Annotated in this window: 107 protein-coding genes, 3 tRNA genes and 1 other RNA gene (2 of these 111 cut by a window edge); 60 read left to right on the plus strand and 51 right to left on the minus strand. The window is 71.6% G+C overall.

All coding sequences use genetic code 11. The features are described from left to right. Together BJY16_RS14935 and dusB are read left to right on the plus strand one after the other, a co-directional pair. On the plus strand, positions 1–1,131 hold the 3' portion of the coding sequence (locus tag BJY16_RS14935) for an IS110 family RNA-guided transposase (RefSeq protein WP_311775285.1). Its footprint begins 87 nt before the window's first position; only the last 1,131 of its 1,218 coding nucleotides appear in the window; its start codon lies beyond the left edge, outside the window; it ends in the stop codon at positions 1,129–1,131. 113 nt (positions 1,132–1,244) lie between these two features. Beyond that, positions 1,245–2,363 carry a tRNA dihydrouridine synthase DusB gene (gene dusB, locus BJY16_RS14940; RefSeq protein WP_185046459.1) on the plus strand — a complete coding sequence of 373 codons (1,119 nt, stop codon included), beginning with the start codon at positions 1,245–1,247 and terminating at the stop codon, positions 2,361–2,363. Positions 2,364–2,426: 63 nt separating this feature from the next. Here the strand turns inward: dusB and BJY16_RS14945 are convergent, their stop codons facing one another. Then, a complete protein-coding gene (locus BJY16_RS14945; protein ID WP_239176496.1) occupies positions 2,427–3,518 on the minus strand; it encodes an MFS transporter in 1,092 nt (363 codons plus the stop codon). A gap of 122 nt (positions 3,519–3,640) precedes the next feature. Here BJY16_RS14945 and BJY16_RS14950 point away from each other — a divergent pair, with 122 nt between their 5' ends. Beyond that, positions 3,641–4,414, plus strand: a complete 774-nt coding sequence (locus BJY16_RS14950; RefSeq protein WP_185040034.1) for an SDR family NAD(P)-dependent oxidoreductase — start codon at positions 3,641–3,643, stop codon at positions 4,412–4,414. Here the strand turns inward: BJY16_RS14950 and BJY16_RS14955 are convergent. The 6 genes from BJY16_RS14955 to BJY16_RS14980 form a co-directional block, all read right to left on the minus strand. Next, on the minus strand, positions 4,411–5,487 hold the full coding sequence (locus BJY16_RS14955; protein WP_185040035.1) for a DUF2786 domain-containing protein: 1,077 nt from the start codon (positions 5,485–5,487) through the stop codon (positions 4,411–4,413). The genes BJY16_RS14950 and BJY16_RS14955 overlap by 4 nt on opposite strands. A gap of 85 nt (positions 5,488–5,572) precedes the next feature. After that, positions 5,573–5,944, minus strand: coding sequence for a hypothetical protein (locus BJY16_RS14960; RefSeq protein WP_185040036.1), 372 nt, complete (start codon positions 5,942–5,944; stop codon positions 5,573–5,575). A gap of 91 nt (positions 5,945–6,035) precedes the next feature. Next, entirely contained in the window at positions 6,036–6,533 is a 498-nt protein-coding gene (locus BJY16_RS14965; protein ID WP_185040037.1) for a roadblock/LC7 domain-containing protein, read from the minus strand. A 36-nt stretch (positions 6,534–6,569) separates the two neighbouring features. Beyond that, positions 6,570–7,553, minus strand: a complete 984-nt coding sequence (locus tag BJY16_RS14970) for a DUF4388 domain-containing protein (protein ID WP_185040038.1) — start codon at positions 7,551–7,553, stop codon at positions 6,570–6,572. 28 nt (positions 7,554–7,581) lie between these two features. Next, positions 7,582–7,929 (minus strand): roadblock/LC7 domain-containing protein, encoded by a 348-nt coding sequence (locus BJY16_RS14975; RefSeq protein ID WP_221501967.1) that lies wholly within the window; start codon positions 7,927–7,929, stop codon positions 7,582–7,584. A gap of 175 nt (positions 7,930–8,104) precedes the next feature. Then, the gene (locus BJY16_RS14980) at positions 8,105–8,590 is read right to left on the minus strand and encodes a hypothetical protein (protein WP_185040040.1); all 486 of its coding nucleotides are present in this window, start codon (positions 8,588–8,590) and stop codon (positions 8,105–8,107) included. Between the two features lie 119 nt (positions 8,591–8,709). Here BJY16_RS14980 and BJY16_RS14985 point away from each other — a divergent pair, with 119 nt between their 5' ends. After that, positions 8,710–9,063, plus strand: coding sequence for a VOC family protein (locus tag BJY16_RS14985; RefSeq protein ID WP_185040041.1), 354 nt, complete (start codon positions 8,710–8,712; stop codon positions 9,061–9,063). On the opposite strand, the gene BJY16_RS14990 is transcribed toward BJY16_RS14985, so the two are convergent. Beyond that, positions 9,060–10,634 (minus strand): methyl-accepting chemotaxis protein, encoded by a 1,575-nt coding sequence (locus BJY16_RS14990; RefSeq protein ID WP_185040042.1) that lies wholly within the window; start codon positions 10,632–10,634, stop codon positions 9,060–9,062. The genes BJY16_RS14985 and BJY16_RS14990 overlap by 4 nt on opposite strands. A gap of 44 nt (positions 10,635–10,678) precedes the next feature. Here BJY16_RS14990 and BJY16_RS14995 point away from each other — a divergent pair, with 44 nt between their 5' ends. Genes BJY16_RS14995 through BJY16_RS15020 form a run of 6 tightly spaced genes read left to right on the plus strand, consistent with a single transcriptional unit; the run spans position 10,679 to position 16,837 of the window. Next, positions 10,679–11,881, plus strand: a complete 1,203-nt coding sequence (locus BJY16_RS14995; protein ID WP_185040043.1) for a deoxyguanosinetriphosphate triphosphohydrolase — start codon at positions 10,679–10,681, stop codon at positions 11,879–11,881. A gap of 47 nt (positions 11,882–11,928) precedes the next feature. Next, the gene (dnaG, locus tag BJY16_RS15000; protein WP_185040044.1) at positions 11,929–13,791 is read left to right on the plus strand and encodes a DNA primase; all 1,863 of its coding nucleotides are present in this window, start codon (positions 11,929–11,931) and stop codon (positions 13,789–13,791) included. Next, a complete protein-coding gene (locus BJY16_RS15005) occupies positions 13,788–14,312 on the plus strand; it encodes a hypothetical protein (RefSeq protein ID WP_185040045.1) in 525 nt (174 codons plus the stop codon). Before dnaG ends, BJY16_RS15005 begins: the two co-directional genes overlap by 4 nt. Positions 14,313–14,322: 10 nt before the next feature. Then, positions 14,323–15,246, plus strand: coding sequence for an ABC transporter ATP-binding protein (locus BJY16_RS15010; protein ID WP_185040046.1), 924 nt, complete (start codon positions 14,323–14,325; stop codon positions 15,244–15,246). 3 nt (positions 15,247–15,249) lie between these two features. Then, positions 15,250–16,008, plus strand: a complete 759-nt coding sequence (locus tag BJY16_RS15015) for an ABC transporter permease (protein WP_185040047.1) — start codon at positions 15,250–15,252, stop codon at positions 16,006–16,008. A 19-nt stretch (positions 16,009–16,027) separates the two neighbouring features. Then, entirely contained in the window at positions 16,028–16,837 is an 810-nt protein-coding gene (locus BJY16_RS15020) for an ABC transporter permease (protein ID WP_185040048.1), read from the plus strand. A 45-nt stretch (positions 16,838–16,882) separates the two neighbouring features. On the opposite strand, the gene BJY16_RS15025 is transcribed toward BJY16_RS15020, so the two are convergent. Next, positions 16,883–18,055 carry a YihY/virulence factor BrkB family protein gene (locus tag BJY16_RS15025; RefSeq protein ID WP_185040049.1) on the minus strand — a complete coding sequence of 391 codons (1,173 nt, stop codon included), beginning with the start codon at positions 18,053–18,055 and terminating at the stop codon, positions 16,883–16,885. 760 nt (positions 18,056–18,815) lie between these two features. On the opposite strand from BJY16_RS15025, the gene BJY16_RS15030 reads away from it, so the two are divergent. Next, positions 18,816–19,724, plus strand: coding sequence for an IolE/MocC family protein (locus BJY16_RS15030; RefSeq protein ID WP_185040050.1), 909 nt, complete (start codon positions 18,816–18,818; stop codon positions 19,722–19,724). Between the two features lie 64 nt (positions 19,725–19,788). Here BJY16_RS15030 and BJY16_RS15035 read toward each other — a convergent pair whose 3' ends face one another. Next, positions 19,789–20,115 (minus strand): hypothetical protein, encoded by a 327-nt coding sequence (locus tag BJY16_RS15035; protein WP_185040051.1) that lies wholly within the window; start codon positions 20,113–20,115, stop codon positions 19,789–19,791. A gap of 221 nt (positions 20,116–20,336) precedes the next feature. Here BJY16_RS15035 and BJY16_RS15040 point away from each other — a divergent pair. The 4 genes from BJY16_RS15040 (at position 20,337) to BJY16_RS15055 (ending at position 22,215) form a co-directional block, all read left to right on the plus strand. Next, positions 20,337–20,409: transfer RNA gene (locus BJY16_RS15040), tRNA-Asn, on the plus strand. A gap of 226 nt (positions 20,410–20,635) precedes the next feature. Further along, positions 20,636–21,898 (plus strand): NAD(P)/FAD-dependent oxidoreductase, encoded by a 1,263-nt coding sequence (locus BJY16_RS15045; protein WP_185040052.1) that lies wholly within the window; start codon positions 20,636–20,638, stop codon positions 21,896–21,898. A 22-nt stretch (positions 21,899–21,920) separates the two neighbouring features. Continuing rightward, positions 21,921–22,094, plus strand: coding sequence for a hypothetical protein (locus BJY16_RS15050; RefSeq protein WP_185040053.1), 174 nt, complete (start codon positions 21,921–21,923; stop codon positions 22,092–22,094). A 47-nt stretch (positions 22,095–22,141) separates the two neighbouring features. Next, positions 22,142–22,215, plus strand: a tRNA-Ile gene (locus tag BJY16_RS15055). A 337-nt stretch (positions 22,216–22,552) separates the two neighbouring features. Here BJY16_RS15055 and BJY16_RS48420 read toward each other — a convergent pair. Together BJY16_RS48420 and BJY16_RS15065 are read right to left on the minus strand one after the other, a co-directional pair. Next, entirely contained in the window at positions 22,553–22,882 is a 330-nt protein-coding gene (locus BJY16_RS48420; protein ID WP_185040054.1) for a type II toxin-antitoxin system HicB family antitoxin, read from the minus strand. Between the two features lie 709 nt (positions 22,883–23,591). Beyond that, the gene (locus BJY16_RS15065; RefSeq protein ID WP_185040055.1) at positions 23,592–24,254 is read right to left on the minus strand and encodes an RNase H family protein; all 663 of its coding nucleotides are present in this window, start codon (positions 24,252–24,254) and stop codon (positions 23,592–23,594) included. Between the two features lie 659 nt (positions 24,255–24,913). Between BJY16_RS15065 and BJY16_RS15070 the strand changes: the two genes are divergently transcribed. The 7 genes from BJY16_RS15070 (at position 24,914) to BJY16_RS15100 (ending at position 33,023) form a co-directional block, all read left to right on the plus strand. After that, the gene (locus BJY16_RS15070; RefSeq protein WP_185040056.1) at positions 24,914–27,103 is read left to right on the plus strand and encodes a nuclease-related domain-containing DEAD/DEAH box helicase; all 2,190 of its coding nucleotides are present in this window, start codon (positions 24,914–24,916) and stop codon (positions 27,101–27,103) included. A 373-nt stretch (positions 27,104–27,476) separates the two neighbouring features. Then, entirely contained in the window at positions 27,477–27,746 is a 270-nt protein-coding gene (locus BJY16_RS15075; RefSeq protein ID WP_239176502.1) for a hypothetical protein, read from the plus strand. A gap of 547 nt (positions 27,747–28,293) precedes the next feature. After that, positions 28,294–28,524, plus strand: coding sequence for a restriction endonuclease subunit S (locus BJY16_RS48960; RefSeq protein ID WP_373873402.1), 231 nt, complete (start codon positions 28,294–28,296; stop codon positions 28,522–28,524). Between the two features lie 167 nt (positions 28,525–28,691). After that, complete coding sequence (locus BJY16_RS15085; RefSeq protein ID WP_185040058.1) at positions 28,692–28,973, plus strand: hypothetical protein; 282 nt, start codon at positions 28,692–28,694, stop codon at positions 28,971–28,973. Further along, on the plus strand, positions 28,970–30,109 hold the full coding sequence (locus BJY16_RS15090) for a hypothetical protein (RefSeq protein WP_185040059.1): 1,140 nt from the start codon (positions 28,970–28,972) through the stop codon (positions 30,107–30,109). Before BJY16_RS15085 ends, BJY16_RS15090 begins: the two co-directional genes overlap by 4 nt. Before the next feature lie 44 nt (positions 30,110–30,153). Further along, positions 30,154–32,514: a DEAD/DEAH box helicase gene (locus BJY16_RS15095; protein ID WP_239176505.1), complete on the plus strand. Its 2,361-nt coding sequence runs from the start codon at positions 30,154–30,156 to the stop codon at positions 32,512–32,514. A gap of 38 nt (positions 32,515–32,552) precedes the next feature. Beyond that, positions 32,553–33,023, plus strand: coding sequence for a helix-turn-helix domain-containing protein (locus BJY16_RS15100; protein WP_185040060.1), 471 nt, complete (start codon positions 32,553–32,555; stop codon positions 33,021–33,023). Between the two features lie 168 nt (positions 33,024–33,191). Here the strand turns inward: BJY16_RS15100 and BJY16_RS15105 are convergent, their stop codons facing one another. From BJY16_RS15105 to BJY16_RS15120, 4 genes are all read right to left on the minus strand, one after another. Then, a complete protein-coding gene (locus BJY16_RS15105) occupies positions 33,192–33,941 on the minus strand; it encodes a hypothetical protein (protein ID WP_185040061.1) in 750 nt (249 codons plus the stop codon). A 6-nt stretch (positions 33,942–33,947) separates the two neighbouring features. Further along, positions 33,948–34,436: a sigma-70 family RNA polymerase sigma factor gene (locus tag BJY16_RS15110; RefSeq protein WP_185040062.1), complete on the minus strand. Its 489-nt coding sequence runs from the start codon at positions 34,434–34,436 to the stop codon at positions 33,948–33,950. Positions 34,437–34,614: 178 nt separating this feature from the next. Then, the gene (locus BJY16_RS15115) at positions 34,615–35,325 is read right to left on the minus strand and encodes an SDR family oxidoreductase (RefSeq protein WP_185040063.1); all 711 of its coding nucleotides are present in this window, start codon (positions 35,323–35,325) and stop codon (positions 34,615–34,617) included. 71 nt (positions 35,326–35,396) lie between these two features. Then, positions 35,397–35,981, minus strand: coding sequence for a hypothetical protein (locus tag BJY16_RS15120; RefSeq protein ID WP_185040064.1), 585 nt, complete (start codon positions 35,979–35,981; stop codon positions 35,397–35,399). A gap of 199 nt (positions 35,982–36,180) precedes the next feature. On the opposite strand from BJY16_RS15120, the gene BJY16_RS15125 reads away from it, so the two are divergent. Both BJY16_RS15125 and BJY16_RS15130 read left to right on the plus strand, forming a co-directional pair. Next, complete coding sequence (locus tag BJY16_RS15125) at positions 36,181–36,642, plus strand: DUF8821 family protein (protein WP_185040065.1); 462 nt, start codon at positions 36,181–36,183, stop codon at positions 36,640–36,642. A gap of 99 nt (positions 36,643–36,741) precedes the next feature. After that, entirely contained in the window at positions 36,742–38,061 is a 1,320-nt protein-coding gene (locus BJY16_RS15130) for a hypothetical protein (protein WP_185040066.1), read from the plus strand. Between the two features lie 6 nt (positions 38,062–38,067). On the opposite strand, the gene BJY16_RS15135 is transcribed toward BJY16_RS15130, so the two are convergent. Continuing rightward, entirely contained in the window at positions 38,068–39,462 is a 1,395-nt protein-coding gene (locus BJY16_RS15135; protein ID WP_185040067.1) for an RICIN domain-containing protein, read from the minus strand. Positions 39,463–39,723: 261 nt separating this feature from the next. Here BJY16_RS15135 and BJY16_RS15140 point away from each other — a divergent pair, with 261 nt between their 5' ends. After that, positions 39,724–40,884 (plus strand): FAD-dependent monooxygenase, encoded by a 1,161-nt coding sequence (locus BJY16_RS15140; RefSeq protein WP_185040068.1) that lies wholly within the window; start codon positions 39,724–39,726, stop codon positions 40,882–40,884. Here the strand turns inward: BJY16_RS15140 and BJY16_RS15145 are convergent, their stop codons facing one another. Genes BJY16_RS15145 through BJY16_RS15155 form a run of 3 tightly spaced genes read right to left on the minus strand, consistent with a single transcriptional unit; the run spans position 40,885 to position 45,740 of the window. Next, positions 40,885–42,714 carry a RiPP maturation radical SAM C-methyltransferase gene (locus tag BJY16_RS15145; RefSeq protein WP_185040069.1) on the minus strand — a complete coding sequence of 610 codons (1,830 nt, stop codon included), beginning with the start codon at positions 42,712–42,714 and terminating at the stop codon, positions 40,885–40,887. It lies immediately after the preceding gene. A gap of 4 nt (positions 42,715–42,718) precedes the next feature. Beyond that, positions 42,719–42,967, minus strand: coding sequence for a hypothetical protein (locus BJY16_RS15150; protein WP_185040070.1), 249 nt, complete (start codon positions 42,965–42,967; stop codon positions 42,719–42,721). Positions 42,968–42,980: 13 nt separating this feature from the next. Continuing rightward, positions 42,981–45,740 carry an AfsR/SARP family transcriptional regulator gene (locus tag BJY16_RS15155; RefSeq protein WP_185040071.1) on the minus strand — a complete coding sequence of 920 codons (2,760 nt, stop codon included), beginning with the start codon at positions 45,738–45,740 and terminating at the stop codon, positions 42,981–42,983. Positions 45,741–45,820: 80 nt separating this feature from the next. Between BJY16_RS15155 and BJY16_RS15160 the strand changes: the two genes are divergently transcribed. The 4 genes from BJY16_RS15160 (at position 45,821) to BJY16_RS15175 (ending at position 50,433) form a co-directional block, all read left to right on the plus strand. Then, the gene (locus BJY16_RS15160) at positions 45,821–46,573 is read left to right on the plus strand and encodes a hypothetical protein (protein WP_185040072.1); all 753 of its coding nucleotides are present in this window, start codon (positions 45,821–45,823) and stop codon (positions 46,571–46,573) included. A gap of 12 nt (positions 46,574–46,585) precedes the next feature. Beyond that, on the plus strand, positions 46,586–47,206 hold the full coding sequence (locus BJY16_RS15165; protein WP_185040073.1) for a hypothetical protein: 621 nt from the start codon (positions 46,586–46,588) through the stop codon (positions 47,204–47,206). A gap of 114 nt (positions 47,207–47,320) precedes the next feature. Further along, entirely contained in the window at positions 47,321–49,783 is a 2,463-nt protein-coding gene (locus tag BJY16_RS15170) for a LamG-like jellyroll fold domain-containing protein (RefSeq protein ID WP_185040074.1), read from the plus strand. 74 nt (positions 49,784–49,857) lie between these two features. After that, positions 49,858–50,433, plus strand: a complete 576-nt coding sequence (locus BJY16_RS15175; RefSeq protein ID WP_185040075.1) for a TetR/AcrR family transcriptional regulator — start codon at positions 49,858–49,860, stop codon at positions 50,431–50,433. Here BJY16_RS15175 and BJY16_RS15180 read toward each other — a convergent pair. Both BJY16_RS15180 and BJY16_RS15185 read right to left on the minus strand, forming a co-directional pair. Next, positions 50,430–51,311, minus strand: a complete 882-nt coding sequence (locus BJY16_RS15180) for a LysR family transcriptional regulator (protein ID WP_185040076.1) — start codon at positions 51,309–51,311, stop codon at positions 50,430–50,432. The genes BJY16_RS15175 and BJY16_RS15180 overlap by 4 nt on opposite strands. Positions 51,312–51,405: 94 nt before the next feature. Further along, positions 51,406–51,963, minus strand: a complete 558-nt coding sequence (locus BJY16_RS15185; RefSeq protein ID WP_185040077.1) for a hypothetical protein — start codon at positions 51,961–51,963, stop codon at positions 51,406–51,408. A 213-nt stretch (positions 51,964–52,176) separates the two neighbouring features. On the opposite strand from BJY16_RS15185, the gene BJY16_RS15190 reads away from it, so the two are divergent. Then, complete coding sequence (locus BJY16_RS15190) at positions 52,177–53,433, plus strand: DUF7402 domain-containing protein (protein WP_185040078.1); 1,257 nt, start codon at positions 52,177–52,179, stop codon at positions 53,431–53,433. Here the strand turns inward: BJY16_RS15190 and BJY16_RS15195 are convergent, their stop codons facing one another. After that, on the minus strand, positions 53,434–54,045 hold the full coding sequence (locus tag BJY16_RS15195) for a hypothetical protein (RefSeq protein ID WP_185040079.1): 612 nt from the start codon (positions 54,043–54,045) through the stop codon (positions 53,434–53,436). Continuing rightward, positions 54,042–54,695: a macro domain-containing protein gene (locus tag BJY16_RS15200; RefSeq protein ID WP_203758784.1), complete on the minus strand. Its 654-nt coding sequence runs from the start codon at positions 54,693–54,695 to the stop codon at positions 54,042–54,044. The genes BJY16_RS15195 and BJY16_RS15200 overlap by 4 nt, the downstream gene beginning before the upstream one ends. Positions 54,696–54,760: 65 nt before the next feature. Between BJY16_RS15200 and BJY16_RS48425 the strand changes: the two genes are divergently transcribed. Beyond that, complete coding sequence (locus BJY16_RS48425) at positions 54,761–56,323, plus strand: ADP-ribosyltransferase domain-containing protein (RefSeq protein WP_185040080.1); 1,563 nt, start codon at positions 54,761–54,763, stop codon at positions 56,321–56,323. Between the two features lie 42 nt (positions 56,324–56,365). Here BJY16_RS48425 and BJY16_RS15210 read toward each other — a convergent pair whose 3' ends face one another. After that, positions 56,366–57,010, minus strand: coding sequence for a hypothetical protein (locus BJY16_RS15210; RefSeq protein ID WP_185040081.1), 645 nt, complete (start codon positions 57,008–57,010; stop codon positions 56,366–56,368). A gap of 160 nt (positions 57,011–57,170) precedes the next feature. On the opposite strand from BJY16_RS15210, the gene BJY16_RS15215 reads away from it, so the two are divergent. From BJY16_RS15215 to BJY16_RS15230, 4 genes are all read left to right on the plus strand, one after another. Next, complete coding sequence (locus tag BJY16_RS15215; RefSeq protein WP_185040082.1) at positions 57,171–57,476, plus strand: hypothetical protein; 306 nt, start codon at positions 57,171–57,173, stop codon at positions 57,474–57,476. A gap of 34 nt (positions 57,477–57,510) precedes the next feature. Next, positions 57,511–58,359 carry a GDSL-type esterase/lipase family protein gene (locus BJY16_RS15220; protein ID WP_239176508.1) on the plus strand — a complete coding sequence of 283 codons (849 nt, stop codon included), beginning with the start codon at positions 57,511–57,513 and terminating at the stop codon, positions 58,357–58,359. A gap of 83 nt (positions 58,360–58,442) precedes the next feature. After that, on the plus strand, positions 58,443–59,645 hold the full coding sequence (locus tag BJY16_RS15225; protein WP_185040084.1) for an extracellular solute-binding protein: 1,203 nt from the start codon (positions 58,443–58,445) through the stop codon (positions 59,643–59,645). Further along, entirely contained in the window at positions 59,642–60,001 is a 360-nt protein-coding gene (locus BJY16_RS15230) for a hypothetical protein (protein ID WP_185040085.1), read from the plus strand. Before BJY16_RS15225 ends, BJY16_RS15230 begins: the two co-directional genes overlap by 4 nt. Here the strand turns inward: BJY16_RS15230 and BJY16_RS15235 are convergent. Continuing rightward, the gene (locus BJY16_RS15235; RefSeq protein WP_185040086.1) at positions 59,994–60,824 is read right to left on the minus strand and encodes a hypothetical protein; all 831 of its coding nucleotides are present in this window, start codon (positions 60,822–60,824) and stop codon (positions 59,994–59,996) included. The two genes, BJY16_RS15230 and BJY16_RS15235, sit on opposite strands and share 8 nt — an antisense overlap. 9 nt (positions 60,825–60,833) lie before the next feature. Continuing rightward, complete coding sequence (locus tag BJY16_RS15240; protein ID WP_185040087.1) at positions 60,834–61,286, minus strand: protein-tyrosine phosphatase family protein; 453 nt, start codon at positions 61,284–61,286, stop codon at positions 60,834–60,836. A gap of 195 nt (positions 61,287–61,481) precedes the next feature. Between BJY16_RS15240 and argS the strand changes: the two genes are divergently transcribed. Next, entirely contained in the window at positions 61,482–63,125 is a 1,644-nt protein-coding gene (gene argS / locus BJY16_RS15245; RefSeq protein ID WP_185040088.1) for an arginine--tRNA ligase, read from the plus strand. A 122-nt stretch (positions 63,126–63,247) separates the two neighbouring features. Next, positions 63,248–65,041 carry a bifunctional metallophosphatase/5'-nucleotidase gene (locus tag BJY16_RS15250; RefSeq protein WP_185040089.1) on the plus strand — a complete coding sequence of 598 codons (1,794 nt, stop codon included), beginning with the start codon at positions 63,248–63,250 and terminating at the stop codon, positions 65,039–65,041. Positions 65,042–65,048: 7 nt separating this feature from the next. Here BJY16_RS15250 and BJY16_RS15255 read toward each other — a convergent pair whose 3' ends face one another. The 4 genes from BJY16_RS15255 to BJY16_RS15270 form a co-directional block, all read right to left on the minus strand. Beyond that, positions 65,049–65,849, minus strand: coding sequence for a hypothetical protein (locus BJY16_RS15255; protein WP_275408030.1), 801 nt, complete (start codon positions 65,847–65,849; stop codon positions 65,049–65,051). Positions 65,850–65,931: 82 nt separating this feature from the next. Beyond that, complete coding sequence (locus BJY16_RS15260) at positions 65,932–66,792, minus strand: MerR family transcriptional regulator (RefSeq protein ID WP_185040090.1); 861 nt, start codon at positions 66,790–66,792, stop codon at positions 65,932–65,934. Between the two features lie 36 nt (positions 66,793–66,828). Further along, positions 66,829–68,277 (minus strand): serine/threonine-protein kinase, encoded by a 1,449-nt coding sequence (locus BJY16_RS15265; RefSeq protein ID WP_185040091.1) that lies wholly within the window; start codon positions 68,275–68,277, stop codon positions 66,829–66,831. 276 nt (positions 68,278–68,553) lie between these two features. Continuing rightward, positions 68,554–68,967, minus strand: a complete 414-nt coding sequence (locus tag BJY16_RS15270; protein WP_185040092.1) for a hypothetical protein — start codon at positions 68,965–68,967, stop codon at positions 68,554–68,556. A 293-nt stretch (positions 68,968–69,260) separates the two neighbouring features. Here BJY16_RS15270 and BJY16_RS15275 point away from each other — a divergent pair, with 293 nt between their 5' ends. Beyond that, positions 69,261–69,611, plus strand: coding sequence for an STAS domain-containing protein (locus BJY16_RS15275; protein ID WP_185040093.1), 351 nt, complete (start codon positions 69,261–69,263; stop codon positions 69,609–69,611). A 510-nt stretch (positions 69,612–70,121) separates the two neighbouring features. Here the strand turns inward: BJY16_RS15275 and surE are convergent. The 5 genes from surE to BJY16_RS15300 all read right to left on the minus strand — a co-directional run bounded on the left by surE (position 70,122) and on the right by BJY16_RS15300 (position 75,674). Beyond that, positions 70,122–70,985, minus strand: coding sequence for a 5'/3'-nucleotidase SurE (surE, locus tag BJY16_RS15280; protein ID WP_185040094.1), 864 nt, complete (start codon positions 70,983–70,985; stop codon positions 70,122–70,124). After that, complete coding sequence (locus BJY16_RS15285) at positions 70,985–71,923, minus strand: PfkB family carbohydrate kinase (RefSeq protein ID WP_239176510.1); 939 nt, start codon at positions 71,921–71,923, stop codon at positions 70,985–70,987. The genes surE and BJY16_RS15285 overlap by 1 nt, the downstream gene beginning before the upstream one ends. Before the next feature lie 65 nt (positions 71,924–71,988). Then, positions 71,989–72,297 carry a hypothetical protein gene (locus tag BJY16_RS15290; protein ID WP_239176512.1) on the minus strand — a complete coding sequence of 103 codons (309 nt, stop codon included), beginning with the start codon at positions 72,295–72,297 and terminating at the stop codon, positions 71,989–71,991. 135 nt (positions 72,298–72,432) lie between these two features. Then, positions 72,433–74,556 carry a HelD family protein gene (locus BJY16_RS15295; RefSeq protein WP_185040096.1) on the minus strand — a complete coding sequence of 708 codons (2,124 nt, stop codon included), beginning with the start codon at positions 74,554–74,556 and terminating at the stop codon, positions 72,433–72,435. Between the two features lie 155 nt (positions 74,557–74,711). Continuing rightward, complete coding sequence (locus tag BJY16_RS15300; protein WP_185040097.1) at positions 74,712–75,674, minus strand: alpha/beta fold hydrolase; 963 nt, start codon at positions 75,672–75,674, stop codon at positions 74,712–74,714. Between the two features lie 169 nt (positions 75,675–75,843). Here BJY16_RS15300 and BJY16_RS15305 point away from each other — a divergent pair, with 169 nt between their 5' ends. Next, the gene (locus BJY16_RS15305) at positions 75,844–76,452 is read left to right on the plus strand and encodes a carbonic anhydrase (protein WP_185040098.1); all 609 of its coding nucleotides are present in this window, start codon (positions 75,844–75,846) and stop codon (positions 76,450–76,452) included. A 190-nt stretch (positions 76,453–76,642) separates the two neighbouring features. Here the strand turns inward: BJY16_RS15305 and BJY16_RS47145 are convergent, their stop codons facing one another. Continuing rightward, a complete protein-coding gene (locus BJY16_RS47145; RefSeq protein WP_185040099.1) occupies positions 76,643–76,969 on the minus strand; it encodes a hypothetical protein in 327 nt (108 codons plus the stop codon). Positions 76,970–77,213: 244 nt separating this feature from the next. Between BJY16_RS47145 and BJY16_RS15315 the strand changes: the two genes are divergently transcribed. Together BJY16_RS15315 and BJY16_RS15320 are read left to right on the plus strand one after the other, a co-directional pair. Continuing rightward, complete coding sequence (locus BJY16_RS15315) at positions 77,214–77,705, plus strand: DUF3145 domain-containing protein (RefSeq protein WP_185040100.1); 492 nt, start codon at positions 77,214–77,216, stop codon at positions 77,703–77,705. Positions 77,706–77,795: 90 nt separating this feature from the next. Continuing rightward, on the plus strand, positions 77,796–79,538 hold the full coding sequence (locus BJY16_RS15320; protein WP_185040101.1) for a glycoside hydrolase family 3 protein: 1,743 nt from the start codon (positions 77,796–77,798) through the stop codon (positions 79,536–79,538). Between the two features lie 437 nt (positions 79,539–79,975). On the opposite strand, the gene BJY16_RS15325 is transcribed toward BJY16_RS15320, so the two are convergent. The 6 genes from BJY16_RS15325 to BJY16_RS15350 all read right to left on the minus strand — a co-directional run bounded on the left by BJY16_RS15325 (position 79,976) and on the right by BJY16_RS15350 (position 86,113). Continuing rightward, positions 79,976–81,310: a carboxyl transferase domain-containing protein gene (locus tag BJY16_RS15325; RefSeq protein WP_185040102.1), complete on the minus strand. Its 1,335-nt coding sequence runs from the start codon at positions 81,308–81,310 to the stop codon at positions 79,976–79,978. A gap of 13 nt (positions 81,311–81,323) precedes the next feature. Beyond that, positions 81,324–82,550, minus strand: coding sequence for a beta-ketoacyl-ACP synthase II (gene fabF, locus BJY16_RS15330; RefSeq protein ID WP_185040103.1), 1,227 nt, complete (start codon positions 82,548–82,550; stop codon positions 81,324–81,326). A 1-nt stretch (position 82,551) separates the two neighbouring features. Next, positions 82,552–82,794 (minus strand): acyl carrier protein, encoded by a 243-nt coding sequence (locus BJY16_RS15335; RefSeq protein WP_014441425.1) that lies wholly within the window; start codon positions 82,792–82,794, stop codon positions 82,552–82,554. Between the two features lie 44 nt (positions 82,795–82,838). After that, positions 82,839–83,786, minus strand: a complete 948-nt coding sequence (locus BJY16_RS15340) for a beta-ketoacyl-ACP synthase III (RefSeq protein ID WP_185046466.1) — start codon at positions 83,784–83,786, stop codon at positions 82,839–82,841. A 34-nt stretch (positions 83,787–83,820) separates the two neighbouring features. Beyond that, positions 83,821–84,750 (minus strand): ACP S-malonyltransferase, encoded by a 930-nt coding sequence (locus BJY16_RS15345; RefSeq protein ID WP_185040104.1) that lies wholly within the window; start codon positions 84,748–84,750, stop codon positions 83,821–83,823. 154 nt (positions 84,751–84,904) lie between these two features. Next, positions 84,905–86,113, minus strand: coding sequence for a PucR family transcriptional regulator (locus BJY16_RS15350; RefSeq protein WP_185040105.1), 1,209 nt, complete (start codon positions 86,111–86,113; stop codon positions 84,905–84,907). A gap of 231 nt (positions 86,114–86,344) precedes the next feature. Here BJY16_RS15350 and BJY16_RS15355 point away from each other — a divergent pair, with 231 nt between their 5' ends. Continuing rightward, positions 86,345–86,578, plus strand: coding sequence for a hypothetical protein (locus BJY16_RS15355; protein ID WP_185040106.1), 234 nt, complete (start codon positions 86,345–86,347; stop codon positions 86,576–86,578). A gap of 299 nt (positions 86,579–86,877) precedes the next feature. Then, positions 86,878–87,450 (plus strand): TetR/AcrR family transcriptional regulator, encoded by a 573-nt coding sequence (locus BJY16_RS15360; protein ID WP_185040107.1) that lies wholly within the window; start codon positions 86,878–86,880, stop codon positions 87,448–87,450. Between the two features lie 541 nt (positions 87,451–87,991). Here the strand turns inward: BJY16_RS15360 and BJY16_RS15365 are convergent. Together BJY16_RS15365 and gltX are read right to left on the minus strand one after the other, a co-directional pair. Further along, positions 87,992–88,723, minus strand: coding sequence for a hypothetical protein (locus BJY16_RS15365; RefSeq protein ID WP_185040108.1), 732 nt, complete (start codon positions 88,721–88,723; stop codon positions 87,992–87,994). Positions 88,724–89,027: 304 nt separating this feature from the next. Continuing rightward, positions 89,028–90,440: a glutamate--tRNA ligase gene (gene gltX / locus BJY16_RS15370; protein WP_185040109.1), complete on the minus strand. Its 1,413-nt coding sequence runs from the start codon at positions 90,438–90,440 to the stop codon at positions 89,028–89,030. A 108-nt stretch (positions 90,441–90,548) separates the two neighbouring features. Between gltX and BJY16_RS15375 the strand changes: the two genes are divergently transcribed. After that, positions 90,549–91,082: a dihydrofolate reductase family protein gene (locus tag BJY16_RS15375; protein WP_185040110.1), complete on the plus strand. Its 534-nt coding sequence runs from the start codon at positions 90,549–90,551 to the stop codon at positions 91,080–91,082. A gap of 59 nt (positions 91,083–91,141) precedes the next feature. On the opposite strand, the gene aceE is transcribed toward BJY16_RS15375, so the two are convergent. Together aceE and BJY16_RS15385 are read right to left on the minus strand one after the other, a co-directional pair. Then, on the minus strand, positions 91,142–93,880 hold the full coding sequence (gene aceE, locus BJY16_RS15380) for a pyruvate dehydrogenase (acetyl-transferring), homodimeric type (RefSeq protein WP_185040111.1): 2,739 nt from the start codon (positions 93,878–93,880) through the stop codon (positions 91,142–91,144). A gap of 152 nt (positions 93,881–94,032) precedes the next feature. Continuing rightward, positions 94,033–94,437 (minus strand): YjbQ family protein, encoded by a 405-nt coding sequence (locus BJY16_RS15385; RefSeq protein ID WP_185040112.1) that lies wholly within the window; start codon positions 94,435–94,437, stop codon positions 94,033–94,035. Positions 94,438–94,623: 186 nt separating this feature from the next. Here BJY16_RS15385 and BJY16_RS15390 point away from each other — a divergent pair, with 186 nt between their 5' ends. The 4 genes from BJY16_RS15390 (at position 94,624) to BJY16_RS15405 (ending at position 98,455) form a co-directional block, all read left to right on the plus strand. Further along, positions 94,624–96,843, plus strand: coding sequence for a transketolase C-terminal domain-containing protein (locus tag BJY16_RS15390; protein WP_185040113.1), 2,220 nt, complete (start codon positions 94,624–94,626; stop codon positions 96,841–96,843). A 108-nt stretch (positions 96,844–96,951) separates the two neighbouring features. Then, positions 96,952–97,386: a DUF3052 domain-containing protein gene (locus BJY16_RS15395; protein ID WP_185040114.1), complete on the plus strand. Its 435-nt coding sequence runs from the start codon at positions 96,952–96,954 to the stop codon at positions 97,384–97,386. Positions 97,387–97,609: 223 nt separating this feature from the next. Beyond that, positions 97,610–98,074 carry a peroxiredoxin gene (locus BJY16_RS15400; protein WP_185040115.1) on the plus strand — a complete coding sequence of 155 codons (465 nt, stop codon included), beginning with the start codon at positions 97,610–97,612 and terminating at the stop codon, positions 98,072–98,074. Between the two features lie 306 nt (positions 98,075–98,380). Next, a tRNA-Val gene (locus BJY16_RS15405) sits at positions 98,381–98,455 on the plus strand. 216 nt (positions 98,456–98,671) lie between these two features. On the opposite strand, the gene BJY16_RS15410 is transcribed toward BJY16_RS15405, so the two are convergent. Beyond that, entirely contained in the window at positions 98,672–99,169 is a 498-nt protein-coding gene (locus BJY16_RS15410) for a hypothetical protein (RefSeq protein WP_185040116.1), read from the minus strand. A 270-nt stretch (positions 99,170–99,439) separates the two neighbouring features. Between BJY16_RS15410 and BJY16_RS15415 the strand changes: the two genes are divergently transcribed. Continuing rightward, positions 99,440–100,279 (plus strand): hypothetical protein, encoded by an 840-nt coding sequence (locus BJY16_RS15415; RefSeq protein WP_185040117.1) that lies wholly within the window; start codon positions 99,440–99,442, stop codon positions 100,277–100,279. A gap of 147 nt (positions 100,280–100,426) precedes the next feature. Here BJY16_RS15415 and BJY16_RS15420 read toward each other — a convergent pair whose 3' ends face one another. Continuing rightward, a complete protein-coding gene (locus BJY16_RS15420; protein ID WP_185040118.1) occupies positions 100,427–101,095 on the minus strand; it encodes a bifunctional DNA primase/polymerase in 669 nt (222 codons plus the stop codon). 242 nt (positions 101,096–101,337) lie between these two features. Here BJY16_RS15420 and BJY16_RS15425 point away from each other — a divergent pair, with 242 nt between their 5' ends. From BJY16_RS15425 to BJY16_RS15465, 9 genes are all read left to right on the plus strand, one after another. Beyond that, the gene (locus BJY16_RS15425; protein WP_185040119.1) at positions 101,338–102,564 is read left to right on the plus strand and encodes a helix-turn-helix domain-containing protein; all 1,227 of its coding nucleotides are present in this window, start codon (positions 101,338–101,340) and stop codon (positions 102,562–102,564) included. A 16-nt stretch (positions 102,565–102,580) separates the two neighbouring features. Beyond that, positions 102,581–103,165, plus strand: coding sequence for a flavoprotein (locus BJY16_RS15430; protein ID WP_185046467.1), 585 nt, complete (start codon positions 102,581–102,583; stop codon positions 103,163–103,165). Between the two features lie 19 nt (positions 103,166–103,184). Next, positions 103,185–104,036, plus strand: coding sequence for a Nif3-like dinuclear metal center hexameric protein (locus BJY16_RS15435; protein WP_185040120.1), 852 nt, complete (start codon positions 103,185–103,187; stop codon positions 104,034–104,036). Beyond that, positions 104,033–104,767 (plus strand): zinc ribbon domain-containing protein, encoded by a 735-nt coding sequence (locus BJY16_RS15440; RefSeq protein ID WP_185040121.1) that lies wholly within the window; start codon positions 104,033–104,035, stop codon positions 104,765–104,767. The genes BJY16_RS15435 and BJY16_RS15440 overlap by 4 nt, the downstream gene beginning before the upstream one ends. Then, positions 104,764–105,858, plus strand: a complete 1,095-nt coding sequence (locus tag BJY16_RS15445) for a bifunctional RNase H/acid phosphatase (RefSeq protein ID WP_185040122.1) — start codon at positions 104,764–104,766, stop codon at positions 105,856–105,858. Before BJY16_RS15440 ends, BJY16_RS15445 begins: the two co-directional genes overlap by 4 nt. A gap of 81 nt (positions 105,859–105,939) precedes the next feature. After that, entirely contained in the window at positions 105,940–107,232 is a 1,293-nt protein-coding gene (locus BJY16_RS15450) for a glycoside hydrolase family 18 protein (RefSeq protein WP_185040123.1), read from the plus strand. A 146-nt stretch (positions 107,233–107,378) separates the two neighbouring features. Further along, positions 107,379–107,609, plus strand: coding sequence for a DUF3311 domain-containing protein (locus BJY16_RS15455; RefSeq protein WP_185040124.1), 231 nt, complete (start codon positions 107,379–107,381; stop codon positions 107,607–107,609). Beyond that, positions 107,606–109,252: a monocarboxylate uptake permease MctP gene (gene mctP / locus BJY16_RS15460; RefSeq protein ID WP_185040125.1), complete on the plus strand. Its 1,647-nt coding sequence runs from the start codon at positions 107,606–107,608 to the stop codon at positions 109,250–109,252. The genes BJY16_RS15455 and mctP overlap by 4 nt, the downstream gene beginning before the upstream one ends. A gap of 206 nt (positions 109,253–109,458) precedes the next feature. After that, complete coding sequence (locus tag BJY16_RS15465; protein WP_185040126.1) at positions 109,459–110,178, plus strand: DUF2637 domain-containing protein; 720 nt, start codon at positions 109,459–109,461, stop codon at positions 110,176–110,178. Between the two features lie 409 nt (positions 110,179–110,587). Here BJY16_RS15465 and rnpB read toward each other — a convergent pair. Further along, positions 110,588–110,983, minus strand: an RNA gene (gene rnpB / locus BJY16_RS15470) — RNase P RNA component class A. A gap of 142 nt (positions 110,984–111,125) precedes the next feature. On the opposite strand from rnpB, the gene BJY16_RS15475 reads away from it, so the two are divergent. Next, positions 111,126–111,890, plus strand: a complete 765-nt coding sequence (locus BJY16_RS15475) for a sulfite exporter TauE/SafE family protein (RefSeq protein WP_185040127.1) — start codon at positions 111,126–111,128, stop codon at positions 111,888–111,890. 562 nt (positions 111,891–112,452) lie between these two features. On the opposite strand, the gene BJY16_RS15480 is transcribed toward BJY16_RS15475, so the two are convergent. Further along, positions 112,453–112,842 (minus strand): toll/interleukin-1 receptor domain-containing protein, encoded by a 390-nt coding sequence (locus BJY16_RS15480; protein ID WP_185040128.1) that lies wholly within the window; start codon positions 112,840–112,842, stop codon positions 112,453–112,455. Between the two features lie 195 nt (positions 112,843–113,037). On the opposite strand from BJY16_RS15480, the gene BJY16_RS15485 reads away from it, so the two are divergent. Then, positions 113,038–113,683, plus strand: the 5' portion of a protein-coding gene (locus tag BJY16_RS15485; protein ID WP_185040129.1) for a type I glyceraldehyde-3-phosphate dehydrogenase. Its footprint extends 413 nt past the window's final position; the window shows 646 of its 1,059 coding nt (coding positions 1–646); the start codon lies at positions 113,038–113,040; its stop codon lies beyond the right edge, outside the window.

Genomic DNA, 113,683 nt, shown 5'->3' on the forward strand with positions numbered 1-113,683 from the left:
ATCGAGATCATCAACGAGCGTGAACAGGTGCTGGCCCGTGGCAGGTACGGCACCGACACCGGTGGCTACCAGCAGATGCTCGCCGCCGGCCGCCGTCACGCCGGCCGGGTGTGGGCGGTCGAGGGCTGTAACGGCATCGGCCGGCACCTGGCCCAGCGGCTGGTCGCCGACGGCGAAACCGTGCTGGACGTCCCGGCGAAACTCGCCGCGAAAGCCCGCAACTTTGACACCGGGCACGGCCGTAAAACCGACGGTCACGACGCGCACCACATCGCGGTGACCGCCCTGCGCACCCCGGGCCTGCGCCGCGTTCACGCCGACGGCGCCACCGTCGCGCTGCGGCTGCTGGCCGACCGCCGCGACCAGCTCGGTGTCGCCCGCACCGAGACCATCAACCGGCTGCACCAGCTACTGCTCGAACTGATCCCCGGCGGCGCGAAGAAGAACCTGACCACCGACCAGGCCCGCACCCTGCTCGAACGCGTCAGCGTCCCGGCCGGCGACATCGTCACCGCCACCCGCTATCAGCTGGCCGGCGACCTGGCCGACGAGCTCACCACCCTGGACACCAAGATCAAAGCAGCCAACCGGCAGCTGAAGACCGTGCTGGCCGCCACCGGCACCCAGCTGACCAGCCTCAACGGCATCGGCCCCTCCGGCGCCGCCCGCCTGCTCGGCGACATCGGCGACATCAGCCGCTTCCCGACCCGCGGGCACTTCGCCACCTGGAACGGCACCGCCCCCATCGACGTGTCCTCCGGCGACAACCATCATCACCGGCTCAACCGGGCCGGGAACCGGCGCATCAACCGGGTCCTGCACATCATGGCCATCACCCAGCTCCGCTTCGACACCCCCGGCCGCGCCTACTACCAGCGCAAACGCGCCGAAGGCAAAACCGCGATGGAAGCCATGCGAGCGTTGAAACGACGCCTGTCCGACACCGTCTACCGCCAAATGATCAAAGACGACCACACGGCACAACAGACAGCGACGGGTCCGGGAGGACACACGGGGGCGACTCTGAACTCCAGCGCGGCCGACCCAAACCCCAAGATCGACACTTCGGAAAAGTCACAACCCGGACCCGCCAACCACCACCCTAAAACACCCCTCACACCAACCCCTTGACAGAGGGGTGCCGGGAGCATGCGATCCGTACCCCAGCGGACGTGCGCATATGAGGATCTTGATTTTGACTTTCCTCGGGTGAGCGAGCCACCCTGGAACGCGTGACTCCGCTCATGCTCGGCAATCACGCCGTCAATCCACCCGTCGTCCTGGCTCCGATGGCGGGGATCACCAACGTGGCGTTCCGGCGGCTCTGCCGGGAGCAGGGCGGCGGGGTCTACGTCTGCGAGATGATCACCACGCGGGCGCTGGTGGAGCGGATCCCCAAGACGCTCAAGATGATCGCGTTCGCCGAGGACGAGGGTTTCCGCAGCCTGCAGCTCTACGGCGTGGACCCGGATGTGACCGAGGCCGCGGTCCGGATGGTCGGCGAGCGGGACCTGGCCGATCACGTCGACCTGAACTTCGGCTGCCCGGTGCCGAAGGTGACCCGGCGCGGCGGCGGTTCGGCCCTGCCCTGGCGGCGCAAGCTGTTCGGCCGGATCGTCCGGCAGGCGGTGCGGGCCGCCGCGGAGCACGGTCTCCCGCTGACCATCAAGATGCGCAAGGGCATCGACGACAACCATCTGACGTACGTGGAGGCCGGCCTGATCGCCCAGGAGGCCGGCGTGGCCGCCGTGGCGTTGCACGCCCGCACCGCCGAGCAGCGGTACTCCGGCCAGGCCGACTGGGACGCGATCGCCACCCTGAAGCAGGCCCTGGACGTCCCGGTGCTGGGCAACGGCGACATCTGGGAGGGTTCGGACGCGCTCCGGATGGTCGCGCACACCGGCGTCGACGGCGTCGTCGTCGGCCGCGGCTGCCTGGGCCGCCCGTGGCTCTTCGCCGATCTGGAGGCCGCCTTCACGCAGGGCGCCGGCTACCAGCCGGTGCTGCCCAGCCTGGGCGAGGTCGCCAAGATCATGTCCCGGCACGCGCAGCTGCTGGTCGAGGCGCTGGAGGACGAGCGGCACGGGTGCGCCGACTTCCGCAAGCACGTCGCGTGGTACCTGAAGGGCTTCCCGGTCGGCGGCGACCTCCGCCGCAGCCTCGCGATGATCTCCTCGCTCACCGAGCTGGACGACCTGCTCGGCAAGCTCGACCCGGCGATCCCGTTCCCGGTCGAGTCGCTGGGCCAGCCGCGCGGCCGGGTCAACGCGCCCGGCAAGGTGTCGCTCCCGCACGGCTGGCTCGACTCCCGCGATGACGACACCGTCCCGGAGGGCGCCGAGATGGAAGACAGCGGCGGCTAGCGGTTCCGGGCTGGCCCGCACGGGTGTCTCGGGCGGCTTGAGGCACCCGTGGGAGCCAGCCGGCTAACCGGCGGGGCTGCGCCGGGCCGCGAGGCGGGCTGTCGCGATCAGCGGGAGGGCGGCTACGGCGAAGAGCCATCCCAGCGGGACCGGCAGGGCGAAGCCGGCGTAGAGCAGCACGGCGCACAGTTCGGCGGCGAAGCCGCTGACCGACAGGACCGTGGTGCGGGCGGCCGACGGGATGACCTCCTGCAGGCCGGTCCCCGCGTGCACCATCGCGTACTGGAGCAGGCCGAACGCGGCGGCCACCGGGACCATCCCGGCCAGGTGCGGGAGCAGTGCGCCGGTTGCCAGCAGGGTCGCGGCCAGCAGCAGCGGGCGGGTCGGCGGGCGGACCGGGCGGCGGGCGGCGACGGCGCTGCCGGCCGCCATCGCGAGGGCGGTCAGGGCGAAGAGCAGTGGCACCGCGGCGGTCGGGGCGCCCTTGTCGCGGGCCAGCAGCGGGAGGTATTCGTCGAGCGCGGAGAAACCGGGGACCAGGGCGGCGACCAGCAGCGCCCGGGCCACGGCACGGTCGCCACGGATCAGGCGCAGGGCCGTGCGGACGGGTGCGGCGGGTGGCTCCGGGGTGGCCGGGGGATCGGGGGCGGAGGGCGTACCGGGAAGGGGTTTGTCGGGGAGGCGGAGCGCGAGCAAGCCGCCTGCCGTGACCGTCGCGATGCTGATCGTGCCGACCAGGTGGTAGCCGCCGGCGGCGTAGGCGGGCGCGGCCAGCAGCGTGGCGGCGAGCATGGCGAGCAGGCCGACCGTGCCGGCGTGGCCGGTCAGCCGGGCGTAGGCCGCGGCGTCGCCCAGCGCGTCGTAGCTGAGCGCCTCCAGGGTGCCGGAGCTCAGCGCGCCGCCGAGACCCCACAGCACGAAGCCCGCGGCGAAGCCCGGATAGCCGGGCCAGAGCAGCCAGCAGCCGAAACCGGCGGCGGTGAGCAGCTCACCGAGCGCGTAGACGCGCTTGCGGGACCAGGTGTCGGCGAGCGCGCCGGCCGGGATCTCGCAGCTGAACGCGACGATCGACCAGATCGCGAAGAGCGAGGAGATCTGGCCGGTGGTGAGCCCGGCGTCGGCGAAGAGCAGCGCGTAGACCGGGTAGAGCAGCACGCCCTCGGCGCAGGCCCGGGTGAGATACAGGGTTCAGCGTCAAATCGGATGCATGCGGCCAGTCTGCCGCACCGGTCAACCGGTATCGGCAGCCCGGAGATGAACCGGTTAAGCTGACCGGCATGGCGACGATTCTGATCACCGGCTCCAGCGACGGCATCGGGCGGCACACGGCCGCGACGCTGGCCGCCGAGGGGCACCGGGTCACCCTGCACGCGCGCAACGAGCGGCGGGCCGAGGACGCGCGCAAGGCCGTCCCGGAGGCCGCCGACGTGCTCGTCGGTGACCTGGCCTCGCTGGCGCAGACCCGGGAGCTGGCCGCCCAGGCGGTCGCGGCCGGGCCGTCCGACGTGGTGATCCACAACGCCGGTGTGGGTGGCGGGCAGCAGGCCCCGGAGCTCACCGAGGACGGGCTGGAGCGGATCTTCCAGGTCAACACGCTCGCCCCCTACCTGCTGACCGCGCTGATGCCGGCGCCGGCCCGGCTGATCTACCTCACCTCGGGGCTGGAGGCGGACGGGCGGGCGCGCCTGGACGACCCGCAGTGGCGGGCCCGCCCGTGGCACGGGATGCAGGCCTACAGCGACTCCAAGCTGTACGACGTGCTGCTCGCCTTCGCGGTGGCCCGCCGCTGGCCGGGCACCCTGAGCAACGCGGTCGACCCGGGCTGGATCCGCACCCGGCTGGGCGGCCCGGACGCCACCGACGACCTGCCGGAGGGCGCCGAGACCCAGGTCTGGCTGGCCACCTCGGACGAGCCGGCGGCCACCGTGACCGGGCACTACTTCAAGCGCCGCCAGTCGCTGACCGCCAACCCGCAGGCCTACGACGTCGAGCTGCAGGAGCGCCTGCTCGCCGTCTGCGCCGACCTGACCGGCGTCGAGCTGCCGGCCTAGCGCAGGCGCGCCTCGTCCGCGGCGGCCCGGCCGGACTCCCAGCCCTCCAGGCTGTCGACCCGGCTGCCGCGGGCCCGGACCGTACGCGGGAAGACCTTCTCCATCGCGGCCCGGACCTGGAGGTCCCGGTCGCGCAGCACCGGGAGCAGGTCGCCGTGGCCGGCGTACTCCCGGTCGGCGGCCTGCCGGAGCCGCTCGCCGATCCGCGCCGCGTAGGCGATCAGGAACGACCGGCGGAACGCCTTGACCCTGGCCTTGCCCTTGGCCGGCTCGTCGCGGGTCATCGCCCGGTTCGCCTGGACCAGCAGCGAGGTGTAGAGCAGCTCGACCGCGTCGATGTCGGCGTCGAACCCGAAGACGGTGCTGAAGCCCAGCTCCGGGGACCAGACCGTGCGGCAGCTGTTGGCCCGGGAGACGGCGTCGAGCAGGCTGGCCTTCTCGTTCTCGTACGGGTGGTCGACACCGATCCGGCGGGCGAACGGCACCACGTCGACGGCCGGCGCGGTGACCTCCTCGATCCGGTACCGGGTGATCAGCTCCTGGGCCTTGGCGCTGTAGCTCTCCGCCTCGGCCGGGAAGTCGGTGGCCTCCGCCTTGGCCAGCAGTGCCCGCACCCGGTCCAGCACCCGCTTGTCGGCGTGGTGGTGGACGGTGGTGGCCGGGGTGCCCGGTGGCGGCAGCAGGATCTCGATGGCCGGCAGCAGCCGCAACTCGGCCAGCAGGCCGAGGGAGGCGTCGAGGAGGGTGATCCGGTCCGGTCGGCGGCCCTCGGCGATCGTCAACTGGACGGCCTGGGCGCGCCAGTCGTCGTCGACCGGGTCCTTGCCGATCAGGAAGGCCGCGGCGGCCTCGGCCACCAGCCGGCCCTGGATCGGGTCACCCCGGCGGGCGATCGCCCGGTGCAGCTCGACCGGCTGCCAGCCGTTGCGGAAGAGCCGGTCGAACTCGTCGCCCAGCACGGCCCGCAACGCCGCGTCGGTCTCCGCCGCCGGGGCGCCGGTGAGCAGGTCGAGGGCGGTTTCGTGATCGAGCTCTCCGGCCCGGACGCGTACGAGGATCTCCCGGGCCGACATGGTTCGCATGCTAGTGCCGTGGGCGGGGAGGGTGGTGCGGACCCTCCCCGCCGGGGGTGGCGGATCACGGCTTACACGGTGCGGGTCAGACGTCGAGGTCGTTCTCGATGCGGCGCAGCTGGTGCCGCGCCATCGCGAGGTTCGCCCGGTCCTTGCGCAGGGCCACGTAGAGGAACAGCCCCTTGCCCTGCCGGCTGGTCAGCGGCCGGATCATGTGGTACTGGGTGTCCAGGGTGATGAGGATGTCCTCGATCTTTTCGGAGAGATTGAGCATCTCCATCGCCCGCAGCTTCGCCCGGACCACGTCGGTGTTGCCGGCCGCGGCGACCGTGAGGTCGAGCTCCTTGCCGCCGCCGAGGGTGCCCAGGGCCATGCCGCTGGTGTGGTCGACGAGAGCGACGCCGATGCAGCCGTCGATCTCCATGATTTCCTTCAGTGCGGTGTCCATGTCGGGCATGGGATTCGTTCCTCCGTTGTGCTGGGATGGCGGCCCGCCGTCGCGGCGGCACCGGATGGATGCGGCGGTCTGCCGCGGTTGGAGCTGCCGGTCACCCGGCCGCCGTGCGGCGGCGCGGGGCGTTCGACAGGGTGGCCATCGGGGTCCGCCGGGCCAGCGGGATCGACGACGGTCCGGTCTGTTGCGGAATCTCCGGCCGCAGATGTTGCTGCGACGCGTTCTCCAGGGCCAGGAGCTTGACGATCCGGCGTACGCACCGCCGCGCCTCCAGGTGCACCATCGCGAGGTTCGCGTCGCCCGAGGTGACGACGGTGAGCAGCGCGTTCGGGCCGGCGGTGTACGAGGTGATGTATCCGCCGTCGCACTCGACGACCGACTCGCGCAGCTCGCCGTGGTTGACGGCGTGCGCGAACCGCCGGGCCAGCGCCAGGTGCGCCGCGGCGAGAGCGGCCAGGGTGTCCGGTTCGATCCCGTGTGAGTCATGCGCGACGACCAGCCCGTCGGCGGTGGCGAGCACGCTGCCGGACAGCTCTGGCACCCTGCTCCGCAGGCGGCCCAACTCGTCGAGTACCGCCGGATCCACCGTCATCCTCGGACGCTCCTTCTGGTAGCGGGGGTGCGCGCGTCACCGCAGTGCCCTCAGTGCGGTGCGTATGCGTTTGAGCAGGACTTCGTCGGTGCCCTGATGCACCGGCGGGTTCTCGACGGCGAGTTCCTTGGGCAGCTTCGCCCCGGGTTTGCGCCGGGCCAGCCGGGGCAACCGGTTCGGCCCGGTGTTCCCCTCCCCGGGAGGTGGCGCAGGGGGCGGAAGGGCAGGTGGCGGGCCCGCCACCACGGGTACGGCCGGGGGTGGGTCGGGCCGGGCCACCGGCGCGGCGTCGCCCCGGTGCTGCGGGATCCGGACGAAGTCCGTGGTCTCCGAGGCCCGGGTCGCGGGCAACTCGATCAGGCCCAGGGCGGCGAGCCGGCGCAGCTCCTGGATGGTCGCGTAGCCCGCCCGGCCGAGCAGCAGCGCCAGGTCGGCCGGGGTGCGCTGGCCGTCCGCGTGGATCAGCAGCTCCCACTGCATCGCGGTGACGGTGACCCGCTCCCGCGGCGGCCGGGACACCGGGCTGACCGGCGCCGTGTCGATCCGCGGGTTCGGGAAGATGTCGTCGAGCAGCTTGACCCGCCGGAGTACCTCCCGCTGCACCGCGGCCGCGTCGATGTGCACCACCGGCCCCAGCCAGTGGGTGGCCGACGGCAGGAAGTCCACCGGCGCGGCGCCGGTGGCCAGCACGAAGTACGCCGCGTCGTAGGTCGCGCCGAGCACGCACAGCTCCAGCTCCCCCTGGGTGAGATGACCCTGCTCGACCAGCAGCCGGCCGACCCGGGCCGAGGAGGTGGCCAGGTCCAGCGCGTTCTGCCAGGTGCGCCCGGCCAGCCGGCCGGACGAGGTGAGCAGCTCGCCGACCCCCGGCGCGGCCGGTGACTCGGCGTAGATCACCCGTCCCTCGAAGACGTAGACCGCGCCGCCGGGATGGCCACCCACCACCAGCGCTCCGGTCTGCCGCTCGTCGGCGATCCGCGTGAGCAGATCACCGGGGGCGGCGGTCTTCGTGGGGGCCACCGTTACTCCTCACTGGTGTGTGCGTTGGTCATGTCGCGACGAGCTCGTCGGCGAGGCGCTGCATCTGGCGGCGGGCGACGGCGAGGTTGCCGCGCACCCGGTCCAGCCAGACGTAGAGCACCAGACGGCTGTCGAACTCGGTCTGGACGACCCGCAGGAGGTGGTAACCCCCGGCGGTCGTGATGATCAGGTCTTCGAGCAGGTCGTGCGGGATGGCCGAGACGAACAGCGACCGGCTGTTCGCGGCCTGGACCACGTCCGCGGTCCCCGCCGCCGTGGCCTCGTGATCCGCGTTGGGTGCGGCTCCGGTCGTGGCGACCGGGAAGCCGGTGGTGTAGTCGACGATGCTGGCCCCGATCGCGCCGGGGATCGTCATGGCCTCCTGTAGGCAGTGATCGACGCCGGGCACTTCTCTCCTCAGCGCTGCTACCGGGCTTCGTTGCTCGGCCGTGTTCAGTTGAGTCGTTCTCTCGGCGGCCGCCGGGCACCTCGGCCGCCACCGTGCGCCATCCTCCGGTGACACGGAGCCGACAGGTCGCACGGTTTGTGCGTCATGGTCCAATGGCCGGGATCCGGCCCCGGGGCCGGCGGGGACGCGGCAGCATCCGCGGCCGGGTCCGGATCCGGGGCGGCACCACGTCGCCCAGCCAGTGCCGTTCCCCCGGGACGAACCGGGCCGGCGCGTCCGGCTGCCGCAGCAGCACCCGGGTGGCGCCGGCGATCGCCGCCACCACCCGCAGCGCCAGCTCGTGCTGCCCGAGCCAGCCGTCGCGCAGCAGCACCCGGCCGACCCGGCAGGTCCGGTGACCCTCCGCGTACGCCGCCCGCCAGGTCTGCGGAGCCAGCCGGCCGGAGCCGATCAGGCGCTCCGCCAGGCTCGGCGCGGCCGGCGACTCGGCGTACGCGATCCGCCCCGCCACCAGGTAGAAGACCCCGCCCGGGGTACCGCCGACGTGCAGCGCGCCGGTCCGTCCGGACCGGCTCAGCTCGCTCAGCAGGCGCCGCGTCGTCGCGGTCGCCGGTGAACCAGGAATCACGGAACGTCATCCTGCGGGCCATCGAGTGCTGTCGTCGCACGGCGGGTGCGCCGCACCACCCGGGTCACCCGTCGGAGTCGCGTAACCTGATCGTCACGCGTCGATAGTCGGGAGGTCACATGCCCAGTCAGTGGGAGCAGGTCACGGTGGACGCGGAGGACCCTGCCCGGCTGGGCCGCTGGTGGGCGGAGGCGCTCGGCTTCGTGATCGTCGACGAGTCCGCCGACGAGCTGGAGATCCGGCGTACCCCGGACCAGCTGCCCGGCCTGCTCTTCCTGCGCAACCCGGACGTGAAGAAGGGGAAGAACCGGCTGCACCTGGACCTGCGCCCGGAGGACCAGGAGGTCGAGGTGGAGCGGCTGGTCAACATGGGCGCCCGGCCGGTCGACATCGGTCAGGGTGACGTCCCGTGGGTGACGCTGGCCGACCCGGAGGGCAACGAGTTCTGCGTGCTCTCCGACCGCCGGAGCTAGTAGCGGAACTCGCCGATCAGCGTGCGGATCTCGGTGGCCGCGCCGCTGACCAGCTCGGCCGAGTGCCGGGTGGTGTTCGCGCCCTCCGCGGTGTTCGCGCTGGACCGGGTGATGTGCGAGACGGTGCCGCTGATCTGGCCGGCCGCCGCGGACACCGCGCCCACGTTGCGGGCCAGCTCGTCGGTGGTGGCCGACTGCTCCTCGACCGCCGCCGCGATGGTCCGCTGCCCGTCGTCGATCCGGCCGATCACCTCGGCGATCGCCTGGATCGCGTCGGCCGTGCCGGTGGTCATCTCCTGGATCGCCGAGATCTTGGCGGTGATCTCCGCGGTCGCCTGCGCGGTCTCCTGAGCCAGGTCCTTGACCTCGGTGGCGACCACCGCGAACCCCTTGCCGGCCTCGCCCGCCCGGGCCGCCTCGATGGTCGCGTTCAGCGCCAGCAGGTTGGTCTGCTCGGCGATGTTCGTGATCATCTGCACGATCGCGCCCACCTCCCGGCTGCCCTCGCTGAGCCGGGCGACCGCCTCCGCGGTCCGGGTCGCGCTGGTGGTCGCCTCGCTCGTGGTGGCCGCGGCGGACGAGGTCTGCTTGGCGATCTCCCGGATCGACGCGGACAACTGCTCGGTAGCGGTCAGCATGTCGGTCACCGAGCCGGACACGTCGCCGGCCGAGCTGTCCGCGTTGCGCGCCTGGGCGGAGGTCTCCTCCGCCGACCGGTCCAGCGTGCCGGCCAGCTGCTGCAGCTCGGCGCTGGCCTGGGTGAGCACGTCCACCCGGTCGGCGGTGGCCGAGACGGTGCTCTGCAGCGCGCCGGTCGCCTCGTTCAGCGCGACCGCCATCGCGCCCAGCTCGTCGCGGTTCAGCACCGGGGCGCGGACGGTCAGGTCCCGCTGGGCCAGCGCGCGCAGCGAGTCCAGCATCCCGCGCAGCGGCCGGCGGACCGCGCGCACGGTCAGCGCGCAGGCGGCCGTGGTGATCAGGGCGGCCAGCAGCGCGGCCAGCACGATGAACCGGTTGCTCGACGAGGACGCCTCCGCGCCGCGCGCGGCGGCCTCCTTGACCTCGGCGTACATCCGCTCGTCCAGGGAGCCGAGCTTGTCCTCCAGGTCCGAGTAGACGGTCAGGAAACCGGGCAGCTGCCGGACCGCGCCCGGGTGATCGGTGGCCGCGGTCGCCACCAGGCCGGCGGCCGTCTCGGTGTAGCCGACCACCGACGGGCGGTACTCGGCGTAGTCGGCCTTGAGGCCGTCCGGGGCCAGCTTCGCCGCCTCGTCGTACATCCGCAGCATCGTCTGCCCGTGCTCGGCGACCTCGCCGACGGCCAGCGTGTCCCGCATCTCCGCGCTGGTCGCGTAGAGCGCCGCCAGCACGTCGGCGCGCAGCGCGTCGTGCATCATGTCCGCGTTCCACTGGTCGCTCATCGCCTCGCTGACCGCGGCGATCTCCGCGTTGGCCGCCGACTGGTCGCCGGCGTTGCGCACCGCGAAGCCGGTGACCAGCCCGACCGAGAGGAGCCCGGCGGCGCCCATGACCAGGAGACGACCGACGATGGTGAGGGAAACGGACTCCACGGCTAACCCATCGGCAACCTGGACAACCGGCTTAGGGTGATCACATGACGGCCGCCGACGCCCAGCGCTGGGCCTCCGAGCCCGCCAAGGACAGCGGTTACGGGCGCACGCCCTACCAGCGCGACCGCGCCCGGGTGCTGCACTCGGCCGGCTTCCGCCGGCTGGCGGCCAAGACGCAGGTGCACACCGCGGGCGTCGACGACTTCTTGCGTACGAGGCTGACGCACTCCCTGGAGGTCGCCCAGATCTCCCGCGAGATGGGCGCCCGGCTCGGCTGCGACCCGGACGTGGTGGACGTCGCCGGCCTGGCCCACGACATCGGCCACCCGCCGTTCGGGCACAACGGCGAGTCCGCCCTGGACCAGGTCGCGAGCGCGTGCGGCGGCTTCGAGGGCAACGCGCAGACCCTGCGGGTGCTCACCCGGCTGGAGGCCAAGGTGCCCGGCGCCGGCCTCAACCTGACCCGGGCCTCGCTGGACGCCTGCGCGAAGTACCCGTGGTTCCGCCGGCCGGGCACCCGCAAGTTCGGCGTCTACGCCGACGACGAGCCGGTCTTCCGCTGGCTGCGCGACGGCCGCGGGGACGACCGCCGCTGCCTGGAGGCCCAGGTGATGGACTGGGCCGACGACGTGGCCTACTCGGTGCACGACGTCGAGGACGGGGTGCACGGCGGCTACCTCGACCTGGGCCCGCTGCTGCACGACCCGGCCGAGCGCGCCGAGCTCTGCGCCGACGTGGCCGCCACCTACTCCGACGAGAGCGCGGACCAGCTCGGCGACGCCCTCGACCAGTTGCTCGCCGACCCGGCGGTGGCCGCGGTCGGCGACTACGACGGCTCGTACGCCGCCCAGATCACCCTGAAGCGGATGACCAGCGTGCTGACCGGCCGATTCGTCTCGTCCGCGGTCGGCGCCACGCACAGCCAGTACGGCACCGACCCGATGCGCCGCTACGACGCCGACCTGGTCGTCCCGCGCACGGTGCGCAACCAGTGCGCGCTGCTCAAGGGGATGGCGTTCCGCTACGTGATGCGCAGCCGGGCCGCCGAGCAGTGGTACGCGCAGCAGCGGACCATCCTGGTCGAGCTGGTGGCGGCGCTCGGTCGTACCCCGGAGAAGTTGGATCCGCTCTTCCGGCCGCAGCACGCGGCCGCCGGGTCGGACACCGAAGCCCTCCGGGTGATCGTCGATCAGGTGGCGTCGCTCACCGACCACGCGGCCGTGGCCTGGCACCGCGACCTCTGCTGAGGGCGCGCCCGGACCCTGCTGGCGGTGGCGGCGGCGGGCGAGGCAGGATGTATGCCGTGGCGGGCAGGGTGAAGGACGAGGACATCGCGCTGGTCCGCGACCGGACGTCGATCGCCGACGTGATCGGCGAGACGGTGACCCTGCGCTCGGCCGGCGGCGGCAACCTGAAGGGTCTGTGCCCCTTCCACGACGAGAAGAGCCCGTCGTTCAACGTGGCCCCGGCGCGCGGGGTCTACTACTGCTTCGGCTGCGGCCAGGGCGGCGACGCGATCAAGTTCCTGATGGACGCCGAGCACCTGTCGTTCATCGAGTCGGTGGAGCGGCTGGCCAGCAAGGCCGGCATCCAGCTGCGGTACGACACCGACGGCGCCGCCCCGGCCGGCCCGCGCCCGCAGGCCGGGCAGCGGCAGCGGCTGATCGCCGCGCACGCCTCGGCCGTCGAGTTCTACCGTGACCAGCTCGGCTCGCCCGGCGCGCGGAAGGCGCGGGAGTTCCTCGCCGAGCGTGGCTTCGGCCGGGACTCGGCGGAGAAGTACGGCTGCGGCTTCGCCCCGGACTCCTGGGACGCGCTCAGCAAGCACCTGCGCCTGCAGGGTTTCACCGCCGACGAGCTGATCACCGCCGGGCTCTCCAAGACGGCCCGGTCCGGCTCGCTGATCGACCGGTTCCGCCGCCGGCTGCTCTGGCCGATCCGGGACCTGAGCGGCGACGTGATCGGCTTCGGCGCGCGCAAGCTGTTCGACGACGACGACGGCCCGAAATACCTGAACACCCCCGAGACGCCGATCTACAAGAAATCGCACGTGCTCTACGGCATCGACCACGCCAAGCGGGAGATCGCCAAGCGCGGCCGGGCGGTGATCGTCGAGGGCTACACCGACGTGATGGCCTGCCACGAGGCCGGCGAGCCGACCGCGGTGGCCACCTGCGGCACGGCGTTCGGCATCGACCACATCGGGGTGCTGCGCCGGCTGCTGATGGACAGCGACAGCTTCACCGGCGAGATCATCTACACCTTCGACGGCGACGCCGCCGGGCAGAAGGCGGCGCTCCGCGCGTTCGAGGAGGACCAGCGGTTCGTCGGGCGCACCTTCATCGCGGTCAGCCCGGACAACATGGACCCGTGCGAGCTGCGCCTGGCCCGCGGCGACCTGGCGGTCCGCGACATGATCGCCGGCCGCGAGCCGCTGGTCGACTTCGCGCTGCGGCACACCATCTCGCGCTTCGACCTGGACACGGTGGAGGGCCGGGTGGAGGCGATGCGCCGCGCCGCGCCGCTGGTCGCCAAGATCAAGGACCGGGAGAAAAGGCCGGAGTACGCCCGGAAGCTGGCCGGCGACCTCGGCATGGACCTGGAGCCGGTGCAGCGCGCGGTGAACAACGCGCTGCGCGGTGACGCCGCGGCCGAGCAGCAGGCCGCGCCCCGCCCGGCCGCCCACTCGCCGCAGCGGCTGGTCGAGCGGGACGCGCTCAAGCTGGCGCTGCAGGAGCCGGTGCTGGCCGGCCCGATGTTCGACGTGGTCGGCCCGGACAACTACGGCGACCCGGTGCTGCGCGCGGTCCGCGAGGCGATCGAGGCGGCCGGCGGGGCCGGGTCCGCGGTCAGCGGCGTGGTCTGGATCGAGAAGGTGCGCAACGCCTGCACCGACCTGGCCGGCCAGGTGGCGGTCGGTGAGCTGTCCGTCGAGCCGCTGCTGATCGACGGCGTGCCCGACCCGCACTACGTGCAGGTCACCCTGGCCAAACTGCAACTGCCGCGGGTCACCCAGGTGATCCGCGACCGGAAATCGAAACTGCAACGGCTCAACCCGGTCACCAGCAAGGACCAGTATCTGGCGCTGGCCGGGGAGCTCTTCTCGCTGGAACAGCAGGCGCGCGCCCTGCGTGAACAGGCAGCAGGTGGGATGTGAAGCTCTTCCGACGGCGGCCCGCGCTGCCGGCCGCCGACCGGCCTCCGCTCGAGGCGGAGGAGCGGGTCATCGCCTGGTGCGCCTGCGAGCCGGGCGGCGTCGTGGTGGCCACCAACCGGGGGATCTGGCTGCCGGCCGCCGCCGACCGGCTGGGCTGGCACGAGATCCACAAGGCCGCCTGGTCCGGGCGTGAGCTGCGGATCACCCCGGCCGAGGTGGCCGAGGAGCGGGACGGCTACACCGTGCTGGTGGACGGGCCGGTGACGACGTTCCTGCTGCTCGAGCCGGGCGAGGTGCCGGACCAGGTGCGGTCCCGGGTGACCCGCTCGGTGGCGTACACCACGCACCACGAGCTGGACGGCGGCGCGGTCCGGGTGGTCGGCCGCCGGGTGACCGGGCAGGACGGCCTGAGCTGGGCGGTCCGCTACGACTCCGGGACCCCGGTGGACCGTCCGGAGATCGTCCAGGCGACCGACGAGCTGGTCGGCGCGGCGCGGAAAACTGTCGCACCCCCTCCGTAAGGTCGGGGGCGTGAGTGCCCTCATCCATGCCCGCGGATTGATCAAGAGGTTCGGCGACTTCACCGCCGTCGACGGCATCGACGTCGACGTGCAGCCCGGCGAGGCGTTCGGCTTCCTGGGGCCCAACGGCGCCGGCAAGAGCTCCACCATGCGGATGATCGGGTGCGTCTCCCCACCCACCGCCGGTGTGCTGCGCATCCTCGACATGGATCCGCTGCGGGACGGTCCGGCGATCCGCGCCCGCCTCGGCGTCTGCCCCCAGCTGGACAACCTGGATGTCGAGCTGTCCGTCCGGGAGAACCTGACGACCTACGCCCGGTTCTTCGGCATCCCGCGCGCCACCGCCCGCCGCCGGGCCGACGAGCTGCTCGAGTTCGTCCAGCTCAGTGAGCGCGCCGGGAGCAAGGTGGAGCCGCTGTCCGGCGGCATGAAACGCCGGCTGACGATCGCCCGCGCGCTGGTCAACGAGCCGGACCTGGTGCTGCTCGACGAGCCCACCACCGGCCTCGACCCGCAGGCCCGGCACCTGGTCTGGGAGCGCCTGTTCCGGCTCAAGCAGCAGGGCGTCACGCTGGTCCTGACCACGCACTACATGGACGAGGCCGAGCAGCTTTGCGACCGCCTGGTGGTGATGGACGGCGGCCGGATCGTGGCCGAGGGCTCGCCGCGCGCGCTGATCGAGCGGCACTCCACCCGCGAGGTGGTCGAGCTGCGCTTCGCCACCGAGGACCAGGGGACCTATGCCGGCAAGCTGGCCGGCATCGCCGACCGGATCGAGGTCCTCCCCGACCGGGTGTTGCTCTACGTCTCCGGCGGCGACGACGCCCTGGCCGAGGTGCACCGCCGCTCGCTGAGCCCGGCCTCCGCCCTGGTCCGTCGCTCCAGCCTGGAGGACGTCTTCCTGCACCTCACCGGCCGCACCCTGGTGGACTGACCGATGACCGCTGCGGCTTACGTGCTGGAGTATCACCTCGTCAACTACAAGCGGACCTGGCGGTCCAGCGCGCTTTCCACGCTGGTGCTGCCGCTGCTCACCATGCTCGGCTTCGGCCTGGGCGTCGGCGGCTACGTGCAGACCGACATCGACGGCGCGGCCTACCTCGACTGGATCGTGCCGGGCCTGATAGCCATGAGCGCGGCGCAGACGGCGCTCGGCGAGGCCACCTGGCCGGTGCTGAGCAGCTTCGAGTGGATGAAAACGTATTTCGCCCAGGCCGCCGCGCCGCTGCGGGTCGCCGACATCCTCGGCGGGCACCTGGCCTTCATGCTGTTCCGGGTGCTGATCAGCAGCACCGCGTTCACACTGGTCGCGGCCTGCTTCGGCACCATGCACTCGGCCGCCGTGGTGGCCGTGCTGCCGGTGGCCGTGCTGGTCGGCCTCGCCGCCGCGACCCCGGTGATGGCGTACACCGCGAGCATCCGCAGCGACAGCTATCTGGCCATCCTGTTCCGGTTCGCGGTGCTGCCGATGTCGCTGTTCTCCGGGGTGTTCTTCCCGATCGAGTCGCTGCCGACGCTGCTGCGCTGGGTGGCCTACGCTCTGCCCCTCTGGCACGGCGTCGACCTGACCCGCGCCGCCACCCTCGGGGTGAACCCCGGGACAGCCGGCCTGTGGCATGTGCTCTACCTGCTGAGCTGGTGCCTGGCGGGCTGGTTCCTGGCGCACTGGCGGTTCCAGCGACGGCTGGTGATCTGACGATGAGGGGTGTTCCACCGTGCTGACCCTGGTCCTGCCGAAACTGGTGTCGTTCGAGGGTAGCGCCGGCCGGTCGGTGCGGGTCACCGAGCGCAACCTGAGCGCGCTGAAATCGGCTTACTGGGTGGTGTTCGCCAGCGGCCTGGTCGAGCCGGTGCTCTACCTGTTCTCCATCGGGGTCGGGGTGGGCGCGCTGATCGGTGACATCGCGCTGCCCAGCGGCCGGTCTGTGAGCTACACCGAGTTCATCGCCCCGGCCATGCTGGCCGCCTCGGCGATGAGCGGAGCGCTCACCGAGACCACCTTCAACTTCTTCGGCAAGATGAAGTTCATGCGGCTGTACGACGGCATGCTCGCCACGCCGATCCGGCCGTTCGAGATCGCCATCGGGGAGCTGATCTGGGCGATGGCCCGGGGCAGCATCTACTCGGTGGCGTTCCTGGCGATCATGGTCGCGATGGACCTGACCACGCCGTTGCGGGCGCTCGCCGCGTTCCCGGCCACGGTGCTGGTCGGGTTCGCCTTCGGGGCGCTCGGGATGACCACGGCCACGCTGATCCGCAGCTGGCAGGATTTCGACCTGATCGGGGCCGGGCAGTTCGCGCTGTTCCTGTTCTCCGGCACGTTCGTCCCGGCCGAGTCCTATCCGGCGGCGCTGCGCTGGCTGGTCGAGCTCTCCCCGCTGTACCGGTCGGTCGACCTGATCCGCGGGATCAGCCTGGGCGCGGTCGGCTGGATCCAGGTGGTCGACGTGCTCTACCTGCTGGCGCTGCTCGCGGTCGGCCTGGTCGTCTCCGGGCGCCGGATGGGCCGGTTGCTCTGCAAGTGAGGAACGCCCGGCCCCGCGGGGCCGGGCGTTCTCCGCGCGTTCGGGTCAGCCTTGACTGAGGCCGTGATCGGAGCCCTTCTTCAGCTTGCGAGTGTCCCGCAGCTCCAGGAACGGCTCCTCGTCGGCCGGGTGACCGGCGGCGATCGCCCGCCCGCGCTCCAGCTCGGCGTCCAGCTCGGCGCCCAGCATGATCGCCATGTTGGAGATCCAGAGCCAGACCAGGAAGGCGATCACCCCGCCCAGCGTGCCGTAGGTCTTGTTGTAGTTGGCGAAGTTGGCCAGGTAGACCGCGAAGCCGGCGGACGCGGCCACCCAGAGCAGCACCGCGAAGATCCCGCCCGGGCTGACCCAGCGGAAACCGCCGGTCTTGGCGTTCGGCGAGGCCCAGTAGAGGATCGCGAACATCAGGCTGACCAGGATCACCAGCACCGGCCACTTGGCGATGTTCCAGGTGGTCACGGCCACCCCGCCGAGGCCGATCTTCTCGCCGACCACCCGGGCCAGGTCACCGGTGAACACCACGATCGCGGCCGAGGCGATCAGCATCACGCCGACCACCGCGGTGACCCCGACCCGGATCGGCAGGGTCTTCCAGATCGGCCGGCCCTCCGGCACGTCGTAGATCGCGTTGGACGCGCGCATGAAGGCGGCGATGTACCCGGAGGCCGACCAGAACGCGACGAGCAGACCGATGACCGCGGCGAGCCCGGCGCTGCCGGTGCCCTTCACCTGGCTCAGCACCGTGTTGACCAGCTCCTGGAGCTGAGGGTTCGGGGCGATCTCGCCGACCGCGTCGGTGACGGTGCGCTGCCCGGCCGGGCCGAGCATGCCGAGCACCGAGACGATCACCAGCGCGCCCGGGAAGATCGACAGGACGCCGTAGTAGGTGAGCGCCGCGGCCCAGTCCGAGACGTTGTCCTCGGAGAACTGCTTGAAGGTCCGCTTCAGCGCGGCGAAGATGCCCTTCGCCCGCAGATCGGTGGGCCCGTCCGGCCCGGCGTCCGGTCCGGGCGCGTCGATCTCGCGGGGGTCGGGGGAGTGGCCGACGTCGGTGGTCCCGGCGGCGGCCAGATCGAAGTCCTCGGCGCCGCGGCGGCGCGCGTCCGCGGTGTCGTCACCGGATGACGGCTTCGTCCCGGCGTCGGCGGCCGGGACGGTCGCCGCGACGTCCTTGTCGTCGGGATCGTGGTGCCCTTCCGGGCGGTGTCGGAGTCTCATGCGGACTTCCCTTCGGGCGAGGCGACCGGTCGCCGCGCGCCACCACTCCCCGTTGCGACGTGCGAAGACGACCTGTGGAGTGTGATGCCCGGGGGACGCCGCACCTAACCCTGCGCCGCCGTGCTGACCCGGGAAGAACGAGGAGCGTGACGGCTCCGGGCGTACCCCCGGCAGTCGTCCACGGTCCGGCGCGGCGAGCGGACCGCAACCCGACGCGGTCGTGGCGGCCGCAGGCGTGACCGAAACCGACCACTGCGGCCTTCTAGCGGTCGATCCAGCGATCCGAGTCGATCGGGACATCGGTGGGCATGAGCGCGCAGCGACCTTCCCGGCCTCGCAAGGCGGGCATTTGCCACGTGCTGGGGCACGCGCCGGACGCACGAGCAGCCGAACGTTGCATGTCCATTTGAACAGATAGTGCACGCGAGCGTCCGTCCGAAAACGCTCTCCCGGGCTTCGCTCCCGCTTGCTACTCGCTGGTCACCCCGCCCGCGAACATCGTCGCCCGCCGATGAACGTGACGATTTTCGATCATGAATCCGCCGGTCACGGTGTCGCACGGCAAGTACGCCGATGATCCGCAGCGCGCCGCACGCTCGTATCGGAGGGCAGGACATTCCAGGATGGAGGCAGCCATGGCATCCCGATGGCTGGGTACTGGCGGATCAAGGGACGTGCCGCGGATGGTCCATACTGGAAGCGTCGGCACGAGCGAATGCACGTGCACCTGCACGGGTCGTCTCGTCCGGGGAGGAAACTGATGCGGCTGCGACATCCCTCCGGCCGGATCGTGCACCTCGCCTGCGGCGTGAGCCTGATCGAGGCGCGGACCCCAGCCGACGCCTTCGCGACGATCGACGCGGTCGCCACCGAGCTGCGCGCCGCCCTGGCCGCCGCCCGCCACGACCTCGGCCGGCTCGGGATCGCCCTGCGCCTGCCCTACCCGCTTGCCGCCGCCCTCGTCGACGACGGGCGCGCCCGCACCCGGCTGCGTGCCGAACTCGACGCCCGAGGCCTCGACGTCGTCACGCTGAACGGCGGGCCCGACGCCGAGGGCGGCGGCCCGCCCCCACTGCCCGACTGGAGCGAGCCGGCCCGGCTGCGGCACACCCTCGACCTGGCCCGGATCCTGGTCGGCCTGCTGCCCGACGAGGAGGTCCGCGGCGCGGTCGGCAGCTGCGGGCTGGCCCGCCGCGCGGACTGGGATGAGGCCCACGAGCGGGCCGGCGCCCGGCACCTGTCCCGGCTCTCCGGCGGGCTCGCCGACCTGGCCTGGCGGGTCGGGCGCGCGGTCCGGGCCGGCTTCCAGCCCGCGCCCGGGCAGGTCCTGGACAGCCCGGAGGACACCGTCGCCGCGCTGACCCGGGTGGACAAGGACCGGCTCGGCGTCTGCCTTGACCTGGCCCGGGTGGTCCGCGACTGGCCGGACCCGGCGGACGGCGTCGACCGGCTCACCGACGCCGGCCTGTCGGTGATCACGGCGCGGATCACCGACCCGGCGGCCGCCTGGCAGCCGGTGCTGCGTCACCTGCTCGCCGCGGACACCGCCCGCACCGAGTACATCGAGGTGGACGCACCCGGCTCGGCGGCCGGGCACCTGGCGTACGTCATCAATGAACTCACCACCCTCGGCCTGGTGCCGGAGCACCAGCCCTGCCCCGCGCCCTGATCCGACGCTGAAGGCCGCCTCGGGATCGAGGCGGCCTTCAGCGCGTCATGCGGATCGTCGCGGGTCAGAGCCCGCTGCCGGACCCCTTGCTGCCGCTGCTCGACAGGGTGTCCGACGGGGCCAGCAGCTCGTCGGTGCCACCGCCGGTGCCGGTCTCGTGGTGCGCCGTGCCGAGCTTCTCACCGAGCTTGGACGACTGCAGCTTGTCCTTGCCCTCGGTGTAGAGCTTGTTGGCCTGAGCCTGGGCGACGCCGGCGGCCTCCTGCACCGTCGGATGGTCCCAGAGCTTCTGGGCGTTCGTCCGGATCTCCTCGTACTTCTCCCGGCCGGCTCGGCTGCCCAGGACGAAGCCCGCCGCGAGGCCGGTGAGGAACATCAGCTTTCCGCGCATGATGGCGGCTCCTTCCGATTCGTGACGCTCACGCGTCTGGAGGCGTGCATACCCATCCTGCCGCGCCGATATGCCGTCCATCCTGGTTTCACTCCTGTTGCCGGAAGTCGCACCAGTGACATCCGCCCCGCCACGCGGCACGGGGGTATCCCCTTCGCGCGCCCCGGGGATCGTCGTGTAATCTTCTCTCCGTCGCCAGGGAAACCGGGCGGCGAGCACGATCCCCTGTAGCTCAATTGGCAGAGCAGCCGGCTGTTAACCGGCAGGTTATTGGTTCGAGTCCAATCGGGGGAGCGATACTTCGAGGCCCGCTTCCGCGGGCCTTCGTCGTTTCCGGCGGCAGGCGGCCCACTCGCGGCCACGCCCTCCTCCGACCGCTCACCCCGGTTTTCGGTACGCCCGCAGCGTGCCGTTCCTGACGAGGCGTCGCCCGGGTCTGCCGGGCTCGTCCTTTCGCCCCCTAGGCCCGAAGTGCGCGGTTACGCTGAGGCTTGCGTTGTTCGCTCTCAGTGAGGTGGTTATGTCGCAGCCGGTCGAGGTGGACGTCGTCATCGTCGGCGGCGGTCTCGCCGGACTTTCCGCGGCCCGCCGACTGGACCGAGCCGGCGTGGAATGGCTGCTGGTCGAGGGCTCCGACCGGATCGGCGGCCGGATCGCCACCGACGTGCACGACGGCTGGCGGATGGACCGCGGCTTCCAGACGCTGAACACCGCCTACCCCCGGCTGCCCGCCCTGGTCGACGTCGACGCCCTGGAGATGAGGTATTTCACCTCGGGCGTGCTGGTCCGCCGCGGCGGCCACCTGCACCGGCTGGAGAACCCGCTCCGCGAACCGCTGACCACGCCGCAGACGCTGCTCTCCGGGGTCGGCTCGCTGACCGACCGGCTCAAGTTCGCCGCGCTGGTCACCCGGTGCGCCACCACGCCCGCCGCGCGGCTGCTGGAGGCGCCCGAGACCACCACCCAGGAGATGCTGCGCAAAGCCGGTCTGTCCCACCGGATCATCGAGGAGGTGCTGCGGCCGTTCTTCTCCGGCGTCTTCGCCGACCGCTCGCTGGACACCTCCAGCCACGTCACCGCGATGGTGCTGCGCTCCTTCGCCCGCGGCCGGATCGGGGTGCCGGCTCTCGGCATGGCCGCGCTGCCCGCCGCGGTGGCCGGCCCGCTGCCCTTCCCGCAACTGCTGATCGGCGCCCGCACCCTGAGCATCGGCTCCGGCATGGTGGTCACCGAGGGCGGCGAGATCCACTGCCGCGCGGTGATCGTCGCCACCGACCCGGTCAGCGCCGCCGACCTGCTCCCGCAGCTGCCGAAACCGGACATGCACGGGCTCACCACGTTCTACTTCGGTGCCGACCACGCGCCGCTCGACGAACCCATCCTGCTGCTCGACGGCGACCGCCGGGAGATCATCGCGAACACCGTGGTGATCAGCAACGCGGCCCCCGAGTACGCGCCCAGCGGCCGCAGCCTGATCGCCGCGACCGTGGTCGGCGTCTCCGCCCCGTCCAGCGCCTCCGAGGCGGTGATCCGGGTCGAGCTGGCCCGGATGTACGGGACGCCGACCGACGACTGGGAACTGCTCAACGTGATCAGCCTGCCGAACGCCCTGCCCGCGGCCCGGGTGCCGCAGGCCGCGCTCCGCAAGCCGGTCGCTCTCGGCGACGGCCTCTTCGTCGCCGGTGATCACCGCGACAGCCCGTCCATCCAGGGAGCGATGGCCGGCGGCTGGCGCACGGCTGGAGCGGTCCTGGCGTCACTCGGCGCCCGGGTCGGGGTGTAGGTCCCTGTCTGGAGGCTTCAACATGAGTGACATCAATCCGGAGAACTTCGCCGAATTCACCACCCAGGACGACGGCGAATCACCGAGCATCGGCGAGGAGGGCCTGCCGGCCGTGATCGACCTGCAGCCCCCCGACATGGTGACAGACCCGCGATCCCAGATCGTTTTGTTGCCACAGACGCTGGTGGAACGATAGATCGCTAGCTGCGGGAGCGGGCCGCGGGTTACTATCGCCGCCGGTACGGGGCGGTAGCTCAGTGGGTTAGAGCAGGGGACTCATAATCCCTCGGTCGCGGGTTCGAGTCCCGCCCGCCCCACCTTTGCCGGCCTGGGGGCGACCCCCAGACCCCGCGTTACGGGGTTGGGGTTGGCTCGTCGGTCGCGGTCCGCGCCAGGACAGGTTCACTGGCGCGGAGTGCACGCCTTGATTTGAAGGCGATGGACCTCTGTCGTGCCGTGCGACTACCAGCTCGCGAGTATTGAGCACCTGAAGCCGGACCGCGATTGCTGGCCGTACTGCAGACCGCACCCGCGGGTAGGGATCGTGGTGCGTCGCTTCTGCTGAGGTCGCCGCGGTCTGATGTTCTGCAGCAGTGCCTCGCGGCTTGCCGCCGGAACCGGTGGTCACCGGGGGCAAGCCCTCTCGCAGAGCCGTCAGGCGCCGGCCAGGCGGGAGGCGGCCAGTGCGTTCAGGGAGACACCCTGCTCTGCCGCCCGGATGGCCAGGCGGCGGTGGACCTCTTCGGGTACTCGGACCTGGAACTTGCCGGAGTAGTGGCGGTCGGCGATGGCCACGGGCGGGGTTTCGCCGGAGGCTTCCATGTCGGCGACGATCTCTTCGGCGACGCGCTGGATGCCGATGAAGGCCTCCATGCGGTCTTGGGCGAGCCAGGAGACGGAGGGCAGTTCGGCGACGGTGCCGACGTACTCGTTGTCTTCGGCTGACCAGTGAACTCGGTAGGTGTAGTGGTCTGCCACGCTCACGATCGTTCCCCAACTTCTCGATCGCGGTCAGCACCTGCTTGACCTGGTAAGGCTTGGCCTTGCCACCCTTGTCCTGGATGTTGACCCGGCGTCGCCGGGCCACGGCATCTTGAACACGTAGTGCGATGTGCCTTGCGATCGTGGTTCCCCGAAGTAGTGCCGACAGACGAACAGCAGATCCGCGAACCGGACGTTGTTCGGGTTCCGGCGCATCTCCGCCAAGATCTTCGCCAGTCTGTCCGCCAGGTCTTCCGCGGTACTCCGTTCAGTATCGCGGGTGATACTACGAACTTGGAGGTGCCGAGGGGCCGAGACGTAGCTGCTGAACGCCGGCACTGGCGGTCAGTGCCGGTGGGGTTGCGGGCGGGTGTGCGTGAGCAGGGCGCAGCCAAGATCGAATGGTCCGCAATCAGTCCGCACGAGGTCCGCAAAGGCAGTGCAACGCTGTCAGATCATGACCAGCGTTTCCGCAGCTCGGCGGACTTTTGTGCCGGTAGATCGACTGCTCATAACGTCTCGGTCGCGGGTTCGAGTCCCGCTCGCCCCGCAACCGTTGACCAGCACATTGATGGTCGCCGAATGTGGCATTGCGCCAACCAGGTGTCGTTCGCGTGGTGAGGCGGTCCCGAAGGCGTGGTCTGGGTGGTTTCATCGTGTGCTCCGGGCCGCCGTATGGTTCACCTCTCTTCCGGCCGGCGCGCTTTCGGTGTCATCGGATGTCGCGACCGGCGCAACAAACTTCGCATGCGCCGCGTCCAGCGGTGATGGCGTCGACAGTCGGTACCCACGTCAGGTCGGATTGGACGCCGCCGCGTCGCTCGATACGTCGCCAGCCGTGGTTGAGGGCCGCACAGCCTTCACTCAGGTGGAAGACGGAGCCGCCAGAGGTGACTGCGACGCGTTCCGGGCGCGTGCCGGCTGACGGGCGGCACTGCCAGCATTGGCGGGTGATGAGGTCATGGACGCAGCGGGAGTCGAGCTGTTGCGTGGCCTCAAGCAGGCCGGTTCTTGCCAAGGCGTCCGCCCGTTCGGCCGCAGCGCCCGAGGTGGTGACCTCCTCGACCCACCGCACCTGATGGCGCTGAGCGGCTGAAGTCAGCCGCGACCTGAGGTCGCGATGTCGGCCGACAATGGTTTGATCGGCATGAACGTGCACCGCGACGGGTCGCGTCAGTAGGGCGAGGGCCTCGGCAACCGCCGTCAACAGCATTCGGTCGCTGGACGTCGGTGCGAGTTCGGCGCCGTGGACTTCACGGCTGCGACCTCCGTATTGAAGGACAACTCCCCATCCGCCCGGACCACGATTGCCGTCGCACACACCGGCAGGGAACACGTCGACTGCTCGCTGCCGCTTTACATGCGCGTCTGCCATCCGCGACACCCCGATTTTGATCGTAGTTGATCGATGCCAGGGCGGTGCTGGCATGGCCAACAGTGGTCGCCGGGTGGATCGGCGGGCCAGCCGTATGTGGTTTGAACAGTTCAAACGTTTTGGCAGTGGGTTCCGGGGATGTCCGCGGGGCGGATCGCATGGTGCATCGCCCGGCCGCCATTCAGGTCTGCGAGCTGCGTCGATGTTTGCCTAGTTGAGTGCCCGATAGGCCGGATACCCGGCTGAGGCTGCGGTCACCTCGTGCGTCCATGACTCGCACATGAAGGAGATCGACGTGTTCCGACGCATCGCCCTCGGCAAGGCCGTCGAGGTTTCCGACGCTCACGACAATGGAGGCAAGTGACGGAGAGATACGCGTGAACCTGGCCGATGTCAACGACAATGCCGATTGGTAGTAACTGCTCAAACGAGTGGACCGGGCCGAGCGCGACCAATGCGCCCCCGTCGATCACGTCCTATGCGACCACGACGAAAAGCAGCCCGGCAACGCTCGGTGGTGCTCCTCATGAACATGCCGGTTGGCGTACGAGCGCAGTCGAGGCTGATGAGCAGCAACGGTTCCCCGGCGGCCTTCCGTATCGGCACCTCCGTCTGGCGTAGATGCCTTTACCTGACAGACCAACGTTACTAATCGTTCTATGATCGCTACTCAACGTCTTCTATGGAGGTCGCCTGTGCCCGCTGGAGGATCTGCGATCAGCCGAGCCTTACGTGAGCGTGAGCATGCGGCAGAGCTCATGCGCCGGTACCGGCGAGCACAGGCCGTCGCAGCTCGATACGAGGCGGCGGCAATAGGCGAGCAGCAAGTAGCCGCCGCCCTGATCGCGTTGACCGGAGCTGGCTGGACTCTACTGGTGGACCGACGTTGGCCGAGCAATGCGGTATCCAATGTCGACATGATTCTGGTTGGGCCGGGCGGAGTCTTCGTTATTGACGTCAAGAACTGGAGAAGCCCGCCGAGCGCCCTCGACGGCCGGCTCCACGCAGGCTCGGAGGATCGTCACCAAGAGATCATCAAACTCCGCGCGATCACGAGCAGAGTGCAAGATGAGCTGGCAATCCTCGATATGGCGCCGGCCGTCGTGGCTTCAGTCATGGTGTTCGCGAACCAATCAGTTGAACAGTGTGTCGGTACGGTTTTCCTCCGCGGCGTCAAAGAGATCGCGCCGTGGTTGGCGGCCCTGCCACGCCGCCTCACCACACCGCAGGTCGGCCGAGTGGCCGTTCACCTCGCTGGCAAGTTTCCCGCGTACGACACACCCGACCTCGTTGAGCGGCCGGTACGGGTTGACGGCAGTGACCCCCAGCAACAGGCGCCATCGCTCTTCGACGTGGATGCGATCGCTCGCGCCGAGCAGCAGTCCGTGCTGGCCCGCCCGATCGAAAGTTGGATGACATATCTGCATCCCGACCAGCTCGCCATCGTCAGACGCCGATGGAATGGCCCGGCCCGGATCAGTGGCGCGGCTGGTACGGGCAAGACCGTCGTAGGCCTACATCGGGCCGTGTGGCTCGCCCAGCGCACGGTAGGTAAAATCCTCTATGTCACATTCGTGAAGAACCTTCCCCGGGTTCAGGCGCAACTCCTGGCGCGCCTTTCTCCGGCGGTCGCCGACCGGGTCGAGTTTTGCAGCCTGCACGCTTGGGCGAGGTCGCTGCTTGACCAGCGTGGAGTGCACCTACGAGTGGATCTCGCGGCGGTCGGCAACTGCTTCTCCCGCGCATGGCTGCATGTCGGGAGAAGCAGCGTTCTGGCAGAGCTCGAACCGAACCCGACGTACTGGCAGGACGAGATCACCTACGTTATCAAGGGGCGAGGCTTCACTGAGCTGGGACAGTACCTTACGGCTACCCGGCCCGGACGCCGAACTGCGCTGCGACGCGTTCACCGCGAGGCCGCCTGGCAGCTATACCTGGAGTACGAACGTCTGCGTGCCGAGCGTGGAGTGCACGACTTCACCGATGTACTCACCGAGGCCGTCGCCGTCCTGCGTGACCCAGCCGCTCGGCCCCGGTACGCCGCCGTCATCGCTGACGAGGTACAGGATTTGACTCTCGTCGGGGTGCGCCTGCTGCATCAGCTCGTCGGTGATGCGCCGAACGGCCTGCTGCTTATCGGTGATGGTCAGCAGGCCGTCTACCCTGGCGGCTTCCGCCTCAGCGACGCCGGCATCGACATCCGGGGCGGACGCGCCGAAGTCCTGCGGGTGAACTACCGAAACGCTGCGGACATTCTCACGGCGGCGCTACAGACCCTCGACGGGCAGCCCTTCGACGACATAGACGGGACAGTTGTCACCACTGGCCCTGCCGTGGAGACCGCCTATCGCGACGGTCGTGTGATCCGCGTCGACGCTGCCACTGCTAACGAACACGACCAAGCCTTCCTCGCCGCCGTGAGGCAGCTGGCCGGAGACTCATCCGACGATAGGCGGCTTGGTGACGCGGCAGTGCTCTGCGCCCGGAAGAAGGACGTCGTCTACTACCAGCGCCTACTGACCCGCGCTGGCATCCCGAACAGCAATCTTGAGGACTACGACGGGCAGGCCACCGGCGAGCTAAAAGTGGGAACGTTTCTCCGTTCCAAGGGACTCGAGTTCAAGCATGTCTTCCTGCCGCATCACGACCGCGACGTAAGGAAAGCGCAGACGGGCAGCCTCACCGAGACCGACCGCCTGGCACTGGCGAAGCGGCAGCTCTTCGTCGGCATGACCCGCGCACGCGACGTGCTGTGGATCGGCGCTGTCCCGGATGCGAAGCTGCCGCGACCCAGAACCGGGCAGGAGGCAGCTGCTGTGCCGGACTCTCCACCGCTCGGCTCGCGGTGAGGTTGTGGCGGATGTCGGCGCATCATAACGGCGGGCCCTACGCTGGGCGCTGCGCGCCCTTCGTAGACGTGCGGATGGAGGCGACGCCATCTTGGTCTCCCGGCCTGGTAACGCAGCCGCCCGAGGCGGCTGAAGGTCGGTATAAATCAGGCTGAGGGACTGGCCGAACGGCCCATGAACTGGCCAAACGCTCCTGCAGTGGATCGCCGGTGATGATGATCGGGCGGTTCGCATGGTGTAACGCCCGGCACACAACCTGCTTGGCCAACACATTTGCGCTGGTCAAATGATGCATTGCGCGAACCCGGCGGGGTTCGGGTGGTGAGCTGGGTATCGAGCGCGTTTGCGGGGCTGAGGAGGGCTTCGTCGATACATGGAGGAGGAACCGCGCATGACCCGGCTCACCATCGAGCGAGTGCACCGCTTGTCGAGCCGCCCTTGGCTGTTCGTTACCGGTCAACTGGACGGCGACGCCCTACGCATCGGCGACGAACTTACGGTCTTGGACGGTGGTGCACCCTCCGGTCTTGCGGTGGTGAGATCCATCGAACTGCACACCGCATCGTCGAAGACCACGGTCGCCGTCGACGTAGACGTCGTTGACTCTGTTCGGAAAGGTGCGGTACTGGCCCGCGTCAGCTGAGCCGGCATGTGAGAGCGCTGGGTGCCGGGATGCGGATCATCTTCGACTTCGGCGGTGACCTTCGGCAGATCTCCTGGGGCTCTGCGCGGCTTGAGTTTCGAGCGCTCGAGCGGCGGCCAGTTGGCCGCCATCAGTGCTTACATTGAACTTTAACGATGTCTTGAGCTGGTCAAACGTCCCGTTAGCGGGTTGCCGGAGACGGTGGTGGGGTGGTTCGCATGGTGCAACGTCCGGCCCACCTTTGCCGGCCTGGGGGTGACCCCCAGACCCCGCGTTACGGGGGATGCGGTTTGAGCTTCGGTCGCGGTCCGCGCCAGGACGGGCTCACTGGCGCGGAGTGCGCGCCGTCGCCAAAGCTTGATCTTGAAGGGGTTGGACCTCTGTCGTGCCGTGCGGCTGCCCGTTCGCGAGTCTTCAGCACCTGAAGACGGACAGCGATTGGCAGCCCTACTGCAGAGCGATGATCGTGGGTGGATCCACGATCCGGATGCGGGTAACCGAAACTGCGAGAGCGGTCCTCCTGCCGTACTACGTCCACTGCTACTTGATGCATCCCGCGGTCCTGGAGTTCCTCGGCCAGCAGGTCAAACAGGGAATCCAGCCAAGCCTGACCCAGGGCAGCTTCAGAAAGCTGCCCATCGCTCTGCCCCCGGTGGACATCCAGCAGGAGGTCGCCGAGGTGGCACAGGCGTTCCGGACCAAGATTGAAGTCCCACGAAAGGGTCGCCGAACTGACCCGGCAGCTGTACAAGCAGGTAGTTTCCTAGATGGTCGGTAACCGGGTGACGCTACGGGCGTAGCACCAGGATTTGCTCACGGTGATGATCACGTTGTTGTCAGAGCTGGCGCTTGACAGCTCGCGCCTTCGATCCGATCGACCGCGCCGACTAACCAGGCCGACCCTTTCACCTCCCCGGGGCAGTTAGTGATGCTGAACTCGAAACCTTGGTCGCCGAGGCGGTCGTGGATTGCTACGACGAGTATGAGCAGCTCAGTGGCCTCTTCGTCATGATCCAGGAACGTTTGACGGTCCCGTTCGAGACGGAGCTTCTCGGTGTGCCGGTGGTGATCCGAAAGGTAGATCTGCGTTCGTCGGGGGTCGTGGCGATCTGCCATCGTGGCCGGCTACGGCAGGCGATCAGGATTCTGGACCTGCCGTTGCTGGATCCCGCACCGGAGGATGTGCGGTGGATCCAGGCGTACCGGTGGTGGGCGGCCGGCTCATGAGCGAGTACCAATACTACGAGTTTGTCGCCCTCGATCAGGCGTTGTCGGCGAAGCAGCAGGGCGAGTTGCGGGCAGTGTCGTCGCGTGGGCGGATCACGTCGTCGGGATTCATCAACGACTACCAGTGGGGCGATCTCAAGGCTGATCCGGCCAAGTGGATGGAGCGATACTTCGACGTACACCTGTATCTGGCCAACTGGGGCTCGCGGCGGATCATGTTGCGGTTGCCGAAGGCGGCACTGGCGCCGGAGACGGTGGAAACGTTCTGTATCGGGGAGTCGGCCGGCTGCTGGACGACTCGTACCCATGTGATCCTCGATCTTCGTAGTGAAGATGAGGACGGTGACGAGGAATGGTGGGACGAGGAAGGACGGCTCGCGGCCATCGTTCCGGTCCGGGAGGAGCTGGCCGGCGGTGATCGGCGGCTGCTGTATCTGGCCTGGCTGCTGTGTGTGCAGAACCGGGAACTGAACGATGACGAGCCGGAGCCGCCGGTTCCAGCCGGACTGGCGAACCTGAGCGGGCCGTTGCAGTCCGTGGCCGATTTCCTTCGCTTGGATCCTGATCTGCTGGACGCGGCGGCTGTGGCGAGCCGGCCGTTGGCTGAGAAGATTCCCTCCGCCGCCGAGTTGCGCCGCTGGGTGGCGGATCTGCCGGAGGCGGACAAGGACGAGATGCTGCTCCGGGTGCTCCGTGGCGATGCCGGGTTGCTGCGGTCGGAGTTGCTGCGGACGTTTCATGGTGTGGCGGAGGAGCTGCCTGCCGGAGACGGGCGGACCGCCGGAGATCTGCTTGCCGCCGCTGAGGAGCGCTGGGCTGCACGGCAGCAGCAGAATCGGGAACGAGAGGCGTCCGATCGCCAGCGTCGTGAGGAAGCGGCCGCCGCGGCCCGCGAGGAACGTCTGGACGAGCTGGCACAGAATCCGGTCCGCACTTGGAACCAGGTGGACGAGCTGATCGCGACGAAGCGTCCGAAGGACTACGACACCGCGGTGGCACTGCTTTTGGATCTACAGGCGCTGGCGGTACGGGAGGGCGAGATCTTCGAGTTCGCGGAGCAGATGACCCGGCTGCGGGAGCGTCATGCGCGGAAGCCGAGCCTGATCGACCGTTTCGATCGGGCCCGGCTGGACTGATTCGGCTGCCGGGTTGGCGGTGGCCGGCGTGTGAAGATTGGCCGGTGGTGTCCGTTGACGCGGTGACAGAGGACGAGGTCGCTCGGCTGCGTCGTGAGCTGGAGCGGCTACGGACGGAGAACCAGCGGCTGTCGCGTCTGCTGGATCTGCGAGGCCAGGACACCGCTCCGGCCCCGGAGCAACTCGCCGCGATGGCCACGCCAGAACCGGTCACGATGGCGTCGTCGGCGACGCAGAAGCTGGCGTTCTACGCCAACCTGTTCCGGGGGCGGCGGGATGCTTATGCGACGCGTTGGGAGAACAGCCGGCTCGGTACGGCAGGGTGGTCTCCCGCGGTGGCGGGTGGCTGGCGTAAGGGGATGGACCGGCGTACGGCGGCCTATCTGCCGCTCACCGCGGAGGTGGTTGCCGCCCATCTGGTCGGTGACGTGTTCATGGGCCTGTATCCGCTGCTCACCGACAACACCTGCCAATTCTTGGCCGCCGACTTCGACGGCAGCACCGCGATGCTCGATGCGCTGGCCTACTGCAAGGCGGCCCGTGCCAGTGGGGTGCCCGCGGCTTTGGAGATGTCCCAGTCAGGGCGTGGAGCGCATGCCTGGATCTTCTTCACCGACCCGATTCCCGCGACTACGGCCCGGTCGATAGGAACGGTTCTGCTGCACGAGGCCATGGTGCTTCGGGGATCGATGGATCTGCGCTCGTACGACCGGCTGTTCCCGAACCAGGACGTTCTACCGGACGGAGGTCTCGGGAACCTGATCGCTGCCCCGCTGCAGGGCAGGCGCCGCAAGGACGGCCTCACGCTCTTCCTCGATCTGGCGACCCTGGAACCGTACGAGGACCAGTGGGCTTTCCTGTCGGTCCTCGACAGGCTCAGCCCCGGCGACGCGGAAAGAATCGCTCGCCGCGCGAAACAGGCTGTCGTCGGTGCCGGGGTGGCGAAGATGAGGAGTTCGGATGCCACCAAGGTGCATCCGCCGCTGCCCATGACGGTGCAGGCAGACCTCGCGGCGGGACTGAGCATCGACATCTCGCAACTGCCGCCGGCCGCGCTGGCCACTTTCAAGCACGCGGCCTCGCTGGCCAATCCGAAGTTCTACGAGTTGCAGCGGCTTCGCAAGTCGACCTGGGACACGCCGCGATTTCTTCGTGGGTACGACATCACGCTCGACGGTCGCCTGGTTTTACCGCGCGGGTTGCGGCACGCAGTCGGACGAATCGTTGAGGACGCCGGATCCCGATTGGCGGTCACGGATACGCGGGATGCCGGCACGGAGATCGAGGTCGCTTTCACCGCCGAGCTGACCGCCAGGCAGAGCGCCGGGGTGAGTGCGATGCTCGCCCACGACGACGGCATGCTGGTGGCTCCACCAGGCTCCGGGAAAACCGTCATGGCCTGCGCGATGATCGCAGAACGCGCCACCTCGACCCTGATTCTCGTCGATCGCAAAGCGTTGGCCGAACAGTGGCGATCGCGCATCGAGCAGTTCCTCGGCGTACGGCCGGGGCAGATCGGCGGCGGCCGCCGCAAGCTCACCGGTGTCGTGGATGTCGCGATGCTGCCCTCGCTGGCTCGGCGTGCCGACGTTGCGGACCTCATCACCGGGTACGGGCACGTGATCGTCGACGAATGTCACCACCTTGCCGCCGCCGCGTACGACCATGCGGTCAAGCAGATCGGCGCGCAGTTCTGGCTCGGGCTCACCGCTACACCGACCCGCCGAGACGGCCTGGGGGAACTTGTGACCTGGCAACTCGGCCCTGTCAGGCACACCGTGACTGACGAGGACCCGGATACGCTCGCCGCCGTCTGGCAGGAAGAAGCCGGTCCGCGTCGCCTGCTGTTCGTGCACGAGACCCAGTTCCGGGCTGCTGAGGGGGACCTGTCGTCGCCGGGCGCACTGGCGGCCGTGCACCACTCCCTGATCGAGGATGAAGCACGAAACACCCAGATCGTCGACGATGTCGCGGCCGCCCTCGCCAAAGGGCGCAACTGTCTCGTGCTCACTCGCCGGGTTGCCCATGTCGACGTTCTGGCTTCGCTCCTCGCGGACCGCGGACATCAAGCACTCCTGTTGCAGGGCGGCATGACCACTGCGGATCGGCGTGCGGCAGTCGACCGGCTCGCCGAGGCGAAGGCCGGCGACGGGATCCTGGTCATCGGTACCACGCCGTTCATCGGCGAAGGCTTCGATGCGCCTGTACTCGACACCCTGTTCCTGGCCGGGCCGATCTCCTTCGACGGCCTTCTGATCCAGTGCGCCGGCCGGGTCATCCGAGCGGCGCCCGGCAAGGACGTCGCGGAGGTGCACGATTACCACGACCCGGCGACGCCGATCCTTGCCGTTTCGCTGCAGCGCCGTACGCCCGGCTATCGGGCGCTGGGCTTCGCCAAGCTGTAGTGGCTTTCGGATTTTTCGAATAGCGATATGCTGGCTTCATGTCGAGCACCCTGCGTGAACGGACCGTTCTACCTCCGGAAAACCCCGCCGACCTGGTGCGCTTCGCGCGTGGTCTGGCCGACGCCGAGGCTCCCGCGCGAGCGAAGCTGGTGGGCCCGGACGGATCGCAGCTCGACATCCCGGCCGAACTCTACGAACTGCTGCGCGACGTCGTCGGTGCCCTGTCCCAGGGCATGGCCATCTCGATCGCCCCGCACAACACGATGCTGACCACCCAAGAAGCCGCTGACCTGCTCAACATCTCACGACCCACGCTGGTCCGCCTGCTCACCGACGGCGAGATCCCGCACAGCCTGCGCGGCCGGCATCGGCGAGTCCTGCTGCGTGACATCCTTGACTACTCCGAACGCACCCGCACCGAACGCCGCCGCACCCTTGACCAGATGGCCGCCGATGCCGAGGACGACAACCTGTACGAGATCACCCTCGACTCCCTGCCGTCGAGGTGACAGCCGGTCATGGTGGCGCGCCGACTCCATGCGAAGGCGCCTGAAATCCATTGTGCCGTCTCCTTCTTGAGACGCTTCACCGCACAGCGCGGCCGGGCCGCTCGTTACGGCCCGGTGTCCTGTCCCCACGGACCTCGCTACCGGGGCTGCCGCCACTACACCGGTGGATCATGGGGGCGTCAACTTCTCGATGGTGTCCAACGGGATCGCGACCAAGCCGCGTTGTTGCAGCCGGGTGTAGGTGTCGCTGCCCGGGGCACCGGTGAGCGGCCCGTGATAGGGCACGCCTTGGAGGCCGGCGGCGGTGAACGAGTTCCAGCACCCGTCGGCGGCGAGGATGGCGCTGTTGCCGACGACCGGCACGTGGCTGACGACGGCACCGAGCGATCCTCGGTTCACATTCTGGGGTGCGTAGAAGCCGAGCAGGGCGCCGTCCGGGCCCCACAACGGGCCCTCCGGGCCGGCATCGGCGGACCCGCTTGCGGCCTGCGTCCAGACAGTGGCACCCTCACCCACGGCAGGACCCGTGAGGGTACGGACGTGGCTGAGCGTCACCTCGTGATACCGGTAGCCGTCGATGCGGGTGCGCCCGGTCAGCTTTCCCCGGGCGACGATGACCGACACTCCTTCGGACCGTGCCCGGGACAACGACTCCGGCAGAGCTAGGCAGGCGTTGGCGGCCAGACCCGCGTCGGCAGTCGTGGGCGACTCGGCTGCTGTCGAGCTCGTCGTCCCCGGCGCCTCGCCGAGGCGGGACCAGATGCCCACGCCACCGGCGACGAGCATGACCCCGGCGGTCACGGCGAAAATCGTCTGCCGCCGGCGTCGGGCGCGCTGCTTGACCCGCAGCTGGGTCAGGACCACGTCCGGGTCGGCGTCGTGACGCGACAGCACGTCGCGCAGGTGGGCCGGATCCATCAGGTGTCAGCCTCGTTCCGCGGTTGTCGCGGCCAGCCGCAGGGCCGCGCGGGCATGGGACAGGTGTGACCGCACCGTGCCGGGTGAACAGGCGAGGACGTCGGCGATGTCCTCGTCCGTACGGTCGAACAGGTAGCGCAAGATGACCGCGACGCGCTGGTGGGCGGTCAGGTGGGTGAGCAAGCGCACGACGGTGTCACGGCTGTCCACCGCCGTGTGCGGATCGTCGCCGGCGCGGTCCAGGACGGCGAGGTCGGCGGTGGCCTGGGTCCGCCGTCGCCGGGTCTTCCGCCGTTCGGACAGGAAGGTCGTGACCACGGTACGGCGGACGTACGCCAGCGGGTTCTCCATCTGTCGGATCCGGCCCCACCGGGCCGAGACGACCATCAGCGCGTCCGACAGGATGTCCTCGGCCAGGTGGTGATCGCCGGTCAGCGCGCCGGCGAACCGGGCGAGGCCGGCCATCTCGGCACGGAGGAACTCCTCGAACGTCACAGCGACCTCATTCGGTGGTACTGCCGGTCAGGCGGAACGGCACGGTTCAGCTTGACAACGCCACGACGCGGCCTCCGTGTGGAGGATGACGCGGAAAATTCGTGGGGAATGAGGGCTGTGCGTGCCGGCCGTCGCTGCCGGCGGACCGGTCGGGAAGCGCTTATGAAACGTCCTGGGGTCAGCCGAAGAGGGCGGCGGGAATGTCGGCGTAGAAGAGGGCCGGGTCGTGGGCCAGGGAGGCCTTGACGTTGGCTGTCGGTTTGTCGGCGATGACCTCCAGCTTGCCCGCTTCCAGGCCGTCCAGGGCCTGGGCGACCACCTCGTGCGGGGGGAGTTTGGGGATGTCGAAGCCGGCCATCATGTCGGTGTCGGCGATGGCCAGGGCCAAGGCGGTGACCTGGGTCTTCTGGTCGGCCAGTTCGAGTCGGAGGCCGTTGGTGAGAGACCATTCCGCCGCCTTGGATGCGGCGTAGCCGTTGCTGGCGGGGGCGAAGGCGTACCAGCTCAGGGCGGAGATGACGGTGAGGATGGCGCCGCCTGCGAGTCGGGGGGCGAAGGCGCGCGTGACGTTCAGGGTGCCCCAGAAGTTGGTGTCGAACTCGCGGCGGATGTTCTCCGTGGAAGGGCCGAGCAGGGGAGCGTTCGACGAGATGCCGGCGTTGTTGACCAAAATGTCCAGGTCGCCGACCTCGGCCGCTGCGGCCTCGATGGAGGCCGGGTCGGTGATGTCCAGCCGGAGCGGGACGACGCCGGGGATGTCGATACGGTCGGGGCGCCGGGCGGTGGCGTAGACAGTGGTCGCGCCGCGGGCGAGGAGAGCCTCGGCGAACGCCTTGCCGAGTCCGCGGTTGGCGCCGGTCACTAGGGCTTTTGCACCGTTGATCTGCATGTCGCCACGCTAAGACCTCACATTGATGTCAGAGGCAAGCGGTGCGAGGTGGATCACGGTGCTGCCGTCCCTCACTCGGTCGGGCGGCCTCGGCGCTCGATGTCGTCGAGCAGCTCCGGGTCCCACTGGGAGGTGTCCCAGTCGTCGCTGGTGACGGTGGGTTTCCGGCGGCCGCCCAGGTCGGTGCGGCCGGTCTGGCGGCGGACCCGGGAGCGGGTGGTCAGCACGCCGATGAGGAGGGCGACCCAGGCGGCCAGCTGGAGGGCGCCCAGGACCAGGGCCGGCGCGGTCAGCAACTGGCTCAGCAGGATCAGCAGGACAGCGGCCAGCAAGCCGCCGTAACCGGTGATGCCCGGGCCGGTCGGGGTGACCCGGTGCGCGCTGACCACCCAGACGATCGTGGAGATCAGCAGGCCGATGACGCAGACCAGCACCGCCGAGCCGAGGATCAGGCTGCTGATGGCGACGGTCGCGCGGGTGCCGACGGACAGCGGGTCGGCGGCGCCGTCCCGGAGGGCTGCCACGCCGGCCAGGACGAGCACGGTCGTCAGCATCGAGACCACCAGGTAGCCCACGCTGAAGCGGATCACCCGGCGGGTGGCCAGGGCGAAGGTCTCCAGGTGGCCCTCGTGCGGCGGCAGGTGCTCGAAACTCATGATGACTCCCCGATCGGTCCGAACATGATGCCGGACCGGCCGCCGAGCCGACAGGGCGGCAGCCGGTGGAGTGCACCACTGCGGTGGTGATGCGGGTTCCGGTTCGAGGGCAATTCGGGGCAGCGGTTGTCGGTAGCCTCGGCAGGGCCGGGTTGACATGGGCCGAGGTGGCCGTTCAGCGGCAGTGGAGGGTGTCGTCATGGGATATGTCGTGGACTTCGACACCGTTGCGACGGTGGGACTGGAGTCGTCGCCGGTGGCGGAGGCGCTGGCCGGGCTCCGGGCCAACGAGGCACGGTATTTCAAGAACAAGTATGGGCATGTCTTCGAGGTGGAGCCGGCTGAGCAAGCGGCTTCGGCTGTCGACCTGGTGAGCCGGATCCTCCGGGAGGAGCGGGGGATCGTCATCGCGGCGCGGCCGCTGGAGGCGACCGCCTTCCAGGTGGAGAACATCCGCTGGACCTACGTCTTCTACGAGGACGGGCTGTCGGTCAACGTGCTCTACACGGTTGACGACGGGGGGAAACGGGCGGTCGGGTTCAAGCTTTCCGACGGGATGGAGGTCCCCGCCGAGCTGGCGGGGTTCAAGTTCGCCCGGCAGCGGTCGAAGCTGGCCGGGACCATTCGGGGGTCCTATTTCGTGATCAAGAACGAGTACTGAGGCGGCCGCGACGGTCAGGTGCCGGGCCGGCGCCGTGCGGAATTCCGCTGAGGTGACATTCTTCGATACAGTCACGCTCCCAGAGGGAGCGGGAGCGGAATGGCCGACACGGAGGACGAGCAGGGCAGCGCCGCGGAGGCGACGGTCGAGGCGGTGCCGACCGACACCGAGGTGCAGGCGGTGCCCTTCGACACCGAGGTGCAGGCGGTGCCGTCCGACACCGAGGTGCAGGCGGTGCCCTTCGACACCGAGGTGCAGGCGGTGCCGTCCGACACCGAGGTGCAGGCGGTGCCCTTCGACACCGAGGTGCAGGCGGTGCCGTCCGACACCGAGGTGCAGGCGGTGCCCTTCGACACCGAGGTGCAGGCGGCGTCGTCCGACACTGAGGTGCAGGTGCAGCCGCTCGACGCCAAGGGGGACGTGCGGCCTTTCGGCACCGAGGGGCAGGCGCAGCCGTCCGACACCGGGGATGTCGACAAGACCGAGCACGCGCCGCTCGCCCAGTGGGCGAGCCGGGTCGGCGCCCGGCCGCAGCCGGCACCCGGCTCGGGTGAGCTCCAGACGCCCGCCGATCCGTGGCCGGAGCCGATCCAGGGACTGGTGCCGCCGATCGGCCAGCCGCCGTTCGCGGGTGTGGACCTGCCGGGGTACGCGTATCCGGCGCCCGCGCCGGCAACGCCTCAGCGGCGTCACCTGGGCGCCGTCCTCGCGGTGACCGCGGTCGCGCTTCTCGTGGGCGCGGCCGGTGTCCTGGTGGCGCTCTGGCCGGACGACAAGAAGGGCGGCCCGGACGGCAAGAAGGGGAGCCCGGTCGCGGCCCCCTCCGGCGCCGTCACCGAGAAGCGGGCCGAAGCTACGGCTGGCACGACGATCCCGGGATCCGCGAGGCCCACGACGGCGACGCCGACCGGACCGGCCCCGCTGATCACGCCGCTGAACATCTTCGACGTGGACCCGATCTGCGGCGGCGAGGGGTACTGGCCGGCGCAGCCGAAACGGGCCGGGAAGGCGCCGCATCCGGTGCTGGTCTACGGCGACCTGGGCTCCGGTGAGCGGATGCCGTTCACCATGTTCGAGACCTGGTTCCTGCACGGCAAGGTGAAGGAGGCCACCTGGTCGTCGCAGCAGGATCCGGCGAAGATCCAGCTGGTGGCCTGTGTGGACCGGGTGTCGGTCGGCGCGAAGCTGCGCACCTGCACCTACACCGACCCGGACCGGGGGACCGGGACGCTGTTCCGCGCCTCCTACCGGTTGCACGTCTACGAGGCGGCAACCGGCAGGAAGCTGCTGGACAAGAAGCTCAAGGGGACCGAGAAGGACTGCCCCTACACGCTGCGCGTCCCGACCGACAAGAAGCTCTTCATGCAGGTCAGCGAGGACGACCTGGTCGCCGCGCTGGGCAAGCTGGTCGAGGGGTGACGCGGATCAGCCCCGGTAACCGCCGATGATCTTGGTGAACTGGTATGCCGACTGGGCCACGCCACTGCACGTGTCGTCGTTCGGGTAGGCGCCCGGGCACTGGCGATCCCGGTTCAGCGACCAGAACGTCAGCCGGGCGATGGTGTGCTGCTGCGCGTACGCCGTGATGGTCTGCATGTCGGCGAGGGTGACCGTGGCGTGCTCGTCGGTGATCCCGTTCATCGACGAGATGCCCACGTGCCGGTACGCCTCGGCGTCCGACCAGCCGTACGCGGACTTGAGTTTGTTCTTCAGGCCGTCCGCGGCCTGAATCGTCAGCTGTCCCTGGTTGCCGGTGGTGTTGCCCCAGTCGAAGGTCATGATGCCCCAGCCGTCGACCACCAGCCCGGCCGCCGCCGCCCGCTTGATCAGCGAGTCGTCCGGCCCGGCGGTCCCGCTGCCCAGCGTGATGTAGATGGTGATCCCCGGGTTGTTCGCCCGGATCGTCTTCAGCGCGTCCACCGTCTTCTGCTGGTCGGTCGCGTTGTTGTACGGCGTGCCCTCGATGTCGATGTCGATCGCCTTCAGCGAGTACGCGTTGATCACCTTCTGGTACGCCGCGGCCAGCGCCGACGCGCTCGGGCAGTAGTGCTCCAGCCAGGGCCCGCTCGCGCCGCCGAAGGAGACCACCACGTCCCCGCCGTTGGCCCGGATGGTATTGATCGCCGCCTGGTCCTGGCCGCCGGTGAGCGCCCGCCCGCCGTCCCACTTGGGCTCGCAGGTGCCGCTGTTCAGCATGAACGCCAGGGTGAACCAGGTGACGCCGGTCGCGGCGGTGACCGTGGTGAGGTTCGGCGGGTTGCCCCAGCCGGTGTAGTAGTAGGGGGCGACCGCCTTGATGCCGGGGCCGCCGGTGGACGGCGGTGGCGTGGTGCCGCCGGCGCCACCGAAGGTCCACTTCTGGTTCGACGTGCCGGTGCACGACCAGAGCTGCAGCTTGGCGCCGTTCGCGGTGTTCCGGTCCTTGACGTCCAGGCACTTGCCGGACGCCGTGTTCACCAGGTCGCCGGCCGTGGTGAGGGTCCACTTCTGGCTGGCCACCGTGTCGTAGCAGTCCCACAGGTGGACGGTGGCGCCGTCGGTGGTCGCGTTGTTCGCCACGTCGAGGCATTTGCCCTTGCCCTGCACCGAGCCGTTGTCGGCCAGGGTCCAGAGCTGGTTGCCGCTGCCGGCCACGCAGTCCCAGAGCTGGGGGAGGGTGCCGTTGGCGGTGGCACCGCCGGTGACGTCCAGGCACTTGCCGTTCAGCGAACTCTTCAGGGTGCCGGCGCTGGCCGCCGAGGCGCTGGTGACGCCGAGCACGCCGAGGGTGCCGGCGACGAGTGCGGAGGTGGTGAGGGCGAGGATGCGGGAGCGTTTCACGGGGGATCTCCCTTGCCGAGGGGAATGGGAAAGGTGGCTAACGATTACGCCCCCATCGATGTGTCGTCAACCTTGCGCCAGCGTGACGAGCGCAGAGTTTCCCCAGCTCAGGCGCCCTATCGCGGGGAACCATAAAGGAGCCTTAAAGTTCGAAAATCTATGAAACACGGCAGCCCGGTCGATCGGTGGCCGTGTATTCCCAGGCCGCCCCTCGAAGGAGACCGCCGCGTGCCCGCCGCCGGAGCGGCTAAGTTCGATGCGATGAGAGTCGATGTGATCGGCGCCGGGATCGGCGGCCTCAGCGCGGCGTTGTCGCTGCTGTCCGCCGGCTTCGACGTGCACGTCCACGAGCGGGCGGCGGCGCTGAGCGAGACCGGCGCCGGCATCCAGATCAGCCCGAACGCCTCCCGGGTGCTGCACGGCCTCGGCCTGGCCGGCGCGCTGGCCGGTCCCGCCGTCCGGCCGCTCGCCTTCCACCAGCGCCGCTGGCAGGACGGCCGCACGCTGCAGCGGGCGCCGCTGGGTGAGCCGATCGAGGCCCGGTTCGGGTTTCCGTACTACCACCTGCACCGGGCCGACCTGCTCGCGGTGCTGGCCGCCGCGATCCCGGCCGAGCGGATCCATCTGGGACGCCGGCTGACCGGGATCACCGAGGAGCGGGACCGGGTGCGGGCCCGGTTCGCCGACGGCTCGGTCACCGAGTCGGAGGTGCTGGTCGGCGCGGACGGCATCCACTCCCGGGTGCGCGCCGAGCTGTTCGGCGCGGAGGACGCCCGGTTCACCGGCTGCGTCGCGTACCGCGGCCTGGTGCCCGCCGACCGGGTGAGTGACCTCGGGATCGAGGTGACCACGCAGGTCTGGCTGGGTCCCGGGCGGCACTTCGTGCACTACTTCGTCAGCGGGCAGCGGATGCTCAACTTCGTCGCGGTGATCGAGCGGGACGCCTGGACCCACGAGTCGTGGACCGACCGGGGCGATCCGGCCGACGTGCTGGCCGCCTACCGGGGGTGGCATCCGCAGGTCCGGGAGATCGTCGAGGCCGCCGACGAGACGTACATCTGGGCGCTCTTCGACCGGGCGCCGCTGGCGCGCTGGTCGCGAGGCCGGGTCACGCTGCTCGGCGACGCCTGCCACGCGATGCTGCCGTTCATGGCGCAGGGTGCCGCGCAGGCCGTCGAGGACGGCGCCACGCTGGCCGGCTGCCTGGCCGCCGGGCGGGCCGACCCGGCTGGGGCGCTGCTGCGCTACCAGGACCTGCGGCGCGAGCGGACCGCCCGGGTGCAGGCCATGTCGGCGGCGAACAAGACCCGGTTCCACCTGCCCGACGGCCCGGCCCAGCGGGACCGCGACGCGCAGCTGGCCGCCGGGTCGACCGGCTGGTCGTTCGACGCGATGGCCTGGCTCTACGAGCACCGGGCCTGATCAGCGGCCGGGCACCTCGGGGACGGCCAGCGCCACCGCCAGCGAGCCGTCGAGGAAGACCAGGCCGCGCCGGGCGAACTCGGCGAGCACCTCGTCCACCAGGCCCGGCCGGCCCAGGCGCCGCCGGATCGCCGCCACCCCGGTCGGCCGGTCCACACACGACAGGTAGACCTCGGCGATCGGGCCGTCGAAGGTGTAGGTGCCCGCGCCGCCCGGATGCCGGGTGTCGCGGATCTGCAGCGCGCCCGCCGCCGCCCGGTAGGTCAGCGCCGGCCGCGGCTCGCGGGACCAGGCCGCGGACCAGTCGTCGAGGGCGGCGGTCAGCGGGGCGTAGGCCGCGTCGGGCAGGGCGTCGCCGGACTCGTCGTCGAAGAAGTAGGCGAGCCGGTCCAGGTCGAGATCGGGCGGGTAGACGTACCGATAGCTCTGCTCTGGTGATCTTTTTTGGACAGTGCGGAAGAGCGGGCTGAAACGCTCCAGCCAGATCCGCCCGGAGTCGGCGGGTGGCTGCAGGTGCGTCAGGTGCGGCACCAGCGCCGCCTGCCCGGCGTAGTCCTCGGCGGTCTCGCCCGGGAAACCCCAGAGGATGCTCCAGGCGACATCGATCCCGTAGTAACCGGCCCAGCGGAGCAGATTCACGTTCTGTGCGGCCCGCACGCCCTTGTCCATCAGGCCCAGCACGTGCGAGCTGAGCGATTCCAGTCCGGGCTGCAGGCGGGTCACCCCGCCGCGCGCCAGGGTCCGCAGCTGCTCGCCGGTCAGATTGGCCTTGACCTCGTAGAAGAACTCGTAGTCGTGCCGGCCGTCGGCGAGCGCCGGGAACAACTCGGTCAGGTGCCGCATGTCGAGGATGTTGTCGACCGCCTCGAACCGCAGCGTCCGGTGCCGGCGGGCCAGAGTGTCCAGCTCGGCCAGCACCCGCGCCGCGGACTTGCTGCGGTAACTCATCGTGGTCGCGTTGAGGCCACAGAACGTGCAGTGGTGCTTGGCGCCCCACCAGCAACCGCGGGAACTCTCGAAGGGCAGCCACACCTCGCGGCGCTCGGCGGGGGCGAGCAGGCCGAGGCGTTCGGCGCGGGCGAAGTACTCGCGGTAGTCCGGCGGCGGCAGATCATCGAGATCCCGATGCGCGGGCGCGGCCGCTGTCCGGACCAGGCCGCTGGCCTCACGACCGATCATTTTCGGTACGTCCGACGCCCTCACGCGACGCGCCACCCCCGGTACCGCCGCCGGGTCCACCCCGTCACGCAGCGCCCGCAGCACCGCCGGGAACGCGGTGTCCGCCTCCCCGGACACGATCAGGTCGATCGCCTCGACCCGGCGCAGCAGCTCGAGCCCCATCTCGTCGTCGAACCCGGCCCCACCGAACAGCGTCACCAGCCCCGGATGCGCCGCCTTCAGCCGCCGGGCCAGCGCGATCGACGCCGTGGTCTGCTGGAACGTGCAGCTGAACCCGGCCACCTCGACCCGGTCCCAGGGATGACCGGCCACCAGGTCGTCGAGCAGCGCCGGCACGTCCTCGTCCCGGGCCCGCAGCAGCCGCTCGCGCCGCTCCCCGGTGATCCCGATCGCGTCGAGCAGCCGGCCCTGCGGGTCGGGCGCCGCCGCGCCGAACGCCGCCGGCGCGAACAGCCAGTCGCCGAGCAGCGGCCCGCGCGCGTCGGCGACCGACCGGTAGAAGTCCACGCCGGTCCGGGCCGCCAGGTCCAGGTTGGCGTGCAGCGTGCCGACCGGGAAGCCGTGCGCCTCGCCGATCGCCTTGAGCAGGCCGAGCTGGATCGACGGCCGGTCCACGCCGAGGAACGGCATGGCGACCAGGACGGTACGCATCGCGTCAGCGGCCGATTTTCATCACCTTGACCCGGACCACCTGGCTCGCCGGCGAGTCCGCGACGAACGCCGCGCCGAACTCCGAGTCCACCGAGTCCACCTCGACGCTGACGCTGACCAGCCGATCCTCGCCGACCGACTCGCGGATCGCGGTGACCAGCGCGCGCAGCAGGTCCGGCGCGGGCAGGCCACCCTGCTCGACCGCCTCGGCGAGGGCGTCGATGTCGGTACGGCTGACCACTACCTCGTCCATGCTTCTCGTCCTCTCACGCGTCGGCCCGGGCGCGGACCGCCGCCGCGCCCGGATGGCCGATCAGGTCGAACAGGTCGGCGGCGGACCGCCAGGCGGCGCGGGCGGCCGCCGTGTCGCCGGCCGCGTGGTACGCGTCGCCCAGCGAGGCGGTGCTGTCCGCCTCGTTGTACCGGTCATCGAACTCCTGATAGAGCGCCACCGCTGTCCGGTACGCGTCGATCGCCTCCCGGTGCCGGCCCAGGCGCTGGCCGGCGTACCCGAGACTGTCCCAGGTCTCGGCCTGGCCGAACCGGTCCCCGGCGGCGGCCTGCAGGCGCAGCGCCGCCCGGCAGACGGTGACCGCCTCGGCGTAGTCGCCCAGCATGGCGTGGAACCAGCCGATCGCGTTCAGTCCGCGGCCCCGCCCGGCCGGGTCCCCGGCCGCGGTGAACAGCTCGACCGCCTGCTCGGCGTGCGCCAGCGCCTCCCGGTAGCGCCCCCGCACCTCCAGCAGCCAGGCCTGGTGCCGGTGGGTGTGCGCCTGCCCGGCGACGTCACCCGCCAGCCGGTAGAGCCGCAGCGCCTCGGCCAGGTGCGTGCCGGCCTCGTCCAGCCGGCGCAGCCGCAGGTGGGCGCAGCCCAGGTACCGGTGGGCGAAGGCGGCCTTGACCGGCTCGCCCAGCCGGCCGGCCGCGGCCAGCGCGGCGGAGAGCGCCTCGATCGAGTCGTGCCACCGCCCGTGGTACGACAGGTACCGGGTCAGCGCCCAGGCCAGCCGCCACACCGTCGCGTCGTCGGCCGCGCCGCGCAGCGCCGCCAGCATCACGTGGTACTCGGCGCCGAACCAGGCCAGCGCCTCCGGCTGACCGGCCGGGCGCTCCGCGACGGTCCCCGGCGGCAGCGGCGGCGGCTCGGCTGCCGGCTCGTCGCGCAGCGGGTTGAGCAGCAGGTCGGCGGCGTACGCGCTGTGCACGTAGTAGCCCAGCACCCGGCGTCGCGCGGCGGCCCGCTCCGGCTCGGTGTCGAGGGTGCCGGCCAGCTCGGTGGCGTACGCCCGGAGCAGGTCGTGCAGCGTGTACCGGCCGGCCGCCCGTTCCAGCAGGTGCGCCCGGGTCAGCTCGTCCAGCAGCGGGCGCACCGCGGTGACCGGCAGGCCGGCCAGGGCGGCCGCGGCCGGCGCCCCGAGGTCCGGGCCGGGATGCCCGGCCAGCCGCCGGAACAGCTCCGCCGCGGCCGGGCTGAGCTGCCGGTACGACCAGGAGAACACGGCGCGGACGTTGCTCTCCAGGTCCGGGTCGTCGAACTCGGCCAGCCCGCCCTGCGCCTCGCGCAGCTCGCCGGCCAGCACGGCGAGCCGTAGCTCCGGCGCCACCGCGGCCCGGGTGGCGACGATCGCCAGGGCCAGCGGCAGCCGCGCGCAGCGCGCCACGATCTCGTCGACCGCGTCCGGCTCGGCGGCCACCCGGCGACCGCCGATCCGGTACCCGAGCAGGTCCCGGGCCTCGCCGGCCGGCGGCAGGGCGAGCGCGAGCGGGTGCGCGCCGGCCGTGGTGACCAGCCCGGACAGCCGGTTGCGGCTGGTCACCACGGCCAGGCAGCCGGGCGCCCCGGGCAGCAGCGGCCGGACCTGGTCGGCGTCCCAGGCGTTGTCCAGCAGGATCAGCACCCGCCGCCCGGCCAGCAGGCTGCGGAACAGCCCGGCCCGGGCGGGCACCCCGGCCGGGATCCGCTCGGGCGGCACGTCGAGCGCGTCCAGGAAACCGCCGAGCGCCTCGGCCGGCGCGACCGGGTCGCCGGTCGCGCCGAACCCGCGCAGGTTGACGTAGAGCTGGCCGTCCGGGAAGTGCCGGGCGGCCCGGTGCGCCCAGTGCACGGCCAGGGCGGTCTTGCCGATCCCGGCCATCCCGTCGATCGCCACCGGCCGGGCCGGCCCGGTGGTCCGCACGGCGTCCAGCTCGCGCAGCTGCGCGGTGCGGCCGGCGAAGCCGTACACGTCCGGCGGCAACTGGGCCGGGACGGTCACCGTCCGGGCCGGGGGCGGGGTGCGGACCTCGCCGCGCAGGAGCGCCTCGTGCAGGGCGCGCAGCTGCGGGCCCGGGTCGGCGCCGAGCGTCTCGGCCAGGCGGGTGCGGACCGCGGCGTACCGGTCCATCGCCTCGGCGTCCCGGCCGGCCAGGTGCAGCGCCTCCATCAGCAGCGCTTCCAGCGGCTCGGCCAGCGGGTACTCGGTGATCAGCGGGGGCGCCGCGGCGATCACCGCGTCCGGGTGGCCGAGCCGCAACTCGGTCCGGGCCCAGGCGACCGCGGCGTCCAGCCGGCGCTGGTGCCAGGCCTGCCGGACGCCGTCCGCCCAGTCGCCGGTGAGCGCGGCCAGCGGCGCGCCCCGCCACAGGCTCAGCGCCTGGGCCAGCGCGGCCGCCCGGTCCGCCGCCGGGCGCGCCGGGTCCCGGCCCTGGTCGGTGAGGCGGCCGAAGCGGTGCAGGTCGACCCGGTCCGGATCGACGTCGAGGACGTAACCGGCGTGCCGGCGGTCGAGCCGCCCGGCGGTGTCGTCGCCGAGCACCGCGGCCTGCCGGAGCAGCCCGCGGATCCGGCTGAGGTGCGAGTAGAGCACGTTGCGGGCCTCGGCCGGCGGGTCGTCGCCCCAGACCCGGTCGACCAGCGTCGCGAGCGGCACCGGGCGGCCCGGGTCGATGGCCAGGGCCGCGAACACCGCCTGCTGCCGCGGCGTGCCGGTGTCCAGCTCCCGGCCCGCGGCGAGCAGCTGAACCTCCCCGAGCAGCCGAACGTCCATAGTGCCCCCGCACCCATGGTTTCCTGCGCCGCAAGGTGGCCGCAAGGTACGTGAGCAGGACAGGGGACGACCGTTCGGGCATGACTGACCACCAGCACGAGCACCACCACCCGAACGGTGTCTGCGACACCACCGGCCGGCACGGCATGCTGCTGGTCGGCGCCGACCCGATCTACCTGTCGCACCTGCCGATGTACGTCTGCCCGCACCACTTCCAGGTCCTGCTCGAGGCGGAGCTGCCGGCCGCCGCCCGGGACACGCTGGCCGGCGACCGGGCCCGGCACGGCGACGGCCTCTACACCTTCGACCCGGACGAGTTCCCGATCGCCGAGCTGGAGCCGCGCGACGGCGTGCCGGCCCGGACCTCGCTGACCGGGACGGTGTTCCGCGGCCACTTCGAGCGCGGCGGCGTCCCGATCGCCAAGGGCGTGCCGGTCGCGGTGCGGCGGGTGGTCTGGTTCCGCGACGTGGAGCAGGCGTCGGCGTCCCGCGGGCTGCCGTACCTCTGCTTCGGCCGCGGCGAGCAGGTCTACCTGGCCCACGAGGTGACCACTCGGCCGAACTTCGACCAGGTCCTCGCCGTCCGGTTCGTGCCCGGCACGGTACGTACCCAGGTCGGCCACCCGCTCGACGACGACGTGGCGGAGTTGCGCTTCGCGGAGGCGCAGCCGGTCGCCTTCGGCCGCGACGACGGCATCGAGCGGCGGCTGGCCGCCGGCGAGGTGGCCACCGGCCAGTTCCGGCTGACCCGCTCGCCGAGCGCCTCGCGCGGCTTCACGGTCGGCATCGAGGTCGAGCGGGAGCTGTACCTCGAGATCGACGAACTCGCCTGAACGGGGTCCGGCATGACGCTGCGGCCCGGTGACCACCTCTGGTACTGGACGACCACCTGCCGGGTCTCGTTCGACCCGGGCATCCCGTGGGCCGAGTGGTTCCCCGGTGCCACCGGACCGGTCGACCTGCGGGGGGAGGGCCCGCAGATCTTCAACTACGTGGTCCACGAGTCGGGGATCGTCCGCGGCCGGCCGCACCTGAGGAACCACCCGGGCACCTACACCTGGCTGAACCACAACCCGGGCAACCTCACCGGCCGGCCGGGCGGCCCGGACCTCGGCCAGTACCCGGACCGGTTCAACGGGGAGCACTTCCTGGTCTTCCCGGACCGGGAGACCGGGTTCGCCGCCATCGCCCGGCTGCTGCGTGGCCCCGCCTACGCCGGGCTGACCCTGACCGCGGCCCTTCGTGCCTACCCGTCCGGCATCGCCCACCACGATCCGGGCCGGTACGTCGCGCAGGTCGCGGCCGCGGCCGGCGTCGACGCGTCGGCGACCGTCGGCGACCTCGACGACGACCAGATGCTGGCCGTGCAGCACCGGATCGCCGGGATCGAGGGCGCGGTGGCCGGCGAGACCCTCGCCCCCGACTCGCCGGATCTGCCCGCCGAGGTCGCTGTGCTGCTGCCCTGAGAGATGCGGTTCCGGTTCCGGGAGACCTTGACGGCGGTTGATGTCTGTTGTTCAACTGTGTTTGCTCACGGTCGAACACGAGCGCTTCTGAACCGTCCTCAAGGAGCATCGCGCGTGAAGAAACAGATCCTCACGGTGGCGGCCGTGGTCGCCGCCGTCCTGGCGGCGGCGCCACCGGCCGTCGCCGCCGATCCCGAACCCGCCTGGCACGCCGGCGTCCCGCCGCTCGCCACCCCGTGGACCGACCAGGTCGGCCCGGACAACGCCCTGCCCGAGTACCCGCGTCCGCAGCTCACCCGCAGCAGGTGGCAGAGCCTGAACGGCGTCTGGCAGTTCGCCCGGGCCACCGCCGGCCAGGCCGTGCCGGCCGGGCAGAGCCTGGCCGAGCGGGTGCTGGTGCCCTATCCGATCGAGTCCGCGCTCTCCGGCATCCAGCGCCACGAGGACCGGATGTGGTATCGGCGGACCTTCACCGTGCCGAGCGGCTGGAACATCAACGCCGGCAACCGGCTCCGGCTCAACTTCGGCGCCGTCGACTACGACGCCAAGGTTTACGTGAACGGCACGCTGGTGGCCACCCACCGCGGCGGCTACGACAAGTTCGACGCCGACGTCACCGACGCGCTGACCGGCAGCGGCGAGCAGGAGCTGATCGTCTGGGCCGAGGACCTCACCGACGCCACCGGCCAGCCGATCGGCAAGCAGCGCCGGACCAGCGACCGCGGCATCTTCTACCAGGGCAGCTCGGGCATCTGGCAGACCGTCTGGATGGAGCCGGTGCCGGCCTCGTCGATCACCGGCCTGCGGGTCACCCCGGATCTCAAGGCCGGCGTCCTGCGGCTCACGGTCGACGTCGCGGGACGCGACGACCTGCAGGTCAAGGCCGTGGCGCGGGGCAGCGGCGCGGTGGCCGGCAAGATCCAAGGGCCGTCCGGTACGGAGTTGGCGCTCCCGGTGACCCGTCCGCATCTGTGGTCGCCCGACGACCCGTACCTCTATGACCTGGACGTCTCCCTGGTCGACGGCAAGACGACCGTCGACAAGGTCGGGTCGTACTTCGGGATGCGCTCGGTCGGCACCGCCCAGGGCGGCGACGGCCGGCTGCGGATCACCCTGAACGACAAGATCCTGTTCCACATGGCCAACCTCGACCAGGGCTTCTGGCCGGACGGGCTCTACACCGCGCCCACCGACGCGGCGCTGAAGTGGGATCTCAAGAAGGACAAGGAGATGGGCTTCAACGCGGTGCGCAAGCACATCAAGGTGGAGCCGGACCGCTGGTACTACTGGGCCGACAAGCTGGGCCTGATGGTCTGGCAGGACATGCCGGCCGCGAACACCGGCCCGATCCCGGAGGCGTGGCGCGGGCAGTTCGAGGCCGAGCTGCACGAGATGGTCCGCGAGCACCAGAGCTGGACCTCGATCGTCGCCTGGGTGCCGTTCAACGAGGGCTGGGGCGAGTGGGACCGGGCCGCCACCGGCCGGATCGCCGACCAGGTCAAGGGGCAGGACCCGACCCGGCTGGTGAACGCGCACAGCGGGGTGAACTGCTGCAACTCCAAGGGTGACTCGGGCAGGGGCGACGTCATCGACTTCCACCAGTACCTCGGCCCGGCGTCGCCGCGGCCCACCGCCGAGCGGGTGTCGATCGACGGCGAGCACGGCGGGTACGGCCTCAAGGTCGCCAACCACATGTGGTTCGGTGACGGCAACGCCTACCAGATGACGCCCGACAAGGCGACGCTGACCAGCCGGTACGTGCAGAACCAGGAGGACGTGCTGACCTCCGCGCAGCGGTGCGGGATCAGCGCGGCGATCTACACCCAGCTCTCCGACGTCGAGGGCGAGCTCAACGGCTTCTTCACCTACGACCGGCGAGTGACCAAGATGGACCTGGCCCAGGTCAAGGCGGTCAACCAGAAGATCGTCGCGGGCGCGGACGGGACCACCGCCGGCATCCCGCAGCCGGACCCGGGCACCCCGGGGCTGACCGGCGTGGCGTTCTGGCCGCTCGACGGGTCGTACGGCGACCTCACCCCGGTCGGCGACCCGGCCTTCACCGACGGGCACACCGGCCAGGGCGTGGCGTTCAACGGCAGCAACCAGTTCCTGGACGCCGGCCGCCCGGTGCTGGACACCGCCTCCGACTACTCGGTGGCGGCCTGGGTCAAGCTGGACAAGGCGGACGGCGCCTTCCAGACCGTGGTCAGCCAGGACGGGGCCGCGAACAGCGACTTCTTCCTGCAGTACTCGGGCGCCGACCAGCGCTTCGCGATGAGCTTCGCGGGCGTCCGGGCGCTCGCGCCGGCCAAGCCGGAGGCCGGCCGCTGGTACCACCTGGTCGGCGTGCGCGACTCGGTCAAGGGTGAGCTGCGCCTGTACGTCGACGGCGCGCTGGCCGGCACCGCCGACGCCTGCCTGCCGCAGGCCGCCCCGACCGGCCACACGGTGGTCGGCCGCGGCAAGTTCGGCGGCAACCCGGTCGACTACCTGGACGGCGTCGCCGACCAGGTGCACCTCTACGACCGGGCGCTCTCCGCCGACGAGATCAGCCAGCTCCACGCGTCGAACCAGTGACCACCCGCGGAGGAGCCCGCCGGATTCGTGCCGGCGGGCTCCTCCACCCCGGGCGGCCGATAGGGTGCGTCACTGTGAGCCGCCAACCCACCTCGAACCGTCGCAGCGAGCAGTCCCGGCAGGCGATCCTGACCGCCGCCGCCGGGCTCTGCGCCGAGGTCGGTTACGCCGCGACCACGGTCGAGGGGATCGCCGCCCGGGCCGGGGTCGGCAAGCAGACGATCTACCGCTGGTGGCCGTCCAAGGCGGCGGTGCTGCTGGAGCACATGGAGCGGGTGCGCGAGGCGCAGGCCGGCTTCCCGGACACCGGTGACCTGCGGGCTGACCTGCTCGCCCAGACGTCCGCGGTGCAGGCGCTGTTCGGCGGCGACCTCGGCGCGGTCTGGCGGGGGCTGCTGATCGCGGCGCAGTCCGAGGACGTCGCGGCGGCCGGTGTGCGCGCGCTGCTCGAGCAGGCGATAAGCGACGCCAAGGAGCGCCTGGCGCGCGCCCGGGAGGCCGGTGAGCTACGGCCGGACGCAGACCTCGACATGGCCGTGGAGATCATTTACGGGCCGCTGTACCACGCCTGGCTGCTGCGGGCGCGGCCGCTGCCGGAGGCGTACATGAAAGAGGTCCTGGCCCTGGTCTTCGAGGGCCTGGCGGGCTAGCGTCGCGCGTCCTCGGCGGCCCGGAGGAAGGCGCGGACCAGCGGCGTCTCGCCGGCCCGGCGCCACACCGGCGCGTAGCGGAGGACCGGCCCGTCGGCGATCGGCAGGAAGGTGATGTCCCGGCGCACCCGGGACTCGGCGATCTGCGCGCCGACCGGGGTGATGACGCCGCCACCGGCGACAGCGGTCAGCGCCTCGTTGAGGGTGGTCACCCCGACGCCGCGCTGGATCGGCCGCCCGGACGGGGTCACCGGCGGGGTGTGCTGGGCCCAGACGTAGTCCGGGATCGGCCCGTCCGGGAAGATCACCGGGTAGTCGCCCAAGTCCTCCATGGTGGCCTGCTCCCGTGCCGCCAGCGGGTGATCGGACGCGACGGCCAGCACCAGCCGTTCGGTGAACAGCTCCGGTCCGACCATCAGATCCGGCTCCCGGATCGGCAGCCAGAGCACCGCCACGTCGACCCGGCGGGCACGCAGGCCACCGAACGGATCGGTCGGGATCACCTCCGGCATCCGCAGCGTGGTCTGCGGGTGCCGCTGCCGGAACAGGTCGAGGACGGCGAGGAACTCCTGGTGGTGGGTGTCGTAGGTGCCGACGCTCAGGGTGCCGGCCTGACCGCGGGCGATGGATGACGCCTCGTCGACGCCGGCCATGATCTCGGTGTAGCCGGCGGCCAGCCGGTCGCGCAGGCCCACGCCCAGCGGGGTGAGGCGCACGCTGCGGCTGGTCCGCTCGAACAGGGCGCCGCCGATCCGCCGCTCCTGCTGCTTGATCGACTGGCTGACCCGGGCCTGGGAGACGTGCAGACGTTCGGCCGTCCGCCCGAAGTGCAGCTCCTCGGCGAGGGTCAGGAAGATCTCGATGTCACGTAACTCCACCAGGCCCGCCTCCTTCGCCGATCATGGCGCGATCGGAGAGTGTACGGCGACGCCCGGGGTCACGTGGTCCCGCGACCCCGGGCGGCCCGGCGGGTCAGACCCGGCACTGCCAGGAGGCCGCGTCCCGGAAGTCGGCGAAGCGGTCGATCGTCGCCGCCGTGCCCGCCGTGTACCGGCAGACGGCCGGCAAATTCACGTCGAAGTAGGTCGGCCCGCCCCGGCTGTAGTTCACGCAGTGCCAGTCGTAGACCGTGGTCCCGGTCAGGATCGAGGCGCTGTGGCCGGTCGACACGCAGTAGTCGTCGATCGCCGGGGTGAGGACCGCCGGGCTCACCCGCCAGCAGCTGACCGAGGCGGGATCGGTGAAGCTGCCGATCCGGTCGACCGCGTCGCCGGTCCGGTAGGTCCAGCGGCAGGCCGCCTCGAAGGTCAGGTCGTGCCGGCTGCCGTCGCCGGCCACGCAGTGCCAGTCGTAGGCGGTCGAGCCGGTCAGCGTGGCGTCGGCGTACCCGATCGAGCGGCAGTAGGCGCCGAGATCGAGGCCGCCGAGCTGCTGGGGCGTCGCGGAGGCCGCGGCGGCCGGGCTGATCGCGGCGACCACCCCGGCGAAGCCGACGACCAGGGCGATCAGCATCTTGCTGAACGAACGCATGGTTCTCCTGACATACCCGGAACCATCCTGTATGGACGGTTGGCAGGCACAGCCTAGGGCGCTGACGTCATTCTGCAAGAGCTTGCAAGAAGAACGTAACCGCATCCACAGAATGATTCACCTTGCAGTAACCGTCCGGATTCACCCGATGTGGCGCTCGACCCCGGGGGCGTCGGCGCGGTACCACAGAGACACCGCGACGAGGGGAGCACCGTGCACTGGACCAGGTACGCCCTCGTCACGCTGATCCTGGTCGCCGGTCTCGGCGCGCCGTCCCGGGCGGCCGCCGGTCCCGGCCGGTGCGCGCTGACCGTGGTCGCCCACGAGGACGACGACCTGCTCTTCGTCAACCCGGAGATCAGCGACGACATCGCGGCCGGCCGCTGCGTCACCACCCTGTACGTCACCTCCGGCGACGCCGCCCGCGGCCCGGACTACTGGCGTTCCCGGGAACGCGGCGAGATGGCCGCCTACGCCCGGATGGCGGGCCGCCCGGCCCGGTGGACCGAGCAGACCCGGCTGGTCCGCGGGCACCCGGTGCACCGGGCCACCCTGGCCGGCACCCGGATCACCCTGCTCTTCCTGCGCCTGCCGGACCGGGTCGGCGGCTGGCCGGACCAGACCCTGCAACTGCTCTGGCTGGACCCGTCCGTCCGGATGTACACGCTGGACGCCGGGCACCGGTACACCCGGGCCACCCTGCTGACGGTGCTCACCGCGGTCATGGTGATCTACCAGCCCACGGTCATCCGCACCCTGGACTTCCGGGGCGCCTACGGCGACGGGGACCACGACGACCACCACACGGTCGCCTACCTCACCCACGCGGCCCAGTTGCGCTACCGCACGCCGCACCGGATCACCGGCCACCTCGGGTACCCGGTCGCCCGGCGCCCGGCGAACCTGACCGCCGCCCGGTACCGGGCCAAGCTCGGCCACTTCCTCGCCTACGCCCCGCACGACCGGGTGGTCTGCCAGACCGCCGACCGGTGCGACCGCGGCGGTTACGGCGCGTACCTGCGCCGCGACGTCCGTGTGCCGGCGCCGGCCGGGCCGGGCCGCAACGTGGCCGGGCAGGCCCTCCCGGCCGCCTCCTCGGGCAACGAGGCGACCGTCGAGGTGGCCGCCAAGGCGGTCGACGGGCGGCGGGACGGTGCCCTGCTCGGCGAGTGGGTCACCGTCGGCGAGCGGGCCGGCGCCTGGCTCACCCTGACCTGGCCGGACCCGCAGGTGCTGAACCGGATCGTGCTCTACGACCGGCCGAACCGCGCGGACCGGATCACCGGCGCCGTGCTGCGGTTCTCCGACGGCAGCACGGTCCCGGTCGGCCCGCTGCCGGACGACGGCTCGCCGCTCACCGTCCATTTCGCCCCGAAGGCGGTGACCAGCCTGCGCTTCACCGTCACCGGCGTCTCCGGCACCACCCGGGACGCCGGCCTGGCCGAGATCCGCGCGGTGACCGCCGCCTGATCAGCGGGGGTAGCCGGTGCCGCCGGTCAGGTCGAGCGCGAGGCCGCCGCCGACCGACTGGAAGGTGTAACCGGCGAACTGGTGCCGATCCAGGGCCTGCTGGGCGGTGCCGTCATAGGGCTCGATCCGCTCCGCCCAGGCGGCGATCTCCCGGTACGACCGGGCGCTCACCATGCCGCGCAGGCAGTAGTCGATCATGGCGGCCGGATCGGTGGGACCGTCGGCCTCGGGCAGCCACCCGGCCCGGCCGCAGCTCACCATCCACACCTTGTCCGGAGCGCCGGGCATGCGGATCAGGACCAGGACGAGGCTGCGCCCGGCGTGACCCGGGAACGGCGCGGTCATCCGCACCACGCGGCCCACGTCCCAGGTGTCCTCGGTGGCTTGCGTCTTCCACCGGGCCGTCCACGCCGTGGTCACCCCGGTCACGGTCAGCCCGGGGATCGGCGCCGGGGCGACCGGCGCCGGTGGGCTGGTGGCAGGCGGCGTGAGCGCCGGCCGGGCGGCCGGCAGCGGCGCCGGGGCGGCCGCCCAGAAGAACGCCGCGGCGACCAGCGCCGCCAGCGACGTGGCCAGCCACTCGGCACGCCGCCGGCGGGCCGGCCCGGTCATCGCCGGGCAGCCGGTGGGGTGATCCGCACCCGCTCGCCGGCCGGCCGGGTCTCGATGTCACCGAGCTGGGCCGCCACCGTGGCGCGCAGCTCGGCGTAGTCGTCGAAGGAGTAGTCCTGGAACAGCGTGTAGCCCGCCCACATCAGGTTCGCGCAGACCTGGGCCGGCACCCGGCCGGTCGCCGCGCCCATGCCGACCAGCGCGACCGACGTGATGCTGCCCGGCGCCTCCGCGTTCTGCATGTGCACGGCCTGGAAGGCGGCGGCGCAGGCGAGCGCGACATTGAGGGTCTCCCGCACGTTCTCCGAGGACTGCTCCATGGTGGGGGCGGAGATCAGGAATCGCGGGGTGGCCGCGCCGGACGGCACGCAGACCGCGCTGCCGATCGGCAGCGTCCCGCCGAACCGCTCCTTGATCGCGCGCTGCACCCGCAGCTGGATGCCGGCGCCCAGGTGCCGCTTGATCACCGCGTCCACCCCGCCGTTCATCGCGCCGTGCGAGTTGGTCGGGCTGACCCACGCGTCCGCCTGCTGGGTCAGGATCGATCCCTTGTGGATCTCGACCTCCGGGTTGCCGGCGAAGGCCGACCTCCAGGCCTCGATCACCTTGGCGTTGACATCGACGAGGATTACCTTGCGCAGCGTGGTCACGGGCAGCAACCTACCGCGAGGGTCCGACAAAAGAGTGGCGCCGGCGGGCCTGCCATCATCGCCGCGTGACGGAGACGAATGACCCGCTGAAACTGTCCGAGCTCTTCGCCGGCGGCGGCGAGCCGTGGCAGCCGCTGCTGCAGCCGGTGATCGAGGCTCAGCCGGGCGCCGCGAGCTTCATCGGCCCGGGCCGCAGCCCGCAGGTGGTGCCGGTCCGGGAGCTGACCTTCCAGGCCCTGAAACCCAACCCGCCGGAGAAGTGGAAGGTCGTCGTCTTCGGCCAGAACCCCTACCCGCGGCCGGAGAGCGCCACCGGCATCGCGATGTTCGACAACACCTTCCACGACTGGGCGGACAGCCAGTTCGGCCGGGTGGTCAGCATCCGCTGCATCATCAAGGCCGCCGCGATGTGGAAGTACGGCATCCCGAAGAAGACGCCGATCGCCGACATCCGGGCGCTGCTCAAGTCCCACGACACGGTGCAGCCGCCGGAGTGGTTCCAGGCCATGCTGACGCAGGGCGTGCTGCTGCTCAACGCGGCGCTGACCGCGAGCGCCGACGGCGCGATGGGCACCGACCAGCACACCGCGTTCTGGCGGCCGGTCGTGGAGCGGATCGTCGAGGAGATCCTGCGGGCCAAGTCCGAGGCGGACGAGCCGGACCGGGGGGTCGTCTTCGCCTGGTGGGGCGCGCACGCCCGGACCCTCAAGAGTCTGGTCCTGCGGCTGGAGAAGAAGTATCCCGGCGTCGAGGTGCGGCACCTCGACCACCCGAACCCGGCCGCCCAGGGCGACATCTTCTGCGACAACGAGCACTTCACCGTGGTCAACGACGCGCTGCGCGGGCTCGGGATGGACCCGGTCGACTGGCTGCCCAGCGCCGGGTGGAACCAGGCCTCCGACCACGCCGACCGGATGGGCGCCTTCATCACGTCCACCATGGAGCTGCACCAGCTCTACCTGGAGCGGCTGGCCGGCGTCAAGGACGAGGGCCTGTCGCTGCCGGCGATCACCGGCGTGCTCGACACCCCGCTGCTCGACTTCCGCAAGGCGGTCGCGCCGGCCGCCGAGACGCTGGGCGGGCTCGACCACTACGTCGAGCGGTCGCAGGCCTTCGGCGAGCGGCTGACCGGCACCGCCGGGCTGAGCGCCGACGAGGTGGCCGCGCTGTACCTCTACACCTGCGAGTCCGCCTTCTACCGGCAGATCAACGCGACGCTGCGGGACCCGGACCGCAGCCGGATCACGCCGTACCTGCCGTACCTCAGGCTGTTGTTCTCCGCGGTGGACCGCCTGCCGGTGCGCCGGGAGCCGCTCTGGCGGGGCGTCTCGCTCGATCTGCGCGCGCAGTACCCGCTCGGCCAGACGGTGACCTGGTGGGGCGTGTCGTCGTGCACCTCGGAGATCGGTGTCGCCCGGGCCTTCCTCGGCGGCCGCGGCAGACGCACGCTCTTCGAGGTCACCCCGGCCCGCGCGGTCGGCATCCGGAGCTTCTCCGCCTTCACCGGCGAGGAGGAGTTCATCCTGGCGCCCGGCACCCAGCTCAAGGTCACCGAGGTGACCGCGGCCCGCGGCGGCCTGTGCACCGTCAAACTCACCGAGCTGGCCGAGGCGCGCATGGTCGCCTGACGGTCTTTTTTCTGGGGTACGACGTCAGCACCGTCCTCGTTCTCAGCGGCACCGCCACAGCAGCGGGTCGTTGCTGACGTCCGGCCCCGAGCTGTACCCGCTGATCGTCCGGCCGTCGTCGCTGATGCTGGTCAGCATGTAGGAGGCGGCCTCGCGGTCCAGTCCCGGCAACCGGACCGGCGCCGGCCCGGCGAGCAGCGCGGGAGTGTCCTCGCCGGCGCCGGCCACCCAGCCGTTCGGCGTGATCAGCTCGGCCCGCCACAGCCCGTCCAGGCGCTCGTAGGCCCCGCTGGTGATCCGGTAGCGCATCGGCGTGAACTCCCGCTGCCGCGGGCTCTCGAAGACCGCGTCGCCGGCCACCCAGCCGTTGCTGATCGAGGTCGGCCAGAACGCGCTCGCCCGCCGGCCGTCCACCGTGGGCAGTCGCATCGCCTGCCCGGTGCCGCCCGGCCACCACAGGTATCCGCTGTCCAGGCCGGTCTCCGAGCCGACCCGGCCGACGACGGTGCCGTCCTCGTCGAGCCCCTCGACCACCCCGTGGGTCGCACCCGGCGGCAGCGGCAACGGCACCGGGGCGGCGGTCACCGACGCCCACCGGGCCGGCACCTCGTCCGGCGCCGCGCCCAGGGCGCCGGCCACCACGCCGGCGTCGTTGATCGCCACGGCTGCGGCGTCCCGGCCGCGCATCTCGGTGAACCGGCCGTCCCGGTAGGCGTACGCGTGCTGCCGCCCTCGCGCGTCGAAGGCGCTGCCGACCCCGGCGCCGGCGCTGTTCAGATCGTCGATCGAGGCGTCCGAGCCGGCTGCTTTTCCCGACGGGCTGGCGCCGATGTGTCAGACTGCGCGGATGCTGGACGACGCGAAACCGCCGGTGATCGCCGCGAACATCTTCGGCCGCACGATGCTGGCCTTCCCCGCGCTCCTGCTGATCGCCTGGACCGCCGCCGCCCAGGAGGAGGGCGACACCTGGGTCAACGGCGACGGCCCCGGCGCCATGATCTTCTCCCTGGCCCTGGCCGCTCTCGCCCTGGCCGCCCTCCTGATCGCCCCCCTGAACCGCTTCCGCCGAGCCCGCCCCGCGGTGGTCCTCGGCTGGTCCCTCGGCGCGCTCATCACCGTCACCACCATCGCGTCGCTGACCTACACCGGCTGACCCGATGAGGCCGCGCCGCTGGCAGGTTGTCGTGATGGGGGTGCTCGGGGTCTTCGCGCTGGCCTGTGAGGGTGGGGCGGGGGCGGCCGGGGATCCGCAGCCGACCAAGGCCCGGACCAAGGCGCCGACCAGCGCGGCGGCCGGTTATCCGGGGTCGATGGCGGCGCTGGGTGACTCGATCACCGCCGGGGTGGGCAGCTGCCTGGCCTACCTGGCCTGCGCCAAGAACTCCTGGGCGGTCGGCGACGGCAACGGGATCAAGAGCCACTACAAGGGGATCCTCGCCAAGAACGCCAAGATCGAGGGGCACGTGCACAACTTCGCCGAGCCGGGGGCGGAGGCGGACGCGCTGGCCGGGCAGGCAGCCCGGGCGGTGGCCGCCAAGGTGCAGTACGTGACCGTGCTGATCGGCGCGAACGACGCCTGCGCCGGGCGGGTCGGCGACATGACCCCGGTGGCGACGTTCCGCGACCAGGTCGACCGCGGGCTGGCCAAGCTGAAGAAGGGCCTGCCCAAGGCGCGGGTGCTGGTCGCCAGCGTCCCGGACCTGTACCGGCTGTGGCAGGTGGGCCGGGACGAGGACGCCGCGGTCCGGGTCTGGCGCAGCGGCGGGATCTGCCCGTCGATGCTGGCCGACCCGACTTCGACGGCGAGCGCCGACAACCGCCGGCGGCGCGCGGTCCGGGACCGGATCGACGCCTACGACGAGCAGCTGCGCGCGGCCTGCGAGGCGTACGGCAGCCGGTGCCGCTGGGATGACGGCCGGGTGCACGACCTGCGCTTCACCATCGACCTGGTGAGCCCGCTCGACTACTTCCACCCCAGCCTGGAGGGCCAGAACGAGTTGGCCGCGGTCACCTTCCCGGAGCGCTTCGACTGGTGACCGGTCCATCTCGGACAGCGGACGGGCGCCGGGCGGGTGTCACGGGCCGGAGGGACGGGCTCACATCGAGTAACCTGCATCACATGCCGGACCTGTATTCACGGCGATCGTTCATCGCCGGAGTCCTGACCGCGGGGATGCTCTCCACCGCTGCCGGTTACCTGTTCACCCGTCGCACCCCGGTGACCCTCACGCTGGTCACCGGGGCCGACTCGACCGGGGCCCGGGACCTGCTGATCAACCTGTGGAACAGGTTCCACCCGGACGTGACGATCGAGGTGGTCGAGGTGAACAGCTCGACTGCCGACCAGTACGACAAGTTCGTCAGCACCAAGGCGGACATCTACAACCTGGACATCATCCACATCCCGCGGTTCTCCGCCCGGGGCCGGATCGCGCCGATCGACCGGCCCGAGGGGCTCACCCTGCTCGCCCCGGTCCAGCGGGCCAGCCAGGTCGGGGACGGGTCGGCCCAGCTCTGGGCGGTCCCGTTCAACACCGACGTGGGCATGCTCTTCCGCCGGATCCGGGACAAGACCGTAGCCGACCCGGAGCCGGCCCTGGACCAGGTGATCGCCGCCACCGGCGAGCTGGCCGGGCCGCTCGCCGGTCAGCTGGCCAGCGAGGCGTCCACCACCGACGAGGCGTTCGTGATCAATGTGCTGGAGCAGGCGCTCGCCCAGGACTCGCGGATCCTCGACGACAAGGGTGTGGTCTCCACCAGCCTGGGCCAGTGGCAGGACGCGCTGGCGCCGCTCAAGGAGGCGATGCTCGGCAAGCGGATCGTGGCGGTCAGCGGCGAGGAGAACACCAACGACGCGTTCCAGGACCGCACCCTGCGCTACATGCGCAACTGGCCGGTCTGGTACCCGCGGATCGACCGGGAGGAGCGGGCGAAACCGGACACCGCGGCGGTCCGGATCGGCCGGCTGCCGATCGGCATCCTCGGCGGGCAGAGCCTCGCGGTGGCCGGGGACACCGCGCATCGCGAGGAGGCCGAGGCGGTGATCCAGTTCCTGACCGGCATGCCGGCCCAGAAACTGCTGGCCACCTACGGGTTCGCGCCGACCGGGCAGGAGGCCTACAACGACGCCGAGGTGAAGGCCGCGATGCCGCACCTGGAGAAGGTGCGCTCCGCGGTGGAGGGCGCCCACCCGAGACCGATGAACGAGGGGTACGCCGACTTCTCCCGGGTGGTCCGCCAGCACACCTACGACTACCTGCGCCGGCCCGACGCCGAGCTGACCGAGACCTTCGTGGAACAGATCCAGGAGGCGCTGAAATGACCGACGGCACCGGCCTGCAGGCCTGGCTCGTCCCGGTCTTCGTGACCGCGGGGATCATCCTGGTCGAGACGGTGGTCTGGCTGGTGGCCGGGCGCCGCCGCCCGGCCCGCCCGGCCGGCACGCTCGCCGACCGGCGCGCCCAGACGATCGCCCTCGGGCTGCTGGTGCTGCTCGCCCTGGCCGTCGCCGGCATGGCCAGTCTCGGGCCGAACCTCGCCGACCAGCTGGCCAGCGTCATCGCCGCCCTGCTCGGCGGGGTGTCCGCCTTCCTGACCTACCTCTCCTACAAGTCCACCGTGGACGCCAAGGCCGCCCGCGCGAAGCCGGCCGACGCCGACCGGCCGCCGCCTAGCTGACCGCCCGGTGCCGCAGGCGCAGGACCACGGCACCTCCCCAGGCGAGCAGACCGAGAACGGTCAGCAGCTTGAAGATCACGTAGCCCTCCCAGGGCGCGCCCGGCACGTCCGGCGGGATCGCCGCCGCCGGATCGAGCAACGCGCTCACCGCCGCCAGCGAGGGCAGGGCCAGCAGCGCGCCACCGGCCCAGGCCGGCGCGTTCCACCGGCGGCGGCCGACGTGCCGGGCGGTGAACCGCAGCGCCAGCCAGCCGCCGAGCAGCAGGCCGGCCACGCCGCCGGCCAGCGCCAGCGGGCGGACCAGGGCCGGCTCCGGCCGCTGGAGGACGACGCCCTGGTCGCCGGTCCAGCCGTCCCGGAAGACGGCCAGCTCCACGCCGGCGCGGCGGGCGGTCACGAACTCCACCGTCTCCATCTCGGAGAGCCGCTCGGTCCCGGAGTGCGGCAGCACCCGCCAGCCGGTCCGCTCCAGGGTGGCGCGGACCGCCACGAGGTCCGGCACCGGGGCCGGGACCAGGACCGACCCGCCGTCGTACTCATCGTCGGTCAGCAGCCGCGTCTCCCAGTCCGGCGATCGGTCGCCGAAGATCGCGTCCCACCGGTCGATCGGGCCGGCCGGCGCGCCGGGCAGCACCTCGGCGACGATCTCCCGGGCCCGCTGGTCGTCCGGCAGCGGACGGGCGTCGCGCCACCCGAGCCAGGCGCCGGCCGAGGCCAGCGCGGCCGCGACGACGAACGCCACGGAGGCCACCGCGACCCAGCGCACCACCCGGTGCCCGGTGCGCTGCCCGGTGTGCCGCAGGTCGGTCGCCAGAATCGACATGCCGGCACCCTAAGGCAGCGGTCCGACACGGTCGAAGCGGGCGACGAAGCGCCGCTGCCACGGCGTCTCCACGGCCCGCCGGTGGTAGTGCTCGCGGACGTAGCCGACCGCCTCCCGGGCGGGCACGCCGTCCAGCACGGCGAGGCAGGCCAGCGCGGTCCCGGTCCGCCCGTGGCCGCCGAAACAGGCGATCTCCACCCGCTCCCGGTCCGCTCGGGCCAGGGCTTCGAGCAAGACCGATTTGGTGTACGCCGGGTCCGCGGGCAGCCAGAAGTCTCGCCAGCGCACCCAGCGCGCCGTCCAGCCGAACTCGGGCGGCGGGGCGCCCAGCAGGTAGACCCCGAAGTGCGGCGGGTGCCCGGACGGCATGGGATCGCGCAGGCCACGGCCGCGGATCAGCTTGCCGGACGGCAGCCGCAGCACCCCGGCGCCGTCCTTCTCCCACCCGGCATCCCCGTTCATCGCCGGAACACTACCCGGCCACGGGATCCGTCCCGGGCCGCTATAGTCGCGGCATGCACAGTCAGTTCAGCGCGCGACGCCGGCGTCCCCCGGGCCGCCGCTGATCTGTGCACTCCGCCGGCGGGTCGATCCCGCCGGTGACTGTTCGCGTCGCTGGTCGACCCGCTTCGTCCGTACGAAGACATGGGGTTGATCGTGAATCTTGAATCTCTGCTGCACGACCGGCTGGCACCCGCGCTGGACGCGGTGGCCGGGCATCCCGTCGATCCGGCCGTGCGGTCCTCGCCGCACGCCGACTTCCAGTCCGGGGCGCCGCTGGCGCTGGCCCGGGAGCTGGGCCGGCCGCCCCGGGAGATCGCCGCCGAGGTGGCCGGGAAGGCCGGCCTGGACGGGCTCGCCACGATCGAGGTGTCCGGTCCCGGCTTCCTCAACCTGACCGTTTCCGACAGCCTGCTCGCCGAGGCGTTGCGGGCCACCGCCGCGGATCCCCGGCTCGGCGTGCCGGCCGTCGCGGCGCCGGAGCGGATCGTGGTCGACTACTCCGGCCCGAACGTGGCCAAGGAGATGCACGTCGGCCACCTGCGGTCGACCATCATCGGCGACGCCCTGGCCCGGACGCTGGACTGGCTGGGGCACGACGTGATCCGGGTGAACCACCTGGGTGACTGGGGCACGCCTTTCGGGATGCTGGTCGAGCACCTCGTCGACCGGGGTGGCGCGGCCGATCACTCGATCCGGGACCTGACCGCTTTCTATCAGGATGCCCGGGCCACGTTCGACGCCGACGAGGACTTCCGGACCCGGGCCCGGCTGCGGGTGGTGGCGCTGCAGTCCGGCGATCCGCTCTCCCGGGAGCTGTGGCGGAAACTGGTCGCCCAGTCCGAGGTCTACTTCCTGGACGTCTACGACCGGCTCGGGGTGACCCTCGGCCCGGACGACTTCGCCGGGGAGAGCCGGTACCAGGACGACCTTCCGGTGCTGGTGGCCGAGTTGCAGGCCCGGGGGCTGCTGGCGGAGAGCGACGGCGCGCTGTGCGCGTTCCCGGCCGGGTTCACCGGCCGGGACGGCGAGCCGCTGCCGCTGATCGTGCGGAAGGCGGACGGCGGGTTCGGTTACGCCGCCACCGATCTGGCCGCGCTCCGGCACCGGGTCGCGACGCTGGCCGCGGACCGGCTGCTCTACGTGGTCGGCGCCCCGCAGCGGACGCACTTCGCGATGGTCTTCGCGGTGGCCCGGGAGGCCGGCTGGCTGCCGGACGGGGTGGTCGCCGAGCACATCGGGTTCGGCTCGATCCTGGGCCCGGACGGCAAGATGCTGAAGACCCGGGCCGGCGACACGGTCAAGCTGGCCGCGGTGCTCGACGAGGCGGTCAGCCGGGCGTCGGCGCCGGCCGTCGGGATCGGCGCGATCAAGTACGCCGACCTCTCCGGCGACCGGCGGGGCGACTACGTCTTCGACTGGGACCGGATGCTCGCGATGACCGGGAACACCGGTCCCTATCTGCAGATGATGCACGCCCGGGCCCGGTCGATCCTGCGGAAGGCGGCGACCGCGCCCGGCGAGATCGTGCCGGCCGAGCCGGCCGAGCGGGATCTCGCCCTGACCCTGCTCGGCTTCGAGGCGGCGGTGACGGCGGCGGCCCGGTTCGCCGAGCCGCACCGGCTCGCCGGGTACCTGCACGAGCTGGCCGCGGTCTTCTCCGGCTTCTACGAGAAGTGCCCGGTGCTGCGGTCGGCGGACGCGGTGCTGGCGAGCCGGCTCGGGCTGACCGAGCTGACCGCGCGGACCCTCCACACCGGAATGTTTCTGCTGGGTATCGAGGGTCCGGAGCAGATTTGAGCAATCTTGACGGTCGCGCAACCTTCCGTTGATCGACCGATCGCCTGATCCCCCGTTAGGGTTCCTCTGTCTGCCGCGCCCACGAGGCGCGCGCAACCACATCCTGATGCGAGAGGTTCGCAATGACGCTTCCCAACGGCGTATCGCGGCGCAGCGTGCTGGCCGCCTCGGCGGCTGCGGCCGCGGCACCGCTCGCCTTCCCGGCCGGGGCCGAGGCCCACGGCAAGGGCGGCCCGAAGGGCCCGGAGACGTTCCACCTGACCGTGCTGGGCACGTCGGACACCCACGGCAACGTCTACAACTGGGACTACTACAAGGACGCCGAGTACGACGACTCCGCGCACAACGACGTCGGGGTCGCCAAGCTGGCCGCCCTGGTCACCAAGCTGCGCGCCGAGGCGACCGGCGCCACCCTGGTGCTCGACGCCGGTGACACGATCCAGGGCACCCCGCTGGCGACCTACTACGCCAAGCAGGAGCCGATCACCACGACCGGCGAGAAGCACCCGATGGCCAGGGCCATGAACGTGCTGCACTACGACGCGATCACGCTCGGCAACCACGAGTTCAACTACGGCCTGCCGCTGCTGAACCTGTGGATCCGGCAGCTCGGCTTCCCGGCCCTGGCGGCCAACGCGGTCAACGCCAGGACCGGCCGGCCGGCCTTCACGCCGTACGTGATCAAGAAGGTCTCGCTCGGTAAGCACGCGCCCACCCTGCGGGTCGGCATCCTCGGCCTGACCAACCCGGGCGTGGCGATCTGGGACAAGGGCAACGTCGAGGGCAAGCTGAAGTTCCTCGGCATGGTGGAGACCGCCGCCAAGTGGGTGCCGATCATGCGGGCCCGCGGCGCCGACGTGATCATCCTGTCCGCGCACGGCGGCGACAGCGGCACCTCCAGCTACGGCGCCGAGCTGCCCAACGAGAACCCGTCCGCGCTGATCGCCGAGCAGGTCCCGGGGATCGACGCGATCCTGTTCGGGCACGCGCACAACGAGGTCGCCCAGCGGTTCGTCACCAACGCCAGGACCGGCGCGCAGGTGCTGCTCTCCGAGCCGTCGAAGTGGGGCCAGCGGCTCACCAAGATGGACTTCACGCTGGTCCGCGAGCACGGCCGGTGGAAGGTCACCACCAAGGCGTCGGCCACCCTGAACACCAACACGGTGGCGGCCGACCCCAAGGTCCTCGCGGCGGTGAAGAGCCAGCACGACAAGACCGTGGCGTACGTCAACCAGGTGGTCGCCGCCTCGACCGAGGAGCTCTCCGCGGCCACCTCGCGCTACCAGGACACCCCGATCCTGGACTACATCAACAAGGTGCAGACCGACGAGGTGACCCGGGCGCTGGCCGGCACGTCGTACGCGAGCCTGCCGGTCCTCTCGATCGCCGCCCCGTTCAGCCGGACCGCGGTGTTCCCGAAGGGCGACGTCAAGATCAAGGACGTCGCGGGGCTCTACATCTACGACAACACCCTGGAAGCGGTCGTGCTGACCGGTGCCGAGGTGCGCGCCTACCTGGAGTACTCGGCGAAGTACTTCAAGACGTTCGCCCCCGGCGACCCGATCGACCCGGCCACGATCAACGACACCGCGGTGCCGGACTACAACTACGACGTCTTCTCCGGCGTGGAGTACGACATCGACATCAGCAAGCCGGTCGGCAGCCGGATCACCCGGCTGCAGATCGGCGGGGTGGACGTGGCCGCCGACGCGCAGTTCGTGGTCGCGGTGAACAACTACCGCCGGTCCGGCGGTGGCGCGTTCCCGGGCATCGTGAAGACCCAGGTCTACAACGAGCAGAAGGAGATCCGCCAGCTCCTGATCGAGTGGGCGCAGGCCAAGGGTGAGATCAACCCGGCCGACTTCTTCGTCCGGAACTGGCAGCTCGTCCGCGCGGGCGTGCCGGTCACGTTCTGACCGGCGGCTACTTCGTCGTCTCCCAGTTGCCGCGCAGGTCCGCCATGATGGTCATCGTGGCGGACCGGCCGTCGGCCAGCTGGAACGTGCAGTCGTAGGCACGCAGGCCGTCGGCGCCGCGGGACCCGGCCGGCACACAGCCGCCGGACTTCACCTCGGTGCCGACCGCCGCCTCCACCCGGCCGTCGCCGAGCACCTTGCTCTGCACCGCCTCGGTCGCCCGGGACTCGACGTGCTGCTGCTGCAACGGCAGCACCACGTTGAACGCCAGCGCCGACCAGAAGGCCGCCCCGCCGGCCAGGGTGGCCAGGAAGGCCACGTAGTAGGGGAGGCGGTTCCGGCCGTACGCGTGCGCCTTGCCGGCCCGGCGCATCGCCGAGATCACGCCCAGCGCGCTGAAGAAGAACGTCCAGGCCACCACCGGACGCCAGGACGGCGCCTCCGGGCGGGCCGCGCCCAGCACCTCGTGCGGGAAGCGGACCAGCAGCTGGCCGTGCTTGTTGCCGGGCGAACCGTAGGGTGGGACCGTGCCGCCGAACGGCAGCGGCCCGAACTCGGCGGTCTCCGCCGCCGCGCCGCTGTCCGCCGGCGGCATCGCAGCCTCGGCCGGGACCGGGTGCCCCGCCCACGGTGGCCCGACTTCCGTCCCGGCCGGGTGGCCGGCCCACGGCGCCATGACTTCCGTCTCGGCCGGGTGGCCGGCCCACGGCGCCATGACTTCCGTCTCGGCTGTGTGGGCCGCCCACGGCGGCGCCATGGAGTACGCGCCCGGCTCATACGGAGTCTGGTGTGTCTCGACGGTCGTCATGGTGGCGGCCCTTCCCGGTAGCGGCTCGGGTGCATTTCCGTGCCACCCGAGTTCATCGGCCGGGCCGCGACCCAGTTGAGGATTAGTTCTCCCCGGTTGCAGTTCCGGTGTTGTCCAGCGGCACCTGCATCTCGGTCAGCCACTCGTCGAAGCAGCCGGGCGGGCAGTGCAGGTACACCTCGCGGGCGTAGCCGGGCGGGACCGGCCGGAACCCGTTGTCCTCGATCCAGGCGGCGATCCGCCCGCCGGTGCGGAACGCCTCGGCCATCGCGCCCTCGTGCACCGCGGTGGCCGCCTCGATCGGCGGGAGCGTCACCACGTCGAAGCCCGCCTCGCCCACCTCGGCGTCGCCGATCGGGAAGGCCGCGTGCACGGTGATCGTCTCGTCCTCCGGGCCGGTCGGCGCCGGCCGGTAGTACGCGATCGGTGAACCGGTCATCGCGATCCCGGCCTGCTCCATCAGCTCCATCAGGCGGGGGTAGAGCGGGGACAGGTTCTCGGTGATCGACGTGGGATGGTCGTACCCCAGGGCGGTGGCGGACAGCTCCGCCACCCGGACCGCCGGGACCTGCTTCAGGACGATGTCACCGGTGTTCATGTGGCCCTCCGTCTCGATCATCCGGAGACGTGCGTCGACCAGGGCCAGGCGGGCGCTGTCCCGCTCCACCTGGGTGGCCAGCTCGGCCCGCCGCAGCCGCAGCATCCCGCGCAGCTCACCGGGATCCAGCTTCTCCTCGATCAGCACCTGCACCTGCTGCAGGCTGAACCCGAGGTCCTTCAGCGCGAGGATCCGGTTGAGCCGCAGCAGCTGCTCCGCGGTGTAGAAGCGGTAACCGCTGTGCGAGTCGACGTGGGCGGGACGGAGCAGGCCGATGGCGTCGTAGTGGCGCAGCATGCGCACCGACACCCGGCCCAGGCCGGCGAAGTCTCCGATACTCAACATGGTCGCTCCACCGTCCCGCCTGACACAGGGGGAGGGTCAAGAACCGCTGCCGGTCCCGCCGCCGGTCCCGGTCCCGGTGCCCGGCGCCGTGGTGGTCGAGGTGGCGGTCGGCTGAGTCGTCGGGTCCTTGGTCGGGTCGTCGGTCGGCTTGGTGGTCGGCTTGGTGGTCGGCTCGGTCTCCGTCGGAGTGGTGGTCGGCGCCGAGCTGGGCGCCGACGGCGAGGCCGACGCCGAGGCGCTGGCCTGCGGAGCCCTGGTCCGCTTGGTGGGCGTGGTCCGGCGCGGCGTGTTCTCCACCTGCTGGGGCGCCTCGCTCTCGACATCCGCCGGATCGTCGGTCTGCTCGACCGTGCTGGTGGTGGCCGAGGCGCCACCGCCCGGGCTGGCGTCAGCGGGGTTTTTCGGATCGCTCAGCGCCCACGCCACGCCCAGGCCACCGGCCAGCACGAAGAGGGCGATCACCGCGATCATCAGGCTGCGCTGGGCACGCGGCGCCACCGGGACCACGTCGGGCGCGGGCATCGGGGGCGGGGCCGGCGACATCCGCGGGCGGGGGACCGGCTGGGTGGGCAGCGCCGGGCTGATCGGCGCGGTGGCCGGCGCGCCACTGGTCGGGCGGATCAGCGAGGTGCCGGTCAGCCTCTTCCAGTCCTGCGGGGCGCCGACCGCCTCGTAGGCCGCCTCGGCGAACTCGGCCGCGCTGGCGAACCGGTCGGACGGCTGCTTGGCCATCGCCCGGGCGATCAGCTCGCGGACCGCGGGCGGCACGTGCTCGGGCAGCGGATCCGGCTCGTCCTCCAGGTGACGCAGCGCCACCTGCAGCGCGTTGTCCCCGTCGAACGGCGGCCGGCCGGCGATGCAGTGGTAGGCCACCGCGCCCAGCGCGTAGACGTCGGTGCCCGGCGTCAGGTTGCCCTTGGCGACCTGCTCGGGGGCCATGTAGAGCGCGGTGCCGACGATCGAGTTGACCCCGGTCATGCTGGTCATCGAGTTGGACCGGGCGACGCCGAAGTCCACCAGGATCACCGCGCCGGTCGGTTTCACGATCAGGTTGCCGGGTTTCACGTCCCGGTGCACGATGCCGGCCTCGTGCGCGGCGTGCAGCGCCTCGGCGGCCTGCGCCACGATCGACAGCGTCTCGCTGACCGGGAGCGGGCCCTGCTTGACCCGGTTGGACAGCGGCTCGCCCTCGACGAACGCCATCACCAGGTAGGCCACCGTCTCGCGGCCGCCGGCGTCGCCCTCCTCGGCGTAGTCGTAGACCTCGACCACACCCGGGTGCCGGAAGGCGGCCATCATCCGGGCCTCGCCGTAGAACCGGGCGGCGAACTCCGGGTCGTCGAGCAGTGTGGTGCGCAGCACCTTCACCGCGACGACGCGGCCGAGCACCACGTCGGTGCCGCGCCACACGTCGCCCATCCCACCGGTCGCGATCCGTTCGTCCAACCGGTAGCGGTTGTCCAGGAGATGTCCCGCACTGAGCACCAGGTGGACCTTTTCTGATCGGGCGGCCGGGCCGCTTGACGAGTGCTGATCGACTTCCGAGGTTTCTTTGATCGAACGCAGTGCCGCTCAACTGTACAGAGCCCGGCCGATCAACGGGAGATCAGCGGGCCTGCCGGAAGTGCCGCCGAACACCGTCGTCACGGGCCCTGATCGGCCCGGAAGCGGGTGAGCTGAGCGTCCGCACCCCGGGCAAGCGAAAGGGTACGGCGGCCGGACCCGGCCGCCATACCCCCGCGATTCAGCTCGTCCGTACGGTCACTTCTGGTCGTACGTCGGGGTCACCACCACCGCCGTCTCGGCCAGCTCCAACTGCTCGTTCTCCGCCTGGCGCTCGATCGCGGCGCGCGCGGTGGAGGCCGCGGCCCAGCCGGCCGCCAGGCCGAGCAGACCGATTCCGGCGATCAGGCCCCACGGGCGGCCCGGCTTGCGCCCGGCCAGCGCGGCAGCCGCCGCGTTCGCCCGGACCCACGCCTCGTCGGCCGCGCCGCCGGCGCGTTCTGCCAGGTAGGAGCCCTTCTTGCTGGCCTTGCGAGCCACCCGCCGGCTCTTCTTGTCGACCTTGGCGGCGGCTTCCTTGCCGGTCTCCCCGGCGGTGGCCATGGCTGTCGACAGGTAGTTCCACGCCTCCGCGGCGGTCCGTTCAGTCCGGTTCTTCCTGGTCGCGAACATCGTCGGTTCCTCCTGCGCTAGGCCTTCACGACAACCGTGCCCGGATGTGGGTCACGGCAAACGTCCGGTATGGACGGCATCACGTTTCGAAAACGATTTGACGCCCCGCAGTACTCTTGACCACGCTCACACGGGCCACTCAGGTGTCTAACAGGTTCGGGGCCTAACCTTTCGGTCAGTTTCACCGAACCTTCCGGGGGTAGTCCATCCGCCCTGCTCGCCAGGGCTGTTCGTGACGACCACGGATAGAGGAACAACGCCCGGGACGGCCCGGGCGGGTGGAGGGAAGAGGCGTGACGCTGTCGATAACGACGTCGACGCTCGCTGACGGCGCCGTCGAGGTCTCGCCGCGCGGCGAGATCGACGTCGAGAACGCGTACGAGATCCGCGAGGCCGTGGCGGCCCAGCTGGCCGACAGATCCCCGGCCCGCATCGAGCTCAACATGCAGCACGTGACCTTCATCGACTCGGTGGGCATCAGCGCGCTCGTGGCCGCCTTCCAGCTGGCCGGGGTGAGCGGGGTCAAGGTCGTGGTCACCCACCCCAGCCGGTTCGCCCACAAGCAGCTCTGGGTCACCGGGCTGCTCGGCCTCTTCGGCAACCCGCAGCCCCACCAGGACGACGCCGCCCTCTCCGGCGCCTGACCACCCCGCCGCGCCCTCTCCGGAGTTCGTGCGGTGCCCGTCACCGGGTGATGAAAAGCAGTGCCCGTCACCGGGTGATGAAAAGCACGGTGCCGAGGCGCCGCGCTCCCGGGACCCACGGGGTTTCCGGAACCATCCGCGGATAGTGAAGGGCGCGGCGATCGCTCTGGACGCTGCGTTGGCTGGCTCCGCTTCGCTCCGCGGCAAAACGCCTGGTAACCGGTGACGAGGCAGCCGGTTCCCCGCCACCGGCAAACCCCACCGGCGTCGGAGAGCCAGTTGCCTCGTCACCGGCGGCGTCTTGCGGCGGCCAGATCGCCGGGCCCGGCCCGCGCTACTTAGCATGCGATCCGCACCACAGCGAACGCGTACCGGAAGCCCTTGAATTTGATCTTGCTTGGCCGGGGCGCTCGGGAGAGTGGGCGGGCGGTCGGAGCGAGGGCGGGGTGGATCAGCGGGGCGCGGCGGGTCAGTGGCCGGCGTCCGTGACGAGGCAGGACCCGCGTGCGGTCAATAGGCGGTCTGGACGCGGATGGCACCGACATTGATCTTGATGTCCTCGTCCTCGTGCGGGGCGCGGAGCGGGGTGACCACCGCGAAGTTGTCGGCCAGGGCGGCCAGATCGGTGCCCGGGTCGAGTTCCTCCTCGGCGGCCTGGACCGCGGTCCGCACGTAGCCGTCGCCCGCCTCGGCGATGCTCATCTGCACCTGGCCGAACCGGGCCAGGGCGGCCTGCTTGAGGCCCCGGATGCCGTCCACGTGCAGGTCCGGGACGTTCAGGTTGAACACCGTGCCGGGCGGGGTGTGCAGCAGCGACGGGAGCAGCCGGACCGCCAGTTCGGCGGCGCTGGCCCAGTGGTGCTTCTCCTCGTCGGCCTTGTGGATCGCGTCGATCGCGGCGCCGCCGCTGGCCGCGGTGGCCTGCGCCGGGGTGAGCACGTCGAGCGAGACGGCCAGGCCGCGGAGCCCGGCGTGCGAGGCGGTCAGGGTGGCGCCCACGGTGCCGGAGTGGACCACCGCGGCGCCCGCGTTGGCGCCCCGGTTGATGCCGGAGACGACCAGGTCCGGCGGCGGCCCGAAGGCCTCGCGGAGGGCGAGCAGGACGATGTAGGCGGGGGAGGCGGCCACCCCGTAGGCCGGGATGTTCTTCGCGCCGGCCAGCTCGCGCGGCTCGGAGACGATCTTGCCCTCCTGGACCACCGCGGTCATCGACGCGCTGCTGCCGCTGGACTCGCTGAGCGGAGCGGCGACCACCACGTCGTGTTCCGCGTGCGCGAACGCCCGGGCCAGCCAGCGGATGCCGGGCGCCTCGATGCCGTCGTCGTTGGTGATCAGGATCCTCAAGTGGCGATGGTTGCCCGGATTCGCGGTCATTATGCGGATGCCTTCTTGATCGGGGTCAGCCGGACTCGGTCGGTCAGCACCCGGACGGCGTCGACGTGCCCGGTGCCGAGGCCGTGCCGGGTGACGTTGAGGGCGCCGGCGGCCGCGCCGGTGCGGACCGCGTCGGTCATCGAGCCGCCGCGGGCCAGGGTGGCGGCCACCCCGGCGGTCATCGAGTCACCGGCGCCGCGGTGCTCGGCGGCGGTCAGCCGGGGCAGGCTGACCGTGTAGATCTCGTCGTCGATCAGGGCCAGGGCGCCCTCGTCGGCGCGGGACACCAGGACCGCCTCGGCGCCGTCGGTGTTGATCTTCACGAGCGCGGACATCAGCTCCCGGGTGGAGCCGTCGGCGGCCAGCCCGTCCTTGATCAGCTCCTCGTGACTGATCTTGACGACGTTGAGGCCGGCCTCCAGCACCGACTCCAGGTAGCGCCCGCACAGGTCGGCGATCACCCGGCAGCCGTTGGCGCGCAGGTCGGCGGCGAGCCGGCCGTAGACCTCCGGCTTGATCACCGAGGGGTGCGCCGGGCCGCTGAGGATCGCGATGCCGGCCCGCAGGCCCTCGGCGAGCGTCAGGTTGTAGAGCTCGTCCAGCTCGTGCCGGGAGAGCGGGACGCCGGGCCGCTCGGCGATCTCCTGGCGGCTGCCGCTGCGCCGGTCGTGCACGTACCACCCGCTGCCGTGCTCGCGCGCCACCAGCCGGATGGTCACCCCGTGCAGCTCGGCCATCAGCGGAGCCAGCACCCGGCCCACCTCGCCGCCGGCCGCCGTGCAGAGCGTCACCTCGGCGCCCAGCGACGTGATCATGCGGGTCTGCCAGATGCCCTGGCCACCCGGGTGCACGTGCAATTCGGGCTCGTCATGGTGTTGCTCGATGGTCACCGTCAGCTGTGGGGCCGGCGCGAAGACCATGACCCGCCCGTCACTCATGTCTCGCATTCTCATCTTTTCGCGCATCCGGCGTGGCGGTTCGCAAAAAGAACAGAAGCGACGTTCTACAACTCGAAGCTCGCGGCGGTCAGATCCACCACCGCCCCGGCCAGGTCGGGCCGGTTCTGGAGCAGGTCCTGCAGCCGCCACCGCCACTTGCCGGCCTCCACGTCCATCGGGTACCGGTCACCGTCGTCCCAGATGCCGGAGGCGATCAGGTAGTCCCGGGTGACGATCAGCTGCTGCTGGATCTCCGGGCCGAGCAGGTCGCGGACCCGCAGGCTGAACGCGGCGAACCCGGGCCGACCGGCGGCCCGCACGAAGGCCCGGGCGCCGTCCCAGGCCACTCGCGGCTGGTGTTGCACATTGCTCATGAGGTGATCGTGCGCGATCAATGTGATGATCGCCATACCCCGGGGCGCGGGATCCGGTCCGCGCGAGGCAGCCGCCGGTCCAGGTTCACCCGTTTCCGGTACGGCCGGAGCGCGCCGGCCGTACCGAAAGGGTGCCTAGGGGTGCCAGCCCGGATCGGTGCCGACCGTGGTGAGCCGCTGGGTGGCCCGGGACAGCGCGACGTAGAGGGTGCGCACGCCGGCCCGGTCGATCGCGATCTCGCCCGGCTCGACCAGCACCACCGCGTCGTACTCCATGCCCTTGGCCTCCAGCGCGGTGACCACCTGGACCCGCTCCGGCAGGCCGGCGACCCAGCCGGCCACCTCGTCGCGGCGCGGCACCGGGGCGATCACGCCGATCGTCCCGTCCACGTCGGCCAGCTGTTTCTCGGTCAGCTCGCGGACCGCGGCGGGCAGCGCCGCCCGCTCGGCGACCACGTCCACCGGGTCGACGCCGGTGGACCGGACCGCGCGGGGCAGCGGCAGGTCGGGCAGGATCGCCCGGATCACCCCGGCGGCGACCGCGAAGATCTCCGACGAGTTGCGGTAGTTGGTGGTCAGCGCGTAGCTGTTCCGCTTGCGCGAGCCGAGCGCCCGCTCCCGGGCCCGGTCCAGCTCGGCCGGGTCGCCGGACCAGGCGGTCTGCGCCGGGTCGCCGACGATGGTCCAGGACGCGTACTGCCCGCGGCGGCCGATCATCCGCCACTGCATCGGCGAGACGTCCTGCGACTCGTCGACCACCACGTGCGCGTAGTCCCGGTAGTCCTCCTCGCGCTGCACCTGCTGGGCGCGCTGCGCGGCCTGCCGGTCGGCGAACGTGCTGACCTCCTGGATCCCGTCCCGCACGTGGAACGGGTTCTTGGTCTTGCGCTGCGGCTGCCGCGGGCGGCCCATCAGCTCGTCCAGCTCGTCCAGCAGCGCCACGTCGGCGATCGTCGGGCCGTGCTCGGCGAGCCCGTCGAACGAGCCCTGCAGGACCGCGATCTCCTCACGGGACAGCAGCCCATTGGCGTACGACCGGAGCCGTTTCGGGTCGGCCAGCCAGCGCAGCACCCGCATCGGGGTGAACCGGGGCCACCACGCCTTGAGGAACTCCCGGAAGTCGGCGCGGTCGGCCAGCTCGGCCTCGAACTCGCGTTTCTCCGGCAGGCCGGTCACCTTCTGCTCGCGGGCCTGCGCCCAGAGCGCGTCGAAGATCCGGTCGAAGCCCTGGCCGCGCACCTCGTTGCGCCGGGCGCCGCGCTGCAGCACCTTGCGCCGGATCTGGTCCAGCTCCGGGGTGCCGAGCCGGAGCAGCGTGCCGCGGTAGAGCAGGCGCAGCTCGGCCGGGCCGCCCGGGACCGCGTCGTGCGAGGCCCGCTCCAGCACCCGGCGCATCCGCAGCGAGCCCTTGATCGCGGCCACCTCGCCGGCGTCCACCCGGGTCGCGTCGTGACCCGGCACCAGCGAGCCGAGCGAGCGCAGCGTGGCGGTCTCCTCGCCGAGCGAGGGCAGCACGGTGGCGATGTACTCCACGAAGACGCCGGACGGGCCGACCACCAGGATGCCGCCGCCGGCGAACCGGCTGCGGTCCGAGTAGAGCAGGTAGGCGGCGCGGTGCAGGGCCACCGCGGTCTTGCCGGTGCCCGGGCCGCCGGTGACGATGGTCACCCCGGAGGCGGGGGAGCGGATCGCCTCGTCCTGCTCGCGCTGGATGGTGGCGACGATGTCGCGCATCCCGCGGCCGGTCGCCTTGGCCAGGCTGGCCAGCAGCGCGCCGTCGCCGACCACCCGCATGCCGGGCGGGGCCGACTCCGGGTCGAGCAGGTCGTCCTCGATCCCGGTGACCCGCTCCCGGCTGGACTGGATCATCCGGCGCCGCACCACGCCCAGCGGCTCGGCCGGGGTGGCCTGGTAGAACGCCGCGGCGGCGGGCGCCCGCCAGTCGACGACCAGCGGTTTCGAGCTGTCGTCGCGGATGCCCATCCGGCCCACGTAGTGGGTGGCGCCGGTCTTCAGGTCGAGCCGGCCGAAGACCAGGCCCTCGTACTCGGTGTCCAGCGCGTGCCGGCGCCGGGCCGCGTGGTACACCATCGCGTCGCGCTCGACCAGCGCGCCGAAGGTCCCCACCCCGGCGAGCTGATAGCCCTCCTTCTCGGCGCGGGACGCGTCCTGGCGCAGCTCGGCGAGCCGGGCGTAGACCCGGTCCACGTGCTGCTGCTCGACCGCGATCTCCTGTTGCAGGACGGTGGCGTCGCTCAAGTCGGTCGTTCTCCCTTTCGTGCGCACCACCAGCGCGCTCACGCGAAGGGGGCAATCGAACTTACTCCTGCCCGGCAACGCGCGTCGAAGCGGCCTGGTGTTCGCCGCATCGTTCGAGCCTTACAGAAACGACCGGAGGCTCGGGGATGTTCCGGCTAAGCGGCCTTGCGCAGGTGCGCGGGGCGCTGCGCCTTGCGGGTGCTGCGGTTCACCCGGCGGACGATGGTCAGCAGCGCGGCGGAGACCTCGTCCGGGCGCTCCAGCGGCAGCATGTGGCCGGCGCCGGGGCAGACGGTCAACTCCGCGCACGGCAGCGCGCCGGCGATCGACTCGGCGCAGGCCGGCGGGGTGAGCCGGTCCCGGTCGCCGACCAGCACCGCGGCCGGCACCTCGCCGACCGTGGCCAGGGTGTCCAGCCGCTGCTGGGCGCCGATCGAGGTGCGGAACCCGCCGATCGAGCGCAGCGACGCCCGGCCCACGCTGCGCAGGGTCAGGCCGAGGTCGTCCTCGGCGCACCGGTCGCCGAAGAGCAGCCAGCGCAGCGCCGGGGCCAGCGCGGGCAGCACCGCCCGGTGCGGGCGCCAGGCGCCGGAGCGGGCCAGCAGGCCGGCGCCGAGCGTCTCACCGGCCCGCAGCACGCCGGCCAGGGTGGGCGGCAGGCCGTACCGGGTGTGGGTGTGGCCCTCGGCGGTGGTGGAGACCAGCAGCAGGCCGGCCACCCGGGAGGCGAACTCGTCCGGGTGACGGTGCGCGTACTCCATGATCGTCATGCCGCCCATCGAGTGGCCGGCGAGCACCACCGGGCCGCTCGGAGCCAGCCGGCGCAGCACCTCGGCCAGGTCGTCGCCGAGCTGGTCCAGAGTGGCCGCGTGGCGCCGGGTGGCCGAGGAACGCCCGTGCCCCCGCGTGTCGTAGGCGATCACCCGGGGCGCGCGCCGGCCCAGCCCGCCCGCGCCGCCGTCTTGGCCGCAGAGGGCGCTCACCTGGTGCCGCCACGTGCGCCGATCCAAGCACCAGCCGTGCAGCAGCACCACGGTCACCGGGGCGTCGGCCGGGCCGGTGACCTCGGCGTACAGCCGCACGCCATCGGCCAGCAGGATCTCGGTTCGCTCCGACATGGGCACCTCCGCGTGTGTCACGCCCCCGTCGTACCCACGGGTAGTAATCATCACTCGCGATTCGCCCGAACGACCACTGTCTCTCCGGGTAGGGCCGAACGACCTCCGGTGACCGTGAGCTGCCTCCCAAATACTTTCCCCAGCCGTCCGGGCAGCGAGAATCGACGGCATGACAGGCATCCACACCGCGCAGGCCCTCACCCCCGCCACGGCCCTGGGTGAGCTGATCACCGGCAACAAACGGTTCGTGTACGGGAAGCCGCAGTACGGGCACAACGTCACCCAGGCCGCCGCGACGGCCGGTGGTCAGCAGCCGCACTCGGTCGTGCTCGGCTGCATCGACTCCCGGGTCCCGCTCGAGGCGGTCTTCGACCAGCCGTTCGGCGCGATCTGCGTGGCCCGCTCCGGCGCGCACGTGCTGGACCGGTCGGTGCTCGGCTCGGTGGAGTTCGCGGTCGACGCGCTCGGCGTCTCGCTCGCCCTGGTGGTCGGGCACAAGCGGTGCGGCGCGGTGACCGCCACGGTGGGCGCGGTGCGGTCCGGCGACCGGCCGGGCGGCGACGTCGGCTACCTGGTCGACGAGATCGCCCCGGCGGTCGACGGGGTCGACCTGGACGACCCGGCGGCCCCCGAGGTGGCGATCCGGGCGCACGTGATCCGCACCGTCGAGCGGCTGCGCGAGACCCCCGGCCTGGCCGCCGGGATCGCCGAGGGCCGGCTCCGGGTGGTCGGCGCGATCTACGACCTGGACAGCGGCTGGGTCGAGTTCCTCGACTGAGCGGTCGCGGCGCTCATCGCGTACCGGGAACCGGTCCGGTCCTGATCCTCGGGGCCGGGCCGGTCTCCGGATTTGAGTTGATCTTCGCGGTTTGCGGCCGGTCTTCTGGTTTGAGCTGATCTTCGCCAAACGTGAAAAAGCACCTCCCGGCGGAACTGCCGGGAGGTGCTTTTCCGTGCCTGCGGGCTGATCAGCCCTCGAAGACGCCGGCGTCGACGAGCCGCTGCTCGGCGGAGGCCCAGCCGTGCTCCGGGTTGGCGGCGTGCAGCGCGCCCAGCTCGGCGCGGATCTTGGCGCCGTGGCCGGCCGCGGCCAGCACGCGGATCTCCTCGACGAACGCGTCCGAGGAGGTGTTCAGGTGCGTGGTCTTGCCGTTGGTCAGGTTGCGCACGTACGCGAAGCGGCCGTTGGCGAGCGGGATGAGGTACTTGTACTCACCGAGCACGCTGAGGGCGCCACCGGTGCCCTGGCCGGCGCGGACTGATGCGCGGGCGGTCTTTGAGGTGTTGCTCGCCACGGCGGTACTCCTTGAGAAAATGCTTCAGCAGAGAAAAAAGGCCGTGGCAACTCTACACGACGCCTGGTGAACCGCACCGTCGGAGCAGGTACGAGCGTTGGACCCGATATGCCACTACGGCAGCTCCCATAGTCGATGTTGCGGATTCTCTGGCGCACCATCCGTACCAACCGGCATCATGGGACACGATCAACCGCGGTCGAGGTCGTAGGGGAAGACGCACCTCGGTCTCCGGGAGGTCACCGTGCCAACGTGTGGCGTCGTATACGTCCACTCATCCCCGCTCGCCGTGTGCCAGCACGTCGAGTGGGCCATAGCGCGCGTCCTGACCGCGCCGGTCAATCTCCAATGGACCGTGCAGCCGGTCGATCCCAGCATGCGCCGAGCCGAGTGCAGCTGGACCGGACGTGCGGGAACTGGCGCCGAGCTGGCTGCTGCCCTCCGGCAGTGGCCCATGATCCGTTTCGAGGTGACCGAGGAACCGAGTCCCGGGCTCGACGGCGAGCGGTTCATGCACGTCCCGGGCCGGGGGCTGTTCCACGGCACGATGGGCGCCTCGGGCGACATCCAGATCGGCGAGGACCGGCTGCGGGCCATCATGGCCTCGGCCCGGGCTCCCGAGGCGCTGACGCACGCCCTGGAGAAGGCGCTCGGCACCGCCTGGGACGCGGAGCTGGAGCCGTATCGGTACGCCGGCGACGGTGCCCCGGTCACCCTCCTCACCCGGGTCGGCTGACCTTCGCGCCCGGGGCCGGCGGACTTTCTCGCTCGGGCCGGCTGACTTCTCGGCCGGGTCGGCGCACGCCGGTTTCCGCGACCTGATTCGATGGATGATGTGAAAAAGCTGTCCCGTGTCGTATTTGTCGCCCCGCTGCTGCTGCTCGCCGGAGCCTGCGGCGACGATGCCGGCACGCCGGCGACCCCGCCGCCGAGCGCCGCTCCGCTGAGCGCCGCGGCGCCCACCCCGATCTCCGAGTCGGCGTCGGCGCCACCGGCGGACCCGGCGGCCCGGGCGGCGGCGACGGTGGCCACGCTCAGCGACGAGGACCTGGCCGGGCAGGTGCTGATGCCGTACGCATACGGCGGGTCGGCCACCCAGGTGGACGCCGGGTCGGCGGCCGGCAACCGGTCCCTGGCCGGGGTGGACACTCCGGCCCAGATGATCGCGAAGTACCGGCTGGGCGGGCTGATCCTGGTCTCCTTCACGCAGAACGACCCGACCGGCAAGACCAACCCCACGTCGAACGTGGAGAACCCGAAACAGGTCCGGGCGCTCACCGACGGCCTGCAGGCGGCCGCCCGCCAGCTGCCGGCCGGCGCCCCGCTGATGATCGGCACCGACCAGGAGTACGGCATCGTGACCCGGGTCACCGACGGCGTCACCGCGCTCCCGTCCGCGCTGGCGATCGGCGCGGCCGGCAAGCCCGAGCTGACCGAGGCGGCCTGGCACGCGGCCGGCCGGGAGCTGGCCGCGATGGGGATCACCGTCGACTTCGCCCCGGTCGCCGACACGCTCGGCACGGCCGGCAGCTCGGTGATCGGCTCCCGGTCCTACGGGACGGACGCCCAGGCGAACGCCAACCAGGTGGCCGCGGCCGTCCGCGGGATGCAGGCGGCCGGGGTGGCGGCCGCGCTCAAGCACTTCCCCGGGCACGGGCACACCACCGGGGACAGCCACGACGAGCTGCCGGTGATCAAGCAGAACCTGGCCGCCTGGAAGGCGCAGGACCTGCCGCCGTTCCAGGCCGGGGTGCAGGCCGGCGCCGGCGTGGTGATGTCCGGCCACCTCAACCTGCAGGCGGTGGACAAGGGCACCGCGGCCACCTTCTCCCACAAGATCATGACGGACGTGCTGCGCGGCCAGCTGAAGTTCACCGGGGTGGCGATCACCGACGCGATGAACATGGAGCCGGCGAAGAAGTGGCCGGCCGGCGAGGCCGCCGTCCGCGCCCTCAACGCGGGCAACGACATGCTGCTCATGCCGCCGGACATCGGCGCCGCCCGGGACGGCATCGTGTCCGGGCTGAAGAGCGGCTCGCTCAAGCGGGAGCGGCTGGTCGAGGCGGTCACCCGGATCCTCACCCTGAAGTTCCGCACCGCGGCCACCCCGCAGCCCGACCTGTCCGTGCTCGGCTCCGCCCCGCACCAGCAGGCGGTCTCCGCGCTGGACGCGGCCTCGATCACGGTGCTCCGCGGCAAGTGCGCCGGACCGCTGGTCAACGGCCCGGTCCGGGTGACCGCGCCGTCGTCGCGCGAGGTGGCCCGGGTCAACCTGGTGCACGCGCTGCAGGCCGCCGGGGTCCAGGTGCAGGCGGCCGGCGGCGCCGAGATCCGCCTGGTCGGTTACGGCGACAAGCCGGTCGACCTGTCCCCGGACGCGGCCGTGACGGTGATGATGGACCTGCCCGGGCTGCTCGCCTATGCCAAGTCGCCGACGCTGGTGGCGACCTACTCGTCCAGCAAGCTGTCGCTGACCGCGCTGGCGGCGGTGATCGCCGGCAAGACCACGGCGCCGGGGAAGTCGCCGATCGCGGTGGCCGGGCTGCCGCGGAGCGCCTGCGCGAAGTAGAAGTCCGTCCCCAGCCGCGGCGCCCGCCGCTGGTCCCGGCCGCGGCTCCCGTTCCCGGCTGGCTCTCAGGGGTGCCTCAGAGGGCTTGAGGCACCCCTGAGAGCCAGCCGGGACACCGTGCGCGCTGCCGCGATGCCGCCCGCATGCTCGCGGCTCTTTCTTTTCGGTACGACCGGCAGCTCAGTGGCAACCGGCCCGCGAGGCCCGGCCCGCTCCCGACCGCGGCGCGTGTCGTGCGGGTCCGCCCGGCGCACCGCGACGTCGGCCGGACCGCGGCGCGTGTCGTGCGGGCCCGCTCGGCGCACCGCGACGCCGGCCAGTCCGCGGCGCGGTCCCGGCTCGGCCGGCGAGGTCACGGACCCGCCGTGGCCACCGTCCACCGGGCACTCCGGAGGAACCGCCACCCGGGAAAGGGCGCCGCTGACGGCCGATCCGCGCTACAGGGGGATGTTGCCGTGGGCGCCGCGGGCCGGCGGGGCGTCGGCCAGGGCCTCGGCGATCCGGCGGCGCGTCTCGTCCGGCTGGATGACCGCGTCCACCACGCCCGCCTCCAGAGCCGGCTGGACGCCGCCGGTGGCCTCGACCTGGGCGCGGATCAGCCGTTCGCGCAGCGCGTCGCGGGCGGCCGGCTCGGCGGCGGCCAGTTCCCGGCGGTGCAGCACGTGCACGGCGGCGCCCGGGTCCAGGACGGCCACTTCGGCGGCCGGCCAGGCGAAGACCGTGGAGGCGCCGAGGGCGCGGGAGTTCATCGCCAGGTAGCCGCCGCCGTAGGCGCGCCGGGTCACCAGGGTCACCCGGGGCACCACCGCGGCGGCGAAGGCGTGCAGCAGCTGGGCGCCGCGGCGGACCACCGCGTCCGGTTCCCGGTCGGGCAGGTAGCCGGGGGTGTCGACGAGGACCAGCAGGGGGACCGCCAGGGCGTCGCACATCCGGACGAACCGGGCGGCCTTCTCGGCGGCGGCCGCGTCCAGGCAGCCGTTGAGGTGCTCCGGGTTGCTGGCCACCACGCCGACCGTGCGGCCGGCGAGGCGGCCCAGGGTGGTCACCACGTTCGGCGCCCAGCGCGGGTGGGACTCCAGGCCGGGCTCGTCGAGCAGGGCGCGGATCAATGGCCGTACGTCGTAATGATGCTCTTGGATGAAGGAGTCGAGCGGACGCCCGACCGTGCCGCCGGGCCGGACGTCGGACGGCGACAGCCGGCCCTGGTGGCCCAGCAGCCGGATCAGGCGGCGGGCCTCGGCCAGCGCGGCCGGCTCGTCCTCGGTGGTCACGTCCGCGAACGAGGTGGCGGTGCCGGACGGGACCAGCCGGCCGCCCCGGCTCATGATCACCAGGTCGGTGAGCGCGGGGCTGTACGCCGCGCTGCCCGCGGCCGGCCCGAGCACCACCGAGATCTGCGGGATCCGGCCGGAGGCCCGCACCATCGCGGCGAAGACCTGCCCGGCCGAGTCCAGCGAGCCCACGCCCTCGGCGAGCCGTGCCCCACCGGAGTGCCAGAGTCCGGTCACCGGGACCCGCTCCCGCACCGCGACGTCGATCGCCTCGACGACCCGCCGGCACCCCGCCACGCCGATCGCGCCGCCCATCCGGGTGGCGTCGGTGGCGAAGGCGACGGCAGGGGTGCCGTCGACCGTGCCACGGGCGGGCAGCACGCCCGACTCGTCCCGGAGGGCGAGCAGGCGCAGGGTGCCGCGGTCGAAGAGGGTTCGCAGCCTCAGCTCGGGATCGCGCCGATCGGTGGCCGAATCTGTCCCTCCGGGGGTGAAGGGCACGGCGTCCTCCTGGTCAGGGGCGCGTGAAGACCAGGGCCACGTTGTGGCCGCCGAACCCGAACGAGTTGTTGACCGCGGCCGGGATGTCGAGCTGGCGGGGCTTGTGCGCCGCCACGTCGAGGTCCAGCCGCTCGTCCGGGTCGTCGAGGTTGATGGTCGGGGGAACGATGCTGTCGCGGATCGCCAGGATGGTGGCGATCGACTCCAGCGCGCCGGCCGCGCCCAGCAGGTGCCCGGTCATCGACTTGGTCGACGTGACCACCGGGTGGTCGCCGAGAGCGGCCCTGATGCCCTTGATCTCGCCCATGTCGCCGGCCGGGGTCGAGGTGGCGTGGGCGTTGACGTGCTTGATGTCGGCACCGGTCAGACCGGCGTCGCGAACCGCCATCTGCATCGCCCGGATCCCGCCCCGGCACTCCGGGTCGGGCTGGACGATGTCGTAGCCGTCCGAGGTGATCCCCGCGCCGGCCAGCCGGGCGTACACGGTGGCCCCACGGGCCGCCGCGTGGTCGGCACGCTCCAGGATGATCGCGCCGGCGCCCTCACCGAGGACGAACCCGTCTCGGTTCTTGTCCCACGGGCGGGACGCCCGCTCCGGGTCGTCGTTGCGCGTCGACATGGCGCGCATCGACGCGAAACCGGCGATCGGCAGCGGGTGGATGACGGCCTCGGTGCTGCCGGCCACCACCACGTCGGCCCGTCCGGCCCGGATCAGGTCCAGACCCAGGGCGACCGCCTCGGCGCCGGTGGCGCAGGCGCTGGCCATCGCCCGGACGCCGGCCTTGGCGCCGAACTCCAGGCCGACATAGGCGGCCGGGCCGTTGGGCATCAGCATCGGCACGGTGTGCGGGCTGACCCGCCGCGGGCCGGACTGCTCCAGGATGTCGTCCTGGTCGAGCAGGGTGATCGCCCCGCCGATGCCGCTGCCGAAGCTGACCCCGAGCCGCTCCTGGTCGAGCTCGGCGCCCTCCAGGCCGGCGTCCGCCCAGGCCTGCTTCGCGGCGATGATGGCCATCGCCTCGCTGCGGTCCAGGCGGCGCATCCGGACCCGCTCGATGATCTCCGACGGTTCGACGGCGAGTCGGGCGGCGATGCGTACGGGCAGCTGGCCGGCCCACTCCTCGGTGAGAGTTCGCACTCCGGAGCGGCCGGCGAGCATGGCGTCCCAAGTGGACACGACGTCCCCGCCCAGCGGGGTCGTCGCGCCGAGCCCGGTGACGACGACGTCTACAGTGCTCATCTCAGTGGTTCGCCTCGATGTAGGTGACCGCGTCACCGACGGTCTTCAGGTTCTGCACCTCGTTGTCCGGGATCTTGACGCCGAACTTCTCCTCGGCGGCCACCACGACCTCGACCATCGACAGCGAGTCGACGTCCAGGTCGTCGGTGAAGGACTTGCCCTCGGCGACGTCGTCCGGGTTCACCCCGGCGACCTCCTCGAGGATCTCGGCGAGGCCGGAGGTGATCTCTTCGCGAGTAGCCATGGTTGTTCTTTTCCTCTCGGTTTTACGGTTTTGTGCAGAGAACCTTACGGGCAGCGGACGACCTGACCGGCGTAGGTCAGGCCACCGCCGAAGCCGAACAGCAGCACCGGCGCCCCGGAGGGCACCTCGCGGCGCTCGATCAGCTTGGACAGGGCGAGCGGCACACTGGCCGCCGAGGTGTTGCCGGACTCCACCAGGTCCTTGGCGACGATCGCGTCCGGGCTCAGGCCGAGCCGCTTCACGATCCCGTCGATGATCCGGGTGTTCGCCTGGTGCGGCACGAAGGCGGCCAGCTCGGACGGCTCGACGCCGGCCCGGCGGCACGTCTCGATGGCGAACGGGGCGAGCGCGGTGGTCGCCCAGCGGAAGACGATCTGGCCCTCCTGCTTGATGTAGGGCTGCCAGCCCTCGATCCGCAGCACGTCGCCCTTGTCCGGGGCGGAACCCCAGAGCACCGGGCCGACGCCGACCGCCTCCTCCTCGGTGACCCCGGTGACCACGGCCGCGCCGGCCGCGTCGCCGAAGAGCACCGCGGTGGTGCGGTCCGACCAGTCGGTGACGTCGGAGAGCTTCTCCGCGCCGATCACGATCGCGTTCCGGGCGGCGCCGGCGCGGATCGCGTGGTCGGCGCTGGCCATCGCGTAGGAGAAGCCGGAGCAGGCGGTGTTCAGGTCGTACGCGGCCGGGGCGACGATGCCGAGCTTGCTGGCCACCCGGGTCGCCACGTTGGGGCAGCGGTCGATCGACGAGCAGGTCGCGACGATCACCAGGTCGATGTCGGCGGCGGTCAGGCCGGAGGCGGCGAGCGCCTTCTCGGCGGCGAAGGTGGCCATGTCGGCGACCGTCTCGGTGTCGGCGATCCGGCGTTCCGCGATGCCGACCCGGTCCCGGATCCACTCGTCGTTGGTGTCCAGCGTCTTGGTCAGATCGTCGTTGGTGACCACGCGCGAGGGCTGGTAGTGGCCCATCGCGACGATGCGGGAACCCGCAATCATCCTGTTCCTCCTTCAGTCGCGACTGCGCGCGTCAGTGCTGTGCCGTGCTGTGCCGGGCGATCAGATCGCGCGCGGCGGGCAGGTCGTCCGGCGTGTTCAGGGTGACGATCTCCGGTGCGCCGTCGCCCTTCAGCTCGCGCTTGACCAGGCCGGCCAGGGTGCCGGCCGGGGGCAGCTCGAGCACGCCGGTGACCCCGAGCTCCTTGAGCGTGCGCATGCACAGGTCCCAGCGGACCGGTGCGGTGACCTGGCGGATCAGGCGGTCCAGCATCGCCGTCCCACCGGCCACGGCGGTGCCGTCCAGGTTCGACAACAGTGTCCGGGCCGGGTCGGTGACGGCCACCCCGGCGGCGGCCGTGGCCAGCGCGGTCTCGGCGGGCGCCATGAACGGCGTGTGGAACGCCCCGGCGACGGCCAGCGTGATCACCCGGGCCTTGGCCGGCGGGGCGGCGGCGAACTCGGCGAGCGCGTCCAGCGCCCCGGCGGCCACGATCTGGCCGGCGCCGTTGCGGTTGGCCGGGAACAGCCCGTGCTTCTCGATGGTGGCGACCACCTCGTCCGGGTCGCCGCCGAGCACCGCGGACATGCCGGTGGGCTGCAGCGCGCAGGCGGCGGCCATCTCCCGGCCGCGGACACCGGCCAGCGTGATGGCGTCGGCCGGGGTCAGCACCCCGGCCACCGCGGCGGCGCCGAGCTCGCCGACGCTGTGGCCGGCGACCACGTCGACCCGCTCCAGCGGCAGCTGCTCGGCGGCCAGCAGCGCGGCGGCGATCAGCAGCGGCTGGGTCCGGGCGGTGTCCTTGATCTCCTCGGCGTCCGCGTCGGTGCCGAGGTGCACGAGATCGACGCCGGCGAGTGCGGACCACCCGGTCAGGCGGTCACGAGCACCGGGCAGATCGAGCCACGGGGTGAGGAAGCCGGGCTTCTGGGAACCCTGGCCGGGGGAAAGTACGGCGAGCACGTCTTCGACTCTTCCGGATCGGGGAGCGTTCCGGGGTTGCCGGGCGCGACCAAACCCTACGACCAGCCTTGTAGGGTTCCTACAAATCGTAGGGGAACTTGCCCAGTTTCAGCACTATTTGACGCGCTGGTCGTTGGATGTTGTCCGCTGTGAGTCATGTCGCAGGTTCCAGCCTGCCGATGGTCAGCGCCAGCCGCAGCGCGAAGGCGTCCCGGCCGTCCAGCGGGGACAATCCGGTCACCTCGGCCACCCGGCGCAGCCGGTACCGGACCGTGTTCGGGTGCACGTAGAGCTCCCGGGCGGCGCTCTCCAGCACCCCGCCCGCCGCGAAGAACGCGTCCAGCGTCTCCAGCAGCCCGCCGCCGGCCCGGGCCAGCCCGGCGTAGACGTCGTTGCGCAGCTTGCGCCGGGCGTCCATGTCGCCGGCCAGGGTCCGCTCCGGCAGCAGGTCGTCGGCGGCCACCGGGGTCGGCGCGCCGGGCCAGGCCGGCGCGGCGCGGAACCCGGCCAGGGCCGCCCGGGCCGACTCGGTGGCCTGCTCCAGGGTGGGCACCGCCGGACCGGCCACGATCGGCCCGTCGCCGAAGCTGGCCCGCAGCGCAGCCGCGGTGGCCACCGGGTCGGCCGCGCCGCCGACCACCGCGACCAGCCGGTCGCCGTGCACGCCGCCGATCACTTCCAGCCGGGCCCGGCGGGCGGCCCGGTAGACCGCGTGCAGCACCGCGGTGATGTCGCCGCCGGGGGAGCGGCCGACCACCACCGCGACCGGCGGGGTGTCCACCCAGCCCAGCGCGGCCGCCCGGCTGGCCAGCACGTCCGACGAGTCGCCGCGCAGCAGGGCGTCCACCAGCAGCGCCTGCAGCCGGGCGTCCCAGGCGCCGCGCGACTCGGCGGCCCGCGCGTAGACCCGGGCGGCGGAGAACGCGATCTCCCGGGAGAACCGCAGGATCGCCTGCAGCAGCAGGTCGTCCTCGCCCTTGGCGGCGAAGCCGGGCACCTCGGCCTCGGCCACGTCGATGGTCACCTTGATCAGCTGGACGGTCTGGGTCAGCGTGATCGCCCGGGCCAGGGCGCGCGGGGCGGCCGCGAACACCTCGTCGGAGATCTCCTGGGTGCTGGCCGCCACGGTGGCGCCCGAGCGCAGCCACTCGACCAGGGACCGGACGCCGGCCTGTGCGACGAGCATCACCCAGGACCGTTGATCGGCCGGCAGGGCGCGGAACCACGGCAGGGTCTCCTCCATCCGGCCCACCGCGGAACTCGCCAGGGCGCCGGCGTGCCGCTCGATCCGCCGCAACGTCGCAGGTTGCAGCGGGTTCGCCGGGGCTTCCGGCGGGGTATCGGTGCTTCGGCTCTCGGCCACGCGCCCAGCGTGTCACGCCACGATCGGCTGACGCGAACCGCGCCGGTTTCATTATTTTTATGACATTTGTCCGGTGTAGCGGTGCGCCCCTCCCGCGATTCCGGTCGGTGACCTGGCATCGTGTCCGACTAGTGCGTCCCGGCTGGGGTTCAACCCGGCGCCGGGCGTGCCGATGAAGAGACGGTGCCGAACAACCTGTCGACAGCCGAACCCGCGGATCGAGGAGGCGAGATGATGGACCGGGACGATGCGCTGCGGGCCGAGATCGACCCGACCCTCGAGGACCTGCCACCGGTGGCCGAGGAGGAGCCGTTGCTCCTGTCGGACCAGGTCATCGGCTCGGAGCCGGGCCGGGTCGGATGCCGGACCGAGCTGCGTGGCTGGGCCGGCGCGCATCTGCACGGCGCGGTGCGGCCGCGTCGCCGGGCCGCCGGGCGGGGTCGCCCGCCGGGCCGCTGGTGCTGAGCTGATCTTTCCGGCTTCGATCCGCCGGGCCGCGGCCGGCTCGGGCCGCCCGGCGGGTCACGGTTCCCTTCGCGCTTCGCGCCCCTGAGGTACGCCCCGCGCCGCGCGCCCAGCGTTTCACGACTTTTCCGTACGGACCGCGCGGAACGGTCGCCCTTCGTGCGTGGCCTGCGGATAGTTTCTTTTCGGGCGTCGCTCGCGTGACGGCCCCGGTGGCCGGCTCACCCCGACGGGTGAGTGGCGGCGGTGGCCCGGGCGCGTTCCCCCGGCCGGAGCGCCCGGACTGGTCAGGTGAACAGGTGGACGACAAGAGACGGCTGATCCTCGACCAGGCGCTCGCCCTGGTGGACGAACGTGGTCTGGCCGCCATGTCGATGCGGGCGGTGGCCGAGCGGGTGGGGCTCACCTCGATGGCGCTCTACCCGTACGTCGGCGGCAAGGACGCCCTGCTCGACGGCCTGGTCGACCTGCTGCACCTGGAACTGGGCACCGCGGTCGGCGACGACCTGGCGGACATCGACTGGCGGCGCCGGCTGCGGGCGCTGGGCCGGGCCGTGCGCTCGCTCGCCCACGCCCACCCCAGCGCCTTCCCGCTGCTGCTGAACCGTTCCGCGGCCGGCGCCTCGGCGTCCTGGCTGATCGCGGCGCTGCGCGGCATCCTGCACGACGCCGGGGTGCCGGACGGCGCGGTGCCCCGGCTGGCCCGGCTGATCTGCGCGTTCCTGCTCGGCTACACCACCGGCGAGGTCACCGGCGGCCTGCCCGCGGTGGAGCCGGCCGCCTGCCCGGGCGACGCCGAGTTCGACGCCGACCTGGAGGACCTGCTCGGCCTGGTGGAGCAGGCAGCCGCCCGCGCCCACCAGCCCCGCTAGCCACCGGACCGCACCGCGCGTCACGGTCCCGGCTGGCCCTCACGGGTGTCTCGACCGCTGCGAGGCACCCCTCACGCCCAGCCGAGGCCGCGACGCGCGTTGTGGCCCGGACCGCGGCGCGCCTCGCGGCCGTCGGCTGGTTGTCAGGGGTGTCTCGAGGGGTCTGAGGCACCCGTGAGGCCCAGCCGGGGCCGCGACGCGCGTTGTGGCCTGGACCGCGGCGTGCCTCGCGGCCGTCGGCTGGTTGTCAGGGGTGTCTCGAGGGGTCTGAGGCACCCGTGAGGCCCAGCCGGGACCGTGACGCGCGGTGCGGTCGTGAGCGGGCGCGGGCCTTGCGTTTCCGCCCGCGGGCCCGCATGACACGCGCTGCGGTCTGGAGTGGGCCGGGGCATCGCGGGCCGGTTGCCACGGGGCTGCGAGTCGTACCAGAAAAAGATGCGTGGGAATCGGGGGGCATCGCGGCAGCGGGGATGGTTTTCGCCGGAAAGACGAACGCCCTGGCTCGCGGAGGGTCCGGAGCCAGGGCGGGTGGTGCGGTGAGTCAGACGCGGCGGCGGATCAGGAACGCCATGCCGGCCAGGCCGGTCAGGATGACCAGCAGGACCGCGCCGTTGAGCAGCAGCAGCTGGCGCATCTGGCCGAACAGCTGGCCGGCGCCGCCGACCGGGTCGAGCTCGGACTGGTCCAAGGTCTCGCCCACGCCGCCGCCGATGCCGCCGTTGACCACGTCCGGTTTCGCCTTCAGCGGGACGCCGCTGAGCCGCAGCGACTCGGACATCGACTGCCGGCCGTAGAACCAGCCGTCCGTCTGCCGTTTGCCGGCGGCCGGCTGGGTCGCCGGCCGGTGCGCCCGCGGACCGCCGGTGGCCAGCGGGTACAGCTCGTACTCCTGGGCGGCCTTCTCGCCGATCAACACCTGGACCAGGTATTTCGGGCCGAGCTTGGCGGACTTGCCCGGAGGCGAGGCCTGCGGCTGCGCGGTGGCCAGCCAGCCCACCTCGGTGATCAGCATCCGGAACAGTTTCGGGTCCTCGCCCTGCAGGACCTTGATCCCCTCCTCCGGCACGCCCTGGCCGGTGATGTGGATCCCGTTCGGCTGCGCTTTCGGTGCGGCCGGCGGCTTGGCCGTCGGTTTGGTCGCCGGGATCGTGCCGCTCTGCCCGGCGGTCTCGGCCTGCGCCGCCGCCGGGGTGGTGCCGAGTGCCAGTGCCGCCGCGATCGTCAACGCGCCGGCCGCCGTCGCCACCCGTTTCATCGCTCGTCGAACCACCATCCGACCTCCCCCGCCCGTGGATGACATGGTTTCGTGAACCGCTGCTCATGCGCCGGCGATGACCGGCACGCGGCATCGCTCTCCAGCCTTCCCGAGCACCGGCCCCGTCGCATCCGGAGACAGGGTTATTTGGAGCTATGTGGGGGGACGACCGCGGAGGACGGTAAAGCCGTTGATCAGCGGCCGAATATTACCCAGTCGCCGCAACGCGTGGGGGCGGCGGCCACCCATGTAGCGGACCGCATCACCGCATTCGACGACCAGCTATGGCGGCCGGCCGCCGAATGCGGTAAAAGGGGGTCGATCAGGCGGAAAGCCGTGCGCGGGCGGCGGCGATCCGGGCCAGCGTGCGCTCCCGGCCGAGCAGCTCGATCGACTCGAAGAGCGGCAGGCCGACGGTCCGCCCGGTCACCGCGACCCGGACCGGCGCCTGGGTCTTGCCCAGTTTCAGCCCGCGGGCCTCGCCGACCTGCTCCAACGCCGCCTTGAGCGGCTCGGCGGTCCAGTCGGTGAGCGCGGCGAAGGCCTCGGCGGCGCCGTCCAGGATGTCGGCCGCGCCCTCCTTCATCGCTTTGGCCCAGGACGCCTCGTCGTCGACCGGCTGGTCGAGGAAGAGGAAGTCCACGTTCTCCACGATCTCGGAGAGCACCGCGATCCGGGTCTGCGCGAGCGGGGCGATCGTGGTGAAGATCTCCGCGTCGAACGCCGCCGGGTCCCACGGCGGGGCCGGGATGGTGTCGGTGCCGGTCAGCCACGGCGCGCAGACCTGGGTGAACTCGCTCGGGGTGAGCGCCCGGATGTACTCCCCGTTGAACGCGCGGAGCTTCTTGACGTCGAAGAAGGCCGGGGCGTGGTTGACGTCCTCGATCCGGTACTCCTCCTCGACCACCGACCACGGGACGATCTCCCGGTCGCCGCTGGGCGCCCAGCCGAGCAGCATCAGGTAGTTGCGCATCGCGGCGGCGAGGTAGCCCTCGTCCCGGTACGACTCCAGCGCCACCTTGTCCCGCCGCTTCGACAGTTTCTGCCGCTTCTCGTTGACGATGACCGGGACGTGGCCCCAGACCGGCGGGGTGACGCCGAGCGCCTCCCAGAGCAGCTGCTGCTTCGGCGTGTTCGGCAGGTGCTCCTCGGCGCGGAACACGTGGGTGATCCCCATGCTCATGTCGTCGACCACGTTGGCCAGCAGGAAGACCGCCGAGCCGTCGGAGCGGGCGATGACGAAGTCCTCGATCAACTTGTTCTCGAAGGTGGGCTTGCCGCGGACCAGGTCGACGACCACCGTCTCGCCCTCGTCCGGCGTGCGGAAACGCAGCGCGCGGCCCTCGCCCGGGCCGAGCGCCCGCTCGCGGCAGAAGCCGTCGTAGCCGGTGTGCGTGTTGCCGGTCCGGGCGACCACGTCCTCGCGCTTGCAGTCGCAGTAGTAGGCCTTGCCCTCGCCGTAGAGCCGGGTGGCGGCGGCGGTGTGGTCGGCCGCGTAGGACGACTGGTAGTAGGGGCCCTCGTACGTCCCGCGCTCGATGCCGATCCAGTCCAGCGCCGAGATGATGCCCTCGGTCCACTCGGGCTTGTTGCGGGCCGCGTCGGTGTCCTCGATCCGGAGCACGAAGACACCGCCGTGCTGCTGGGCGTAGATCCAGTTCTGCAGCGCCGAGCGGGCGCCGCCGACGTGGAACATGCCGGTGGGGGAGGGAGCGAAACGTACGCGAACAGTCACGGGCCCAGCCTACCGAGGTCGTCGAGTGCCGCTTGACACACGCCGGTCGAGAGGCTTACTTTACCGAGGCGTTAATTAACTAGATCGTCAAATACAGAGGTGAGCGAGATGGGCAAGGTTGTCGCGGTGGAGTACGTGACGCTCGACGGCGTTTTCGAGGAGCCGGCCTGGAGCGGGCCGTACTTCAACGACGAGCTGAGCGCCTGGCAGGCGGAGAACCTGCGGGAGGCCGACGCGCTGCTGCTCGGCCGCCGCACCTACGAGGGCTTCAAGTCCGCCTGGCCGCAGATGGAGGAGGCGACCGGCGACTTCGGCGTCAAGATGAACACGATGCCCAAGCACGTGGCCACCACGACGCTGACCCAGCCGGAGTGGAACGCGACCTTCGTCGAGGGCGAGGTGGCCGACGCGGTGGCCAAGCTCAAGACCGAGCCGGGGACGCTGCTGATCAACGGCAGCGGCTCCCTGGTGAACTACCTGACCCGGCACAACCTGATCGACGAGTACCGGATCATGATCTACCCGGTGGTGCAGGGCGAGGGCCGCCGGCTCTGGGACGACGGCACCAAGATCGCTCTGTCGGTCACCAAGTCCTGGCAGACCTCGACCGGCGTGCAGGTCGTCACCTACGTCCCGGCCTGAATCGCCGACACGACGAGGGCCCGCCGCGAAACGCGACGGGCCCCGAAATGATCAGACGATCAGCTGTCGCCGCCGGTCTCGCCGACCGGGGCCGCGGTCACGTCGTCGATCGCGTACTTCTTGGCGGCCTCGCCGGGCACGTGGCCGGGCACCTTGCCGCGCAGCGCGAGCTCGCGCAGCGTGGCCACGGTGACCGACTCGCCGTCCACGTGGAAGTGGCGGCGCAGCGCGTGCCGGGTGTCGCTCATGCCGAAGCCGTCGGTGCCCAGCGAGGTGTAGCCGTTCGGCACCCAGCGGGCGATCAGGTCGGGCACCGCCCGCATCCAGTCGCTGACCGCCACCGACGGACCCTCGGCGCCCTCCAGCTTCTGCTGGATGTACGGCTTGCGCGGCTGGTCGCTCGGGTGCAGGAGGTTGTGCTCCTCCGCCTCGATGGCGTCCCGCCGCAGCTCGCCCCAGGAGGTGACCGACCACACGTCGGCGCTCACCCCCCAGTCCTGGGCGAGCAGCTCCTGCGCCTTGAGCGCCCAGCGCATGCCGGTGCCGGAGGCGAGCAGCTGCGCCTTCGGCCCGTTCGTCGCGGGGCCCTCGGCGTAGCGGTAGATGCCCTTGAGGATGCCCTCGGCGTCCACGTTCTCCGGCTCGGCGGGCTGGATCGCCGGCTCGTTGTAGATGGTGAGGTAGTAGAAGATGTTCTCCTGCTTCTCGCCGTACATGCGGTGCAGGCCGTTCTCGATGATGTGCGCGATCTCGTACGCGAACGCCGGGTCGTACGCCACCACGGCCGGGTTGGTCGCCGCGATCAGCAGCGAGTGCCCGTCCTCGTGCTGCAGGCCCTCACCGTTGAGCGTGGTGCGGCCGGCGGTGGCGCCGAGCAGGAAGCCCCGGGTCATCTGGTCGGCCGCGGCCCACAGCTCGTCGGCGGTGCGCTGGAAGCCGAACATCGAGTAGAAGATGTACAGCGGGATCATCGGCTCGTCGTGCGTCGCGTACGACGTGCCGGCCGCGATGAAGCTCGCGGTCGAGCCGGCCTCGTTGATCCCCTCGTGCAGGATCTGGCCGTTCGTCGCCTCCTTGTAGGACAGGAACAGCTCCCGGTCCACCGAGGTGTAGGTCTGGCCGTGCGGCGAGTAGATCTTCTTGGTCGGGAAGAGCGAGTCCATCCCGAAGGTGCGCGCCTCGTCCGGGATGATCGGCACCCACCGGGCGCCGAACTCCTTGTCCTTCATCAGGTCCTTGAGCAGGCGGACGAAGGCCATCGTGGTGGCCACCTTCTGCTTGCCGCTGCCCCGCTTGACGTCGGCGAACGCCTTGGAGTCCGGGATCGCCAGCGACTTCGCCTTGGTGCGCCGGGACGGCACGTAACCGCCCAGGTCACGGCGGCGCTGCTGCATGTACTGGTACTCGTCGGACTTCTCGCCGGGGTGGTAGTACGGCGGGAGGTACGGGTTCTCCTCGAGCTGCTTGTCGCTGATGTCGAGGTAGAGCCGGTCCCGGAAGCCCTTCAGGTCCTCCAGGGTCAGCTTCTTCATCTGGTGGGTGGCGTTGCGGGCCTCGAAGTGCGAGCCCAGCGTCCAGCCCTTGATGGTCTTGGCGAGGATCACCGTCGGCTGACCGGTGTGCTCGGTGGCCGCCTTGTAGGCCGCGTAGAGCTTGCGGTAGTCGTGGCCGCCGCGCTTGAGGTTCCAGATCTCGTCGTCGGTCATGCCCTCGACGAGCTTGCGGGTGCGCGGGTCGCGGCCGAAGAAGTGCTCCCGCACGTACGCCCCGGACTCGCCCTTGTAGGTCTGGTAGTCACCGTCGGGCGTCACGTTCATCAGGTTGACCAGGGCGCCGTCGGTGTCCGCGGCGAGCAGCGGGTCCCACTCCCGGCCCCAGACCACCTTGATCACATTCCACCCGGCGCCGCGGAAGAACGACTCCAGCTCCTGGATGACCTTGCCGTTGCCGCGCACCGGGCCGTCGAGGCGCTGCAGGTTGCAGTTCACCACGAAGGTGAGGTTGTCCAGCTCCTCGCGGGCGGCCAGGCCGATCGCGCCGAGCGACTCCACCTCGTCCATCTCGCCGTCGCCGAGGAACGCCCAGACGTGCTGCTGGCTGGTGTCCTTGATGCCGCGGTTGTGCAGGTAGCGGTTGTACCGCGCCTGGTAGATCGCGTTCATCGGGCCGAGGCCCATGCTGACGGTCGGGAACTCCCAGAAGTTCGGCATCAGCCGGGGGTGCGGGTACGACGGGAGGCCGCCGCCCGGGTGGCTGAGCTCCTGCCGGAAGCCGTCCAGCTGGTCGGTGGTGAGCCGGCCCTCGAGGTAGGCCCGGGCGTACATGCCGGGGGAGGCGTGGCCCTGGAAGAAGATCTGATCGCCGCCGCCGGGGTGGTCCTTGCCCCGGAAGAAGTGGTTCATGCCGACCTCGTAGAGGCTGGCGCTCGACGCGTACGACGAGATGTGGCCTCCGACGCCAATCTCCGGGCGCTGCGCGCGGTGCACCAGCATGGCGGCGTTCCACCGGACGTAGGCCCGGATCCGCCGCTCCACGAACTCGTCACCGGGGAACCAGGGCTCCTGCTCCGGCGTGATCGTGTTGATGTAGTCGGTGGACGTCAGTGGCGGAACGCCCACCTGTCGTTCCCGGGCGCGCTCCAGCAGGCGCAACATCACGTACCGGGCTCGTTTGGCGCCCCGTTCATCGATGACTCCGTCGAGGGACTCGATCCACTCGTTTGTTTCCGAAGGGTCGATGTCCGGAAGCTGGCTCGGCAGGCCATCGCTGATCACCGGGCGCTTGCGCTCCGTGGCCACAGGCAATCCTCTTGGTTGAGTGTCGGAACCGGTGCGATCCAGGTGGCGTATCGCCCGGAGGTCTCCATCCTGCCTCTTAACGGTGGGCATCGTCACGCCTAACGGTCGGCGCAGCGATGCGCGACACATGTACTGACCAGTAACTTCTTCGGTCACCCGTTGAGGAACGAGAAGCGCACCTGGCGGGACGGGTTGTCGCCGTTCGGGTCGACCAGGCAGATCGACTGCCAGGTGCCCAGCGCGATCCGGCCGCCGAGCACCGGGAGGGTGGCGTACGGCGGGATCCAGGCCGGCAGCACGTGATCGCGCCCGTGCCCGCGGGAGCCGTGCCGGTGCCGCCACTTGTCCACGGCCGGCAGCAGGTCGTCGATCGCGGTCAGCAGGTCGTCGTCGGAGCCGGCGCCGGTCTCGATGACGGCCAGCCCGGCCGTCGCGTGCGGCACGAAGACGTGCAGCAGGCCGTCCTGCTCGGACGCCACGAACTCCTCGGCCTGCCGGGTGATGTCGACGACGACCGGCCGGTCCCCGGTCCGTACCGTGATCACTTCACTACGCATCGGACGAGCCTATGTGTAGAGATCCAGCACGAGGAACGCCACCGCCACCAGCACCAGGCAGGTGGCGCACCTCATGATCATCCCGATATCGCACCACGGATCCGGCCCGGCCCGCTGGAAGATCGACAAGGGTGATCGGGTCACCGGTGGGTGGCAGCGTTCGCCGCGGTCCGTAATGCTGATTCGGTGACCACCCCGCAAAGCCTCGACGAGCGGTTCCGCGATGCGGTCTCGGCCCTGCGACCCCCGGAGCAGCGGCGCGCTCCCGGAGATCCGGTCCGCGACGGCGTCACGCTGACCGGCGCCCGTGCCCTCGAGCTCTTCGACGCCCAGCTGACCAGCCGCCACCTCGACCTCGCGGCCCGCTGGCTGCGCAGCTTCAACGAGGGTTTCCACACGGTCGGCTCGGCCGGCCACGAGGGGAACGCGGCGGTCGCCGCGGCGCTGCGCGGCGACGATCCGGCGCTGCCGCACGACCGGGCCGCGGCGTTCTACTGCGCCCGCGCCGCCGCGTCCGCCCCGGAGAGCCGCGTGCAGCGCCTGGAGGACGCCGCCCAGGACATCCTGCGTGGCGTGGTGGCCTCGGTCCGCGACCCGATCAGTGGCGGCCGGGACAAGGTCTTCGGCAATGCCGGACTGCATCTGGTCCCGGTGGTCTCGACGCCGGCGGGTCACCTGCCGCGAGCGGTCGGTCTGGCGTACGGGCTGAGCCGGTCGCCGGATCCGCGCTGGCCGTCCGACGCGATCGTGGCGGCCACCTTCGGCGACGACGGCGTCGACCAGCCCGGCGCGTCCGCGGCGTTGCACGCGGCCGGCTGGCACGACCGCGCCGACCAGCGAATCCCGCTGCTGCTGGTGTGCGAGGACGACGCGCCCGGCGGCCCCGACCCGGACGGCTGGGTGGCCTCGGTGCTGCGCGCCCGCCCCGGCGTCCGCTACTCCTACGCCGACGGCTGCGACCTGGCCGCCACCTACGACGCCGCCACCGAGGCCGCCGAGTACGTCCGCCGTGAGCGCCGCCCGGCCGTGCTGCACCTGGGCACGGTGCTGCTGCTGGGCCGCCCCGGCGATCCGGAGCCCGGCCCGGACCTGGACCGGGATCCGCTGGTCGGCACCGCCCGGCTGCTGGTCGAGGCCGGCCTGCTCGGCCCGGACGACGTGATCACCCGGTACGACGAGGTCGGCTGGCAGGTCCGCAAGGCCGCCGAGGAGGTGCTCGGCGAGCCGAAACTGGCCACCGTCGGGGAGATCGTCGCCTCGCTGGCCCCGCGCCGCCCGCTGCGGGTGGCGCACGCGATCACCGACGCGGCGAGCCGGGCCGCCGGGCCGGGCGCGGCCGGCCGGTCCCGGGTCTTCGGCGGGAGCCTGCCCGAGCAGGCCGGGCCGATGACCCTGGCGCAGACCGTCAACGCGGCCCTCACCGACGCCCTGGCCGCCCGGCCCGGGCTGCTGGTCTTCGGGCCGGGCACCACTCGCGGCGGGCGGCACGGGGTGACCGCCGGGCTGCGCGAGCGCGGCGGCGACCGGGTCTTCGACACCCCGCCGGACGCGACCAGCGTGCTCGGGCTGGCCCTGGGCGCCGGGCTGGCCGGCCTGCTCCCGGTCGCCGAGCTGCCCGACCTGGCCGGCCTGCACAGCGGCGAGGACCAGCTGCGCGGCGAGGCGGCGACCCTGTCGTTCCTCTCCTCGGGCGCCTACCGCAACCCGCTGGTGCTGCGCCTGCCCGCCCTCGCCGACCCGTACGGGATGGGCGGCCACCTGGCCAACGACAACTCGGTGGCGGTGCTGCGCGACGTGCCCGGCCTGGTCGTCGCGGTGCCGGCCCGGGCCGAGGACGCCGCGCCGATGCTGCGCACCTGCCTGGCCGCCGCCGAGGTGGACGGGAGCGTTTGCGTCTTCCTGGAGCCGGCCTCGCTGTATCAGACGAGGGACCTCTATCAGCAAGGCGACAACGAGTGGCTGGCCCCCTACGCTCCGCCGGAACGGTGGACCGGTGAGCACGCCCCGATCGGCCGGGCGCGGATCTACCCCATGGGCAGCGCGCAGGACTTGACCATCGTCACGTACGGTGGCGGGGTGCGGATGTCCCTTCGGGTGGCGGCCCGGCTGGCCGCCGACGGGTACGGCACCCGGGTCGTCGACCTGCGCTGGCTGAGCCCGCTCCCGGTCGCTGACCTGGTGCGGGAGAGCCTGGCCACCGGCCGGGTGCTGATCGTCGACGAGACCCGCCGCTCCGGCGGGGTCGGCGAGGGGGTGCTCGCGGCCCTGGTCGACGGGGCGTTCGTCGGATCCGCGCGCCGGGTGGCCGCGGCCGACGCACCGGTTCCGCTGGGTCCGGCGGCCCAGCACGTGCTGGTGGGAGAGGATGCCATCACACAGGGTGCCCACGCCCTGCTGGCGCGGTAAATTGCCACACACTCGGTGCGCCACTTGCGCCCGGGGCCCGGAGTGTGTGGACTACCCCCAGGTTCCGGTACATTTTCGCGGCATTTCACGGCTAGGAGGATTTGGACAGTGAGCGCGACCGCGGGTCAGGCCGACGGCGTACGCAGCCTGGCGGACCGGTTCGGCTTCGAGCCGAACATGGTGGTCATGGAGATGGGATACGACGACGACGTCGACGAGGATCTCCGTGACGCCCTGACCGAACGCGTCGGTGATTTGGTGGACGAGGACACCGACGAGGTCGTCGACGCGGTGCTGTTGTGGTACCGCGATGGCGACGGTGATCTGTTCGAGCTGCTCACCGATGCTCTCGGCCCCCTCGCCGACAACGGCGTGGTGTGGCTGCTGACCCCGAAAGCCGGGCGCGACGGGCACGTCGAGCCGAGCGAGATCAGCGAGTCGGCGCCGACCGCCGGCCTGCAGCAGACCTCGACGGTGAACGCCGGCAAGGACTGGACCGGGGCACGGCTGGTCTCTCCTCGAGGCGCCGCCAAGAAGAAGTAGCTCACTGCCGTCACCGCCCCAGGTCGGCGTCCCTCCGGGCGCCGGCCGTATCGGTGTGACCGGAACCGCCGCTGCGCGGGAGCCCGGGTCGCCGCTGACCATGACCGGATCGCCGCCGGGCGCGGCCGGATCGCCGCCGGGCGCGGCCGGATCGCCGCTGCGCGGGCCGGGCGGACCGGTGGGGTCGTGGCGCGGCCCGCCGGCCGGGGCCTAGGCTGGGACGGTGCCGATCGAGGTGGGCGCGCCGGCGCCGGATTTCCTGCTCAAGGACCAGAACAACCAAGAGGTCCGCCTGTCCGCCTTCGGCGGCCGCAAGGCGGTCCTGCTGGTCTTCTACCCGCTCGCCTTCAGCCGCCGCTGCCACGGCGAGCTGACCGAGATCCAGGAGCACCTGGCGGACTACGCCAACGAGCGGGTCCAGGTGCTCACCCTCAGCGTCGACTCGGTCTACAGCCACAAGGTCTGGGCCGAGCAGGAGGGCTTCGACTTCCCGCTGCTCGCCGACTTCTGGCCGCACGGCGGCGTGGCCCGCGATTACGGCGTGTTCAACGAGGAGACCGGCTTCGCCAACCGCGGCACCTTCCTGGTCGACCCGGCCGGCACGATCCGCTTCGCCGAGATGACCGGCCCGGGCGAGTCCCGCGACCAGTCCGCCTGGCGGGCCGCCCTGGCCGGCCTCACCGCCTGACCCACCCCGCGCCGGTGCCCCCGGCCGTGGGCAGGACCGGACCTGGGCTCGCCTGCGTGCTCCGGCGGCGGGCAGGATCGGACCCCGGGCTCACCTGCGTGCTCCGGCGGCGGGCAGGATCGGACCCGGGCCCGCCGGCGTCCTTCGGCGACGACCCGACTGGACCTCCGGGCCTGCGCCGGCGTTCTCTGGCGACGGCCCGGACCGGTCCGGGCCGCGTGCTCCCGTCGCATGGGGACGTGCCGGATCGCCGCCCGCGCCGGGTGCGATCAGGGGCAGGGTAGGATGACCACTCCGGTGTGTCCCGGGCGCGTAGCTCAGTGGGAGAGCACTCGCCTTACAAGCGAGGGGTCGTAGGTTCGAAACCTACCGCGCCCACCACACGCAGTGCCTCCAGGCCGTGGCCTGGAGGCACTCGTCGTTTCCGCACCCGGACGCGGGTCGGCCGGGCCGGTGCCGGAGCGGCCCGCGCCGGGTCAGCCGGCGCGGGAGTCCGGTGGGTCGGCTCGGGGCGGATCAGCCGCGCGCGGGACTCCGGCGGGTCGGCTCGGGGCGGGTCAGGCGGCGCGGGACTCCGGTGGGCCGGCCCGGGGCGGATCAGCCGGCGCCCGGGGCCGGTGGGTCGGCCCGGGATGGGCGCCAGCGGCCGCCCGGCGGGATCTCGCCGAGGTGCTCCAGCCGGGCCCGGACACCGCCGGTGGTGCGGCCGAACTCGGTGGCCAGCTCGGCCTGGCCGGCGCCCTGCCGATAGCGGGCGCGGAGCCGCTCGTCGTCCGCCGGGGTCCAGCGGGCGCCCCGGTTGGGCGGATGGTGGCGCGGGGCCGGGACCCGGGCCGGGCCGGCGCCGGGCGGGCCGGTCATCGCGATCAGGCCGGCCAGTGTGGAGGCGAGCACCTCGGTGAGGCCGGCCAGGTCGGCCGGCGCGAGGCTGCCGCTGATCTCGCTCACCACCTGGCCGTCGGCGTCGCTGCTCACGATGCAGAGGTCGAGCCGCCGGTCCTCGGTGGGGAAGACGGTGACCTGGTAGTCCGTCTCGTCGAGCAGCAGACGGCGGTCGAGGGTGATCGGGGAGTTCCGGAGTGCTGTGTCGGTCATGGGGTGACCGTAGGGTTACCCTCTGACAGTTTTCCGGGGCGTGTCCCGCGGTGGCCGGTCAGCGAGACCGGGGTCACCGACGGCCCGCCCGGGCGGCCGCCGGAGCCGTCACCCGGGTCGCACCGACAGCGCAACCGGGGGCGTCTCAACTCACCCGGCTCGGCTCCGATCCCTACTGGTACCTGCGGGAAGCACCGCAGATGGGCGGGTCCGGCCGGTTTCCCCTCGGCGGTTCGGGCCCGCCCGGACGGCGACGGCGAGGGAGCCCCGGTGAGCACGGACCTTTACATCGGCGCCGACGACGAGAAAGTCGTGGTCTCGCCCCGCCCGGTGCGGGCCCGGACCGGCCGCGCCCGCGCCCGGCGTACCGGAACTCTGGTGCAGGCCGTGCCGCGCCCGCCTGCCGTGCGCCCCCGCGAGGTCCGGCTGGCGCGCACCGCGCGCCTGGCGCTGGGTCTGATCCTCGCCACCGCCGCGCTCTCCGCCACCGGGCTGACCTGGTGGTTGCCGGCCGCCGTGAGCGCCGCCCTGGTCGTCTGGTTCTGGCGCGGGCAGGCCCGGGCCGCGCAGCCGGCCGTGTTCGCGACGCCGCGGGACCCGGAGTCCCGGGTGCTCTGGACCGAGCCGGAGCGGCGGGCCTTCGGGCGCGCCCTGGCCGCCTCGCACCGGGTGCGCCGGACCTGGCCCGCGCTGGGCGGCATGATCGACCCGGCGCTGGCCGACCGCTCGCTGACCCGGGCCCTGGACGAGTTGGCCACCCTGCTGGCCCGGCGCCAGGAGCTGCGCCGGGTGCGGGCCGGCCTGGAGGCCACCCGGGACGCCGACATCCCGGCCGACAGCCCCGCCCGGATCGCCGCGGACCTGCAGCGGGAGCGGGCCGACGAGCTGTGGCGGGAGACCGGCGCGGCGGCCGACGCGATCCTGCGGGCGGTCGAGGCGGCGGCCCGGGCCGGCGAGAGCTTCATCCGGGAGCAGCGGGTGGCGGCCACCGCCCGGCACGCCGAGCGGGCGCTGGCCCGGGTCGGCGGCGCGCCGGCCGCGGCGAGCGGGCCGGAGCTGGCCGACCGCACCGCCGCGGTGATCGCCGCCTACCGCGATCTGGCCGCCTGATTTTCATTCATCCGCGTCAACCGTTCGGGTGACTCGCCCCACGCCAGGGTCCGGGATAGCTTGTCGGATGACATGTGTTCCCGTGCCCACGCCCGGCAACCGGTCGCCGGAGTCGACGAGGTGGCCGGGAGCGCGGACGTGTCCGGGTCAGGCGGCCCGGCGCAGCGTCGAGAGCTGACGGGGCACCAGCGGCCGGCCGGTGGCCCGGCCGGCGTTCGCGGCCAGCATCTCCTGCACCTTCTCCGCGTCCGGCAGCGTCCAGCCCACCTGGCCGGGCGGGATCGCCCAGCGCACCGGGCCCTCCACCATCCGGCTCGGTGGGGCCGGGATCCACGAGCCCTGCCCATGGCGGACCACGTCCTGGCGCAGGTCGAGTTCGGCCCGCAGCGGGCAGCCGGGCCGGACCAGGAACATCCAGCGACCGGCCGCGGTGACCGCGACCGGCCCGGCCGCGTCGCCGAGCCGGTCGGTGACCGGCCGGCCCAGCGCGGCCGGCACCTCCAGCACGTCGAAGGCGTCGCCGGTGGTGAGCAGCACGTTGTGCGGTCGGCGCCGCCACCACCCGGCCACCCGGCCGGGGTCGGTGGTGGCCGACTCGGCGAGGGAGTCGACGGCCGGATGGCACCCGGTGATCGGGCACCCGGGGCGCCCGCAGTCGAAGCGCGGTCCGGTCAGCACCGCTCCGGGTGCGACCGCCCAGCCGTGCTCGGCGAAGGCCTGTGCGGCCCGGCGCAGGCGCACCCGGTCGAGGCGGCCGAGCAGCGCCGGTGGGACGAACGGCTGACGGACGAACGGCTGACGGTTGGTCCACTGCATGGCCTGATTCCCCCAGGATCCGGTTCTGCTGCCGTCGAGTCGGGTGTCGTGGCCGTATCCCATCGAGAAGTTCGTCGTTGGGCCGATCAGATCCACCCTTTGCAACTTGCACAAAAACTACGAGCATCGGTGAGCAGGCGATCACACACGTTGTGCGATCTGTGCACACGTGAGCGGTTCAGACTGCAGGTCACCGGATGGCTCACCGGCGGACGGGCCGCCGGGTGAGTGGGGGAGGCACCGTGGACGAGCTGCCGATCGGCCGCCGCGTCGCCTACTGGCGGGGCAGGCGCAAGATGTCCCAGCAGGTCTTCGCAGACCGGCTGGGCAAGAGCAAGAGCTGGGTCGACAAGGTGGAGCGGGGGGTCCGCCGGCTCGACAAGTTCTCCGTGGTCTACGACATCGCGGACGTGCTCCAGGTCGATGTCCAGCTGCTGCTGGGCAAGGAGGTGGAGCGCAAACCGGAGACGCAGAACTGTATCGACCAGGTGGAGGTCGAGGAGATTCGAGCGGCTCTGGAGCGATATGACCAGATGAGCGCGTTCTTCCAGGCGGTGCCGCAGTCGCCACCGCTGGCGGAGATGCACAAAGCGGTCAGCCACGCCTGGCTGACCTACCAGCACGCGAAGTACGGCGTGCTGGCCCGGGCGCTGCCCAAGCTGCTCCGCGACGCGCAGGCGGCGGACAGCGCGCACGCCAACAGCGACCAGGCGCCGAAGGCCGCGCACCTGCTCGGCCAGGTCTACCAGATCGCCTCCTCGGCGCTGCGGAAAGTGGGCGAGCACGAGCTCTCCTGGCTGGCCGCGGACCGATCGATCGCGGTCTCCCAGCGGGCCGGCGACCAGTTGCTGGCCGGGCTGGCCAGCTACCGCGTGGGCAGCGCGCTGCTCGCCCTCGGCCGGGTCCGCCCGTCGCTCGAGGTCAACGTGAACATCGCGAACCGGCTGGCTCCCGGGCCGTCCCGGCCCGAGGCCGAACAGCTCTCGGTGTACGGGATGCTGCTGCTCAACGGGGCGATGTCGGCCTCCCGGATCGGCGACAGCGCGACCGTCCGGGACCTGCTCAGCGGCGCCGAGCAGGCGGCCTTGGAGCTGGGCGGCGACTACAACCACTACTGGACGTCCTTCGGCCCGACCAACGTCCAGCTGCACCGGTGCGCGACCGCGGTGGAGCTCGGCGACGGGCGGACCGCGGTGGAGACGCACGAGCGGATGGAGAAAGCCGGGTTCCACGCCCTGCTGCCGGAGCGCCGGGCGCACCACTACCTGGACATCGCTCGTGGCTACACACAGATCGGCGACGTGGAGAAAGCCGGCGAGATGCTGCTGGAGGGCGACCGGCTCGCCCCCTCGGAGATCCGCTGCCGCCCGCTCGCCCACGAAGTCCTTTCCGACGTGCTCCGGCGTACCCGGGGCACGCCGCCGGCTCCGATCGCGGAGCTGGCCGAACAGATGGGAGTCGGCGTATGAGGTGGGTCCGCGCGTGATGACGGGTAACCCCTCACCCGGTGTGCTGTACGTCCTCGTGTGCGGCTCACCGATGGCCCGGGACGTCGGGATCCTCGTCAGCCTCGCCCAGCGGGACGGCTGGGAGGTCTGCGTGATCACGACACCGGACGGCCGCAAGTTCGTCGACGTGGCGGCCCTGCAGAATCAGACCGGACATCCGGTGCGCACCTTCTACAAGAGTCCCGGTGACCCGGACGTGCTGCCGCCGGCGGACGCGATGATCGTCGCGCCGGCCACCGTCAACACGGTCAACAAGTGGGCCGCCGGGATCACCGACACGCTGGTGCTCGGCCTGCTCGTGGAGGGGTACGGCTACGGCGTCCCGACCGCCGTGGTCCCGTACACCAACAAGGTCATGGCGCTGCACCCGGCGCTGCACGAGAGCCTCGCCAAGCTCCGGGACTGGGGCGTGCACGTGCTCTACGGCGAGGACGTGTGCCGGCTGGGCGGCCCGGGGCAGACCGACCGGTTCCGCGGCCAGTTCCCGTGGCGCCGCGCGCTGCAGGCGGTCAGCAACCCGATCACCGCGGCGAGCCGAGTCGAGCCTGGGGCGGTTTCCTAGACGTATAGAGTTTGCGGTCGTGACGGGTCCTGCGGCTGTACCGACCGTTCGCCAGGTGGTGGACGCCCTGGACGGGCGTTATCCCCGGAGCTGGGCGGAGTCCTGGGACCGGGTCGGCCTGGTCCTCGGCGAGCCCGACCACGCCGTCTCCCGCATCCTCTGCGTGGTGGACTGCGTGCCGGAGACCGTCGACCAGGCGCTCGCGATCGGCGCCGACCTGATCGTCGCGCACCACCCGCTGCTGCTCAAACCGGTGTCCTCGCTCGCCCCGGACACCTTCAAGGGCCGGATCGTGCACCGGCTGATCCGCGCCGAGGTGGCGCTCTACACCGCGCACACCAACGCGGACGTGGCGAACCCCGGCGTCTCCGACGCGCTCGCCGCCCGGCTCGGCCTGACCGGGCTGCGCCCGCTGGTGCCGGCCGAGGGCGCGGCCGCCGGCGAGGGCCGCGGCGTCGGCCGGATCGGTGACCTCCCCGAGCCGCTCACCCTGGCCGCGCTGACCGCGCTGGCCGCCGACCGGCTGCCGGCCACCGCCGCCGGAGTGCGTGCCGCCGGCGACCCGGAGCGGGTGATCCGCACGGTCGCGGTCTGCGGTGGCGCCGGCGACTCGTTCCTGGCCGATGCCACCCGCGCCGGGGTGGACGCGTATCTTTGCGCGGACCTGCGGCACCATCCGGTGAGCGAGCACCTCGCGGACGACGGCCCGGCGGTGCTCGATGCCGCCCACTGGGCCACCGAGCGACCCTGGCTCGACGAGGTGGCGTCCTGGCTGCGTTCCCAGTCACCCGTCGAAGTGGTGGTGTCCGACCTGGACACGGACCCCTGGACGGTTCATGTCGCTTCTGCGTCGAAGGAGACCCACCCGTGAAGGCCGCCCCGGAAGCCCAGCGCCGCCTGCTCGACCTGCAGGCCGTCGACACCGCCCTGGCCCAGCTGGCGCACCGCCGCAAGAGCCTGCCCGAGCTCGCCGAGATCGAGGCGGTGGCCCGGGAGATCTCCGCGCTCGAGGACGAGCGGGTCCGCGCCCAGGTCGCGGTCGACGACCTGGACCGGGACATCGCCCGGTTCGAGAAGGACATCGACCAGGTGCGGCAGCGCAAGGCGAAGGACCAGAAACAGCTGGACGCGGGCGGCTCGCTGAAGCAGGTCGAGGGCCTGCAGCACGAGCTGGCCACGCTGAACCGGCGGCAGTCCGAGCTGGAGGACGCCGAGCTGGAGCTGATGGAGCAGCGCGAGGCGGCGGCCGCGGCGCTGACCGAGGTGCAGGACCGGATCACCGCGGCGGTGCGCCGGCGGGATGACGCCGAGCGGCGCCGCGACGAGACGTCCGCCGAGATCGTCAAGGAGCAGGAGTTCAAGGCGGCGTCCCGGGCCCCGCTCGCCAACGACCTGCCGGCCGACCTGGTCACCCTGTACGACAAGATCCGCACCGAGACCGGGATGGGCGCGGCGCTGGTCTACGCCGGCCGCTGCGGCGCCTGCCGGATCGAGCTGTACGGCGCCGACCTGAACCGGGTGAAGTCCGCCCCGGCCGACGAGGTGGTGCGCTGTGAGGAGTGCCGCCGGATCATGGTGCGTACCTCGGAGTCGGGCCTGTGAGTGGCGGTGACCTGCGGGTTGTCGTCGAGGCGGACGGTGGGTCGCGGGGCAACCCCGGCCCGGCCGGGTACGGCGCGGTGGTCAAGGACACGGCCGGCGAGGTGCTGCTGGAGCGGTTCGCCGCGCTGGGCACCACCACGAACAACGTCGCCGAGTACTCCGGGCTGATCGCCGGCCTGCGTGCCGCGCTCGAGCTGAACGCCACCCGGGTGGACGTCCGGATGGACTCCAAGCTGGTGATCGAGCAGATGGCCGGCCGCTGGCAGATCAAGAACGCCGGTCTGCGCCCGCTGGCCGCCGAGGCGGCCGGGCTGGTCGCCAAGTTCCGCGAGGTCACCTGGAGCTGGATCCCGCGGGAGCGGAACAAGGACGCGGACGCCCTGGCCAACCGGGCGATGGACGGCGAGACCGAGTCCGCGCGGGAGCCGCGGGAGGCGCCGGCGCCGAAGTCGTGGGCGCCGCCCGAGCTGGAGAACGCCACCCGGCTGATCCTGGTCCGGCACGGCGCGACCGCGATGACCGCGCAGGGCCGCTACTCCGGGCGCGGCGACGTGCCGCTCACCGACGAGGGTGAGGCCCAGGCGATGGCCGCGGCCGGCCGGGTGGCCGGGCTGTCCCGGGACGTCGGCGCGGTGCTGGCCTCGCCGCTGGCCCGCTGCGTGCGGACCGCCGAGCTGATCGCCGCCGAGGTGGGCGGGCTCCCGGTGACCGTGATGGACGACCTGATCGAGTGCGACTTCGGGCTCTGGGAGGGCAAGACCTTCGCCGAGGTGCAGGAGGGCTGGCCGCGGGAGATGGCCGCCTGGCTGGAGTCGACCAGCGTGGCGCCGCCGCGGGGGGAGTCGTTCCAGGCGGTGGCCAAGCGGGTGCGCGGCGCGATGGCGAAGATCGTGCAGGCGTACCCCGGACAGGTCGTCGTGGTGGTCTCGCACGTGTCGCCGATCAAGCTGATCCTCCGCGATGCCCTCGCCGCCGGCGACGCCTTCCTGCACCGGCTGTTCCTGGACGCAGCGGGCGTTTCCACCATGGACATCTGGCCGGACGGCAACATCGCGGTGCGGTCGGTGAACGAGACCGCCCATCTTCGATAGAAGGCATTGACCCTCCCGGGGCGAAACGTTTAGTTTCCTCGATCAGGAAACGTTCTTAACCGTTTCGCTCCTGGGGGGCTCATGAAGGGTTTCACCCGCAGTCTCGTCGCGGTCGCCGCGGCCGTCACCGCCGTCGTGGCGGGCGCGCCGGCACCGGCCTCTGCTTCTCATAACGACTACGTCAAAGTCGGATACTTCACCCAGTGGGGCATCTACGGCCGCGACTTCCAGCTGGCCAAGGTGCAGAAATCGGGCGCCGCCGCCCGGCTCACCCACCTCAACTACGCGTTCGGCCCGGTGACCGCGGACGGCGTCTGCGCCTCCGCCGACCCGTGGGCCGACTGGCAGACCCCGTTCTCCGACGCGAACAGTGTGGACGGTGTCGGTGACGTGGCCGGCCAGCCGATCGCCGGCAACCTCAACCAGCTCGCCGAGCTGAAGAAGAAGAACCCCAAGCTGCGCGTGCTGATCTCGCTGGGCGGCTGGAGCGGCTCGGCGTACTTCTCGGACGCGGCGCTGACCGACGCCTCCCGCAAGAAGCTGGTGTCGTCCTGTGTCGACCTCTGGATCAAGGGCAACCTGCCCGGCCTGACCGAGGGCGTGGCGGCCGGCATCTTCGACGGCGTCGACCTGGACTGGGAGTGGCCCGGCTCGGCCGGCAACGACGGCAACGTGATCCGGCCCGAGGACAAGCAGAACTTCACCCTGCTCGCCGCGGAGTTCCGGGCCCAGCTGGACCGGCTCGGCAAGACCACCCGCAAGCACTACGACCTGACCGCGTTCCTGCCGGCCGCCCCGGCCAAGATCGAAGCTGGGTTCGAGGTCGCCAAGATCTTCAAGTACCTGGACTTCGGCACCCTGCAGGGCTACGACTTCCACGGCACCTGGGAGGCGAAGACCAACCAGCAGTCGGCGCTGCGGGTGCCGGCCGGCGCGCCGGACAACCCGGACTTCTCCGGGGAGAACACGGTCAACGCGTGGCTGGCCGGCGGCGCGCCGAAGCGCAAGCTGGTGCTCGGCCTGCCCTACTACGGCCAGGGCTGGACCGGGGTGACCGGCGCCGGCAACGGGCTCTTCCAGCCGGCCACCGGCCCGGCGCCCGGCGTCTTCGCCGCCGGCACCGAGGACTACAAGACCCTCAAGAAACTGCCGGCACAGGGTTTCACCGTGCACCGGGATCTGCGGGCCGGTCACGCGTGGCTCTTCGACGGCACCACCTTCTGGACGTACGACGATCCGGCCGTGCTGCTCCAGAAGACTCTCTACATCCGCAGCCGTGGCCTCGGTGGCGCGATGATGTGGTCGCTCGACGGCGACGACGAGAACGCCACGCTCACCAAGACCGTGGCGGTCGGCCTGTTCACCGGGCGCTGAGCCCGGCCCGTTCGGGAGGAATGAGGCGGTGTGCCGTTCGGCGCACCGCCTCGCCCGTTCGGCGCACTTTGATCGCCAATGCCCCGGCTGCCTCGTTAGCGTGACGGAGACCACACGCACTGTCTCGCTGTTGAGGGAGGCGGATCATGGCGGAGCCGAAATCCCCACCACCCCGTACCGATAGCAGTCCCTGGAACTGGTTGCTGCTGGTGCCGATCGTGGTGCCGCTGCTGACCCCGTTGTACAACCACGTCGAGCCGCGGCTCGGCGGATTCCCGCTCTTCTACTGGCTGCAGCTGGCCTTCATCCTGCTCGGCGTCGGCACCACCACGCTGGTCTACCAGATGACCAGGAAGCGTCGGGGTGACCGGCCATGAGCGACCACATCACCGAGATCGTCATCTTCACGGTCCTCTTCCTGCTGGTCAGCGGGATGGGCTTCGTGGCCGCCCGGTGGCGCGCCCCGCAGGACATGGCCCACCTCGACGAGTGGGGGCTGGGCGGGCGCAGCTTCGGCGGCTGGATCACCTGGTTCCTGGTCGGCGGTGACCTCTACACGGCGTACACGTTCGTCGCCGTCCCCGCGCTGATGTTCGGCGCCGGCGCCGCCGGGTTCTTCGCGGTGCCCTACACCGTGGTGATCTACCCGCTGTTCTTCCTGGTGCTGATCCGGCTCTGGTCGGTGTCGCACCGGCACGGCTTCGTGACCCCGGCCGACTTCGTCCGCACCCGGTACGACTCGCCGACGCTGGCCCTGCTGATCGCGATCACCGGGATCGTGGCCACCATGCCGTACATCGCGCTGCAGCTGGTCGGCATCGAGGCGGTGCTCAAGACGATGGGGGTGACCGGGGACAGCCCGCTGGCCCGGCACGCGCCGATCATCATCGCGTTCGCCATCCTGGCGGCCTACACCTACCAGTCCGGGCTGCGGGCGCCGGCGCTGATCGCCTTCGTCAAGGACACCCTGATCTACATCGTGATCGCGGTGGCGGTCATCTACCTGCCGTACAAGCTGGGCGGCTGGGGCGCGATCTTCGACGCGGCGGACGCCAAGTTCACCGCGTCACCGGCGCCCGGCGACGGGATCATCCTGAACGCCAACAACCAGGTGCAGTACTTCACCCTGGCGCTCGGCTCGGCGCTCGCGCTCTTCCTCTACCCGCACAGCATCACCGGCGTGCTGGCCAGCCGGAACCGGGACGTGATCAAGCGGAACATGTCCGCGCTGCCGGCCTACAGCTTCCTGCTCGGCCTGATCGCGCTGCTCGGCTTCATGGCCATCGCGGCCGGGGTGAAGCCGCTGCCCGGCGGCAAGCCCGGGACGGTGGACAGCAACACGGTCGTGCCGCTGCTGTTCGACATGCAGTTCCCGGCCTGGTTCGCCGGCGTCGCCTTCGCCGCGATCGGGATCGGCGCCCTGGTGCCGGCCGCGATCATGTCGATCGCCGCGGCCAACCTGTTCACCCGCAACATCTACAAGGAGTACCTGAAGCGGGACGCCACCCCGGCCCAGGAGGCCGGCGTCGCCAAGATCACCTCGTTGGTGGTGAAGATCGGGGCGGTCGCCTTCATCGTCTTCCTCGACCCGCAGTTCTCCATCGACCTGCAGCTGATCGGCGGCGTGATCATCCTGCAGACCGCGCCGTCGGTGATCCTCGGCCTCTACGGCCGCTGGTTGCACCGGGGCGCGCTGATCATCGGCTGGGTGGCCGGCATGCTGCTGGCGTTCTGGATGCTCTGGCAGATCCCGAACGCGGCCACCAAGCGCGCGCACTTCGGCGGGTCGGCCTTCCCGCTCTCCGAGTTCGGCCTGGACTCCTCCAAGACCATCTACGTGGGCTTCGTGGCGGTGCTGGTGAACCTGGTGGTTGCGGTGCTGGCCACCTGGTGGCTGCGGGTGATGAAGGTGAACCCGGGAACGGACGGCACCACGCCGGACGACTACTTCGCCGACGAGGGCGACCCGCGGATCTCCAAGGAGCGGGCCGGCACCGTGGACACGGTCTCCTCCACCTGATCCCGGTCCGTTTCTGATCGGCGCGCGCCGCGTTCCCCCGGGGACGCGGCGCGCGTGCTGTGGGCGTACCCGAATCGGGTTTCTGATTTATTGCGGACCTTGCGGTCCGTTGCGAACCTTGCCCCGCTCCGTCCGACTCTCCGGTAGCGTCTGGCCTGTCATCCGAAGGTTCTTCGCGTCGAGGGGGTCGTGCGTTGCCGGCGCAGATGACGCTGACGCAGCAGTTCGCCACCGAATACGCCAAGGGCGCGGTGCCGGGCATGCTGAAAGCGATCCGGACCATCAAACGCGCCAACAACGGGATCCTGGCCGGCGCGCTCGCCGCCAGCTACCTGCATCAGGGGCACTACCTGGTGAGCCTCGGCGCCGGACTCTTCTCGTGGATCGTGCCGGCCGTTTTTGATCTGGCCATGCTGTCCATGCTGACGATCAGCCAGACCGCCGGGATGGCCCAGGACGCGCGCAAGGCCGCGCTCAAGGTGCTGGTCCTGGTGGTCAGCATCTCCGCCGCGGTCAACTTCGCGGCGCCCGGACCGCTCGGTCTGCGGGTCATCTTCGCCCTGGTCGTCGGCCTGGTCGCGGGCGTCGAATGGGTGGCCGCCAAGATCCGCCCGGACTTCGCCGCGATCGAGGCCCGCGAGGTCGAGGCGACCGCGGACGTGCGGCCCGCCCGGCGCCTCGACCCCGAGGTGGCCCGGCAGCGGGCGGCGAAGGCCGCGGTCACCCGCCGCGCGAACCAGGCGGCCAAGGCCGCCGAGGACGCCGCCCGGTCGCGGGGGGCCAAGGCCGCCGAAAGGGCTCGGGTACGCGCGGCGAAGGACGTTCTGGAACAGGCGGAACTGGAGGGCTTCTTCGCGCAGCCGGCATATCCGCAGGGGGCCTATCCGCACCCCGAGGTGACCCAGCAGGTCCGGGTCCGGCAGTGATCCCGAGCCGGTGGAGTGCCGCCGCCTCGACGTAGTACGTGACCGTGCAGCCGAAAGTCCCGTCCGGGTGCTGCACGCGCGGCGCGACGACCATCGTCTCGCCGGGGCGGAACGGATCCCAGTCGATGCCCCAGCTGCGCAGTCAAGCCTGCCAGCGGACCCGGGGATGCGGGTGTCGCCCGTCGTTGCGGTGCGAGATCACCGCGACCCATCCGATCATGGAGCGACCCTAGCGGCGCGCGGGCACCCCCAGGAACCGAATATCAGCCGACGAATGTGAGACACAGGCTTTCGGGGTACGACCAGAGGCCAGCAGCCGCGGCTCCCTCGTCGGCCGTGCTCAGCGCGGCGTCCTCTTGTCGGCGTCCTTCACACTTCGTGGTCGCCTTTCTGGACGGCCCGAGGGCGGCGGACGAGCCGGCCTGTACGCCGGATTCTGTGGCCGGGACCTTGCGGTCCGCGGTGGCGGCCATCCATCTCGGCCTGCCGTTGCCGGCAGGCTCATGCGGCCTACCCGCAGGATCAGGCGAGCAGCCCTCGAACCCTGCGCCGGCCGTGACCTCGCGGTCGCGGCCTTGCTTGGCCTTGCTCCGGGTGGGGTTTACCGAGCCGCCCCGGTCACCCGGGACGCTGGTGAGCTCTTACCTCACCGTTTCACCCTTACCGGCTCGCGCCGGCGGTCTGTTTTCTGTGGCACTTTCCCGCGGGTCGCCCCGGGTTGCCGTTAACAACCACCCTGCTCTGCGGAGTCCGGACGTTCCTCGGCGATGCCCGGAGGCACCGACGCGGCCGCCCAGCCGACTCGTCCGTCGCGCCGCAATAGTACGTCCCGGCCGGTCACCGGCCGTGCACCCGGTCCCCGTTTCGATCACCCGGGTCGGGGCGGGCGGTGATGTCGGCGGGAAGAACGGCGAGGGGCGGGGGGAGGCCGTAGATTCGCTCGCATCATGGATGTGACGCACGTGGTGTTGCTGGTGGTCGCCGGGGTGGCGGCCGGTGGGGTGAACGCGATCGCCGGGGGCGGGTCGCTGATCACGTTCCCCAGTCTGATCGCCACCGGGCTGCCGTCGGTCACGGCGAACGTGACGAACTCGGTGTCGGTGTTCCCGGGGTACGTCTCCAGCGTCGCCGGGAGCCGGGCCGACCTCGCCGGGCAGGGGCGGCGGGTGCGCGCGGTGCTGCCCGGCGCGGTGCTCGGCTCGGTGGGTGGCTGTGCGCTGCTGCTGTCGACGCCCGGGCGGGTGTTCGAGGTGATCGTGCCGTTCCTGGTGCTCGGGGCGGCGGCGACGCTGGCCTTCCAGGAGCGGCTGCGCGGGCTGGTCGGGCATCCGCGGGCGATGTCGCCGCGGCGGGCCGCGATCACCACCCAGGCCGTGGTGTTCGTCGGGGCGGTGTACGGCGGGTACTTCGGGGCGGCCCTCGGCGTGATGTACGTGGCGGCGCTCGCCCTGGTCCTGGACGAGCCCTTGAAGCGGATCAACGCGTTGAAGAACGTGCTGTCGGCGACGGTGGGACTGGTCACCGTGCTGGTCTTCGGGTTCTTCGCGGACGTGGACTGGGGCGCGGTGGCGGTGCTGGCGCCGGCCACGATCGTCGGCGGCTACGTGGGGGCGCGGCTGGCCCGGCGACTGCCGGCCCGGGTGCTCAAGTGGGTGATCGTGACGTTCGGAACGACGATCGGCCTGATCCTGCTCTACCGCGCCTTCGCCTGACTCGAGCGCAGGCCGCACGGTGGAGGGCCGGAAGCCTGACCGTCCAGGACGCGGGTCCGCCGGGGAAGCCGTGGACGGGCGGGACGGCTGGGCGGGGTGTCAGGCGACGTGGCGGCCGGTGGCCGCGGGCCAGGCAGGAGAGGGGCTCGCCTCCGCGGCGGCCGGAGGGGCACCTGACCGGCAGTTACCGGGACCGCGGCGGATGGCGGCAAGGGGCGTGCGGCCGCAGATGGAGCGGATGGCGGCAAGGGGCGCGCGGCCGCAGCTGGAGCGGATTGCGGTAAGGGGCGCGCGGCCGCAGCTGGGGCGGATGACGGCAAGGGGCGCGCGGCCGCAGCTGGGGCGGATGGCAGGAAGGGCGGACGGCCGCGAAAGGGCGGATGGCGGCAAGGCGGCCGGGAGGAGCGGGTGTCGGAAAGGCCCCGGAAGCGCTGGAATCCGACAGGGCCCGGAACACGGAAACCCCGCGCCGAGCGGACACTGGAATCGGGTCCGAAAGTGGTCGCGCCCCGGCTAGTTGATCTTGATACCCCGGTTCCGCGGAAATCAAACCCGCCCGCAATCACGGCGTACGCGAAAAGGGCTTTTGCGGGCCGCCGACAGCGACCATCAAGACCTCCAAAGCCTCCTCTTCGTCCAGCTCAAAGAGGCTTTTCCAGTTCGTGGCGCGAAGCGCCGCGGGCGGCGATCCGGAATCCAGCAGAAGCACCACGAGACCGGGCGCATGGGGCATCCCAGCCCAGTCCGATTCGGACGCCCGGTGCTCCCGGGAGACCAGAACGATCACCCGGTCCGGTCCGGATAGCGCGACCGCTATCCGATCGGCGAAGTCGACCCCGGCCGGCTGCTTTTTCACGACATGGCCCGCGGCCTGCAGGGATCGGTCGATCCACTGTGCCCACGGGGCGTCCGAGGGAGCGTAGGAGAGGAGGATGGGCACGTCCTCCAGCATGCCGGAACAGGCTCCACATTGTTCCCGGGCTTTGATGGTCATCATTTCTGCGGTGTGACATTGTCATCCGTTGACGTGCAACTTGCACAACTCATAGTGTCGGAGCCGTGACGCCGAGTGGACTCTTGTGTAAAACGGGGGTGTCCTGGGCGCACGGGGAAACGCACAAACAGAAGCGGAGTCGAGGAGCGCTCGATGACTGTCGCGATCGGGATCAACGGCCTAGGGCGGATCGGTCGCAGCTTGACCCGAATCGTCGCGGCGGCCCCGAACCCGGGTGTCTCGATTGCCGCGGTGAACGACATCGCGCCCACCGAGAAACTGGCGTACGGGCTGCGCCGGGACAGTGTCCGGGGAGCTTTCCCGGGCACGGTGACCGCCCGCGGTGACCACCTGGTGGTGAACGACCACGCCATCCGGGCCTACCACCACGAGCGGCCGGAACGCATCCCGTGGGCCGACCAGGGGGTGGACGTGGTGATCGAGGCGACCGGCCGGTTCCGGGCCGGCACCACGGCGCGCACCCACATCACCCACGGCGGCGCCCGCAAGGTGGTGATCAGCGCGTCGGCCGACGACCCGGACGCCTTCCTGGTCTACGGCGCCAACCACCTCAGCTACAACCCGGCCGTGCACGACGTGGTCTCCCCGGCCTCCTGCGGGGTGAACGCGCTCACCGTGATGGCGAAGGTGCTGCTCGACCGGTTCGGCCTGCACTCGGTGAACACCTCGGTGATGCTGGCCACCCAGGGCTGGCAGCGGGTGCAGGACTCGCTGATCGGCACCTCGCGGGACGATCCGCGGCTGGGCCGGGCCACCGGGGAGAGCATCATCCCGCACA

It is taken from the genome of Actinoplanes octamycinicus (assembly GCF_014205225.1).
Classification (GTDB): Bacteria; Actinomycetota; Actinomycetes; order Mycobacteriales; family Micromonosporaceae; genus Actinoplanes; species Actinoplanes octamycinicus.

Bases quoted from the DNA above. Each gene is read 5' to 3' on its own strand.
- BJY16_RS48960 (WP_373873402.1), top strand. From the start codon at position 28,294: ATGCATCCCGCGGTCCTGGAGTTCCTCGGCCAGCAGGTCAAACAGGGA.
- BJY16_RS15015 (WP_185040047.1), top strand. From the start codon at position 15,250: ATGACCGCTGCGGCTTACGTGCTGGAGTATCACCTCGTCAACTACAAG.
- BJY16_RS14985 (WP_185040041.1), top strand. From the start codon at position 8,710: ATGCCCAGTCAGTGGGAGCAGGTCACGGTGGACGCGGAGGACCCTGCC.
- dnaG (WP_185040044.1), top strand. From the start codon at position 11,929: ATGTATGCCGTGGCGGGCAGGGTGAAGGACGAGGACATCGCGCTGGTC.
- BJY16_RS15355 (WP_185040106.1), top strand. From the start codon at position 86,345: ATGATGGACCGGGACGATGCGCTGCGGGCCGAGATCGACCCGACCCTC.
- dusB (WP_185046459.1), top strand. From the start codon at position 1,245: ATGCTCGGCAATCACGCCGTCAATCCACCCGTCGTCCTGGCTCCGATG.
- BJY16_RS15475 (WP_185040127.1), top strand. From the start codon at position 111,126: ATGGATGTGACGCACGTGGTGTTGCTGGTGGTCGCCGGGGTGGCGGCC.
- BJY16_RS15155 (WP_185040071.1), bottom strand. From the start codon at position 45,740: ATGGACGTTCGGCTGCTCGGGGAGGTTCAGCTGCTCGCCGCGGGCCGG.
- BJY16_RS15065 (WP_185040055.1), bottom strand. From the start codon at position 24,254: ATGGCAGACGCGCATGTAAAGCGGCAGCGAGCAGTCGACGTGTTCCCT.
- BJY16_RS15220 (WP_239176508.1), top strand. From the start codon at position 57,511: ATGGGGGTGCTCGGGGTCTTCGCGCTGGCCTGTGAGGGTGGGGCGGGG.
- BJY16_RS15145 (WP_185040069.1), bottom strand. From the start codon at position 42,714: ATGCGTACCGTCCTGGTCGCCATGCCGTTCCTCGGCGTGGACCGGCCG.
- BJY16_RS15335 (WP_014441425.1), bottom strand. From the start codon at position 82,794: ATGGCTACTCGCGAAGAGATCACCTCCGGCCTCGCCGAGATCCTCGAG.
- BJY16_RS15075 (WP_239176502.1), top strand. From the start codon at position 27,477: ATGGAGGAGGAACCGCGCATGACCCGGCTCACCATCGAGCGAGTGCAC.
- BJY16_RS15115 (WP_185040063.1), bottom strand. From the start codon at position 35,325: ATGCAGATCAACGGTGCAAAAGCCCTAGTGACCGGCGCCAACCGCGGA.
- BJY16_RS15305 (WP_185040098.1), top strand. From the start codon at position 75,844: ATGACAGGCATCCACACCGCGCAGGCCCTCACCCCCGCCACGGCCCTG.
- BJY16_RS15230 (WP_185040085.1), top strand. From the start codon at position 59,642: ATGACCGACGGCACCGGCCTGCAGGCCTGGCTCGTCCCGGTCTTCGTG.
- BJY16_RS14995 (WP_185040043.1), top strand. From the start codon at position 10,679: ATGACGGCCGCCGACGCCCAGCGCTGGGCCTCCGAGCCCGCCAAGGAC.
- BJY16_RS15385 (WP_185040112.1), bottom strand. From the start codon at position 94,437: ATGCGTAGTGAAGTGATCACGGTACGGACCGGGGACCGGCCGGTCGTC.
- BJY16_RS15215 (WP_185040082.1), top strand. From the start codon at position 57,171: ATGCTGGACGACGCGAAACCGCCGGTGATCGCCGCGAACATCTTCGGC.
- BJY16_RS15240 (WP_185040087.1), bottom strand. From the start codon at position 61,286: ATGAACGGGGATGCCGGGTGGGAGAAGGACGGCGCCGGGGTGCTGCGG.
- BJY16_RS15365 (WP_185040108.1), bottom strand. From the start codon at position 88,723: ATGGTGGTTCGACGAGCGATGAAACGGGTGGCGACGGCGGCCGGCGCG.
- BJY16_RS15160 (WP_185040072.1), top strand. From the start codon at position 45,821: ATGACTGACCACCAGCACGAGCACCACCACCCGAACGGTGTCTGCGAC.
- BJY16_RS15120 (WP_185040064.1), bottom strand. From the start codon at position 35,981: ATGAGTTTCGAGCACCTGCCGCCGCACGAGGGCCACCTGGAGACCTTC.
- BJY16_RS15140 (WP_185040068.1), top strand. From the start codon at position 39,724: ATGAGAGTCGATGTGATCGGCGCCGGGATCGGCGGCCTCAGCGCGGCG.
- BJY16_RS15185 (WP_185040077.1), bottom strand. From the start codon at position 51,963: ATGCGTTCGTTCAGCAAGATGCTGATCGCCCTGGTCGTCGGCTTCGCC.
- BJY16_RS15250 (WP_185040089.1), top strand. From the start codon at position 63,248: ATGACGCTTCCCAACGGCGTATCGCGGCGCAGCGTGCTGGCCGCCTCG.
- BJY16_RS15165 (WP_185040073.1), top strand. From the start codon at position 46,586: ATGACGCTGCGGCCCGGTGACCACCTCTGGTACTGGACGACCACCTGC.
- BJY16_RS15105 (WP_185040061.1), bottom strand. From the start codon at position 33,941: ATGGATCCGGCCCACCTGCGCGACGTGCTGTCGCGTCACGACGCCGAC.
- BJY16_RS15210 (WP_185040081.1), bottom strand. From the start codon at position 57,010: ATGCGCGGCCGGGACGCCGCAGCCGTGGCGATCAACGACGCCGGCGTG.
- BJY16_RS15285 (WP_239176510.1), bottom strand. From the start codon at position 71,923: ATGAGTGACGGGCGGGTCATGGTCTTCGCGCCGGCCCCACAGCTGACG.
- BJY16_RS14955 (WP_185040035.1), bottom strand. From the start codon at position 5,487: ATGTCGGCCCGGGAGATCCTCGTACGCGTCCGGGCCGGAGAGCTCGAT.
- BJY16_RS15320 (WP_185040101.1), top strand. From the start codon at position 77,796: ATGGATGATGTGAAAAAGCTGTCCCGTGTCGTATTTGTCGCCCCGCTG.
- BJY16_RS15025 (WP_185040049.1), bottom strand. From the start codon at position 18,055: ATGAGACTCCGACACCGCCCGGAAGGGCACCACGATCCCGACGACAAG.
- BJY16_RS15070 (WP_185040056.1), top strand. From the start codon at position 24,914: ATGATCGCTACTCAACGTCTTCTATGGAGGTCGCCTGTGCCCGCTGGA.
- BJY16_RS15225 (WP_185040084.1), top strand. From the start codon at position 58,443: ATGCCGGACCTGTATTCACGGCGATCGTTCATCGCCGGAGTCCTGACC.
- BJY16_RS15195 (WP_185040079.1), bottom strand. From the start codon at position 54,045: ATGACCGGGCCGGCCCGCCGGCGGCGTGCCGAGTGGCTGGCCACGTCG.
- BJY16_RS15235 (WP_185040086.1), bottom strand. From the start codon at position 60,824: ATGTCGATTCTGGCGACCGACCTGCGGCACACCGGGCAGCGCACCGGG.
- BJY16_RS14975 (WP_221501967.1), bottom strand. From the start codon at position 7,929: ATGACGATCCCCGGCGCGATCGGGGCCAGCATCGTCGACTACACCACC.
- BJY16_RS15410 (WP_185040116.1), bottom strand. From the start codon at position 99,169: ATGACCGACACAGCACTCCGGAACTCCCCGATCACCCTCGACCGCCGT.
- BJY16_RS15375 (WP_185040110.1), top strand. From the start codon at position 90,549: ATGGGCAAGGTTGTCGCGGTGGAGTACGTGACGCTCGACGGCGTTTTC.
- BJY16_RS15465 (WP_185040126.1), top strand. From the start codon at position 109,459: ATGACGCTGACGCAGCAGTTCGCCACCGAATACGCCAAGGGCGCGGTG.
- BJY16_RS15035 (WP_185040051.1), bottom strand. From the start codon at position 20,115: ATGCGCGGAAAGCTGATGTTCCTCACCGGCCTCGCGGCGGGCTTCGTC.
- BJY16_RS15050 (WP_185040053.1), top strand. From the start codon at position 21,921: ATGAGTGACATCAATCCGGAGAACTTCGCCGAATTCACCACCCAGGAC.
- BJY16_RS15030 (WP_185040050.1), top strand. From the start codon at position 18,816: ATGCGGCTGCGACATCCCTCCGGCCGGATCGTGCACCTCGCCTGCGGC.
- BJY16_RS15420 (WP_185040118.1), bottom strand. From the start codon at position 101,095: ATGCAGTGGACCAACCGTCAGCCGTTCGTCCGTCAGCCGTTCGTCCCA.
- BJY16_RS15455 (WP_185040124.1), top strand. From the start codon at position 107,379: ATGGCGGAGCCGAAATCCCCACCACCCCGTACCGATAGCAGTCCCTGG.
- BJY16_RS15045 (WP_185040052.1), top strand. From the start codon at position 20,636: ATGTCGCAGCCGGTCGAGGTGGACGTCGTCATCGTCGGCGGCGGTCTC.
- BJY16_RS15100 (WP_185040060.1), top strand. From the start codon at position 32,553: ATGTCGAGCACCCTGCGTGAACGGACCGTTCTACCTCCGGAAAACCCC.
- BJY16_RS15300 (WP_185040097.1), bottom strand. From the start codon at position 75,674: ATGTCGGAGCGAACCGAGATCCTGCTGGCCGATGGCGTGCGGCTGTAC.
- BJY16_RS15090 (WP_185040059.1), top strand. From the start codon at position 28,970: ATGAGCGAGTACCAATACTACGAGTTTGTCGCCCTCGATCAGGCGTTG.
- BJY16_RS15480 (WP_185040128.1), bottom strand. From the start codon at position 112,842: ATGCTGGAGGACGTGCCCATCCTCCTCTCCTACGCTCCCTCGGACGCC.
- fabF (WP_185040103.1), bottom strand. From the start codon at position 82,550: ATGAGCACTGTAGACGTCGTCGTCACCGGGCTCGGCGCGACGACCCCG.
- surE (WP_185040094.1), bottom strand. From the start codon at position 70,985: ATGACCGCGAATCCGGGCAACCATCGCCACTTGAGGATCCTGATCACC.
- BJY16_RS14960 (WP_185040036.1), bottom strand. From the start codon at position 5,944: ATGCCCGACATGGACACCGCACTGAAGGAAATCATGGAGATCGACGGC.
- BJY16_RS15290 (WP_239176512.1), bottom strand. From the start codon at position 72,297: ATGAGCAATGTGCAACACCAGCCGCGAGTGGCCTGGGACGGCGCCCGG.
- BJY16_RS15450 (WP_185040123.1), top strand. From the start codon at position 105,940: ATGAAGGGTTTCACCCGCAGTCTCGTCGCGGTCGCCGCGGCCGTCACC.
- BJY16_RS15270 (WP_185040092.1), bottom strand. From the start codon at position 68,967: ATGTTCGCGACCAGGAAGAACCGGACTGAACGGACCGCCGCGGAGGCG.
- mctP (WP_185040125.1), top strand. From the start codon at position 107,606: ATGAGCGACCACATCACCGAGATCGTCATCTTCACGGTCCTCTTCCTG.
- BJY16_RS15125 (WP_185040065.1), top strand. From the start codon at position 36,181: ATGGGATATGTCGTGGACTTCGACACCGTTGCGACGGTGGGACTGGAG.
- BJY16_RS14950 (WP_185040034.1), top strand. From the start codon at position 3,641: ATGGCGACGATTCTGATCACCGGCTCCAGCGACGGCATCGGGCGGCAC.
- BJY16_RS15150 (WP_185040070.1), bottom strand. From the start codon at position 42,967: ATGGACGAGGTAGTGGTCAGCCGTACCGACATCGACGCCCTCGCCGAG.
- BJY16_RS14965 (WP_185040037.1), bottom strand. From the start codon at position 6,533: ATGACGGTGGATCCGGCGGTACTCGACGAGTTGGGCCGCCTGCGGAGC.
- BJY16_RS15130 (WP_185040066.1), top strand. From the start codon at position 36,742: ATGGCCGACACGGAGGACGAGCAGGGCAGCGCCGCGGAGGCGACGGTC.
- BJY16_RS15260 (WP_185040090.1), bottom strand. From the start codon at position 66,792: ATGTTGAGTATCGGAGACTTCGCCGGCCTGGGCCGGGTGTCGGTGCGC.
- BJY16_RS15255 (WP_275408030.1), bottom strand. From the start codon at position 65,849: ATGACGACCGTCGAGACACACCAGACTCCGTATGAGCCGGGCGCGTAC.
- BJY16_RS15430 (WP_185046467.1), top strand. From the start codon at position 102,581: ATGACGGGTAACCCCTCACCCGGTGTGCTGTACGTCCTCGTGTGCGGC.